This window comes from Faecalispora sporosphaeroides DSM 1294 (genome assembly GCA_000383295.1).
GTDB lineage: Bacteria > Bacillota > Clostridia > Oscillospirales > Acutalibacteraceae > Faecalispora > Faecalispora sporosphaeroides.
In genome coordinates this window covers 1-112,114 of record KB911073.1, presented here as the reverse complement: position 1 = coordinate 112,114, position 112,114 = coordinate 1, and the positions used below count along the sequence as shown (strand labels likewise).

Sequence of the window (112,114 nt, the reverse complement as noted above, 5' to 3'; positions counted from 1 at the left end):
GCTTTTTTCCAACTCAAATAATACAGAAAATTGAAACTCACATAGCTCAAAAAAAGTACTTTTATCCATAATAAAAAGTGGCGTTTCAAATTCCCACTCTGATTCATTATATTTTTTAGCGCTTTCCCCAAAATCAGGTTGAATTGATCGGATAGTTTCAATATAAGTTTCAATGCAAAATCCATCTAATTTACTCATGAAAGATGAGAAAAATGAAGTGTCTTTTTTTTCCTTGGGTTTTCCAACAATAGCATTATATTTTGAAATAATCTCTTTACTGCTTTCTGCTAAATTAAGGCGATATTTTTTTATATTATCTTCTGAAAATAATACATTCAAACAATTTGGAGTTTTATCAAAATTATTTTTTAAATCTGAATGCAATAATAAATACTGATTAGCTTTGTAAAATCCATAATAATCCGCTTCAACATTTTTCCACGCCCAATATTGGACTGTAAGGTCACCAAATGTATTTACCTTATTCGAAATATTATCACCCGTGTCATCACCCAGCATAGACACGTCCTCACGTGTGTCATAAACGGCACCGCAACGCACATTTAAATATAACGGATTGTCAATGGTTTCACTATCCTGATCAATGCGGTGAGAAACAAAAATTTTAATATCCGGTTTTTTTTCACTCATTGCAAGGCACTCCTCAAATAATAATCATTGAGCAACAGTATAACTTATTTTCAAGTTTCAACATTATAAAGGACAATATATTTTATATTTCATAGCTATCGCATACCAAATCTGCAAGATCCAACATACGCACCCCGCCACCATCCAGCCATAAAACTCTATCACATAATTCTTTAATTTGGCTCAAATTGTGGGACACAAACAAAACTGTTGTTCCTCCTGACATTAACTGCATCATCCTGTCCCTGCTCTTTTTCTGAAAAGCTTCGTCGCCTACAGCTAAAATCTCATCGACAATCAATATCTGAGGATTTACCATTGTTGCAATAGAAAATGCCAATCTCATTAACATTCCTGATGAATAATTTCTTATTGGCACATCAATAAAATGGCCCAACTCCGAAAACTCCAGTATTCTGTCATATTCAGAGCGGAGGAATTCTTCAGAATAACCTAAAATAGCGCCATTGAGGAAAATATTTTCCCTGCCGGTTAAATCCATATCAAAACCAGAACCTAACTCCAGCATGGGAACAACATTTCCTTGGCACTTAACCACGCCTTCAGTAGGTTTAAGAATACCAGAAATCACTTTCAGCAACGTGCTTTTTCCAGATCCATTACGCCCAATAATTCCAAAGACTTCACCTTTATATACTTCAAAACTTATATTTTTTAAAGCCCAAAATTCATCATAGGTAAGTTTACCCCCAATTTTTGCTGTTACAAATTCCTTAAGTGACATGATTCGGTCTCCTGACAACCTAAACTGCATGGAAACATCCTTAACATCTATCATCAATTCCTTCATTTCTTAAACCTCTTATAAATACAATACAAAACGATCCTGTGTCTTTTTAAACACAAAAGCGCCAAGCAAAATGGAAATAACAGCAAAAAAGAAACACAGCACATACATAATCGGCTCAGGAGAAATTCCATCCATCACACAGGCTCTTACAAATTTAATAAAATAATAAAGAGGATTTCCCTTCAAAAGAATAGCAACACTGGAAGGAAGGATACTCTCCGGATAAAATAGAGGCGTTAAATACATCCAGACCATACTAATTACACCCCACAAAAACTGCATATCCCTGAAAAACACCATGGCAGATGCCAACAGCATGCCAAGGCCAAGGCAGAATACTGCTAAACAAACTAAAACAAAGGGTAACAGAAGATAAGCCTTTGTCGGATAGAGTCCCGATGCAAATGTCACGATAAGAAGTGGAACCATAGCAATTAACAGATTGATAAAAGAAGATATGACTCTGGTAAGTGGATATATATATTTAGGCACATAGACTTTTGTTATCAAACTTGCGTTTCCAACAATAGAATTTAAAGTCATACCGCACGCTTCGGAAAAGTAGTTGAAGATTACAATGCCGCAAAGCAGATAAACGGAGTAATAAGGAATATCAAACCGAAACAGGTTAGAGAATACAAGGTATTGCACAAGCATAGTCAATAACGGATTTAGAAAGCTCCATAAAATTCCAAAAAATGATCGTTTATATTTAGCCTTGAAATCTCTGGCAACCAACTGACGAATGAGAAATCGATATTTTCGTATGGCGACTAATGCCATAAATAGAAGTGGTTTTTTCCCATTCTTTATACTGTGCAGAGTAACTAATATATAAAAAACGAGCAGGAATGCACCAACGACAACAAATTTCCAATAATGCAAACCTATCCAAATATAATCTTCACCCTTCACCGAAAAGCAAAGCATCCCAGGAACAGAATTCCCATTCAAAGAAAGTAAAAAACCATCCTTGGAAGCCGCCGTGTTCATTAATGGTGACACAGCGCTTCCTGGCATAGAATCAGCTGTTATTTTTAATAACAAAGGAGCCCCTGTTAAGCCTTCAACAGGTTTTTCAAAAGTAAACGTACTGATATATCCTTCTGTTATTTCTCCAGCGGACAACTCCTGATGCATGATTTGTATATTTCCATTCAACTCATAAACATCGATATAAACCGTTCCTTTATTGTGCCTATTATAGGTTCCCCATGCAACAGAAACAGATGTAATTCTCTGAATGTTATTGATGAATGTTTGTTCTGCCAGACTCCCAGAAGTTAACTCCACAGTTCCAGAATTGGCTGTTTGCATATTAATATTCTCTCTTGATTCGCGAAAATGAAGCTGTTCTCCTGCTAAAAAATAAAAAATCACAGACATCAACAAGTAGCCAATAACTAATATCTTACTATATATCTTTAACGTGCGTTGATTTAAGGCCAAATTATTTTCAACTTTGCTGATTAACCAATTTATATTAGGTTTCACAAAACATTTGTCCTTCCTTGTACGGATATTCACTTCATATTACTCTTCTGTTTAAGCAAGCCTATTTATGATAATGGCAAAATCCCCAAATTCTACTTTTTATGAATTTTAGTTTACTATAACGAATATATGCTGTCAAGTTAAGTCAGATAATATCAATAACAAGGTATATTGAATAAACCAAAAATTACAATATTACAACTAATTTGACTATAATATTTTTCTTATTCCGCTAAAGAAAATCATATTAAGGAAATAAACCTTTTTAATATCTTTCGCTTTTTTGAGCCAACAGGCATTAATATATTCAATATTTTTCGAATTGTAAATGCCATATAATAATAAATGTTAATGATCAATGCTTTCGCAAAAGATGTAACTCTTTCTGTCTTGTAAAAAAAGACTATAGGTAGTTCTAAAATTTTATATTTATTTTGTTTCTGTATATGGTATACAAATACGCCATATAATATTTCGCCGACAAAAGCCGGAGTGCGTCTCATTGTTTCCGTATATCCTACAGTATCTAATTGTTTTTCTAATTCAAACATTATATCAAACTGAAACTGACACATTTTATAAAATAAATCTCTTTTCATAACAAAACAATTAAATCCTCTATGCTCATTTCCTCCAAGATATTCAATAGCAGAATTAAGATATTGAGGAAAATGTTCCTCAATTAATTTTATTAACAAATTTAAAGACGATTTTTTTATATAAATTCCATCATAACTTTCCCATAAAGAACTAACCGTACCGACACTATTTCCTGAAGGTACTGATATTTTTTCTACTATGGCGGATTTTGACACAACTGCATCATATTGTGAAATTAAATCTTTAACATAATTGTTGTTATTTATAACATATTTTTCTGCGCTTCTTTTTGTTAATAACGGAACACACAACATGTTGTATTGATTAGTGTTAAATTGAGTCCCAATATGCGAATTAACAAAAGAAAGATATCTACGGTAATGACACATACCATAGTATTCTGCTTTGTAATTTTTCCATGCCCAATATTGCACTGTGAATTCGCAAAAAGACATACGTTTTTGTGAAATATTATCTCCAGTATTATCTCCATCACAAGAGGGAGATAAAGAATTATCAAAAATTGCACCACAACGCATAGGATAATAGATAGAATAATTAATATATTCACTTTCAATATCAATGCGTCTTGATACAAAAATTTTTATGTCAGGCAACCATTTCATCCCCTTTAACTAAAAAAATCTTATGGTATATTTGTAATAAGCGGGATGTCCAATAAACGCCAAAAACAGCAACACTAATATGCGCAAGTTTGCATCGTGGAGATCTACTATATGATAATATCCATTTTAGTCGATCCGCCCTCATATATAGTGTCTTTGTGCCAACTCGATTTAAATTAGACAAATTAAATAATAAAATCATGTATTGATAAGCTAAAAAAGAGTTAATTATCAACCTGTATTCATTTTCAGGCTGTTCTTGAGCCCATTTTTCAATTATTTGAAAAAAAGCCAAAGCCCGTGAAGGCGTATATGATTTCGTAATAGAATTATTGCGTTGTCTATAACAATAAAAATCGAGCGGACAATATGCATAACTATTAGCCACTCCGAAAAGTCTAAACGTCCACTCAACATCTTCCACAGACACAAGATTCTCTAAAAACGTTAACCTATCATCCAAAATATCGCTTTTAATCGCTTTTGCCCAGGCGCTACCCGGATATTTTTTTAAAAAGGATAAATGATTTAACACACTGAGTGAAGACATACCATTAATTTTAGAAGAACAAAAATTTTCTCCCATTGGAATCTTCAAACCATTTGAATATACTTTTATTGTATCAAGAAAAACTACATCTGGATATATTTGATCTGTAATTATTTCCCTTAACCTCATTAAAGTATTTGGCATAATAAAATCATCCGAATCTATAAAAAGTATATAGGTTCCTAAAGCACATTTGATTCCAAGGTTTCTTGCTCCCGAAACACCAATATTTGTACTTAAATGATGAACTACAACTCGATTATCTTTATTAGCAAATTCATTGCACAATTTAAAGCAATTATCAGTTGAAGCATTATCAACAAGTATAATTTCAAAATCAACAAAGTTCTGATTTACTATGCTATAAACGCACTGTGGCAGATATTCTGCAACATTATAAACTGGTATAATAAAAGAAAAAAATGGAGAACTATGCGGCCCCGTTGATTTTTCCATGCTAATTTATCACCTCTAATAACTTTGCACTAAAGCATCGCCTTTGAAATTGATTTACGTATTTTCCACATTAATCGACTTTCTGTGTACCATCGATATTATAACATAAATACCCATAAATTTTCAATTAAACTCACGCTTAAATAATTCATACTAAATGATTGCCTGCTTAATACTACATCCGTTTTATCTTACATGCCCATTGTCATCCCACTTTGCTGGGTCTCCTCCCGCGCCAGCTCCGCTTTAGCAGCTGTCCTTCTGTTGTGCAGCAGCAATTCTTCCGTCAGACCTCTCAGTTCACGCTTACCTGAAAGAAATACCGCCACCTTGTATTTTTCAGCCTGATATTGACGGTAGTAATCGGCAAGGCTTTCCATAACCGCCACGTTCTGCTGCTCTTGATTGGTCAGCCATATTTCCACGATTTTTTTCTGACGGTCAATCTGAATTTTCAATAGGCGGGCCCCCTTTCATCCAGATTCTTCCTAATAGCTGCGCAGCATATGCCGTTTTACCGCAAATTTCAGCGCTTCTCGCTGGTGTTGCTTGCTGTCCGTCCATATAGGAGGCACAAGGGGAGGCGGCACATCGCCCGCACACTCCAGATTTTTACCGAGAGCAATTACATCCTTACCAAGGTGTCTTGTCTGCTCCAGTTGCCCCAGCCAGCCTTCGGGCGGCTCCGGCGTCAAGGGACTAAAACCATGCTCGGCACGGTATTCTCCCTCCATTGCGCGCTTTTTCTTCTGCCCTTTGTGATAACTCTCCAGCACAGGCTGACCACGCGACAGACAAATTTCATCGTTGATCTTTTGGTGCTGTACCAAATCATCCTGGTTCTGGTGCAGCTTTATTCCAGTTTTGAAGCGGACCGAATTGACCAGCAGATGGTTGTGCAGGTTGTCCGTGTCGCAGTGTGTGTCTATCAGCATCGCACATTTCCAACCACACAGAATAAAAATCAAGACCGGCTCCGAGGCAGGCGCTTTCGCGTATGCTTTGGAGCCGGTCTTTTTCCGCCCGCGCCGCCCAATCGGCGGCTGGGGGCGGTTATTAAGGAGGCTTATTGATCGACGACTTCGGGGAAGAACTTGTTGTGGATCGCCGCAACCGCCTTATCGGCGTCCTTGCGCTCGATCAGAACCGAAATCTTGATCTCGCTGGTGGAGATCATTTGAATATTGATGTTGGACTCAAACAGGGCTTCAAACATCATCGCGGCTACACCGGGGTGCGTCTCCATGCCCGCGCCGACGATGGAAATCTTCGCGACGTCCTCGTCATATACAACGCTGGAAGCACCAATCTGCTCCACGTAGGGGGTGAGAACCTCCATGGTGGCCTGCAGGTGATCCTCCGAAACGGTAAAGCTGATGTCCTTTGTGCCGTTGCGGCCGATGGACTGCAGAATAATATCGACATTCACATTCTTTGCAGAAAGCTTGGAAAATACCTTAAAGGCCAAACCAGGACGGTCCGGTACCCCGATAATCGCTACGCGGGCTACCCCGTCATCCTTTGCAATGCCGCTGATCAACATTTTTTCCATTTTGGTTGCCTCCTTCACAATCGTACCCGGTACCCGGTTATAGCTGGACAGAACCTCCAGCTCGATATTATATTTTTTCGCCATTTCCACAGAGCGGTTGTTCAGCACCTGCGCGCCGAGCGTGGCCAGCTCCAGCATTTCATCATAAGAAATGACATCAATTTTCTTCGCGTTTTTGATCTTGCGGGGATCGGCGGTGTACACACCCTCCACATCGGTGTAAATCTGGCACAGATCCGCATGCATGACGGCCGCAATCGCAACGGCGCTGGTGTCGGAGCCGCCGCGGCCCAGAGTGGTCATGTCGTTGTAGCGGTTGATTCCCTGAAAGCCCGTAACGACCACGATGTTGCGCTTATCCAGCTCCTTCTTGATGCGGTCGGGCGTCACACGCTTAATGCGGGCGGAGCCGTAGGATGTATCGGTAAGAAAGCCCGCCTGCCAGCCGAGAAGCGAAACGACGGGGAATCCCATCTGCTCAATGGTCATGGCGAGGAGCGAAGCGGACATCTGCTCGCCGGCGGTCAAAAGCATATCCATCTCCCGTTTGGAAGGGCGGGAATTCACCTCTTTGGCCTTGGCAATCAGGTCATCCGTTGTGTCGCCCTGCGCAGACACGACAACGACCACGTCGTTGTTTTGGGAATACGTTTTGGTGATGATATCGGCGACGTTGCGCAAACGCTCCGCGTTGGCCACGGAGCTGCCGCCGAATTTCTGAACGATCAAGCTCATAACGTTCTTTCCTCCATTATCAGATAAAAATTCATCAGGAATTTGTTTCTTCAAATACTCTGGCGCCGTGCGCTTCCGCGCCGCGAACCGAGATTGCCCAATCCGCCACGCCCCACTGCGCCATATGCGCCCGCGCGCGCTCCGCAAAATTCTCCGCCTGCCCGGCCTCCACCATCGCGATGATGGTCGAGCCCGCGCCGCTGATGTAGGTGCCGAGGGAACCCAGCTCGGCGCACATTTCAAACACCTTGTCGCAGTGGTCGATCAGGCCCTTTCGGTACGGCTGATGAATGCGATCCTGCACAGCCACACGCAGATTTTCAAGATTGCCCGAAAAGAGCGAGGCCGTCATCAGCGCCGAACGCGACAGATTGTAAACCGCGTCCTCCCGCGAATACTCCTTCGGCAGCACCGAGCGCGCCGTTTCGGTTTTCAACTCAAAAGGGGGTACAAAAACAGCGAACCGGATTTTCTCGGATACCGGCACGCTGACGCTGTACACGCGCCCCCGCTCCATTGCCGAGGTGACGAGCCCACCCAGAAGGGCCGGCGTGGTATTGTCGGGGTGGCCCTCAATCTCCGCCGCAAAATCGATTAGCTGCTGCCGGCCAAGCGGGCCTCCCAAAAGATGATTGGCGCCCAGCAGGCCGGCCACAATGCAGGCCGAGCTGCTGCCCAGGCCGCGCGCCATGGGAATGTTGTTTTCCTGCTCAATATGCAGCCCGCGCGGGCTGTGCCCGCAACGCTCATACAGCAGCTTTGCCGCCCAGTAAACCAGGTTATGCTCATCCTGCGGCACCGGTGTCGCATCTCTGCTCACAATTTGAAGGGTATCGCTCTCCTCCATCCAAACCTGATTGTACAAGGTGAGGGCGATTCCCAGCGCATCGAAACCGGATCCCAAATTCGCGCTGGTCGCCGGCACTTGTATTCTGATCATATCGGGATATCCTCTTTCTATGCTGATTAAAATTCGCCGACGCGCAGAGTGGAAAGAACCTCTGCGCCTTCCTCTTTGAGCTGCTCCAGCTTTTCAAGGAAGTCCTCTTCCACCAACAGCTCGGTGACAAAGGCGACCTCGTCTTTTTCCGCGCCCTTGCGCACCAGCTGGCGAACCGGCCCGAAAAGGCCCTCCGCCTGCCCCAGCGCAAAGGCCGGGTCTTCGGATTTGGCGCGGACATAAAACGCGACGGCATCCTTGCGGTAGTCGCGCACGTAGTCTGGCACGGCCTGATCCCAGAACAGGTACTTGCGGGCCTTGAAGTGCCGTACACAGTCGATCACATCCGCCACCACGGCGCTGGCTGTGGGCAGCTTACCCGCGCCCTTGCCGTAGAACACCACGTCGCCGATCGAATCGCCGCGCACCTGAATGCCGTTGAACACGTCGTCCACCGTGGCCAGCTGGCTGCTGCGGGGAACAAACATCGGGCAGACTATGATATGAATCTGATCGTTCTCCAGAATCTTGACCCGGCCGATCAATTTGATCACGCCGCCCCATACCTCCGCGTATTCCACGTCGGCCAAAGTCACCTTGGTGATGCCCTCGGTATGCACCTGGTCGGGGTACACATGCTTGCCGAACGCCAGAGAGGCCAGGATGCAGATCTTGCGGCAGGCGTCCAACCCCTCCACGTCCGCGGCGGGATTGCGCTCCGCGTAGCCGAGCTTCTGCGCAAGGGCCAGCGCGTCGTCAAAATTCATCTGGTCGCGGATCATCTTGGTCAGAATGAAGTTTGTTGTGCCGTTGAGGATACCGTCGATCTCGATCACGTCATTCGCCGCGAGGCACTGGCTCATGGGGCGAATGATCGGGATACCGCCGCCGACGCTGGCCTCGAACAGAAAATTGAGGTTCTGCTTCTGCGCCAGAGCGAGAAGGTCTGCGCCCTTCTGCGCCACCAGCTCTTTGTTGGAGGTAACGACGCTCTTGCCCGCCAAAAGACAGCTGCGCACAAATTCATATGCCGGATGCAGGCCGCCCATCACCTCTACCACGATTTTCACTTCCGGATCATTGACAATATCGTCAAAGGATTTCGTAAAGCGATCCGCCAGCGGATCCTCGGGGAATTCCTTTAAGTCCAGAATATATTTGATTCGTATTTCCTCTTTTGCCCGTTTGGCAATATTCTCGGTATGGTTGCACAGAACCTCCGCCACACCGGAGCCTACCACACCATACCCCATGATTGCGATTTCTACCATTTCTTCCACCCCTTATCCAAATTTCCCTGAAACAAGGCCGTTGATTCCTTCCTCCGCCAAAGGAGAGAGAAATTGCCCGATTCGCCCAGCCGCTTTCAAAATGAAACCGGCATTTTCTCTACTGATCGGTAATATTGTCAATGCTGCATACGCCGTCCACATTTTTCAGCAGAGCCAGCAGCTCGTCAACCGTACCCATCATGTTGTTGATTCGCGCGGAGATCGAAACCATCGCCTTGCCGCTGACGGGGATATTCTGGTTAATCGTCAGAATATTGGCCCCCGCCCCGTAGAATTCCGACACCAGCGACATCAAAACGCCGGGGCGGTCGTACAGCACCGCCTGTATCGTCAGAATCCGGTTTGTGGCTTCCGGCTGGTAAGGATACACGGAATCCTTGTATTTGTAAAACACGCTGCGGGAAATCCCCGCCATCCGCGCCGCCTCGGACGTGCTGGCGGCCTCAGAATTCATGATATACTGCTTGGCTTCCACAACCTTGGAATATACCTTTGGCAGAACCTTTTTATCCACCAGAAAGAAAGTTGGCTCTTTCATTGTCCACCACCCGCGAACTATTGTATTGTATTAAGGTACAGTTTATCATTTTCCACCGTGAAATTCAATAGCCAAAAGTGTAAAATTCCACGCCTTTCCCTTGAAAAACCCGTATGCTTTGACGAACCGAAGGGCAAACGGGCAGAAAAAAACTCCCGAAAGAAAATGATCTTTCGAGAGCTTTTGCGTATTTTGTCCTTCTGCGGGCCTCAGCCCCCGGGGCGGATTTCGGTATCCGGCGGAACCCACAGGCCGTTATCGTCCTGTCCGGGGCCATGTTCATCCCCGTTCCCATTTCCGTTTTCATTGCCGTTGCCGTTTCCGTTCCCCTGTGAATGGGAGGAGGACGGCCGGGAGCTTGCGGGGGAGGAATTCTCCCCGCCCGGCTTCGAGCTGGTTTCGGGATTGGACGGGTGCGAGGTCTCCCACTGGGAATTCTCGGGCTCCGACTGCTCCGGCTCCGAAAGAATGTCCGATGCGGGGGAAGAACTCACAGGCGGGCTGGTATCCACCTCCGGCATATTGCCGCGCTCATACCATCCCGTTTTGGTGGGAGCGCCGACGTCCGCGCCGGACAGCTTTCCGTTATCCGTTCGGAAGGTGGCGGAAACCACATTGGAATCATACCGGAAGTAAAGTTTCTTCTTTCCGTCCAGATATTTGGCCATGATGTTCCGCCAGATTTTGGCAGCCCACTTGGTGTAATTTTCCTTTTGCCCGTAAGACAGCGATTTGGGCGTTTCATAGCCCGTCCAAATACCGGCCACCGCGTAGGGCGTGCCGCCGACAAACCAGCTGTCCTTATCCTCATCGGTGGTGCCGGTTTTGCCGAACACCTCCCAGCCGCTCACCGCCGCGCCGCCGCCGGTTCCCTCAGAACCGTACACAACATTGCGCAGCAGGCGGTTCATGATGGTGGAGGTGGTGGACTTGATGACCTGCGTGCCCGTGTTCTGCCGATTGTCCAGAATCACGTTGCCGTCGTGGTCCTCCACATAGTAATAGGTATAGGGCTTATTGTACTGGCCGCCGTTGCCGAACATTTGGTAGGCCGCCGTCATCTCTTTCACCGTGACGCCGCCGTTCATGCCGCCGATCGCCATGGCCGCGATCTGCACGCTGTCCGTTTTGGGGTTCAGGTGGGTAAAGTGCAGCTGATCCGTCAAAAAGCGGTACGACGTGGTGGGAGAAATTCTTTTTACAAGCTGCGCCGCCGCGGCGTTGGAGGAAATCTCCAGCGCGCGCTGCACCGTGATCGGGCCATAAAACTTTTTATACCAGTTGTTCGGGCCGGGCTTTCCGCCGGCAAAATAATTATCCACCGGCTCGTCGGGCAGAATCGAGGAATAATTGATCACGCCCATGTCCACCGCCGGGCCGTAGGATGCGATCGGCTTAATGGAAGAACCGGGCTGCCGCTGGCTGTCCGTCGCGTAGCTCAAAAGGCGGTTCCCCGCCTTTTCACCGCGCCGGCCAACGGTGGCAAGCACACGGCCATTGTAGTCCATCATATAATAGCCCAGCTGAATTTTTGGATCTGACGGCATGTTGTCGCCGGAAACAACCTCCTCCGCCGCGTTCTGCGCCTTCTGATCCATGGCGCAGTAAATTTTCAGGCCGCCGTGGTACATCATATAAACTGCCTTATCCTTCGAGATTCCCTGCGTCGTCTGCAAGTCTTCGACAATATCCTCAAACATGGCGTCGATATACCAGTTCCACACCGGGCTGTCGTTGACCACGTTTTCGTCTTTACGGCCCACAAACACCATGTGGTTCGATTCCTCCATGGCGCTGTTGTACTCGTCCTGGCTGATCATCTGCTGGTTGAGCATTTCGCCCAGCACGAGCCGCTGGCGGGTCTTATTGTTTTCGGGAAAATTGAGCGGGTTATACTTATACGGATTCTGCGTGATGGCCGCGATGGAAGCACACTCGGCCAGAGAAGCCTGGCTGATGTCTTTGCCGAAATACAGGTTTGCCGCCGCCTGCACGCCCTGGCACCCGCTGCCGTAGTTGACGACGTTCAGGTACGCTTCCAGAATCTGTTCCTTGGAATAGCGGGAATCCAGATTGACGGCGCGAAAAATCTCCTTCACCTTACGGGTCAGGCTTACCTCGTTATCGCCGGTAATGTTTTTCACCAGCTGCTGCGTAATGGTTGAGCCGCCGTAGCTGCCGCCCTTGGTAACCAGTGTGGTCACAGCGCCGGCTGTACGAATCCAGTCCACTCCGTTATGTTCCATAAACCGCTTGTCTTCAATTGCGACCATCGCGTTTTTCATATTTCTGGGAATTTTGTCGTAGTCCACCCAAATGCGGTTTTCCGAGCTGTAAAGCCGCTGATATTCCACCGGCTGGCCCGAATCGTCGTTTACATAAATAAAGCTGGTATAGTTGAGCTTCAGATTATTCAGATCCATTTTAATGGATTCATTCCGAAAGCCCAGGATAAAAGAAGTCAAAAAAACCAGCACGATCACTCCGGCAACCGCCAGAACCGCTATGACGCTGTACAGCCCTTTCAAAGCAATCCTTACGGCAATCGATGCGCTTGCGGCACGGCCGGTCTCAGGCGCACCGACATATTTATTCAAATCGGTTTTCCTCATAGGCGGTCACCTCCTTATGCGTATTTGGCTGTGCCTGAAATCCCCGTATTTATAGGATGGCACATTATACCGGTAATCTTGCAAAGTTATGAATAATTTTCCAATCATCATCTAATACTATCGCTGAGGTGATTCTCTTTGAAAAAAATCGTCAGTCTTGCCGTGTGTACCGTACTGGTCCTGGTCGGCCTGATGCTGATCGCACATTTCAGTCCTCAGGTAAGCGGAGCTCCCGCTTCTTCCGCATCAGAAAATCAGATTCATTTTACCTCAAATGCCCCCTCAAGTCAAGAAAACGGTAACCTGCCCGCCATGACCAGCCAGCAGGACAGCTACCTGGTGCGCGCTTACAACGGTAAAATCGGCATCTTTAAAAACGAGGAAAACTCCCCGTTTGAAATAATAGACGTGGATGTTTCCTCCCTGCCTCAAACCGACCAGCTGCTGCTGACCACCGGAATCGAGGCGGATTCCACCGCCGAGCTCCAGCGGATTCGGGAGGATTACGAAAGCTAAAGCAAAGCCTCCGCGATCCGCCTTTCCCCCTAAAAAAGTTTGGAGCCCCATACCCGACCGGGTATGGGGCTCCGCTATACGACAGAAGCTTATTTCATGTTCTGTTCGTAAGACTCGATCATTTTCTTGACCATCTGGCCGCCAACAGAACCGGCCTCACGAGAGGTCAAATCGCCGTTATAGCCCTGCTTCAGGTTTACGCCAACCTCGGAAGCGGCTTCCATCTTAAACTTGTTCAGTGCCTCACGAGCCTGAGGAACCACTGCCTGATTGCTACTTCTAGCCATAAATAATACACTCCTAATCTTTTTGAATTTGTAATTGAAATTGATTGTAGAACTCTTTGTGCGTCTGCATCCTTATTGTGTGCGGACGCTCTTTTTTTATGACTGACAATTTTTTGAAAAATTAAAACCGGTAGCCCGGCTCGGAATCGATGCCGCACAAAAGGCATACGGCGCAGGCCGCCAGCAGAGAATACGTGCCCATTTCGCGCTGCAGCGCAACGGAAATATCCTTTGGCTCGAGGATTTCGCCGGTGAGGGTGCACAGGCTGCGCAGCAAGCTGACGCACGCGCTACCCTCCGTCAGGCTGGCCACGCTGAGCGTGTCTTTGGAGGATGTGCCGCACGCCACCGGAATCACGGGAGCGCCCTTGAGCTGTTCGGCCGCTTTTTCGCAGCGTGAGCTGAATACCGCGGGAATCCCGTGCGGCAGCCTGACCGGCTCTGAGGACGGTGTAAAGCTGTTCTTAAAAACCAAAACGGAATCCGGCGTGCTCAAAGCCGGCAGCCGCTCACAATCGTAAATACAAAAAACGCCGGGAGTTTCCCCGGGTGCGCTGCTGAGCTGTATTCCATTATAATACTGCACCCGTCCATACCTGCGCAGCACGTCGATCATCGCCTGAGAAATCACCGTATCGCTTTGTTTTCCGCACAACAGAATGGTTTTCATGCTCTCCCTCTTTCCGTTACCGACGAATTGCGAACCGCACGTTTCCGTAAAATCGGCCATACGCTCCCCATTCAACTCCGCCGATCCCCCCGTCGTCGCCGCTGCCGTATCTCTCCCGCCTTCGGCGGAAAGGATACGGCACATTTTTTATTTTTAACACAGATGTAAGTATTATTATAAATCGGCGCCGACGGTTTATGTGGTTTACTGCTAAAAAAGTATTTTGTGTCAGAATCAAAGTACAACCATATACTGTTGTTAAGGCAACTTTTCGCCAATTGTATCAAGCGAGGGATGAGCTTATATGCCCTATAATGAAAGAGAACTGCTGGCAAGGCTGATCAAATGCGAGGCCGGGGGCGAAGGCGACAACGGAATGAACGCCGTGGCCACCATTGTGGTAAACAGAGCCAATGTTCCCTACGGCGAATTTTTTCGGGTCAGTCAAGGCGGCAACATCCGCAACATTATTGAACAGCCCGGCCAATTTACCTGCATGATGACCACTGTGGGCGGACAATACAATGCGCAGAACATTTATAATATGGATCCGGAGGAGATTCACTACCAGATTGCCGACGCCGTCATGGCCGGCAATGTCTTCGCCGGCGTTGGAAACAGCCTGTTCTACTTCAATCCATACCGCCCTACCTGCCCGAATGAATTCCCGCCCGGCGGCGTCGGCACCTTTTACAGCCATATCTACCAGCACTGCTTTTACGCCCCCACCGAAAAATACAAACTCACATAATGAGGTGACATCACCATGAATCAACCAAACACGGGTTACAGCGCGGTTTATTCCCAAACCGGAGCCTGCCCATCCTGCGGGATGCCCGCCTGGCCGCCCGCCGCGCAAAGCACAACCCAGACCGCGAGCGCGCAGAGCCAAATGGCGGCACAAATTCCGCCGCAGACTATGCCGTCCATGACCTCTGCTGTTCCTTCCACACCGTACCAGCAGGTCAGCTTTCAGCAGCCGGCCGGCGCATCGCCCTCCACGGCACTGGCGCAGATTCCCCCTGTTCCCGGCTCGACCGGCTTTGTGCCCAACACGCCGCCGGAGGCCTTCAGCGGCGCGATTACCGACCTGAACCAGCCGATGCCCATGACGGTGGAAAGCCTGCAATACCTGAACGGCTTTCTGCGCACGCAGATCGGGCGGCGCGTGCGGGTAGAATTTCTGCTGGGCACCAACACCATGACCGACCGCTCCGGCACATTGCTGGGTGTGGGCGCAAACTATATTCTGATCAATGAATCCGACACCGACGATTTGTTGGCCTGCGATTTTTACAACATCAAATTTATCCGCTTCTATTATTAACAAAAAATGGCCAATCAAAAGCTCCGCTCCCTATATGCTAAGGGAACGGAGCCTTTTCCATTTCATAATGGTGCAATCGTAAAGTACGGCTGCTACCGCACGAATAGGACAAAAGCCTCGGCAATCATTCGCCCCAGTACTGCAAAGCGATTTTTTGGCCCTGATCGATTTTTGCCCACTGCTCGTCTTCCGTCAGTTCGTTGCCGCCGTCGCAGGAGGCAAAGCCGCACTGATGCGAAAGGAGCAGACGCTCTTTCGGGATAATCTGAGACGCCTCGTCCAGCAGTCTGAGCACGCGGGCTTCGTCGTCCAGCGTGTTTGTTTTGCTTGACAGCAGACCGAGTACGACTTCCGTGCCGGGCTTCTCCTGGAACACGGCGAGCGCTTCCAGCGAACCGGCTCTGTCGTCGTCCCACTCCAGGAAGAAACGGTCGTACTTCAGCTGCTTGAGGAACAAATTGGCGATCTTCAGGTACGAACCGCCGCCCATGTTGCGGGAATCATAGTTTCCGCGGCAGTTGTGCGTCCACACCTTCAGCCCGAGACTGTGGCCAAAATCGATGATCGTGTTGTTGATGTCAATAAACTCCGACGCCAAAGACCGAACCGACTCCTGATCGATATTCTCGCCCGTATACGGAGAATTGGGATTATCGTCGGCGAAAATCTCCCACAGGCAGTCGTCGAACTGCAGGATCTTCCCTCCCGCCGCGGCGTATTCCTCAACAAATTCCCGGTATGCCTGCACAAGCCCCGCCTTTAATTCCTGGGTGGTGGAATAGACGGAATCCTTGCCGCCGATATTGCCAGACCACGAAAGCTCACCGAAAATATGCGACGGAGACGGAACGCAAATCTTGGTTTCTCTTCCGCCTGCAATGGACTGAAGCCTTTTGAACACCTGAATAAAATGGTGGTTCCGCCCGCTGAGGGGCTCGGTAATCCGCAGGCCGATGTCGCGGCGCGTCTCATATTTCTGGGTTTGATCCTTATCGCGGAAGAAATAGCCGTGATCCGCAATATAGCGGCTGATGCCCTTCAGGCCCCAGACAAAATCCAGATGCCACATGGATTTGGAGTATTCGCCGTCTGTAATAATTTCAAGGCCGTGCTGAATCTGACGGTTCACCACGTCTTTGGTTGCTTCAAACTCGCATTCCTCATACCCTTCAAAATCCGCATAAAACGGGTAGGTGATGTCGTCGCGCTGTTCAATCTGATGTTTGTAGTTCAGCAGTTTTTGGGGGCGCAGCAAACTGCCGACTGTTTGAAATCTCTTGCTCATTGGGAAGCCCTCCTAATATTTGATGAGGCTATTATAACCCATAACAAAACATATATGGTAACTCTATTATCCTATATTGCATTATAGCTATTTCCTATACCCCATTCCCCGGCACCCACCCGTTGCGGGAATCAAAGAGGAGCCGCCCCGTAAAGGACAGCTCCTCCTTTTCCATTTACGATATGCAGGTTCCGCACGATTTGCCATATAACCGCGTTTTCCTGATCGCACTCTCGTTTGCATTACATATGAAGCAGCTTTTTCACCTGCGCCATCTCGGAGCCGGTCTGGCGGTTTTCCAGAAACGCGGCGGAATACAGCATAAATCCGTTTGCGCCAAGACTCCTGCTTTTTTGAATCTGATACGCCATCACGGAGCCAGGGGTAATCCAGGTGCCGCCGTCCGCATTGGAATCGGCCTTATACAGCGCCAGGCCGAAATACAGCTTCACACCCGGGTTCGTCACCAGCTTACGCCAGGTGACCGCCGTTGCGTCGAAGGGCATCACCGCGTTTCTGGAATTGAAGTACAGCTGCGGGCAAAGATAATCGACATACCCGGCCTGACTGCCCCATGTGGCGACATCGGCACCCATGTTCCGGTTATTCTGAAGATTGGCCTGCGGGGAAATGCCGAACAAAACGGCTGGCTTTGTCTGCTTGACCGCCGCGTATACCTCGGAGACCAGCGCATTGATATTCTGCCGCCGCCAGTCGGCGACAGACAGCGAGGTTCCGCTGGCAAGGTACGACACGCTGTCGATTGCGGAGGCCGTGGTGGGATAAAAATAATCGTCGAACTGAACGCCGTCCACATCGTAATTCTGAACGATCTCGCGCACACCGGACACGATCCGGTCGCGCACCTCGGTAATGCCGGGGTTATAATACCATTCGCCGTTCCATTCCATCGTCCAGTTCTGCTTCGAGGCATCGTTCTTCCAAATCACCGCCGGATTATCGGAGGAAAAGGACTTCGGAAGCCCTTTTAAGGAAACGCGCAACGGATTCACCCAGGCGTGAAATTTCAGCCCAGCCTGATGTGTGGCCTGAACCATATAGGCCAGCGGATCGTACCCCGGCGATGTTCCCTGCGTGCCGGTGAGCAGGTGCGACCAGGGATAATAAGCGGAGGGATACAGCGAATCGCCGAATGGGCGCACATGAACGATCAGGGTATTCATACCGCTGTTCTTCGCCTGAGAGACAAGGGTGTCAAATTTTCTGCGGAAGGCCGCTTCGCTCCGATCGGGCTGCCCGCTCATATCAAGGCTCATATACGGTATCCACACCGCACGCATCTCGCTTTGTGAAGTCGCCGTGCCGATCACTGTGACGGAGCGGTTGGCCTCACCCCGCTTTTGCACGCCTTTTTTCACCGTTATGCGAACAGAGGCGTGAACGCCGTACACCTCGGAAGTCACATAGGTAGTTCCTTCCCGCAAGGCCGTGACGCGGTACTTGTCTGTTCCGGCAATCCGGCTGACCCTGGCGACGGAATCGCGCGAGGAATACACCACAGCGTCCGAAGAGCTGACGTTTGCGCCGTTCACCGACACCTTGATGTCGTACAGATTTCCGGGCGCCATCTGGTAGCTTCTGGTATCCATCATCAGCGTGCGCGTCCCTGTGCTCTGCTTCGCCCCCGCCTGCACACCCGGCAGCACCAGCGTCACGGCGGTCATCAGGACGGCGAGGCATCTTCCCCATACAGATCGCTTTTTCATCGTTGTTCTCCTTTTGCTGTTCGGGCTTGACTCTCTGCCAAACGCACCGGGCGCTTGAAAGGGTCATATCCGTCTTTTTCCAATGGATTATTTTTCATTGGTTTTATTTTCATTATAAAGAGAGTACGAACCCGGCACAATAGGGAACCCACAATTACTAAATATTCCCTGCCTCTGAATACTGCGGTTATCTTTTCCAAGGCTTTACTCCGCCGGCAGATGTTCCCGCCGACACGGCTGGACCAATGAACTGCACCGCATCAAACGGGCAAAGATAAAAAAGGCCTCCCGCCGTAGTTTTCATCTACGACGGGAGGCTGTTCTGTTTCTGTCCGTTTTCAATGGAATCGTTCAGGAACGCGAACCGTTTGTTATGCTTCTGTTTCCTTTTCTTCCTCCGCCTGCGCCAGAGCGTCGCTCTTTTCCGCGTGGCCGGTGTACGTGGGCACCAGATGGTGAATGATCTCCATCATCCTGACGTTGTCGACACCCGCGCAATGGCGCAGCGTATCGAGTTCGCTGAGAAAGGTCTCTTCGCTGAACGGAATCGGCGTGCCGATGTAGATCAGCTCGTGAGAGGTTTTGGCGCAGCCGCCCTCACTGTCGAGCAAGAGCTCCTCGTACAGCTTCTCGCCGGGACGCAGACCCGTATAGACGATTTTGATATCGACGTCCGGCTCATACCCGGAAAGGCGGATCAGGTTGCGTGCAAGATCGGCGATTTTGACCGGCTGGCCCATGTCCAGCACAAAGATTTCGCCGCCCTTAGCCATACCGCCCGCCTGCAGCACCAGACGCGCCGCCTCGGGGATCGTCATGAAATAGCGGATGATGTCCGGGTGGGTAACCGTGACCGGCCCGCCGGACGCGATCTGCTTTTTGAACAACGGAATCACGCTGCCGTTGCTGCCCAGCACGTTGCCGAAGCGCACTGCCACAAAATCCGTTTTGCTGTGGCGGCTGAAATACTGAATGATCAGCTCGCAGATGCGCTTGGTGGCGCCCATCACATTTGTGGGGTTCACGGCCTTATCGGTTGAGATCAGCACCATGCGCTTTACGCCGTACTTATCCGCGGCTTTTGCCACATTCAGCGTGCCGAACACATTGTTCTTCACCGCTTCGCCGGGGCTCAGCTCCATCAACGGCACATGCTTGTGCGCCGCCGCGTGGAACACGACGTCGGGGCGGCAAACCTCAAATACGTGGTTGACGCGGACGGCATCGCGCACCGAGCCGATCAGAACCTCCAGATTCAGGCGCTTGAAGCGCATGAGTAGCTCGTTTTGCAGGTCGTAGGCATTGTTTTCATAAATATCGAAAATAATGATTTTTTTCGGATTGAACAGCGCGATCTGCCGGCACAGTTCGGAGCCGATTGAGCCGCCGCCGCCCGTTACCAGCACGGTTTTGTCCTTCAGGTAGCCGCAGATTTCGTCCACGTCGAGCGTGATTTCATCGCGGCCCAGAAGGTCGGTGATCTCCACATCGCGGATCGACTGCGTATCGACACCGTTTTCCAGCACCTCGCTGTACTCGGGCACGGTTTTCAACTGGCAGCCGGTTTTGGAGCAGATCTGCAGAATCTCCTGCAAATCCTTTTTCTTGGAGGTGGGGATCGCCAGCAGAATCTGGTCTACATTATAGCGCGCCGCAGCGCGGATGATGCTTTCACGGCCGCCCACCACCTTCACGCCATGGATGCGGCTGCCGCGCTTGGCACGGTTGTCGTCGATCGCGACGACGGGAATCCCGCTGGTTTCGGGAGCGCTTTTCATCTCCTTGATGATCATAGAGCCGGTCTCACCCGCACCGATGATCATTACCCGGTGGAACTCCTCCTTGTCCTTGCGTCTGGAGAGCTCGTTCTTTTTTCTGGCCCGGCGCATCAGGCGGAAGCTGAAGCGCGAGAAGCCAACGAACAGCAGCATCAAAATGCCGCCCATCACGTACACGGTAAACGGAAAACGCTCGGGGTTAAAGACCGTATACCCCAGCACCAGCAGCAGCACACCGGCAAAGCCCGTGCCGAAGCAGATCTGGATCAGCTCGTCCAGACTGGCAAACTGCCACATGGTGTTGTAAAATCTGGAAAGTGCGAATACCGCCAGACAAATGATCGTCGCCCACGGCATAAAGTGCTGGAAGGCATCGACGTAATTCGGGGGAACCTTATTATCCAGCCGCAGAATAAAGGCGATCCAATAGCTGGCGTAAATACACACGATGTCCAGCAAAATCTGCGGCAGCGTGTAAAACATACTAACCCTTTTATTCTTCATGTAAACTACTCCCAAAAGCCATTGTGAAATATTAACTTATAGAGTATATCACAACTGCACAACAAATGAAATACGGAAATCGTTAATTTTGATAGGACAGATCGCCATGCACTTCCCATCATGCCGCTCAAGAAGAAATTCGCATTGCTTCTCTGGGCCTGCAGGAACTGAAAACGCCGCATTTCAAATTATTATTCCGAAACCGAACCGTATTATCGCGCCGTTTGCTCCCGGCAGGAAACGACGCGAAGCGGCGGGCCCTCCAAAAAATAAATGCGGTCGGAAAGCCGCTCTGCCTCCTCGCGGCTGTGAGTGACGAGGATTTTCAGCGATTCGGGAAACGACTGCTGCAAAAGCGCCGACATTTCCTGCGCCGCCGCCCGGTCGAGCGCGTGAAACGGCTCGTCGAGCAAAAGCACGTCGCCGCCGTAGGCCAGCGCCCGCGCGAAGGAGACCCTCTGCCGCTGGCCGCCGGACAGCTTTCGCGGGTACTGCCCGGCATACGGCAGAAGCCCCGCGCGCGAAATCCACTCCAGCGCCGTTTGGGTGTGGTTCGGCGGGAGCACAAGCTCTACATTTTCCAGCACGGTCGCCCAGGGCAGAAGACGGCTCTCCTGAAACACATACGAAATCCGTTTCCCAGAAAGGCCCGTAATCGTTCCGCCTTGCGGCGTCAAAATCCCCGCAAGGCAGTTCAGCAGCGTCGTTTTGCCGCACCCGGAGGGGCCAAACAGGCAAACCGTGCCGGAATCGGGCAGCTCCAGAGAAAAATCCCGCAGTACGGCGCGCTCCCCGTACGCCTGGTTCAGGTGCTCGAGCTTCAAGGCTTTCCCTCCCCCCAAGGTATCCGGCGAAAGCAGGCCAGCAGCAGCCGCTCCAGCGCCACGCTCAGCACCACGACCACCGCCGTCCACGCGAACAAATCCGCGGTATCCAGATAGATTTTCGCGCCGTAAATCCGGCCGCCGATGGAGCTTCTCACGTTAGCCAGCACCTCCGCCGACACGCCCGCTTTCCACGCCAGGCCCATGCCGGTGGTGAAGGCCGCCGCAAGGTACGGCGCCACCGTAGGCAGATAAATGTACCGCAGCGTTTTCCACCGCCCAAGGCGGAATACGCGTGCCATTTCCAGCAGCTCGCGGTCGGCCGCCGCCGCGCCCTGGCAAACGTTGCCGAATACGATGGGCAGAACGATCAGCCCCGCGATAAACGCCGGGACTCTGACCGACTGCAGCCACACGAGCGCCAGAATAATAAAAGAGGCCACCGGAGTCGCCTTTACCGCGCTGAGCAGCGGGTAAATGAGCTGATACAGAAAGCGGAAGCGGCAGCAGAGCGCCCCCAGCACGACCCCCAAAAGAGAGGCGCACACGAACCCGGCCGCTACGTTGTACAGTGATCCACCGGCGGAAACCCAGAAATCCGCCCGGCAGGACAGCTCAAAAACACGGGATAAAGTTTGGGCAGGAGATACCAGAAGGATCTCCTGTCCTACACTTTGATATAACAGCTGCCAAACCGCAAGCCAGAACGCCGCTACGCCAAGCACGCGCGCAGCGCGGCCGATCGCACCCCGGCTCATCCCGCTGCGTTCAGGTAATAAAAGTCGTCCTTCGGGAACGCGCCGCCGATGGACTTGGGATTATACTCGTAGAGCACCTTGAGAAAGTCCTCTGTCTTAACCCGCATGTCGTTCCCCGCGATAAAAACGATATTGCAGTTCGGGATCGCCTTCTGCGCGACCGCCGCGGGCATAATGTCGTATTTTTCAGACAGAGCGCCCGCCGGCTGGGGATTCTGATTGACATAGTCCACGGACTTCTGGTATTCGGACAAAAAGCTGTCGAAAACCCCCTGATTCTGCTTGACAAATTCGCTGCGCACGACCAGCGCGCCCATGGTGAGAACGCTCGAGCCCTGATCGGCCTTCTGCACCGCGCGCTCCCACTCATCGGTCAAATCCAGCGCGGGTTTCAGCTTTGCGTTCTTGGCGGTGACCTGAGTTACAAAGGGCTCGGGCAGAACCGCCGTGGTAATCTTACCCGCCAAAAGCTGCGACGCGACCTCGCTGTGCTCGGAAAGGTACTCCACCTTCACATCGTCTTTCAGGCCGTTCGCCGTCAGGATGTAATCCAGCGCGTATTCCGGCACGGCGCCCTGGCCGGAGGAATAGACGGTTTTGCCCTTCAGATCCGCAATGCTCTTAATGCTCTCATCGCCGGTGACCAGATACAAAATCCCCAGCGTGTTGATTGCCGCAAGGCGCACACCGCCCTTTGTTTTGTTGTAAAGGGCGGCCGCCAGATTGGTGGGGACGGCGGCCGCGTCCAGCTCGCCGGAAACCAGCTTGGCCACCACCTCATCGGGGCTACCTGCCACGGTAAAGGCATACGCATTCGCGGCGGTCTTTTTGTCGTTATTCTCCATCACCTGGAGCATGCCGAGGCCGGTAGGCCCTTTCAGCACGCCGACACGCATCTGCGTTTTTTCCGCGGCAGATACGGTACTGCTCTGCGGCGCTTCGGCCGCGGAGGAAGAAGCGGCAGGCTGACCAGCACACCCGGCAGAAACTGCCAAAAGCGCCGCGGACAGCACCAAACCCGCAATTTTTTTCGTAAATCTCATAATATCCCTCTTTCCATCCTTGGGTTCCGCACGGGGCCGGCCCTTTGCCGGCCGCAGCTCGTTAGGGAACCCCACAGCAAATGCCTGCTAACCGGGTTTCCGCGAAAAAACCGGTGCACACGGCACCGGTTTCTCCCAAAAGCAGGAATCTCCCGCCGAATATCAGTGTTGCTCACAGCCGCAGCTGCTTCCCTCTTCGTCTTCATCCTCCAGGCTCTCGAGATCGAACTCCAGGTTTTCGCCGCAGTTCGGGCAGTCGATGTGGCCTTCGTTGATGATATCCTCTGTCAGGCACAGCGTTTCGTTACAGGCCGGGCAGGTTACCTCGTAATAGCAGTCGTCATCAGCATCATAATCCTCGTCGTCATCCTCGTCGCCGTAGAAATCATCCTCCAGCGTACCCAGATCCTCGTCAACAGCATCGAGCTGATCCGCCAGCTCTTCGTGATCCGCCTCGATATCCGCCAATGTCAGCGCAATATCATCCAGCAAATCAATAATCGCATTGAGTACCTTAACCTCTTTCTTGTCCGTATCCAGCTCAAGCCCCTCGGTCAGGCCGCGGATGTAAGCTACTTTCTCTGTATTGGTCATAATGATGCCCCCTTTTCACATTAATATATCATAAACTTCTGTTCAGAAAGATTATGCGTTACGCGCGCTCCATATATTCACCGGTTCTGGTATCGATGCGAATCATTTCGCCCTCGTCGATAAACAGCGGCACACGAATGACGGCGCCGGTTTCCAGTGTAGCAGGCTTGGTGGCGTTGGTGGCGGTATCGCCCTTAAAGCCGGGGTCTGTTTCGGTAATCTGCAGCTCAACAAAGTTGGGCGGCTCCACCCCGAACACGTTGCCCTTGTAAGACAACACCTTGCATTCCATGTTTTCTTTTACAAAGCGGAAGTTATCACCCAAGACAGACTTGTTGATCGGGATCTGCTCGTATGTTTCATTGTCCATGAAATAATACAGATCGCCGTCGCTGTACAGGTACTGCATGTCCTTGCGTTCCACAAAGGCAGTGGGATATTTATCATTGGGGTTAAAGGTTCTTTCTGTCACAGCGCCGGTGATTACATTTCTGATCTTGGTACGGACAAACGCCGCGCCTTTTCCGGGCTTGACGTGCTGGAATTCTATAATGGACACAACGTTCCCGTCCATTTCAAAGGTCACGCCATTGCGAAAATCGCCTGCTGATATCATGGGTTTGATTCCTCCAAATTATTATTTACTACCCCATAGTTTATAATATTTTTTCCCGTTTTTCAAGCATTATCTGATAAAGTATTGGAAATGCCGCGGATTGCGGGCATTTTGCAAAATCAAATTTTAATAAATTTTTCTTCCAGTTTTTTCAAATTAGATAGTGTGTTTTTGCGGAACATGGTATAATAACCACAGGGCTGCCGTAATACCGGCTTCGCCGATCGATAGGACATACCGCACCGGCGTTCTGCGCCTTACGGTATCATAACCGGAAAAGGCTGTGATACCGGTTTTGCCAATTGGAAAATACAGAGGCATTCTGAAAATTGCCCGGCTTGCATTCCCATAAACGATGGGAAAGGAGAACTTTTATGAGATCATCCTATATCAACCCCGGTGATAAAGTGAGCATCAGTGTAAAGGTCAGCGACGGCCCCCGGCGCTCTTACATAAGCTATATCGACACCATTGTGGACGAAGAGACGATCCTGATTTATACCCCTATTTTCAAAGGGCAGGTAATTCGGCTCTCTACCTTCGAGGACTACGATTTTATTTTTTACGCGCAGACCGGCCTGTACCGGGCAGACGGCAAGGTTCTGGCCAATTTGTCAGAAAATAACGTGGCGATCGCAAAAATCCAGATCGGTCGCCTGGAGTCGATTCAGCGCCGCGAATTTTACCGGGTGAATTCAACCTTTGAATTTACCTATACGCGCCCTATGGCTGGACCCGATGAGACGGGAAATCTCCCCCCGCACCCCGCAACGGGGGAAAACATCAGCGGTGGCGGAATCTGTTTTCTTTCCCCTACGCTTCTTTCGGAAGAGGAGCCGATTTACTGTACCCTGCCGCTGAAAGACCAGATGATTACTGTTGAGGCCATTGTGCTGCACAGCCAGTCACCGGAGGATTCGAGGGAGCTGTACGGCATGTACGAATACCGGGCCCGCTTCTATTTTCGGGAAAAACGCGATCAGGAAGCCGTTATGCAGTATGTGTTCGCCAAACAGCGCGAATTTCTGCTCCGTCGCAAAATGCAGTTTGAAGCGGCGAATACCGACGATAAAAACCAGGGGACTTCCCGCCGGCGGTAATGCCGGCGCATACCCTCACAAAACAGCACAAGCAAAGCCGCCGCGCCCGTTACCGGATGCGGCGGCTTTTTGCCGGGAGACGATTCGCCTTTCGGCAGAATTACTTCTGCGAAGCGGTGATGATCGCCATTTTATAGACTTCCTCAGCGTTGCAGCCTCTGGAAAGATCGTTGATCGGAGCGTTCAGGCCCTGCAGCAGCGGGCCGTAAGCCTCAAAGCCGCCCAGGCGCTGGCCGATTTTGTAGCCGATGTTGCCGGCGTCCACGTCGGGGAAAATGAAGGTGTTGGCATGGCCTGCAACGGCGCTGCCCTTTGCCTTGGTCTTTGCAACCTCGGGGGAGAAAGCGGCGTCAAACTGCAGCTCGCCGTCCACCGGGAAATCGGGGTTGAGTTCCTTTACCTTCGCCGTCGCGTTCTGCATCAGCGTGACGGAATCGCCCTTGCCGGATCCGAGGGAGCTGTAAGAGAGCAAAGCAACCTTCGGGTCGATGCCGAACAGACGGGCGGTACGGGCGGTTTCCATCGTAATTTCCACCAGCTCATCCTCGTTGGGAGCAATGTTGATCGCGCAGTCGCCCATCGCGTATTTTTCCTCTTTGCCGTCTTTCTCCCTGTACATAATAAAGCAGCTGGAAACGATCTTGTTGCCGGGCTTTGTCTTAATCAGCTGCAAAGCGGGGCGAACCGTGTCCGCTGTGGAGTAGGTAGCGCCGCCGAGGAGGCAGTCCACATATCCGATTTTTACGAGCATGGTGCCGAAATAGTTGGACTTGGAAAGCGCGGCGCGGCATGCTTCGGCATCCATTTTGCCCTTTCTCAGCTCAACCATTTTGTCTACCATTTCGTCGAATTTCTCAAAATGGGTGGGGTCAACAATTTCGATCCCCTCAATATCAAATCCGCCTTCTTTTGCGGCGGCCTGAATCTCCGCCGGGTCGCCGAGCAGCACCGGCACAAGAATTCCCTGCTGATGAAGACGAACGGCCGCACTCAGGATTCTGGGCTCCGAACCCTCGGTAAACACAAGCCTTCTGTTCTTGCCCTTCAGCTGTGCAATCAGCTCTTCAAACATCTCACTTTTCCTCCGTTACTCACATATTACAGCCTTTATCCGTAGACTTCTGCGTGCTTATTATACACCCCGCCGGTTGACAATATCAACACTCTTTTGACATTTTAGAAACTGAAAAGCAGATTATGACTGTTTTTTTGCTGCTCCTTAACCCAAAAGGAACCCGGGCTTATCTCCCCTGCCGCCGGCAGGGGAAGAAGCAAACCCATGGTTCCAAATTGTGATAAAAGCGATAAAAAGCGGGGCTCTCACAAGATCAGCAGCGTTTTGTCGGAGGCCGTCAGATTTTCGCAGCCGTCCTCCGTAATGGCGATCATGTCCTCGATGCGCACGCCGAATTTGCCGGGCAGGTAAATGCCGGGCTCCGCTGTGACCACCATGCCGGGGCGCAGCACCTCCTGGCAGTTGGGCGCGAAGTTCGGCCATTCGTGGATTTCGACTCCCACGCCGTGGCCGGTGCTGTGACCGAACGTACCGGGGTACTCCCTGTCGATGATATCGCGCGCCGCGCGGTCGACCTCGCTGCATACAACGCCGGGCGCCGCCTTTTCAATGGCGGCCAGCTGGGCCGAAAGCACTGTGTGATACACGCGCTCCTGCTCTTCGGACAAATGCCCGATGCCGACGGTGCGTGTCATGTCGGAATGGTACCCGTCCAGCAGCGCGCCGATGTCCATGGTGACCAAATCGCCCTTCTCGATCTTCTTTTCGGAGGGAACGCCGTGGCACAGCGAACCATTCGCGCCGGAAACGACGATCAGATCAAACGCCACGCCCTGAGCTCCGCTGCGGCGCATGAAGAATTCGATCTCGAGCGCAACCTCGCGCTCGGTCAGGCCGGGGCGCAGCACGGTGAGAATATGCGAGAATGCCGCGTCTGTAATCGCCTGCGAATCGCGGATCTTTTGCAGCTCCCGCGGCGTTTTGACCGCCCGCAGGCCGCGCAGCAGACGGTCGAGCGTGCTGTCCTCCACTGTCTGCGCGCCCATGGTGCCGAACATTTCGCGGTAGTTTTTCGCATCCGCAAGGCTCAGGCCGGCGTTTTCCACCAGAACCCGCCGAATGCCGTGGCGCTGCACGATCTGCCGAACGTTCTCTGAGAGGCGGCTCATCAGCACGACCTCGCAGGATTTCACCTGCCGCCCGGCCGCCTCAAAATACCGGAAGTCCGTCAGAAAATAGGATTTCTCCGGCGTGATGAGCACCCAGCCGGCCGACGAAGGAAAGCCGGTCAGATACAAACGATTCTGCGGCGACGTCACCAGCGCGGCGTCCGCCTCCTGTTCCAGCACCTGATCCCGCAGCACCCGCTGCAGCTCTTCCACAGCCGTTTTCATGAAATAAGTCTCCCTTCTGTTACATCAGGCTTTTCAGCGCCTGCAGCGCCAAAAAGTAGCTGTGCTTGCCAAAGCCGCAGATGACCCCGGCGCACACCTCCGACAAAACGGAGTGCGCGCGGAACGGCTCTCTGGCAAACACATTCGACATGTGCGTTTCAACGAATGGAATCCGCAGGCAGGCAACCGCGTCCCGCAGCGCGTAGCTGTAGTGGGTGAGCGCGCCGGCATTGAGCACCACGCCGTCAAACACGCCTTTGGCCTCATGGATTTTATCGATCAGCGCCCCCTCCCAGTTGGACTGGAAGATTTCGCATTCAAAGCCAAGGCTTTCGGCATATTCACGAATCTGCATTTCAATGCTCTGGGCGGTTTCGTCACCGTACACGCCCTTTTCACGGATTCCCACCATATTTAAGTTAGGCCCCAATAACACAAGTACCTTTTTTTTGCTCACGCTTTTCCACTCCTGTCCGTTTTTTTCCGCTCTGCCTGGCGCCGCTCAATTTTGCGGCGGATCGGTTCCTCCAGGCGCCTGCGCAGCCGGAACGACACGCTGGTTTCCGGGTCGCTGGGGCGCAGCAGAATCGATTTGACCCCGGCCACGTTCGCGCCCATGACATCTGTAAAAATCTGGTCGCCCACCGCCACTGCCTGGCCGCGCGGAACACCCAGAAAGCGCGCCGCGCGCCAGTAGGCAAACGGCAGCGGCTTCATCGCCACACACAAAAAAGGCAGATCATACTTTTCCGCGAACGGCGCAACACGATCCTTAAAATTATTGGATACAATAACAACCGCAAGCCCCGCCTGCCGCATGGCGCGGGCCCATTCCACGGTTCCCACAAGGGGAACCGGCGAGCCGTGGGTTGCCAGCGTATTATCCACATCCAGAATAATCGCGCTCGCCCCCATCTCTCTGATCATCTCCGGCGTGATGTCGGTAACTCTGTCCACCGCCGCCGTAGGCAAGAACAACGACATACCGTCTCCCCTCTTTTCAAAACAAATCTGCCCCGCAAACCACCGCAAATGGTTAAAAAAGCGGGCTGAATCAGCCCGCTTTTCATCCATTCAACTTACTTAAACTTGCGCTTACGTGCGGCTTCAGACTTCTTCTTCCGCTTTACCGAAGGCTTCTCGTAAGCTTCTCTCTTACGAACCTCGGCAATCACTCCGGCTCTGGCGCACTGCTTTTTAAAACGTCTCAGCGCGCTGTCCAAAGATTCATTGTCTTTGATTCTGATTTCAGCCATTTATTTTCCCTCCCCTCCGCCACCAGGCAGGGGTATTAGTTATCCCGTATAACATAAAAATAATTATACCGGCTGACGGGAAAGATGTCAAGTGCTAAGAAAGAATCTTTGCCGGGGAAAAAATGCAAAGGGATATTGACAGAACCCCCATAAAATGATACTATAATACCCGCACTACTCGTTTTTTGCAGGATGATACAGGGGTATAGCTCAGTTGGTAGAGCAGTGGTCTCCAAAACCACGTGCCGAGGGTTCAAGTCCTTCTGCCCCTGCCAGAAAAGAAGCCGCATATTCGTTGATTTTTCAGCGTGTATGCGGCTTTTCTTGTGTCTCTGCCTTATTTAGAGTTGTTAATACAATTTTTCAAAGCCTTGCAATAAAAAATATCTTCGCCGGATTTCCCCTGTACCCAGTGTACATAAATTCACTCTTTGATTGGATGCCCAACATATCACTCAGCCCTGTTATCTGTGATGAATCCGATAGGGTATAAACCCTCCAGCCGTTTTTTATCTGACCTCCTTTGATATCTCCGAAAATTTTTGCTTGATTGCTCTAACGGCCGCATTCGTGATACAATAAAAATATCTCTGCACCACACAAAGGAGTCGATACCATGAAACAGGTAAAGCCGGAGAATTTGGAAGCTTTTTGTCTGGACATATTAAAAAAGCACGGAGTAGAATCGCAATGCGCCCAAACGGTGGCTCACTGCCTAGTTGACGCGGATCTGTGCGGGATCAGCACGCACGGCGTCAGCAGGCTGGCGATTTATCTGGAACGGCTGGACGCCGGAGTCGTTTCCAAAGAGAATCGGATCACGATTGAAAGAGAGAGCCCCGCCGCCCTGGTGGTAAACGCGGGCAACAGCCTTGGAATGCCCGCGGCCAAATTCACCATGGAAAAATGCATCGAAAAGGCCCGGGAAGCCGGCTGCTGCTTTGCAACCGTGAAAAATTCCAACCACTTTGGGGCCGCGGCCTATTACACCCGCCTTGCGGCCGAGCAGGGCATGGTCGGCATCTGCGCGGCAAACCTGACCTCGAAAATTGCCCCCTACGGCGCATCGGAGCCCTATATGGGCACGAACCCGATCTCGATTGCTTCTCCCGGCGAGGAGGGCGCTGTTGTGCTGGACATGGCCCCCAGCGTCGTCGCTTTGGGCAAGCTGATTATGGCCCAAAAGCTCGGGAAGCCGATTCCAGAGGGCTGGGCGCTGGACAAAGACGGACACCCCACCACCGACCCCGCCGAGGGCCGCAAGGGCTCCCTGCTCCCCATCGGCGGCCCGAAGGGAAGTGGCCTGGCGATCATGATCGATATTCTGTGCGGGGTGCTCAGCGGCGGAAAATTCGGCCCGCACCTGCACGACCTGTACGGCGACATGCAGAATCCGCAGGAGGTCGGCCACTTTATCGGCGCGATCGACATTTCTCATTTTGTGGATGTGGATATATTCCGCAGCGGCGTCGCCCAGATGAGCCGGGAGATCAAATCCCTGCGCCCCGCCGAGGGTGTTAGCGAAATTTTCATGCCCGGCGAGGGAAGTGATAACCGCCGCAGGAAAAATCTGGAGCAGGGAATCAGCCTGCCGGATGAAATCTTCGGTGAGCTGCTTGCCATTGGCAAGGCCTGCGGTGCGGTTTTCCCGGAGGAATAAAGACAAAGCAGATGATTGCAACTGCAAAAAGCCAGAGAACAAATTCGCCCATAGAATATCCTTCAAATAATTTGGCATTTTCCGTACTGTAAAAACTGCTTGATCTGGTCTATAGTATAGCATACGCATCGGGAAACGCCAACGCTGTACAAACCGCAAAAAAGGCTTCGATTTCTTTTGAAGAAATCGAAGCCTTTCCCTAGGAAAAATCCATAAAAAATAAGACACAGTGGCTCAGCCGCCGAGATACGCCTTGCGCACCTCTTCGTTATCGGCCAGCTCAAGGGTATCGCCGGACATGACGATCTTTCCGGTTTCGAGCACGTATGCGCGGTCCGCGATTTCCAGCGCCTTTTTCGCGTTCTGCTCCACCAGCAGAACGGTCACGCCGGACTCATTTACGTCGGAAATGATCTTGAAAATTTCACCCACCAGAAGCGGAGAAAGCCCCATGGAGGGTTCATCCAGCAGCAGCATCTTCGGCCGGCCCATCAGCGCGCGGCCAATGGCCAGCATCTGCTGCTCGCCGCCCGAAAGTGTGCCCGCCGCCTGCTTGCGGCGCTCTTTTAAACGCGGCAGGCGCTCGAACACCATGTCGTAATCCTCCGAAATACCGGAGGCGTCATTGCGAATATACGCGCCCATCTGAAGGTTTTCCATCACTGTCATGCGAGAAAAAACCCGGCGGCCCTCCGGCACGTGCGCCATGCCAAGCCCCAGAATTTTGTGCGGCTCCGTACTGAGCAGATCGTGGTCGCAAAAGCTCACGCTGCCGCTTTTGGTCTTGACCAGACCCGAAATCGCGTGAAGAGTCGTCGTCTTCCCCGCGCCGTTCGCGCCGATCAGCGTGACGATCTCGCCCTGATTGACCTCAAAAGAAATTCCTTTAATTGCCCGGATTGAGCCGTAGTTCACAACCAGATCCTGCACAGAAAGCATTGCTCCCATTTTACTCCCCTCCCAGATACGCCGCAATCACCTTGGGATTCGTGCGGATTTCCTCCGCAGAGCCCTTCGCGATGATTCTGCCGTAATCCAGCACCACCAGGCGCTGGCAGATTCCCATGACAAAGCTCATGTCATGCTCAATCAAAAGGATAGAAATAGAGAAACGATCACGGATCAGCTGAATGGATTCCATCAGCTCATGCGTTTCTGTGGGATTCATACCGGCAGCCGGTTCATCCAGCAGCAAAACCTTGGGGGACGCCGCTAAAGCGCGGGCAATCTCAAGCTTTCTCTGCTGGCCGTAGGGCAGATTTCTTGCCTTAGACTCCGCCAAATCCTGTAGATTAAATACAGAAAGCAAATCCATTGCGCGTTCGGTCATGGCGCGCTCCTCCTTCCAGTAGGAGGGAAGGCGCAGAATTCCTGCCAACGCGGAGTATTTCATCTGGTAGTTCATTGCAATGCGTACATTGTCCAGAACCGAAATGTCTTTAAACAGACGGATATTTTGGAAGGTACGGGCGATTCCGCCGCGGGTCACATCATAGGTTTTTTTGCCGATGATGCTTTTCCCCTCCAGCTCGATGGTTCCCTCCGTCGGCTGATATACCTGCGTCAGCAGGTTAAATACAGTTGTCTTACCGGCGCCGTTCGGGCCGATCAGACCCATGATCTGATTTTCTTCCAGCTGGAAATTGACATCTTCCAAGGCGCGCAGGCCGCCAAACGCAATTCCCAAATGCTTTGCTTCCAGCAATGGCATCCGTTACGCCCCCTTTTCCCCGCCGGATGCGGGATTCTTCGTTGTTTTGTTGCCTTTGGAACCGCTCAGCTTTCCAAACAGGCGGGTCAAAGAAATTTCGTACTGACCCAACAGACCGGAGGGGCGGAACAGCATCACGCAGATCAGCACGACCGAGTAGGCCAGCATGCGGTAGCTTGAAAAATCGCGCAGCGCCTCAGGCAGAATGGTGAGCACTGTGGCGGCGATGACCGAACCGGTAATGGAGCCCATGCCGCCCAGAACCACCATGACGAGGATTTCGACCGAATAGTTAAAATCGAACTTGCTGGGGTTCAAAATGCCGATGTGGTGCGCGTACAAGCCGCCGGCGATTCCGGCGAAAAACGCGGACATGATAAATGCCAGCAGCTTATAATAGGTGGTATTCACACCGGAAGCCTCGGCGGCGATTTCATCCTCACGGATGGAAATGACCGCGCGGCCGTGCCGGGTATGGATGAACGCAAAAATAATGGCAACGGTCAGCACCGCTAGCAGGTATACCCAGGAGAAATTCGTTTCTTTGGGAATCCCGCGTAGGCCCCTGGCGCCGCCGGTAAAATCGAGGTTGATGATGATCACGCGGATGATCTCGCCGAAGCCCAGCGTGATGATCGCCAGATAATCGCCCTTCAGGCGCAGGGCGGGAATGCCGATGAGCAGGCCGAACAGAGCCGCCGTCAATCCGCCGACGAGAAGCGCAACTAGGAAATCAATCGAGTCCGGCAGCCCGGCGCGCAGGGTAAACAGCGCGGCGGCATAAGCGCCGACCGACATAAAACCGGCATGGCCCAAAATCAGCTGACCCAGAAAGCCGGTGGAAAGATTCAGGCTGGTCGCCAGAATGATATTGATGCAGACCATAATCAAGATACCGGAATAGTACGAGTTCAGCACACCGGCGTCCGTAAGCCCGGTTACTACAGCGTAAATGGCCAGAATCAGGACAAGGATCACGCCGTAAACAGTAACTTTTTTTCGATTCATGCTTCTTTGCGCCCCCTTAAACCTTTTCGCTGACATTCCTGCCGAGCAGACCCGCAGGGCGGACCAGCAAAACAAGAATCAGGATGCCAAAGACAACCGCGTCGGTAAAGCTGCTGGAAATATAGCCTTTTGTCAGGCTCTCCGCAACACCCAGCACATAGCCGCCCAGCATGGCGCCGGGAATGCTGCCGATGCCGCCCAGAACCGCCGCGACAAAGGCTTTCAGGCCCAGCAGGCCGCCCATATAGGGGGTAATCATGGGGTATGTGTTGCAGTACAGCACGGCGCCCACAGCCGCAAGGCCGGAGCCAAGCCCGAATGTAAACGCGATCGAGTGGTTGGTATTAATGCCCATCAGCCTGGCGGCGTCCGCATCCTCCGAGGTAGCACGCATCGCCTTGCCGATTTTGGTTTTATTGACGAGAAAGCTCAGGCCGACCATCATCGCCACCGAGGTGAGGATATTGATGATGCTGCCCGACGGCACCTGCAAAGAACCGGCCTCGAGAGTGCCGAGATCAAACATGCTGGGAATGGTTCTGCCGCTGGAGGTAAACAGCAGCTGCGACAGATTCTGAAGAAAAATGCTGACACCGATTGCTGTAATCAGCAGAGAAATTCGGGGTGCTTTCATGTTGATCAGGCGACGGTACGCAACGCGTTCAATGAACACACCCGCAACCACGCAGAACAAAATAGAGCCCAGAACCGCGGCCCAAAGAGGGGCGCCCGCGAGCGTGAGCAACAGGAACATCGCGTATGCGCCCACCATAATAATATCGCCGTGCGCAAAATTAATGAGCTGAACAATTCCGTACACCATGCTGTAACCCAACGCCACAAGGGCGTAGATACTGCCCAGCCCCAAGCCGTTAATCACCTGTGAAATAAACCCCATGTCCGCACCTTCCTTGATTCGATACGGCAAAAAGAGGGTGATGCAATCGCCCTCTTTTCACCAGACTATCACCGTTATTGCTTATTTGGAATAATATTCGAGGAACTTATAGGCTCCGTCCTTAATCTGAGTGATCGCCGCCTGCTTGATGGGGTTGCGATTCTCATCATAAGTGATTTCACCGGTCAGGCCGCTGTACTTGATGGCCGCCATTTTCTCAACAACCGCTTTGGAATCGGTGGAGCCGGCCTCTTCAATTGCCTGCACCAGAATATGCACAGCATCATAACCCAAAACAGCAAACATGTTGGCGTCTGCGTTATATTTTGCCTTGTATTCTTCAAGGAACTTCTTCAGAGCCGGATCGGTGGATTCTGCGGAATACTGGCTGCAGAACAGAGAGCCCTCCACAGCAGACGCGTTGTCTTTGCCAACCTGCTTAATCACGCCGTCCCAGCCGTCGCCGCCCAGCAGGGTAGATTTAATGCCCAGCTGTCTGGCCTGTGTAGCGATCAGCGCAACATCCTGGTAATACACCGGTACAAAGAACACGTCGGGGCTCTTCGCGGCAATCTTCGTCAGCTGCGATTTGAAATCGACGTCGTTGGTGGTGTAGCTTTCCTTTGCGACGACCTCCAGACCAAGGTCTTTGGCGGTCTTCTCAAAGGTTTCCGCCAGGCCGACGGAATAGTCGTCCGCCATATTGTAAATGATCGCAGCGGTCTTCGCGTTCAGCTTTTTGCTAGCGTAATTCGCCATCAATTCCCCCTGGAAAGGATCAGTAAAGCAGGCGCGGAATACATTCGGGCCCGCCGCGGTGACATCCTCGGCGGTAGCAGTAGCGGAGATCATCGGGATTCCGCTCTTTGCCGCTTCGGATGAAACCGCCAGCGTGGGGGTAGAAGTAACGTCGCCGATCAGCGCTACGATCTTATCGTTCTGCACCAGCTTATTGTAAGCGTTGACCGCCTCGGTTGCGTCACCCTTGGTATCGTAAGAAATATATTTAATCTTTTTACCCAGAACACCGTCACCCTGGTTAATCTGTTCTATCGCCAGCTGAACCGCATTGTTTACCGCAGTGCCATAAATAGAAACGCTACCGGTCAGGGGGGCCAAGCCGCCAATTACAATCTCATTTGCATCCGTATTTGCAGCGGCACTGGAAGAGCCGCTTTCCGCCGGCTTATTGCCGCAGCCGGTCAGAGCAGTACCCATCATTACCGCAGCCATTGCAGCGGCCAAGATACGCTTTTTCATCGTGTTTCCTCCTAAAATAAAATTAATATATCATCGGCGAACCGAAAATATAATTCCGCGGACCCCTCTTGTCCGACTTCCCTTTTCCATATGCAACAAAATCAGCCGGGCCAAAGGCTGCGGGCAGCCATGCCGCCACGCTTTAAAATATAAAAAAGATACCGCATTGCTCTGTAAAAGCGATCTGCCTAAAGCAGAACTGTTCTCAGCAAAAATCTTTCTTCAAATTATACTCCCGCCGGGCAGTTTTTGCAACTGAAACCTAAAAAAATGCGTTTTGTTCTCCGATCACGTTCATTTTCTTTCAACTATTGCCGTTTTTTTAGTATCACTGTTCAAAATACGAAAGTTTACTCATCAAAACCTGCAAGAATCACTTTGTGCCTCCCCAGAGGGCAATCGCCGCCTTAATGGGAATCCCCCGGGCGGAAAACATCTGCTCATGCTCCGTAGAGGGGCTTTCCTCCCACTGCTCGGCGTGAAGGTTCTGCGTAGACCGCAGCAGCGTAAAGCCGCTCTCTGTAAAATACCGCAGCGTAGAGAGGTACAAAGCCTCGTCGTCCGTCTTAAAATGGATCTCCGCTCCGTCAGCTAAAAAAGACTTGTACAGCTCCAGCTGATTCGGGTGCGTCATGCGCCGCTTATGGTGCCGCACCTTTGGCCAGGGATTGCAGAAATTAATGTAGAGCCGCTCCACCCCGTCGCTCAAATCGACGACCTTGGGCATGTCCTCAATATGATGCGCGATCAGCGCCACATTATGAACCGGTTTTTCCTGCTCACCATATGCTTCTTCCAGATTTCTGCGCGCCACGCCCAGAACGTCCGGACTTTGGTCGACGCCGATGTAGTTGATCTCCGGATGGAGGGGTGCAAGCTTGGCCAGAAAGACCCCCTTGCCGCAGCCCAGCTCCAGATGGATCGGGCGCTTCTCGGGGAACCATTCGCCCCAGCGGCCCTTCCATTCCTCCGGAGTGCCGATAAAATACGGGCAACGGGCCAGCTCCGGGCGTGCCCACGCCTTTTTTCTCATTCTCATTGTTACCACCGCCAGCAGCCGCACACATCGGGCCTGTCGTCGCGCTCGTTTCAAAGGAGCCGATATGAATATGATAAGCGCGCATCTTAAAAGCCGTTCCAAAAGCGCGGCCGGTGTTTGATTGCTCCCACAGCCGAAAAAACGGCATGTGAATCAGCTTTTCTATTGTAATGCACACAGCGGGAAAATGCAAGCGTTTCCGCTTTGTTTTGGCACTTTCCCGCGCCCGCGCGCACAAAAGCGCCGGGAGCAGATGCCCCCGGCGTTTGAAACCGCTGGTGATGCCATGGAGTGAATTTTTTCAGCGCCGTCCGGCTGCGCGGCCGCCGCTCAGGCGACCAGCTCATCCAGCGTACCGAACGTATATCCCATCTTTTTCCATTCGGTGATCAGCTGGTCGAGAATCTCCGCGTTTGTTTTCGACGTGCTGTGCAGCAGAATTACCGCGCCGGGATGAATCCGCGTCGTCAGCTTTTTCATCGCCTCGTCGTGGCTGGGCTGCTTATCGACCTGCCAATCCACATACGCGAGGCTCCAGAAAATCGTGCGGTAGCCGAGCTCGTTTGCCATCTGCAGGTTTTCTTTGCTGTATTTTCCCTGCGGCGGGCGGTAGAACTTCTTCATCGGCTGCCCCACAGCCGCCTCATAAGCTTCCTCCAGCGACTTGATCTCCTTTTCAAACGAAGCCTTATCCTGAATCTTCGCCATGTCGGGATGATGGTAGGTATGGTTGCCCACAATGTGGCCTTCCTCCGTCATGCGCTTGACCAGATCGGCGCTGGTATCGATATAATGCCCCACCACAAAGAACGCGGCCTTGACGTTCTGCTTCTTGAGCGTATCCAAAATGGAGGCGGTGTTGCCGTTTTCGTACCCGCAGTCAAAGGTCAGGTACACTTTCTTCTGGCTGGTGTCGCCTCTGTAATACGCGTGATAGGGCTTTAAATCCGCATCGCTCGCATCTACCACCGGGGTATTCCCCTGCGGGCCCTGAAAGCTGAGCCCCCAGCTGACGGCCGCGCCGGTTTCCACCGCTGCTCCGGCGGTAATACGGTAAGCAAGAGGCCCGCCAATCAGCAGCAAACAGCACGCCAGCACCGCGGCCACATGTCTTTTCTTTAAAATCAAATACATTCTCTCACTCCCTCTGACTCTCAGGGCAGCTGCCTTCCCGTTGGGCACCGCTCAACAGCGCGGGCTGCGGGGCCTTCCGCTGTTGATTCCCTCCGCTCAGATCTCCGGCCGCAGCGCCAAGGATTCTCTCTTTCTAATTTATGACGCCGCGCCGCGTTTTATGAATGTTTTTCTTTCTCCGCTCCGGAGCCCCGTTCCCTTTTCCTTATATATATGGAAAAGAGTGGGTAGGAACCGCTCCCCTTCGGAATTTCTCATGGAGAATGAAAGAGATGTGAACCGCCGGAATTCGGGAAGAAATGTTAAGGAAAAATTAAACCTGTGAGAAGATTTCCTAGGTTTGTTGAAATCTGATTTGGGGCTTTCTATACTGAATCTGTAAGGAAGGCTCTTTTGCCAAAAAATGGAAAGAGTGAGTCAAGGAGGGTAATATGAAAAAAAGTTCAAAAACGTTTGTATGCAGTGTTCTGGCGGCCGGACTGATCATTTCGTCAGCGACCGGCGCATTTGCGGCCACCGAGCACTTCAATGACGCCACAAAGGATTCCGCGTGGGCCGGCTTCGAGCAGCAGTGGGCGACATCCGTCAGCACAGATTATCAGCAGGTTTCTCTGACGCCGGGCAAAAATGAAACGGAGCTGAATTTCGGCTGGTACTCCAAAACCGGCGCTGCGGCGACCCCGGTGGTTCGCCTCGCAACCAAGGAGGACATGAGCGACGCAAAAACCTTTACCGGCACCACCTCTCCCGCAATCGATGGGTATGTCTCCAACAAGGTGACCGTGAGCGGCCTGAAGGAAAACTCCACCTATTACTACACCTACCAGGTGAACGGCGTGGAAAGCAAGCCCGTTAAATACGCCACCAAAAGCTTTTCCAGCTTCAAGATGCTGTTCTTCGGCGACCCGCAGATCGGCGCTTCTAAGGGACAGACCGTTTCCACCGGCAACGCGCTGGAAAACAAATCGGCCCTGAACACCGCCGCGAGAAACGACTCCTTCAACTGGAACAAATCGCTGAACATCGCGCTGAAAAGCAACCCCGACGTTAGCTTTGCTTTGTCCGCAGGCGACCAGATCAACAAAAACGTAAACGGCACCGACCCCGGGAACGAGATGGAATACGCCGGGTACCTGTACCCCGCCGCCCTCAAATCCCTGCCCGTAGCCACGACCATCGGCAACCACGACGCCACGAACAAGAGCTACAGCTTCCACTTTAACAACCCGAATTCCTTTACCGAAGAAACCAGCCCCTCTGTGGCCGGAAACGGATATTACTATACTTACGGCAACGCGCTGTTCGTTGTGCTGAACACCAACAACTACAACTGTGCGGACCATGAGGCTCTGCTGAAAAAAGCCACCGAGGAAAACCCCAACACCCGCTGGAGAATCGTTATGTTCCACCAGGATATTTACGGCAGCGGACTGGATCACTCGGAATCCGACGGCATGGTGCTGCGCACCCAGCTGACCCCCATTCTGGACAAATATGACGTCGACGTGGTTCTTCAGGGACACGACCACAGCTACTCCCGCAGCTACCTTTTGCAGGGCGACGGAAAAACCCACCCGACCTACGACGCACATAAGCTGGCGGACGGCAGCTTTGACTGGGACAACGTGATCGACAAATCCACCAAGCAGGTGCTCCCGTATTATCCCGATGAGAAGGATGCAAAGGCTGTGGCGGCGAATGCGCTTTTCCTGAAAGGAAACGAGGCCTATACCATTACCGGAGACAAATCCACCAAGGTTGTGAATCCGCAGGGCACTCTGTACATGACCGCCAACTCTGCTACCGGCAGCAAGTTCTACGAGCTGACCCACCAGCAGCAGAACTTTATCGCATACCGCAACCAGAACTGGCAGCCCAGTTATTCGGTTCTCTCTCTGGACGACAAAACCTTCAGCATCTCGACTTACAGCATCGCTCAGGATCAGGTAAGCCAGATCGACAGCACCTTCACCATTGAGAAAACGGTAAACCGCACACCGGCAGTTACCTCTGCGGCCACCGGCAGCACCGGAAAAGGCACGGCTTCCGCTGCGAAAACCACCACTCCCAAAACCGGGGACGCAAACGACCTGACCGGCACCGGCGCTTTGGCGGCGCTTGCCGTTCTTGGCCTTGCCGCAGCGGGCGTGGCGGCGCTGAAAGAGAAAAAGAGCAAGCTCGCAAAATAAGTAACAGCACAGCTTGACGGGCAGCCGGGGCGCGGAGCGAAAGCTTTTCGCCCCCTTTGTCCTGTCAGCGTCCACGAAGGGAATCCTAGAGAAAACAGAGGAAACAAATATGCTGAAGAATATGGCAGAAAAATATTTTGCGGACCGCAAAGCGAACGTGCGCAGAGCCGTTATCGCCGTGCTGGCCGTGGTGTTTGCACTCTTTCTGTACCAGCTCAATCAGGTGCAAAAGCCCGAGCTTGTCACAACCGTGGGGCGTACCTTTGAGCACGCCCGGGTGGTTGAGGTTGTAAAGGACAATTTACAGGAGGACGGTCACCGCTACGGGGAACAGCAGGTTCGCCTTTTGATGCTGAGCGGCTCAAAGCAAGGGCAGACGGTAGACGCCACCAGCGCCGCGGGCTACCTGTTCGGCGCGGGCTGTACCCCCGGCATGGAGGTCATCGCGATCCAGAGCGTTTCCGGGGATATTTCGGTTACCTCCGTATACAGCGCGGACCGTGAAAAGGTCATCTATGTATTTGTTCTGCTGTTTTTCCTGCTGCTGAGCATCATTGCGGGCAAACAGGGAATCAAGTCCTCCATCGGGCTCATCTTCACACTGGCCTGTATTTTCTGGCTGTACCTGCCCTTGGTGTTCCGTGGCTTTTCCCCGTTCTGGGCAGCGGTGCTGGTGGCGGCGGTCACCACCGTGGTGACGGTGTACCTGATCGGCGGGCCGACCAAAAAATCGGCCTGCGCCATGATCGGCACGGTGTCCGGCGTGATCATCGCGGGCGCGGCGGCAGTGATCTTCGGCCATTTCTCGGGGGTTTCCGGCTATAATGTCTCCGACATTGAAAACCTGCTGTTTCTGGGGGACAGCACCAAGATTCAGGTGGGCGGGCTTTTGTTCTCCGGGCTGCTGATTTCCTCTCTGGGCGCCGCGATCGATATCTCGATTTCGATCGCCTCCACCGTCAACGAAATCCATGAGAGCAACCCCTCGCTTGGCAGGGCGGCACTTTTTTCCTCCGGCATGCGGGTGGGGCGCGACATCATGGGGAGCAACGCCGCCACGCTGATTCTCGCGTTCGCGGGCGGCTCTTTGAGCATGCTGGTATCGAATTATGTGTATGACCTGCCGTACATTCAGGTCGTGAATTCTTATGGGATCGGCATTGAGATCATGCAGGCCTTTTCCGCCAGCTTCGGTATTATTCTGGCGGTTCCGATCGTAGCGGCTGTTTCCGCCGTTTGGATGGGCCCCTCCCACACCGTTCCCGCGGCTGCCGCGGAAATTTCGGAGCCTTTGCCCGGGGAAGCGGCCGTGCTCCCCGCCCCGGCGGAAGGTCTGCCTCGGGATGCCCAGCCGGCCGGCACGTTTTCCGCCGCGGTGATTTCCCGTATAAAGCGGCTGACTCCCGTACTCGCACAGGGCAAACAGGCGCTGCTCCTGCACTGGAAGGGCATTACCGTTGCGGTGTGCCTGTTTATACTGGCCTTCTGCGGCCTGCAGTTTTATTCGGCCTATATGGAATACCAGAATGCGGGCAAGGACTACCGGCAGGCGGAGCAGAGCATGGAGTCCTCCTCCCCGGCCCTCTCGATCAAGGGTACTGCCGCCCCTCTGGAATCGAGCGCACCGCAGGAAAAACCGTTTGTCTTCGATTACAAAAAGCTCACCGCTCAGAACAGCGACGCGGCTGGCTGGATTCGCCTGCCGGGTACCGGCCTGAGCTACCCGGTGGTACAGGGCAAGGACAACGACTACTACCTGACGCACACCTTTTACAAGAATAAGAACACCGCCGGGGCCGTTTTTCTGGATTCCCGCCTTTCGGGCGGCCTTTCCGCGCAGCATTCCATCCTATACGGTCACAACATGCGCGACGGCTCCATGTTCGCCGAACTGCTCCGCTACCGGGAGAAAGCCTATTGGGAGCAGCACCCGACGCTGGAGCTGTACAGCAAGGGCGGAAAAATCCTCTGCGAGGTTTTTTCCGCCCACGAAGCCGCGCCGGACAGCGAAACCTATACGCTTACCTTTCCGGATCAGTCAAAATACGAACAGTATTTAAAGGCGATGGCAAAGCTGTCCCTGTATGACACCGGAGTTACTGCAGGCCCAGGCAGCCAGATCGTAACCCTCTCCACCTGTGTCAGTGACGAGCGCGACATGCGCTTTGTTGTGCAGGCCAGAAAAGTGCAGGCCGTATAAACACTGTCATTCATCCCCCTATTCCATAAAAAAGAGAAGACGCGCACGAGCCGTGCGCGTCTTCTCTTTTTTATGGCGCCGCCCTCTCCAATAAAAATGTTCAGAACTCAGAAACTTTTTCCATAGGCCACAGCGTCTATTAGGTGTAAGATAAATGATGGCGCCATCAGATACGGGAAGGAGCATTTCGTACGAATGGGTGACAGCAACACACAAGAGATTATTAAAGAGTACATTCTTCTGAATCAGAATCAGATTTATCGGCTGGCCTTCAGCTACGTGCATAACAAGGACGACGCGCTAGACATTGTGCAGGAATCAATTTACAAAGCCATGGCCGGAAAACGGTCGCTGCACAAATCCGATTCCGTCCGCCCCTGGCTTTACAGAATCGTCGTCAATACGGCGCTGGATTTTTTGCGCCGCAAAAAGCGCGAGGCCGTGCCGCACGAGGACATTCTGCTGCGCGGAGAAAGCGCGGCCGACGACCGCTATGAAGATATTGACCTGAAACGGGCGCTGGACAGCCTGCCGGACATGTACCGCAGCGTTGTCGTCCTGCGCTATTTTGAAGATTTGACGCTCGAAGAAATCGCGGGAATTCTGAACGAGAATCTCAGCACCGTGAAAACGCGTCTTTACAAATCGCTGAAACTGCTGCGCGTGGAAATGAGCGAAGCAGAGTGAAGGAGGTACCCACATGAACAAACAGGATCTGGAACAGCTGAAGCAGCAGTACCGGGACACACCGATCCCGAAGGAACTTGATTTTGTCGTCCGCAAAGCACTGCAGGAAAACGGAGGAACCACCATGGAAAGCAAACGCAGCCATAAAGGCATGAAAATAGCAGCCGCCTCCGTCGCCGCAGCCTTTGTCGTGATCACAGCCGGAGCGAACATCAGCCCCGTATTTGCGGCCACGTTGGGGAACGTGCCGGTCGTGGGCAGCCTTGTCAAGGTACTCACCTTCCGCGAGTACACGATGGACGACGGCACCTACCACGCAAACCTCAAAACCCCCGCCGTGGAGGGACTGGAAAGCAACAAGCCGCTGGAAAACAGCCTGAATCAGAAATATTTGGAGGAAAACAAAAAGCTGTATGAGCAATTTGAAGCCGAGGTTGCCGAGCTGAAGAAAAACGGCGGCGGGCACCTTGGGGTAGACAGCGGCTACGAGGTAAAATGCGACGACGACGCCATTCTTTCGATTGGCCGCTATGTTGTCAACACGGTCGGCTCTTCCTCGACCACGATGAAATACGACACCATCGACAAAAAGAATCAGGTATTGATCACTCTGCCCAGCCTGTTCAGGGATGAACAGTATGTCGGGGTCATCAGCAAGAACATTCGTCAGCAGATGATCGACCGGAACAAAGCCGACCCGGATAAGATTTACTGGGTGGAGGGCATAGACGCGGGCGAGGGCACCGAGCTGTTCCAGAACATTTCGGCGGAGCAGAACTTTTATATCAATACCGACCACAAGCTTGTGATATCGTTCGACAAGTACGAGGTGGCGCCCGGGTATATGGGTGTTGTGGATTTTGTCATCCCGACAGACCTGATCCGCGATCTGCTGGTAGGCAATGAGTATATCCGCTGACAGCGGGAAATAAAACAGAATGGCCGCACGGGGCGCCTGCCCGCGCGGCCATTCTGTTTTGGTTTGCATTCTTTCTCGCAACGTTATATTTTCTCTATTCGATTCCACGGCGTGCGTGCAGGCTCAGTCTGCCTTATTCCAGAGTTTCACCGATGCCCTCAATCATATCGAAAAATTCACTGGATTCGCTCACAACCAGAATCGGCTCCTTGAAATTCAGCGCATAAATGCCGATGTAGCTTTTCGCGTCGACAATGATGCTGCCGTCCAGAGAATGCAGGCCCACGTCGCAGGAGCATTTTGTTGCAAAATACTGGAGCCGCTGCAGCTCCTCAATGGTATGGAATTTTTTCTTTTCAATCATATCTTTCACCCCATTTTTTCAGTATGGAAAACACCGAAAGCCCCTATCCAAAAACAGGATAAGGGCGTACGGCTTCGCCGCGTTTTTCTTCCCGCCGGGTTCGGCGGGAAGAAGCCGCGGCTTTTACTGATGACTCGCGTCCTGATAGAACTCGAAGGCCTGTTTGTCTGTAAAGCCATGGTGTACGATCTTGCCAACCGCCTGCGCCATGGCGGCGGGATGCTCGCTCTGGAAAATATTGCGGCCCATATCCAGGCCGCGCGCACCCTCGCTGATCGAACGATACGCCAGCGTCAGCGCCTCTTCCTCCGGCAGCTTCTTACCGCCCGCGACCACAATCGGAACCGGGCAGGCCGAAACGATCTCTTCAAAGTTCTCGCAGTAATACGTTTTGATGATGTTTGCTCCCAGCTCTGCCAAAAGGCGGGTCGCCAGCTTAAAGAACCGATCGGTCCGCTCCATCTGCTTGCCGACCGCGACAACGCCCATGGTGGGGATGCCGTAGCGAAGGCCCGCATTGATGGTGCGGGACAAATTGTCCAGGCTGGAGAGCTGCCCGTCCGCGCCGACGAAGGTCTGCACGGCCATGCAGTCCGCGTTCATGCGGATGGAATCCTCAATATCCACGGCGATCACTTCGTGAGAAAGGTCGTCGTTGAGCATAGAGGAGCCGGAGGTGGTGCGCAGCGCAATCGCCTTGCGGCACTCCGGGGGAACACAGGTGCGCAGCGCGCCGCGCGTGCCCATCAGCACATCCACATAGGGCAAAAGCTCGGGAATCAGCAGATCCAGTCGTTCCAGGCCGGCGGTGGAGCCCATGAAATAGCCATGGTCAAAGGCGAACATCACCGTGTTTCCGCTTTTGGGGTCGAAAATATTGGCAAGATGCTTCTTCATACCCCAATCCAAACTGTTTGAGCCTTTCACATGAAAACCGCCCTGATTGGCGAAAGGCACTTCCACATGATAATCCTTTGCAATTTTGTTGCCGTCTTTGTCAGCCATAATCATTGATCTCCTTTATCCATTAAAAGTCCGAAAGAACCCGAGTCTTCGATCAAAAGCGGAGTCTCGGCCGTTCCTCCCCGCAAGTGGGGAGGAACAGCCGCCCTGACTTCACACTGTCTGGCGGAACACTCGCAGTTCATTGCTGTTCCTTCGCCGGGCCGGGAACACAAGCCCGGTTGTTTAGAAGTTGTATTTGTCTACGTTGGCAGTAGTGAATACCACGCGCTCGGGCAGCAGAACAACGCCGCTGTTGCTGTCGCCGGTCTTCGCGTCGGGTACCAGGCTGTCGTTAGCCTTTACTTCAACCTTGCCAATGCTGGGGATGTCGATGGTGTCGCCCACCTTAACGGTGTTGCCGGCAGCCAGGTAAGCGGCCAGGTAGCAGCCCATCGCGCCCTGGATTCCGCAATCCCACAGGCCCCACTGCTCGATGACGTTTGCCTTTGCATAGTCGCGGATGGAGTTCGGGGAAGCAAAACCGGTGATCGTGACCTTATCCTTGGTCAGGCCCTTGTTCTGGGCAGCCTTCAGCTGGCCGGGCAGAGCAGTGGAGTCGTTGCAAATGATCAGGTCGATATCCTTGTGCGCTTCGAGGATGGAGGAGCCGATGGAAACGGCCTTTTCCGCATCCTGCTCGGAATAGTAGTTGCTGGGGGCCACGTTCTCCCAGTTGGGATAGTTCGCTTTGATGTAAGCCTCACCCGCTACCTGCCAGGAGTTCTGGTCGGCCACGGTTGCCTGAGAATAGTGCCAGCAATACTTGATCTTGTCTTTCTTGATGTCCTTGCCTCTCTTGGTCAGAGAATCAGCGCCCATGTCAACCAGCATTTTACCGAGGATGTCAGGCGTGCCCTGAGAAACCATCAGTGTACGGGCGTCGGGAGAAACGTCGGAGTCCCATGTTGCAACGGTGATGCCGGCATCCTTTGCCTTTTTCAGTACAGAATCAAGACCGGTGGCGTCGACGGAAGAAATGCAGATCGCATCTGCTCCGCTGGCGATGGCGTTATTCACAACCTGCACCTGATCAGCAACAGCGGCGCTCGGGCTGCCTTGGTAGCTGACGGTAAAGCCCCAATCCTTGGAGTATTTCTGTGCGCCGGCGTTTGCGGACTCGAAGAACGCGTTGCCGGTCAGCTTTGGGATAAACACCACTGTTTTGCCCGCCACACTTTTGGTTCCGGAATCTGCGGTGGACGCTGCCTGAGAAGCGGGCGCCGCGCTGGACGCAGCAGGCTTTTCGCTGCTGCCGCAGCCCGCGAGCGGTAATGACGCCATTGCCGCCGCAAGGACAAATGCAAGTACCTTTTTCATAAAAAAGAGCCTCCTAATTTTTATTTGCATGGCTTATAATTGCCAAAACGCACCGGAATAAAAAGGAACACTCAACTCTTGAGCCCCGAAAAACGGGGGAATTTGCCGGCCATCACCTTGATGACCTTGGGGTTGGCGGAAAGCGCGCGGCCGGTGATCACGATCAGCAGCAAAAGCCCCACGGGAATATCGAGATACTGCGTATTGATCTTGAAGCACAGCGGCAGGCCGAAGCGCAGGATGCCGATGACCAGCGCGGCCAGCGCGGTGCCGATCACGCTGCCCTTACCGCCGGTGCTGAGAGTGCCGCCCAGCACAACCGCGGTGATGATCGGCAGAGTAAACGTCATGCCGATATCGCTCTTGGCCGTACCCAGATACGACGTAAGCACAATGCCCGCAATCGCGGCACTGATCGCCGAAAGCACGTACGTGCTCAGGATGATCAGGCGGCTGTTGAGGCCGGAGTATTCCGCGGCTCTGGGGTTGATGCCAATCAGGAATACCTTGCGGCCGTATTTCGACCGGTGAAGCAGCAGATACGCAATCACCGTAAGGCCCGCAAATATCAACAGCTGGCTGGGAATCACGCCGAACAGCTTAAACGAGGCAATCTGGGTAAAGCCCTCGGGGAATCCGCTGATGCCTTTATAGCTCTGCGTGGCGGAAAGCTTCGAGATCAAAAGCGCGATGCCGCTGTAAAGGAAGCTGCCGCCGAGCGTGACCACCATGGGCTGCACGCCGCAGTACGCCACAAAGAATCCGGAAATTGCGCCGCACAGAGCGGCGGCGATGATTGCGATGACACAGGCCACCCAGATATTCACGCCAAAATCCTGCCAGGTAACGCCCACCACTATGGAGGTAAGGCCCACAATAGAGGCCACCTGAATATCGATGCCGCCCGTGATCATGACAAACGTGACGAACAGGGAAATGATGCAGATGGAAATGATGTCGTTGACGCTGCCCAAAAGGACGTTCGGCAACAGAAATTTCGGATTTTTTGCGCCAAAGATGATGAATTCCAGAATCAGAATCAGCAGCAGGACAAATTCCCAGCTCTTCGCTTTCTGGCCAAGGCGCCCAAACAAGCTTTGCTTCATGATGCAGCCCTCCTATTCCCGGATTCCTCTTCCAGCGGGCCGGACCGCGAGGCCAGACGCGCATGCCGGGTTTTCACAGCGGCACGGTTCTGCGCCACCGCGTCGACGACCACGATCACGATCAGAAGAATACCGGTGATGGTATTGTCATAATCGGAGGAGAAGCCGAGAAATACCAGAATGCGGCTGATGGAAGACATGATCACCGCGCCGATCGACGCGCCGATCAGGCTGCCGAGGCCGCCGGAAAGGCTGACGCCGCCGAGCACGCAGGCCGCGATGGCTTTCATTTCGTAGCCGTTGCCCGCCGTGGGGGTAATGAAACCGATGCGCGAGGAATACAGGATTCCGGCCACCGAGGCAAACAGGCCGCACAGCACATAGGCCATGATCTTGGTCTGCATGGTCGGTATCCCGACCATCGTCGCGCCCGCCGGGTTATCGCCGACGGTGATGAAGTATTTGCCGCGCCGTGTTTTGGTCAGAATCAGGTGCGCAGCGATCACCAGCAGCAGGGCCATTGCATAAAAGGTAGTCAGCTCGCCAACGAGCTTCACGTTTGCCAGTCTGGTGAATCCGGCCGGCAGGTTTTCTACCCACGCGCCGCCGGTATACACATAAACCAGACCGCGCACAAGGCCGTTGGTACCGAGTGTAAAGATCAAAGAAGGGATGCCGAGCTTCGCGATTCCAAAGCCGTTGAAAAGCCCTACCAGGCAGCCCACCAGCACCGCCGCCAAAACGGCGACAACCGCACTGCCGCCGTCGCGCAGAATCGTGGAAGAAACCGCCGCGGAAAGCCCGAGTGTAGCGCCGATGGAAACGTCGATTTCGCCGGTCAGAATGACAAAGGCGATTCCCACCGCCAGCAGGGTGAACACCACGCTGTCGTTAAAGCAGTTGAACAGGCTCGTGGGTGTGAGAAAATCACTGTTCATGAGACCCACCAGGCCAAACAGAAAAATCAGAAAGAAAAGACTGCTGATCTCTCTTACCTTGCCCATTTTTTTCAGCAGCGTCATGAAACCACCTGCTCTCTCGAAATCACATCGAACGCGGCGGCCATCAGGTTATCCTGGTTGATTTCCTCTTTCTGGAACTCGCCGTTGATTCGCCCCTGATACACCGTTACCGCGCGGTCGGACAGCTCCACGATTTCCTCCATATCGGAGGAAATCAGCATTACCGCAACCCCCTGCTCCTTGAGCTGGTGGATGATGGAATAGACCTCGCCGCGCGCCACGGCGTCGATGCCGCGGGTCGGCTCATCCAGAATCACCAGCTTCGGCTTTGTGGAAAGCGCTCTCGCGATAACCACCTTCTGCTGGTTGCCGCCGGAAAGGCTGCCGGTCAGCTGATCCTGCCCCGTCACCTTAATGCGGAAATGCTCCACGTATTCCTGCGTTAAATCGTGCTCCGCCTTGCGGTTGAGGAACACCTTGCCCATCACCATGCGGTTTAAAATCGCCGAGGTGGTGTTGGCCGCGACGTCGCTGATTTTGAACAGCCCGTTCAGGTGCCGGTCTTCGGGAACATAATTGACGCCGGCCTCCAGAACCTTTTTCGTGGAAAGTCCCGTGATGTCCCTGCCGTCCAGAATCGCTTTGCCGCCCAAAACCTTGTCCTTGCCGAAAATCGTTGTGGCCAGTTCGGTGCGGCCCGCGCCGACTACGCCCGCAACGCCGAGAATTTCGCCGGGATAAATCTTTAAATTGATTCCGCGGAAGCCGTAGCCCGAATAATTCTGCAGCTCCAGAATCGGCTTCGCATTCTTGTAATCCACCATAGTGGCTTCGGCAGTGCCCTTAATCTCCTGCTCCTGCATGTTGGGGGGCAAAAGCCCCTTGACGAGCATCTCACGGGTAAAGTCGCCGATCGGCCCGTGCAGCGTGATCACGCCGTCGCACATAATCGCGACGTGGGTGGCGATGTCGAACACCTCCGTGAGACGGTGAGTGATGTAGATCATGCCGATTCCCTTTTTTTGCAGGTCGCGGATACAGCGGAACAAACTCTCCACCTCGTCGAAGGTCAGGGCGCTGGTCGGCTCGTCAAAGATCAGCAGCTCGGCGTTGCGCAGCAAACCGCGAAGGATTTCTACCAGCTGCTGCTCGGCGATGGAAAGGCTGCTCGCCTTTCTGCTCAAATCCAGATGCCAGCCGATGTCGTCCATCAGCTGTGCCAGGCGCCGGCGCAGCTCCGCGCCGGGCGCGTCGAACCCGACGCCGACAAGAATATTTTCTTCAACCGTCATGTTGGGGAAAAGCATCGGTTCCTGAGGCACCATATAAATACCGTGCGTCAGGGCAACAGACGGCCTGTTCAGAGACACTTTTTCGCCCCGAATCTCAATTTCGCCCTGGTCCGGCTGATAAATGCCCATAATGATTTTCATTAAGGTGCTTTTTCCCGCTCCGTTTCCGCCGATCAGGGCCAGAATCTCACCGGGGTTGATCTCCAGATCGATTCCCTTGAGCACCTGATTCAGACTGAACATTTTGCAGATTCCCCGAACACACAGCAAAGACTGGCCGGAACGTTCTGTTTGGGATTGCGCCATTTTTCCCCCTCCATACAACATAGACTCGCAAGCTTTCCTTTGAGAAACGATTGTTTTACACAAACCAATACAATTGTTTTCAAAGCAAATTTTTATCTGCGTGTTTATCATACGATATTTTTCCCTTATTGTCAACGGGATTTTTCTTTGGCAAGAGAAATTTATTAGATAAAATTCATTTTATTTTTTCTATTTTCATGCAATTTTAAGCGATAAAAACAACAAAATACACAAAACAAGCCCTCTGTATTCTCGTTTTAAAAAGTTTTAGATTGAATAAAAAATATTAATTGACAGCAAAACATTTTGCTGATATACTTGAAATCGAAAACAAATGATTTGTATTGTAACATTTGTTTCGATTGCATACAGATGTGATACCACTTCTCACAGAGCGGGCCAATCCCGGAATCCCTCCTGGGGGGAGAAGCTCTTGACGCTCCCCCCGCCGGGAATGGTATGATAGGTATATAAGGAAAAGGAAACCAACTCTGGAGGTGCCTCATTTGAATTATGAAGATGTTCTTGTGGTCAAAACGGCCTGGTACTATTATGTGGAAAGCATGACCCAGCAGAAAATTTCGGAACGGCTGGGCATTTCGCGCATGCGCGTGATTAAATTGTTGGAAAAGGCCCGGCAGGACGGCGTGATCCAGTTTAAAATACACCAGGACGGCGTTCAGCGCATGGAACTGGAGCGCCAGCTTTCGGAAACGTGGAATCTGAAGGATACCTTTATCGTACCCACCCCGCCGGACGCCGCCGATGTGAACAAAACCGTCGCGCAGGCGGCCTCGATGTACGTGAGCGACAGAATCACCGAGCACTCGTTCATCAACATGGGCTACGGCGATACCCTCAGCCGCGTGCTGAACCACCTGGCCACGCTGAGCGAGTTCCCCGTTTCGGTTGTTTCGCTCACCGGCGGCGTCAACTATTACCTGCCGAACACGCAGTCTCACATTTTTAACGCGAAGCTGTATCTTCTGCCGGCCCCCCTGCTCGTGTCTTCCCCCGAAATGGTGAAGGCGATGATGCAGGAGCCCTCGGTGACCGAAATCATGCGCATGGTGCGCCTTGCCTCCATGACGCTGATCGGCATTGGCGGCATGGCCGACAACGCAACCATTCTGACAAACGGAATCGTCAGCAAGAACGATTTCTTTTATCTCTCCATGCGCGGCGCAGTCGGCGACGTGCTCAGCCACTTCATCGACAAAAACGGCAACCCGGTTCACACGGGCATCGAGGATCGCCTGATCAGCACGCCGCTGGACACCCTGCGCCAGCTGGACAACGTGGTGGGCGTGGCCGCCGGGCACGACAAGGTGGAGCCCATCCGCGCGGCTCTGCGCGGAAAATATCTGGATATTCTCATCACTGACGAAGAAACCGCACAGGCGTTAATCGACGGTGAAGCAGAAGAATAAAATGTTGAAACAGATTTCTTGTTATGGAAAATACGTTCAGACGGGAGGAAATTGAACATGGCGCGCAACTATCTGATGGCGGTGGATGCCGGTACCGGCAGCGTAAGAGCTGTGCTGTTTGATCTGGAGGGAAACCAGGTTGACGTCGTGCAGCAGGAGTGGGATCACAAGGAAGACCCCAGGTACCCGGGCAGCATGGATTTTGACTGGGTTCATAACTGGGAGCTGGCCTGCGGCTGCATTCGCGGCGTTTTGGAAAAGACCGGGATCGACCCGAAGGAGCTGGCGGCGATTTCCACCACCTGTATGCGGGAGGGCATTGTACTCTACAATTCGGCAGGGCAGGAGATTTGGGCCTGCGCCAATGTGGACGCCCGCAGCGAGGACGAAGTGGTGGAGCTGATCCGGCAAAACCCGGAGATGGAAAAAGAAATCTATCTCGAATCCGGGCAGACCTACGCGCTCAGCGCCCTGCCCCGTTTGCTGTGGCTGAAAAACAAGGTGCCGGAGCTGTATGAAAAAGCCGCAGCGGTCGGTATGTTCAACGACTGGCTGATCTACAAGCTGACGGGTGTTCTGGCCGTGGAGCCGAGCAACGGCTCCACCACCGGTATTTTTGATTTGCAGCGGCGCGACTGGGATCCCCTGATCGCCGAAAAATGCGGGCTGCGCACCGACATCTTCCCCACGGTGACGGAATGCGGCAAGGTCGTGGGTTCCGTGAATGAAGAAGCCGCAAAGCAGACCGGTCTCGCGGCGGGAATCCCCGTCGTATCGGGCGGCGGCGACGCGCAGCTCGGGTGCATCGGCGTCGGCGTGGTCAGCCCGGGGCAGGCCGCGGTGTTCGGCGGCAGCTTTTGGCAGTACGAATTCAACACCGCAAACGGCAAAACAGACCCCGGCTGCCGCGTGAGGGTCAACTGCCACGCGATTCCCGGTGTTTGGCAGTACGAGGCGCTGGCCTTCAAGCCCGGCCTTGTTATGCGCTGGTTCCGCGACGGCTTCTGCGAGCTGGAAAAGCAGCAGGGCGAGGAAAGCGGAAAAGACCCCTATTACCTGATGGACAAAAAAGCCGCCGAGGTACCCGCCGGCTGCTACGGCATGATGTGCGCGTTTTCGGACGTGATGAATTTCATCAGCTGGCAGCACGCGGCCCCCACCTTTACCAACTTTGAGCTGGATCCTCAGAAATTCAACCGCTACACCTTCTACCGCGCCATTCTGGAAAATACGGCGATGGTGACAAAAGGCCATCTCGACCTGGTGCGGGAAGCCACCCGGAACATGCCGACGGAAATCATCTTTGCCGGCGGCGCATCGAAAAGCCCGCTCTGGTGTCAAATTCTTTCGGATGTGCTGGGCCTGCCGGTAAGGGTGCCCGTGGTAAAGGAAGCCACCGCTCTGGGCGCGGCGGTTCTGGCCGGCGTGGGCGTCGGCATTTACAGCGACGCCGCAGAGGCCGCGCAGAAGCTGGTTAAATGGGACCGCGAATACCAGCCGAACGCGGAAAACCACGCGCTCTACCTGCGGATGTATGAGCCCTGGCGCAAGGTATACGCAGCGCAGCTTCAGCTGTGCCGTGAAAAGCTGACCAAACCGATGTGGAGCGCTCCCGGCGTATGACCACCGACTCAAGAAAGGATGAATGAGATTATGTATATCATTGACGAAAACGATAAGGAATATCGCTTTGGCGACCACGGCCCCAAGTACCTGATGAAAGGCCCCCGCATGAATTTTGCGCTGGTGCAGTTCCAGCCCGGGCAGGACTTTAAGGCCCACCTGCACAACATTATGGAAGAAAACTTCTATATCATCGAGGGAGAAATCGACATTGTCGTGGACGGCGTGGTGCATCACCTGACCCCCGGTCAGTTTATTCATATCGAGCCTCATGAAACGCACTACTGTATCAACAATTACGACAAGCCGGTAAAAATGGTTTCCACCCTGGCCCCGTATCAGGAAATTGACAAGGTGGAAATCGAGAATTACACCTACGACGGGAAATAATGGGATTTTTCCCAAACTTTCCATGAGCATAAAAATACGAAAGGGAAACGGAGCGATCACCGTTTCCCTTTCGTATTTTCTGTGCGACGATCCCGCGCCCGCCGCATTTTACAATCGGCCGCTTGAACTCTCCGTCTGATCAAAGCAGGCAATTCCTGTTCCCGCCAAGAGCGGAGGACGCAGCACCTGTCCCTTTGATGCAAAATTAACGATAGTGCGCCGCTCCGCCGTATTCGTCAACCTTCTCCACCTGATCAAACAGGCAGATATGGCTGCCTGTGATGCTGCGGTTGATGTGCAGAGAGCCGAAAAACCATTTCCGGAATTTGACCGACCGAAGCAGACCTTCAAAGTACATCTCCAGCGGGCTGATCTGGTGTTCTTCGTTGATCAGCGTTCTCATGCGCGGCGACGGCTCGTGGGTGACGATGTAGTCCACCTGCATCTGGTGCGCGCGCAGGTTCGCCACCCCTTCCTCCATCTCCTCGCGGCTCGGCATTTCCTGCGGCCACCAGCGGCCAACATCCTTGTACATCTGCCGCTCCTTGCTTTCGCCGCCGCCAAAGGTAAAGAGCGTTTTGCCCTCGAGCGTAAACACCTGCCCGCGCATCAGGTGGTACAGATTGCCGCTGATCTGCTGCGCCTTCCCTCCGTTCCACTCGGCGACCGGGTATTTTTCAAGAAGCTCGTAATTCTCATGCGCGCCGTCCACAAACAGAATGTTATATTTTTTCGACCCCAGCTTTTTCAGAATTTTCTCTTCGGCGGCGCCGCCGTTCCACAAAAAGCCGAAATCGCCGCATACAATCAGGCTGTCTCCGCGCCGCAGGCGCCGCACCGCGGGCGACTGGAACCGCTCCAGTTCACCGTGGGTGTCTCCCGTTAGATAAATCAAGACTGCTCCCGCCCATCTCTTAAAAATTTATAATTTTTTTGGATCGTTCTTTATCTTTTCAAATTTAACTGTTATACTTAATGGGAATCAGGTCAAGGGTTCCTTTCCTCCGCTTTGCCGGGAGAAGCATCCGCTTTGACCTGCCGTTTTGCTTTTCTATCATATCACACTGGAGGCCATTTTTCCATGAAAAAATGCTTAACGTCCGTACTGACTTTATTGCTGACCATTTGCGTGATAGTCTCGTCGGCTCCGGTCTCTGCGGCGGCATACAACATAGATTTTACCCTGAATTCCCAAGCGGCGCTGCTGGTAAATTTGGACACCAGCACCGTTGTGTTCGAGCAGAACGCCGACAAAAAAATGGAGCCCGCCTCCACGACGAAAATCATGACGTTTATTGTGGCCTCGGAACAGATTAAGGATTTATCCGGCACAAAAATCACCGTGAAAAAATCGGTGATCGATCAGCTTCAGGGTACCGGCAGCTCGCTTTCAGGCGTGCTGGAGGGAGAAGAGCTGACCGCCCTCCAGCTTCTCAACTGCCTGATGGTTCCCTCCGGCAACGACGCCGCCATGGTGCTGGCCGACTACGTCGGCGGCGGCGACATCGGCAAATTTGTGAATCTGATGAACGAAAAGGCGAAGGAGCTGGGCTGCAAAAACACACACTTTGCAAACCCGCACGGCCTGCACGACGACCAACACTACACCACGGCGCGCGACCTGTACGTCATTACAAAATACGCCATGACGCTGCCGTACTTTACCGACATCACCTCGCAGACAAGGTATGAGCTGCCCGCGACCAACAAATACCCCAAGCCCCGCACGCTGGTAACAACCAACTACCTGACCGACCGTTACATCGGCGGCAGCTATTATTACCGCTACGCCAAGGGCATCAAGACCGGCTCGCACGATCAGGCGGGGTACTGCCTGGTTTCTACCGCAATCAAGGACGGATACAGCTACATGGCGATTGCACTGCACGCGCCGAAAATCGATTCCGCGGGAAAGTCCATCACCACCCGCGGCGAAATGATCGATTCCAAAAAGCTGTATGAGTGGGCGTTTGACAGCCTGCAGATTAAAACCGTGGTGGAAAGCGGCACCAGCGTTGGCGAGGTACCGCTTGATTATGCCTGGAACAAGGATAAGCTGCTGCTGGTGGCCGAAAAAAGCTACGCCACCATTCTGCCGAAAGGCGTTTCCGCCTCAAGCGTACTGATTACGCCGAAGCTCCCCGAAAAAGTGGAGGCTCCCGTGAAAAAGGGACAGGTTGTGGGCACGGCGGTGCTCAGCTACGCCAACCAGGAGCTAACGACGATCAACCTCGTGGCCTCCGAATCGGTGGAGCGCAGCGAGCTGCTGCATTCCGCGGATGTCGCCAAAAAGATCGTTACCTCTGTCTGGTTCCTCGCGATTGCCGGAATTATTGTGGCGCTGGTGATTGTCTACCTCGTTCTGGCGCTGCTGTACAACAAAAAGCGTAAGCGCCTGCGCAAAGTGAAAAAATACCGCGACATGTAAAAAGAAATCCGTTGCCTGTCCCTGTTTTCAGAGGGGCAGGCAATTTATTTTTTGTGAGAAAATGTAAGTCTTTCGTTTCCCTCTCCTGCGATTGGGGGAAAAGCATGTTCATACCAGAAAACCTGCCGCCGGAGCGCACAGCGCGTTTTGGCGGCAGGTTTTCTAAATCATTTCCCGTTATTCCAGCGCGGAAAACAGCTGACGCACCTCGGCCCGCAGGCCCCGGTGCTCCGGCAGCTCCATCGCCGGGTCGTGAACCAGCAGCTCCTTTGCCTCACCCTGTGCGAGCTGCAGCAGCGCAAAATCGGCGCTCATATCCGCGATTCTCAGCTCCGGCAGACCGTGCTGCCGCGCGCCGAAGAAATCACCCGGGCCGCGCAGGCGAAGATCCTCGTCCGCAATCCGAAAGCCGTCGGTCGTTTCGCACATTACACGCAGACGTTTTAGCGCCTCCTCATTCTGCGCGTCCGACACCAGAATGCAGGTGGATTTTTCCGTGCCGCGCCCAATTCGCCCGCGCAGCTGGTGCAGCTGCGAAAGGCCGTACCGCTCTGCGTTTTCAATCAGCATCACAACGGCGTTCGGCACATCCACGCCAACCTCCACGACCGTGGTGGAAACTAGAATATCCGTGCGCCCGGCGGCAAATTCCTCCATGGCGCGATCCTTTTCCGCGGGGCGCATCCTGCCGTGCAAAACACCGACTGTGTTGGCAAAGAACCACTTCTCCTGCAAGTCCTTCGCATACTGCGTAACCGACGCCATGTCGCTCTCGCTGTCTTCGATCAGCGGGCAGATGATGTAGCACTGCCGCCCGGCGTCGATCTTTTTGCGGATGAACCCGAACGCGCGGGCGCGTTTTGCGCTGTCGATCACATACGTTTCGGTTTTCTGCCGCCCCGGCGGCAGCTCGTCAAGCACGGAAAGCTCCAGATCGCCGTAGATCATCAGCGCCAGCGTACGCGGAATCGGCGTGGCGGACATGACGAGGATATGCGGGTGATCTCCCTTTTGAGTGAGGGCGGCGCGCTGCGCGACCCCAAAGCGATGCTGCTCATCCGTCACGACAAGACCCAGCTGCCGGAACTCGACCGTTTCGTTTAAAAGAGCGTGTGTTCCCACCAGCAGGTGGATGCTCCCCTCCCTGAGCTGTGCGAGCAGCTCGCGCCGCTTTGCCGCCGGAACAGAACCGGTGAGCAGCGCCACGTTCAGATGAAACGGCTCTAAAAAACGCCGCATGGTTTCATAGTGCTGGCGGGCCAGAATCTCCGTGGGCGCCATGAACGCCGCCTGCATTCCCGAGGCGATCGCGCTGTGGCAAAGCGCGGCGGCCACGGCGGTTTTGCCGCTGCCGACATCGCCCTGCAGCAGCCGGTTCATCGGGTAATCACCCCGCATATTCGCAATGCACTCCGCCACGGCCCGCTTCTGCGCGCTCGTGGGCACAAAGGGCAGCGAACGGAAGAACTCCGCCGAGGCATCCACCTCCAGCCGCAGGGAGGTCTGCTGCCGCCCGCGGCTTTTCAGGCGCAGCAGACCGAGCTGCAGCACCAGAAGCTCCTCATAAATCAGCCTGCGGCGCGCCTGCTCCAGCGATTCGCGATCCCTCGGAAAATGGATGTTTTCCAGCGCAAAGCGCAGGCTGCACAGATGGCAGGCGCGGCGCATCGGCTCGGGCAGCGGATCCGGCAGCGGATTCGGGAGCATCCCCAGAGCGGCGCGCACCGCGGCGGAAATCTGGCGCGAGGTCAGCCCCGCCGTCTGCCGGTAAACGGGGCGCAGCGGCAGCAGGCGGTCTGCGGGCATAAAATCGGGCGAGGTCATCTCGCGGCGCAGGAACGACCCGGTCACCTTGCCGCGCAGCAGATACTCCTTGCCCTCGAGCAGCAGATTCTTAGTATACGGGTTATTAAAAAAGGTGATCTGCACGTCGTGCCGCCCGTCGGTGGCTCGCAGCTTATACAGCGTCATGCCCGAGCGGATGCGCTGCTCCGACACCGGAGACACCACCGTAACGCGCACAACGCACGCCTGCTCCGCCGGAGCCTGCGCCAGCGGCACCGGCTGGCTCCAGTCCTCGTAATCGCGGGGATAGGTGCGCAGAAGAGCGCCGACAGTGGGCGCCCCCAGCTTTGCAAACAGCCGGGAGCGCTTTTCGCCGACGCCCTTTAATTCCTGAATATTTTTCTGAAACAGCGATGCCATGGCAGCTCTTCTCCAAACGGAAGTTATTCCACGGAAACGATAAAGTAATACACCGGCTGGCCGCCGTCTACCAGCGTAACCTCTACGTCGCCGCTGATTTTGGACTTAATGCGGTTATACGCGTCCTTGGCCTGGCTTTCGGTGATATCCTTGCCGTAGATCAGCGTGACGAACGAGGTGGTGCGGCTGATCATGGAACGGGTCAGCTTCACAACGGTATGCACCGGATCCTTCTCGATCATATCGAGCTTGCCGTTTTTCAGGCCGAGGATGTCGCCCTCCTTGATGCGGTGCCCGCCGAATTCGGAATCGCGGGCGGCAAAGGTGACCTGACCGGTCGCAACCGAGCCGGCGGCCTCCATCATGATGACCGTGCTGCGCTCAACAGACACCTCGGGGTCATACGCCAGCATGGCGGAAAGGCCCTGCGGGATGGTACGGGTGGGCAGAACGACCACCTTGCGGTCTTTGACGAGCGGAATCGTCTGCTCCGCCGCCATCACGATGTTTTTATTATTCGGCAGCACCATGACGGTCTTGGCCGGAGTGGCCAGCACGGCAGCCATAATATCCTGCGTGCTGGGGTTCATGGTCTGGCCGCCGCTCACCACCTGCGAACAGCCGAGATCCATAAACAGCGAACGCAGGCCGTCGCCGGCAGCGACCGCCACAAAGCCGATCTCTTCCTCGGGCGCCGCAACTTCCGGCACCGCAGGGCGCTCTTCCACAGGAGCCGGGGCCGCCTTGTTATTTTCAGCGGCGATACGGTGCTGCTCCTTCATGTTCTCGATTTTAACCGTCAGCAGCTGGCCGTATTCCAGCGCCTTTTGCAGCGCGTTGCCGGGATTTTCGGTATGCACGTGCACCTTGATGATCTCTTCGTCATCCACCACCACGACGCAGTCGCCGATCCCCTCAAGGAACGGGCGCAGATCCGTCTGCGGATCGGTTTCAATCCCGGGATCGCGGCCCACAATGAACTCGGTGCAATAGGTAAACGTAATCTCCTGGTCAAACTCTGCGGCCACGTTGCGGTGGAATTCCTCCGCCGCGCTCTGAACACCCGCGGCCCCCGTGCCGGTGCCGGGCGCATTCTGCTCGCTGTCCAGAATCACGCCGTCCTGAAAGACGGAAAGCATTCCCTCAAAAATCAGGCACAGCCCCTTTCCCCCGGCATCCACAACGCCGGCCTTCTTCAGCACGGGCAGCAGCTCGGGCGTTGTTTCCAGCGCTTCGTTGGCCCCCTTGCAAATCGCGGACCATACGCTCACGGCGTCGTCATCCAGCTCGGCGGCAGCCTGTCCCTTTTCAAACGCCACGCGCGACACCGTCAGAATCGTTCCTTCGGTGGGCTTCATCACCGCCTTGTAGGCGGCATCCACGCCAAGGCCGAGCGCCTTGCACAGATCGGCACCCGTCGCCTGCTCCAGACCCTCAAGCCCTTTGGAAAAGCCGCGGAACAGCAGCGAGAGGATCACGCCGGAATTTCCGCGCGCGCCCCGCAGCATGGCAGAAGCGACCGTATGGGCAACGGCGCCGATCCCCGGGGCTTCATCCGACTTTTCCAGCTCTCTGGCCGCCGCTGAAATCGTCATAGACATATTGGTGCCGGTATCCCCATCAGGAACGGGGAAAATATTCAACCCATCTACCAGAGCCTTGTTCCTGACAATATGGTTGGCACCGGACAAGATGGCGCGCTTTAATTCAGCTCCATTGATCAATGTGTCGCATCTCCTCTTCAATTGAAAATTTGTAAAAAGGGAAACTGCCGAAAAGGCACAGCAGCTCCGAAAATTTAAAACTCTTGTAAAATGGAAAACTGCGGCGCCCGCCTGTGCGGTCCGCAGGGTAACTTCTCTTTGGCTTGTGCCGTGAGGTTATTATAACATATTGTTGACCCGGATTCAATCCATTTATTCCCTGAAGGCGCGCAGGGACGGCGAAAAAGCACGCCGCCGCTCCATAAGCCGAAAATCCGTACGCCACGCGGACACGGGTTCACAGGTGAAAGCCGAAAAGGAAGCCCTCAAACAACATTTTTTTACCTTTTCCTCCATTTGCTCATTATCGAATCAAGGTAATTTTACTAAAATATGCAACAAATTGCAGAATGTATTGGTTTTATTGACAACGAAAATGAGTTGGTGCTATAAATAAATCATTCCTCAGTGATTGCTTCTGCAATCCACAATCGATTGTATTCCGTCATTTTGCAGAAACAGGATAAAAGCACAACTGTCGTATATATGCGCAGTATGCGACAATTGCCGACAATTTTGATTTGAATAAGGAGAACACCACATGAAAAAGAAAATCATCAATTGGAAAACCATTTTCCCCGCAATCTGCATTCCGCTGCATGACGATTACAGCATTAACGAACCCGAACTGAGAAGGTATGTTCGCTGGCTGGCCTCCTTCGATGAAATCGGAGGATTGGTATGCAACGGTCACACCGGTGAAATCACTTCCCTGAGCCGGGCCGAGCGGAAAAGAGTGGTGGAGATTGTCGCAGACGAGGTGGGCGAACAGGTGATGATCATTTCCGGCATCAACTGCGAGAACACCGCGGAATCCATTGAAATGGCAAAGGAAGCAAAGCAGGCCGGCGCAGACGGAATTCTGCTGATGCCCCCTCACATGTGGCTGCGATTTGGCATGCACCCCGACGCACCCTTCCGCTATGTAAAAGATGTGGCCGAGGGCGCCGATATCGACATCATCGTACATCTCTACCCCGCTACCACCAAGGCATTCTACCCCGTGGAGACCCTTGTGAAAATGTCCAATGAAATCGGGCATGTCAAGGCAATCAAAATGGGCACTCGCGTAACCCCTCTGTACGAGCACGATATTCGCGTGCTGCGTGAAAAGGCTCCTCAGGTGTCTTTGATCACCTGCCATGATGAAACGCTGCTGACCTCCATGTTCCCCGGTTTGGACGGAGCCCTGATCGGCTTTGCCGGATGCATCCCCGAGCTGATTACCGAGGCTTGGAAAGCGATGAAAGCGGGCGATTTCAAAAGCATCCGCAAATATGATGATCTGATCTACCCGATCTCTCAGGCAATTTATGGAATCGGCCAACCCTCCGGCGAAGCGCACGCTCGCATGAAAGAAGCGCTTGTGCAGAGAGGCATTTTCTCCTCCGCGCTGATGCGTCTGCCGGTTCTTCCTCTGAGCGACGAAGAAAAGCAGACGATTGCGCTTGGCCTGAAGAAAAGCACCGCCGGAAAAGCAGCTCTGTAACAATTGCGGAACACCTGAATAATCGGGCTTTCTCATGCACAAATACAGGGACAATGATGAGACCCAACACTAGGCCATTTGGAGGCGATTAAATGAATGACACAGCTGAAATCGGTGCACAAAGCGCACAGCAGGAAGAAGTCTTTGACGCAGAAAAAATTCAGCGCCTTCCTATTCGAGAACTCCTAAAGAGAGTTGGCCCCAGCATTATTCTAACAGGCATAGCGGTTGGCCCAGGTTCCATCACAACGGCGTCTATGATCGGTTCAGAATTCGGCTATACTCTGGTCTGGCTGTTTTTTCCCATTATGTTTATGGGAATCAGCTTTTTGCTCACCACCCACCGCATCTCCCTTTTGACGGGCATGCCCACCTTTCACGCCATTCGCCACTACTACGGTTCCGGCGCTGCCAAATTCGTCGGTATCGCGTCCTTTCTATCGTGCATGTTCTTTACGATTGGTAACATCTCGGGCTGCGGCGCCGGTATGAACCTGATTTTCGGCATTAACTGGAAGATCGGCGCCACCATGCTGATCGCCGCACTGGTTTATTGCTACTTTTCAAAGGGCGTTTACAACCGCGTGGAAAAGATCATTGGCATCTGCATCATTGGTATGCTGGTTGCATATTGCACCACGCTGGGAATCGCCGGCGGGCCGGACCCCGGGCTGATGATAAACGGCCTGACCCACTGGAGCTTTCCGGCCGGCAGCTTTGCCACCGCTCTCGCTTTTATCAGTACCAGCGCGTCCATTAACGCCGGTATTTACGGCACTTATCTGGGGCAGGAAAAGAAATGGAAGAAAGAAGACCTGTTCAACGGAACCGTGCTCATTGACGCAATCGCACAGAGCATCGGCGTGGTTCTGATCAGCGGCGCGATTATGCTGGTGGGCGCAATTGTTCTGCACCCCAACGGAACAAAGATCACAAGCGCTGTTCAGCTTGCGGATATGCTGATTCCCCTGATGGGAAAATCCGCAAACGTGGTCATGGGCGTGGCCCTGCTGGCCGCAGCGTTTTCGGCGCTTTTGGGCAACACGCACAGAACCGTGGTTCTGCTCAACGCGGGCTTTAACCAGCCCACCTCCTTGGAGGACAAAAGTATTAAGCGCAACGCCATGATCGTGATTGCGATCGCCGCATTGATTTGTTTTACTTACGGCAAATCCCCCGTTCAACTGATTTACCTGGCCAATGTAGCCAGTGCGATTGCCACTCCCGTGGCCGGCGGATTCATCTGCGCCATGATCTGGCGCAAGGATGTGAACCAGGGAGTAAAGAAGCCAAAAATTCTGCGGGTATGTATGCTGATCAGCTACTTGTTCTGCCTGATTCTGACTCTTTCCACGCTGGGTACGGTGCTCACCAGATTCGTATCCTCAATTGCCGCGCTCTTCTGACATCCGTGTTTCTGGCCTGCTGCGGGCCGCCGATCCGCTCCCCCAATAAAACCACCCCCAGGCGTGCCGCGGCTGCGTCTGGGGGTTAGTCCGTTTTTTATGTCACACAATTGATCTTTCTGAAAAAAATGATACAGTTTAGACAGAATGAAAAGTACAATCGATTGTAGATCCGTTTTTCTCATTTTCCTTGTGTACTGTAACGGAGGGATATCATGGCGACACTCAAAGATGTGGCAAAACTGGCCTGCGTGGATGTAAGCACCGTATCAAGAGCCTTGAATAATGCTTCTTACGTTCATCCCGATACCAAGGCCAAAATATTTGAAGCGGTAAAGCAACTGAGCTACCAGCCGAATCTTCTGGCCAAGGGGTTACGCCAGGGAAAGCGGAATACCATCGGCCTGGTGATTCCCAGCCTAAAGCTGACAATTTTCGGTGAAATCGCCCAGAGCATTGAATCAGAGGCGCGAAAAATGGGGTACGGCGTGATGGTATGCAGCACGGAGAACAACCCCGCACAGGAGGAAGAATGCCTCTCGCGCCTGCGAAACGGTTTTGTGGATGGAATCATCATCGCTTCTACCGGGAAAAACGGCAGATTGCTGCGGGACATTCAGTGCAGCGGCATTTCGGTTGTACAGCTGGTTCGGGCGCAGGAGCCATGTTTTTCCAGCGTGGTAGCCGATTATTTTTCCTCGGCGTATACTAGTGTGCAATACTTGGTAACAAAAGGGTGCCGGAAAATTGGCCTGATCAACGGAAATCTGGATATAACCCCATACCGCGAGCGCTGCCGCGGCTACCAAAAGGCAACCGCGGAATATGGCATTTCACAGCATATTTTCAACTCGCAGTCCTTTGGCTGCGACCATTATGCAGACGGATACAAGGGAGCGAGCACGCTGCTGAACGGCACCCCCGGGCTGGACGCGATCATCACCGCCGTGGATATGCAGGGAATCGGTGCCCTCCGTGCACTGAAACAAAATCACATTTCGGTTCCCGGCCAGGTAAAAGTGATTAGCCTGACAGGGCACTCCATCGGCGGAATGCTGGAAACCTCGATGACATCAGTGGAGATGCCCTCCAACGATATCGGAAAAAAAGTAGCTCAGATCATTGTGGAAGAAATCGAGGCTTCGCAAAAAGAAAAACCTCCCGTACAGCATGTTGTATTTAAAACCTTTCTGGTACTGCGAGAAACCACCTGAAAATCTTGGGGAAACAAAAGAAATGCCACAGGGCGGCAGAAGCCTCCTGTGGCATTTCCAAAGCGGAAGATAACCGGGCCGGATCAAACCGAAGCCCGAATCCGCTTCTATGTTTTGGTCAACTTTCTGCGCCGCCGAACGGTTGGGCGGCAAAGCCGTTACCGCGGCTCTACAATCAGCTTTATTGCGGTTCGTTCGTCGCCGTCGATGCTGATGCTGGCAAAGGCGGGGATACATACAATATCGATCCCGGACGGCGCAAGATAGCCGCGTGCAATCGCAATTGCCTTAATCGCCTGATTGGAGGCTCCGGCCCCTACCGCCTGCACCTCCACAGCACCGCTTTCTCGAACGACACCTGCAATAGCCCCAGCTACGGAATTGGGTGAAGATTTTGATGATACTTTTAATACTTCCATTTTCAGAACCTCCCGCCTCTAAGTTACATCTCTATCATAAAACAAAAAATAATATTTGGCAAGAGATTTTTTGTCAAAATAAATCATAAAAAATTGTAGAACTATTCAATATTTGTAGAATATGTCTTGATTTGTACCCTTTCAACAGAAATTGCGTTTCCTTTCCGAACATCTACAGAAAAAATTGCGCCCTCCATTCGACAGGGGCCGTCGGCCAAGTCGAAGCGAACCGGCATGTGGGTGCGCAGCTTTTGGATCACAAGCTCGGGCTTTACGCCGAGCACGGAACGGATCGGGCCCGTCATACCGAGGTCGGAAAGAAACGCGGTTCCCTTGGGCAGAAGCTGCTCGTCGGCCGTTTGCACATGCGTGTGCGTGCCGTATACCGCGGTCACCCGGCCATCCAGAAAATACCCCATCGCGCCCTTTTCCCCAGTGGCCTCCGCGTGAAAATCCACCAGGCGTATCAGCGGTAGCTCCGGGTCGCTGAGAATCCGATCCATGGCCGCAAAGGGGCAGTCGAGGCTCTCCATATAGGAGGTGCCCATCAGGTTGATCACCGCTACCTGCACGCGGCCAAGGTCTACCACGCACACGCCGCGCCCGGGCACGCCGCTGGGAAAATTCGCAGGGCGCAGCAGGGTTTCGCACTGGTCGTACAGCTCATAGCTCTCTTTGCGGCGAAAGCTGTGATTGCCGGTCGTGATCACATCCACCCCGCTGGAAAACAAAAATTCCGCCGAAGCAGGGGTGATGCCGTTGCCGTCCGCGGAGTTTTCACCGTTGACAACGACCAGATCGATCTGCCTTTCCTTTTTCAGACGGGGCAGCTGCTCGCGCAGGAAACGGCAGCCAATGCTGCCCACAACGTCTCCGATTGCCAGAATATTCATTCGTTTCACTCTTTCTATCTGTTGAAAAGTATGGCGTCCGCCGTTTGCAGGCCCGCAGAACGAACCGTCGGGCGGAATGTATAAAAAAGGGAGTCTTTCTCTTTATTCTACACCATCCGCAGAAAACAACACAAGGGGCGGCAAAGAAAATCCCGCCGCATATCAAAAAAAGAGAGGAAACAAAGCTGTTCCCTCTCCTCAGGCCGCGGGCCGGTTACTTCGCGTACTCGATCGCCCGGCTTTCGCGGATAATATTGACCTTGATCTGCCCGGGGTACTCCAGGTCCTGCTCGATCTTGTCGCAGATCTCGCGGGCCAGCAGCACCATGCGGTCGTCGTTGACCACTTCGGGCTTTACCATAATGCGAATCTCCCGACCGGCCTGAATCGCATAGCAGCGCTCCACCCCGTTGAAGGAGGAGGCCACGGATTCCAGCTTTTCGAGCCTCTTGATGTAGTTTTCCAGATTTTCGCGGCGGGCGCCGGGGCGCGCTGCGGAAATCGCGTCGGCTGCCTGTACCAGGCAGGCGATGATGGTTTTGGCCTCCACATCGCCGTGGTGGGCCTGAATCGCGTGGACAACCGCTTCGCTTTCTTTATACTTTCTCGCTACGTCTACGCCAATATCAACATGCGAGCCCTCGATTTCGTGGTCGAGCGCCTTGCCGATGTCGTGCAGCAAACCGGCTCTGCGCGCCAGCGTGGGGTCGAGCCCCAGCTCCGACGCCATAATGCCGCAGAGATACGCCACCTCAAGAGAGTGGTTCAGCACGTTCTGACCGTAGCTGGTGCGGTAACGCAGCCGTCCCAGCAGCTTGATCAGTTCGGGATGGATTCCGTTCACGCCGGCTTCGATGACGGCGCGTTCACCCTCCTGCTTAATGGTGGCATCCACCTCGCGGCGGGCTTTTTCAATGGTTTCTTCAATGCGGGCAGGATGAATCCGGCCGTCGGAAATCAGGCGTTCCAAAGCGATGCGGGCAACCTCGCGGCGCACCGGCTCAAAGCAGGAAAGCGTGATCGCCTCCGGCGTGTCGTCGATAATCAGGTCCACACCGGTCATCGTTTCAATGGCGCGGATATTGCGTCCCTCCCGGCCGATGATGCGGCCCTTCATATCGTCGTTGGGCAGCGGCACCACAGAAATGGTTGCCTCCGCCACATGGTCGGCGGCACAGCGCTGAATCGCCAGCGAGATGATCTCGCGGGCGTTATTTTCCGCTTCTTCTCTGGCCTGCTGCTCAAACTCGCGTATTTTAACAGCCTTTTCGTGCGTCAACTTGTCCTCAAGGCTTTTCAGCATATATTCCTTGGCCTGCTCTACGGTGAAGCCGGAAATGCGCTCCAGCATATCAAACTGGCTCTTCTTAACAGCCTCCGCTTCGGCAAGCCTTTCATCCGCTTTTTTGTTCTTGGCGTTGATCGCGTTCTCCTTCGACTCAAGCCCTTCCAGCTTTTTGTCCAAGGTTTCTTCCTTCTGCTGAATTCTGCGTTCCTGCCGCTGGACTTCTTTTCTGCGTTCGTTCAGTTCTCTTTCCGATTCCGTTCTTTGCCTGTGAATCTCGTCTTTACCCTCAAGAATCGTTTCCTTTTTCTTCGCTTCAGCCGCTTTGATGGCATCGCTGACGATGCGCTTGGCCTCCTGCTCGGCCGAACCGATCACGGATTCCGCGACTTTCTTTCTATGGCCTATCCCTGCGAAAAAAGCAACTATTCCAAAAATAACAGCGCAGCCGAGCGCTATTATCAAACATAACCATAGGGGAACACTCAAATTACGGACACCTCCTTGCTGTGAATTTTTTCATATTTTTTTGTTTAAATTATTTAGACTGGGTGCGTCAATCCCATAGATGTGCCGTCAGGCGCATCTTATTTCTAATTGTATTACTTTTACTGCCCCTCTGTCAAGAAAATTGATGCGGGAGCCGGACAAAATCGTGAAATATCACGAAGCGGTTCCCTTGACAAGGCCGCCGCCGGGTGGTAGTATGGAGTCAGAATACAGAAAAGCGTTGATAAGAAGATCCGATTCAGTGCTTTGCAGCAGAGAGCGCCCGTCGTCGGCTGAAAGCGGGTGCGGCAAAGGGAATTTGGATTACCGTCTTGGAGCGTGCGCCGAATAACCGTTCCCCGGTTTAAGGTGCGACGGCAGGCACCGTTATCGGCCGCAAGGAGGGCAAAGCCACTTGGCTTGCCGAACCGGGTGGAACCGCGGGATTACAAGTCTCGCCCCAGGAATTTGGGGCGGGGCTTTTTTTATATCCAACGCGCAAAATGGACGTTACCGCCGGAGAAAGAATTCAGCGGCCTTTCGCGGATGAATTCGATCCCCAACAACAATGAACAGATTCAGGAGGAAGCATCATGATTAAAATAGCACTGAAAGACGATGTCAGAGAATACGATTCCGGGATCACCGTCGCGGAAGTGGCGAAATCTCTTGGCGCAGGCCTTTACAAGGCCGCCTGCGCCGGGCGCGTGGACGGCAGAGTCGTCGACCTGCGCACCCCTCTTGCCGAGGACTGTTCCGTCGAAATTCTGACCTTTGCGCAGGAGGAGGGCAAGCAGGCTTACTGGCACACCACCTCTCACATTATGGCGCAGGCCGTGAAACGCCTGTTCCCCGACGCGAAATTTGCCATCGGCCCTTCCATCGAGCGCGGCTTTTACTATGACTTTGACCTGCCCCGCACCCTAACCCCCGAGGATCTGCCGAAAATTGAGGCGGAGATGAAGAAGATCATCAAAGAAAATCTGCCGATCGAGCGGTTCCTGCTCTCCCCCGCCGAAGCAAAGAAGCTGATGGAGGAACAGGAGCAGCCCTACAAGGTGGAGCTAATCGAGGAGCATGCGGGCAAGGGCGAGGACATCTCGTTCTACCGTCAGGGGGAATTCGTCGATCTGTGCGCGGGCCCGCACCTGCTTTCCACCGGCGGCATCAAGGCAGTAAAACTGACTGCCGCAACCTCCGCCTACTGGCGCGGCGATTCCAAGAACAAGGCGCTGCAGCGCGTGTACGGCATCTCGTTCCCCAAGGCAGCGGAGCTGGAGGAATATCTTGCCAAGGTGGAGGAAGCGAAAAAGCGCGACCATAATGTGCTGGGCCGCCAGCTCGAATACTTTACCACCGTCGATTATATCGGCCAGGGCCTGCCGATCATGCTGCCGAAGGGGGCGCGCGTGCTGCAAACCCTCCAGCGCTTTGTGGAGGACACCGAGAAAAAGCGCGGCTATCTGCTCACCAAAACCCCGCTGATGGCAAAGAGCGACCTGTATAAGATCTCTGGCCACTGGGATCACTACCGTGAAGGCATGTTCGTGATGGGCGACGAATCGAAGGACAAAGAAGTATTTGCCCTGCGCCCGATGACCTGCCCGTTCCAGTATCAGGTATTCCTGAACCGCCAGCGCTCCTATCGCGACCTGCCGATGCGCCTGGGTGAAACCTCTACCCTGTTCCGCAACGAGGATTCCGGCGAGATGCACGGCCTGATCCGCGTGCGCCAGTTCACGATCTCGGAAGGTCACCTGATCTGCACCCCCGAACAGCTCGAGGATGAATTCAGAGGCTGCGTGGAGCTCGCCAACTTTATGCTGAAAACCCTCGGACTGGACGAGGACGTCAGCTACCGCTTTTCGCAGTGGGACCCGAACGACCGCGTGAAATACATCGGCACACAGGAGCAGTGGGACGAAGCCCAGGGCGTGATGGAGCGCATTCTGAACCATCTGGGCCTGAACTATTCCATTGGTGTCGGCGAGGCCGCGTTCTACGGCCCGAAGCTCGACATTCAGATCCGCAACGTGCACGGCAAGGAAGATACTCTCATCACCATTCAGATTGATCAGATGCTGGCCGAGAAATTCGGTATGGAATTTGTGGATAAGGACGGTGTGAAGAAGAACCCTTATATCATCCACCGCACTTCTCTCGGCTGCTACGAGCGCACCTTGGCCCTGCTGATTGAAAAGTACGCCGGCGCGCTGCCCATGTGGCTGATGCCCGAGCAGGTTCGTGTTCTGCCGATCAGCGAGCGCCTGCACGACCAGGCCGACGAGATCAAGCGCCGGCTCGAAGAGGCCGGACTCGAGGTCACCTGTGACCACCGCAGCGAGAAGATCGGCTATAAGATCCGCGAAGCGCAGCTCGAAAAGATTCCCTATATGCTTGTCATTGGGGACAAGGAAGTGGAAAACGGCGTTGTGGCTGTTCGCAGCCGCCGCGACGGCGACATCGGCACCATGCCTTTGTCGGATTTCATCGCAAAAGCGGTGGAAGAGGTTCGCAGCAAGGCGAAATAATCTGTTCATTGGCATAATTTGCCATTTATTTCCTTGATATTTCGAGGAAGCCCGGCAGAATTCCCGCCGGGCTTCCTTTTTTATTGCACGCTTATAAAATTATGTAAACCAATAAACAATGCAGCTTTCCACCTTTCATGTGAATAATAGATGGGGAAAACGGAGCAAAAGACCCTGATCCCCCATGTTGTCCACGCTTGTTTGTGGAAAACTCTGTGGAAAGTGTGGAATAAAAAGGATATCCTTCGTTTTCTTAAAAACATTATGTCAAGTAAAGCAAAAAGGGATGAATATTTTCAAAAAACACCTTGAAATCAATATGGGAATATGATAAAATTCAAGAGTTGCAAGATCAATTAAATCAGAATTTGCGGATGTAGTTTAGTGGCAGAACTTCAGCTTCCCAAGCTGACCGTGTGGGTTCGATTCCCATCATCCGCTCCAAATGAAAAACCGCATCACACCGCCATTTGTAGGCAGTTTGATGCGGTTTTATTTTATCGTTTTTCATGCTTAAACATGACTAAAAAGCCTATAAAATGAAAAAAATGCAAGTCAAGATGCAAGTCAAAAATGAATCCTTACCCTCGGCGAAGAGGTTTTACATTTAATCTCTTGGGGATGTATAATCACTCGGGGTGATAAAATGTTAGATTTACCGGGGCTGCTGTATTTTCAGAACGGCGGCGTTTACAAAGGCAGTGCAAAAGGGACACGTTACAAAATAGGTCCTGAGGACGATAATCTGGCCGTGGAAATATGGTTGGAACCGAACTGTTATGAAAAGGCAGAGATTTTAGAGCGTGCAGAATTTGAGCTAAGCGACATCGGTCGGTCTGCTATGGTTGAGTGGCTTACCGAGAAAATAGAAGTTGTGAGAAAATAAAAGAAGAGATTTTACGGAGCTTGGTTTGAAGAGGGAAAGATTTAACTTTTTTAATTCTAAATATAGATTACTAAGAAGATGATTATTGGAAAGGTTTCTATATATTGTGCATATAGTATGAATGGATAACGATTTTAAAAGAATTTGGTAGATTTTGGTGTTGATTTTAGAGTTGTTTAGTGTATAATGAAGTTACAGATGAGCATACTTTGTGCTGGGTATAGATTTGTCTATTTTAATTTATATCTTTGCTTTGTTATACGGTAAGCGTTAGAAAGGATGATTTCTATGGCGACAAAGAGTATATGTAAAACCGTCCGCATTCGTGATAAACGCTTAGCCAGTCAGTTGATTAATGCCCTTGAAAGTGCCAAAGGCAAACACAGCATTGAAGTTCACGTTTCTAGGAAAGTACAGGATTTAAAGGGCGATCAAATCAAGGAAGTATTTGGAGCGAGATAAATGGACGGTTACGTACAAGTTTCTTTAATAGACTTAATTGAACAAATTGGAGAGGATAGTACAAAAGCTATTCTCTCCAATTTTTCGTGCCCACATAATATTGACGTTGAGCACTATTTAAAGCATACTGGAATTGAATTTGCAAAGCAAAAGATCGCACCTACATATTTGATTTTTACTTCGTATAAAAAAGAATTGGCTCTCATAGCTTATTATACCACTAATATTAAAAGCCTTAATATTGATAAATTGGCCGTAAGCAAAACAATGAGAAAAAGAATCAATAAATTTGCTACATACGACAGCGAATTGCGAGCTTACTTAATTGCAGCTCCGCTTATTGCCCAACTTGGGAAAAATTTTACTAATGAATATAATAAATTAATAACTGGAGACGAGCTACTCAGATTAGCATGTGAAAGAGTTGCAATGGCGCAGGAACTTATTGGAGGCAAAATTGTATATTTAGAGTGCGAAGACTCTCCTAAACTGCTAGACTTTTACAACAAGAATGGGTTTGTGAATTTTGGAAGACGACCATTAGATCGAGACGAGACAGAGGTAATGAAAGGTCAATATCTAATTCAAATGTTAAAGTACCTGTAAACAAAAAATCCCGTCCTGCATTTTACACAGGGCGGGATTTGTCATATCTATTCAGTTTTATCCGCTTTGCTCTTGATCGCCGCAAATGCGTTTTTAACTGCCGGAGGCATCGGCACACCCATGATTCCGAGGTTTTCGATCACAGAAAATCCCTCATTTGCGATAAAAAACAAAATCACCGCAGTGCGCAGGTACCCGCCGGTATTGGCTACGGTATCAAGCTGCACCGCGACATAAACGATCAGCAACACACTGAATTTGCGAAGCAGGCCTTTCAGCGAGGCGTTACTCTCGAATGTGCCGTCTGGAGTCTTTTGGGATTTGTGCCATACCAGAGCGATCAGGATGCCCAGCAGGTAATCTACGGCCATGATGCCGATCAAAAACTGTAAGCTGGTATCCCAGCCGCCCAGGGCTGACAAAACAGCAGCACCGGCTGCGGAAAAGACGGTCAGCACCGAAATGTACATAGATTTTGCAGATAAAGCCATTAGTTTTCCTCCTCAAGTTACGTTAAAATTGCACTGCACAGTCTGCCCGGCAGCACTTACAGTGATATGTCCATGCCTCACCACCGGCTCCAGCGGCAGTCCCTGCACGTCGATCAACCAGCCGCGGCCTTTCGGGTCAAGCCGCGGTTCCGATACGGCAATCACGTCGCGTCCGGTGGTGGTAACGGCGGGCTTGTCCTTGCATTTTGCCAGCACGGTGTATTTTTCCCCGGCCACCATGTCTTTGCTGCTGGTGTCCAGCGTCAGGCCAGCGATGGGCGGAGAGGTAAATGTAGGGGCCGTGGCCGCCTGCTTGTACGCGGTGCCGGTGTGCTTGCAGATGCCCCGGGCAATGGCCTGCGCTGCCTTTGCGGCATCAAAACGGGCCATATCCTCGGTGCTGTCGATAAATCCAACCTCGGCCAGCACGGCGGGCATATTGGTCTGCCGGATCACGGCCAGGTAATCGCGCCCGTCGTCGCCCTTGCGTGTCTTTACGCCACGGTCGACATACCCCAGACCCACCAGCTCAGCCTGGATGCACTGTGCAAGCGCCTTGCTTTTGCCGCCCGTGATACTGCACCAGGTTTCCGCGCCGTGCCCACCGCCTGCGTTGAGATGGACGGATACAAAATAATCAGCGCCCCAATCGTTGGCTTTTGGGCCCCTGGTATCTAAATCTACGTCAATATCGGTTGTCCGGGTTTGCGCCACAGAAAAACCGCAGCGGGTCAATTTCACGCCGAGCAGGGCGGCGATCTGCAGGGTTAAGTCTTTTTCTGCGTGGCCGAGGGCGACGGCCCCAGGCTGTGCTCCACCGTGACCGGCGTCAATCCAGATTTTAGGCATTGATATTCAGCTCCTTTTTCACTTCGACCACCTGCGCCGCCGTCATGCGCGGGTAGTCCTTAATTATATCCTCGAAAGCCTCTCCGCTTGCTCTCCTGCGGGCAATTACTTGGCAGGCAATTTTAAGTAAGATACTCATTCGGCTGCACCCCCAAACGCCAATGCGGTAATGGCGGCCTGCATATCAGCAATTGCAGCCGCCTGCTCCGCCTGCTGCGTCTCCGCATAAGTGAGCTGCGCCAGCGTGACGCAAAGCCTGTCCTCTGTGACTGCCGCCGTATCTTCCGTGGCCGGTATCTCTACGGATTTGAGCGCCAGCGCAGCGCGAATAACATAGTGATTGTATACGGCCTGCGTCTGCTGGTCACCGTCCTGCGTAATAATTGTCAGACGGTCAGTCTTGGCGCTGTCGGTGGTCAGAGCGTCCAGATCGTCAAAGGAGATCGTGCCCTTTGTAATCTGTATCTCGAGGCTGTCCCGCTGCGTGCCCTGGTGGTAGGTGGTCTGGCCCTTGATGACGGCGACATCAATCGTGGTGCCGTCCGCGAAAATGATTTGCTGTGACATTTTATCAACCTCCTTAATTTGTATCCAAAATATAAGCTCCCTCGATGTCCGGGGTGCCTGAAAATTTCGCATCAGAGGACAGTATCATTACGGGTCTTATTTGTCTGGTCTGGTTGCGGACGTAAGCTATATTTCCGATTGTATCAACGCACAAGGGGGAGAACGTCCAATCTTCTTCTCCCGCGTCAACAAATACAGAGCGCAGCCAGTAAGCGGAGCCGTCGGAAAAAGTACTACGTAACGCATTCGCAAAACTTGATGATCCCGCTTGAAAATAAGCAAGCTTCGCACCATCAGCAGCTACATTTAAGCCCATACTGCTATCGCCGCCCACCTCAATGAAAGATGGAGCAAAACAGTCGCATGAATAGCCATCATCTCCCCACCAGACGCGATTTAGACCGGTACTAGTCATATAATTATCACTGTATGGTATCTTTACAGTTTTGATAAATGCTCGAACATCGCTTGCAAATCTTGTGGTAAAGCTTTTTAATGTGGTGGCTATAATGGATGTAGAGTAGACCGTATTTCTATTTCCAAATAACACAGACCCCGTATATTGCTCTAATTTCATGACCCACGTTCCGTTGCAAGATGCCGCATACTGAGAGGACGGCAAGCCCTGATGTACGATCTTATACTTTGAAAGAGCGCCGTTTTCAAGTAATTTAACGGTAGTACCTACTGGTAATTCCGTAGCCGGAATGCTCCCGCTAAAAATCTTCCGGTTCACGCCGCCGCTGACTGCATACAATTCTTTCAATTTCCGGTTGACTCCGCCAGATGGAGTGTATAGCTCTTTGAGCTTGCGGTTCACGCCGCCAGATGACGTCCAGAGTTCCGGCATTAGTACACCCCCCACAACTTACCGGCGTCCAAGGTAGATGTAGGTGCAGCGGTGGACACCGTCATAGCCCCGGCGACAGAAGTGGTGTTTGCCGCAGTACCGCCGTTGGCGGGCAGGGCGTTCGGGTATGCGGGCAACTGTAACGTTGTGCCGCTTTTAATCACCCCCACCCCACCGATGGTCGCGGACTGCACGGCGGCAGCGAGTTGATCTTTTTGGGCTTGGGTCATGTGGGCGGTGGTATCTGTCTCATGGGCAGCAAGTACAGCATCCATCAGAGCGTTATCTTGATTAAAATCCTCTCGCTTTGGGTATTCGTTTCCCTGCCATTGATTCAGGCCATAATGCGGGGTTTTGTTTTCACTTGGCAAGTTTATCCCTCCCTGTAAATCTCAAATTCGTTCCACGTGAGATTCTTGGCTTCCCATTCATCCCATGAGTATCCGTAGGCTTCGGCCATATCCCATGTGATAAAGGTGTAAATGTACCGGTACGCCAGATGTGCCGGTTTGATTTCTTCAATTGCCGCACTTAGATCGTCCATATTAGGCGGTATGCCGAGCGTACCGATAAATTTAATATCAAACAGGTACAGCTCCGGATGCTCTATGATGTCAACAACACCGTTCGAAAAGCTTTCCGCGACATTTTTGATCATGATCTTGGTGGTGATACCCTGCGCCCGCAGCTTACTTTCGATTCGGCTGCGGCGGAACGGGTATGGCTTTGTTGCATCGATCTGGATACCTAAAGCCTTTTCCCACAGTTCCAGCCCCCATGTGGCCGTCTTAACATTGAGCTGTGCCAGCAGATCATCCTTTGCATTCAGCAGCTTTTCGATTTGCCGGTCCATCGCCTGCAAAATATCTGCCGTGTACTTGCTGCTTTTGTGGTAAGACGGCACAAGATCAATCAGGCTCATACTGTTACCTCCACGGTACCGAGCACTGGCACCTGTTTCGCGGCGATGGTCACACTTTCCGCGGCGCCGTTGATCTGCAGGCTGCCGAAATCCTCTACACCATCAATCCCCATCAGCAAATAGGACACCTGATTGTACAGCAGCTCGTACTTTACAAAGGCGATACTTTTGAGGTAAGTATCCAGCGCCGCCGAAAAGGCTGCCTGAACCAGCGCCGCGGTAGTGCTGATACTGATGCTCACCGTCGCCGTAACATCGATCTCCAAGCCCTCTGCGCTGCTCACCGTCACGGCCGGTCCGATCGGCCTGTTTTCTTCGATATGTGCTGCGCAGGCGGTTACGATTGCGTTATCTACCGGCTGTTTCTCAGGCCCTACAATCAGCACGCCGACGGTTCCCGGTCCGTTTTGCAGCGGCGTTACCTTTACCGCACCTACGCCGGACGTTTCCAGCGCCCATTGTTCATAGTGATGTACATTCCCGCTGGTGGCTGGGGTCTGCAGGTACGCATAATAGCGCCGCACAAGACTGGCGTCGCTCTCCGCATCGGCCCCGCCGGCGGCGGCCGTCGGATTGGTTACCGCGGTAATCCCACTGATGCTGTTATACTGATTGATAATGGTCCCCGCCGCGACATTGTAGGCCGCGCCGATCTCCTCCGCTTCGGCAACAACTTCCGCGGCGCCGCCGGAAACTACCGCGGCTGACAGCGTTATGAACTCCTGCCCGACAAGCGTCAAAAACGCGCTGCCGGCCGGAACCGTTGCCCCTTCTGTTCCGGTAAACCGCAGCGTCACCTTTGCTTTCGTGCCCTTTTTACGAGTGATCCCAACCTCCGCGCACTTTTTATCAATGTATTCCCCGGACGTTTCATCGATAAAGGCAATCGGCAGCACGGCATTCAGAGCGGTGTAAACTTTCCATAATTCCAGTGATACCGGACCGATTAATGTATCAACATAGCTGCCCTCCCGGGTATCGATATCCGTTGTAAGGCTTTCCACAATTTCCGCTTTGATGCTTTCCGGTGTAATACCCTCATACATTCAGCTCCGCCTCCCCGTATACGGTCACAATCGTGCCGCTGATTGTCAGTACGTCACCCGCAAATGATATGGCCAGATCCTTGACATCCGTTATGTACGGATTTATCAGCAGACATTCCCGCGTGAATCTGGCGGCCTCCGAGCGCTTCAGGTCGTCTGAAAAGCTTTGCCCGGTCAGGTTATCCACTTCGTTCCCGAAATCCCAACTATAAATTTCGTACCGATACCGGGGTGTGTGCAAAGCATTCCACGCCCATACAAGCACGGCTGCTTTTCCCTCAACGATCACCGGGGCTCCGTTTTCCCAGATCGGTTCGTTTTTTTGATAGTCCCATGCAGTTTCGCGGTACATTGGCAGACTGACGTCAATCTCTGGCGCCGCCTGCGGCTGGATGATGGGAAATAAACTCATTTGCTCACCGCCTTACACATACAATCCAGTATTGCTGCTCATCATTCAGAGGGACAAGCAAACAAAGATCCCCAACCTCTAAAATCGGCAGCCCCCGGCTTTCGATCAGATCCTCTTTTTCTTGGATGTTCCCGGCTACCTCCATTCGCAGCGGATTAGCGCTTATCACCTTCCCCTCCCGAAATGCGGCCGGCAAACTCATACGCCGATCATCCCTGAGCGCCTGCACCAATTTCGAGTACGGATTGCCTTGCAAACAAGATCCCTCCTTATGCGCTGCCGGATTGCTTTTCGTCCATCATCGCGCGAAAATTTAGCACCAGCTTATTTGTGTATACACCGTTTTTCCAACTGTGTGTGTCGCTGTCAATGTAAAACAGCCCTTTCAGGCCGGAGTATGGCTCTTGCACAACAACAGACGTGCCGGTGATGAAACGGGTATCTCCCAGGCAGTTCACGGTTATTTTTTGCTCCACTCCATTATCATCCATCAGTTTCTGGGCTTTGGCGGCGGTGTCCTCTCCGTCGGCCTGCTTGATAGCGGATTGCATCACCCCGTACAGCTTCACCAGTTCAGCATTTTTGACCGTTTTCACCAGATTATCGTTCTTGTCGTAAATCGCAACCTGATTCACCATGTTTTGGATGCTCTCTGAGGTGGCGGCATCCATGAGATTCACGCCGGACGCAATCTGCGGCGCGTTTAGTATGGCGGATTTTTCCCACACGCAGAGCTTTGTTCCGCGAAATCCCACCTGATATTTTTTCTTGGTTTTGGCAGATGCCAGAGTGTAGGCCGTCTGGATAATGTCATAAAGCTTCTCCTGCGGGAAATTCCGGGTCAGACCGTATCCGGTGGATACGATGTCCCCGACCGGGATTCCAAAATCCGCGCAGATTCGCTTCGTGGCTGCTTCCGGTGTGGAGTTTTTAAACTTGTACGATTTTTCGTTGCGCTTGATATAAATTCCACGATCAAAGCAGGTAATGTCCATCACGCTGCTGTTTGTGGCTTTATCCCGCCCAAATACAAAGCCGTCAAACAGCAAGGTGTTATCCTGCAGGAGCTGCACTGCAGCACCCAGCGGGCAGTTTATGACCGGTATCCGCTGATCGGTGGGCGACGTAGCCGCTCCAAATTCGATCGTGCGGGAACATTGCAGGTAATCACCGGACCATGTTACGGTAGGGGCCAGATTGATAACGTCGATCCCATTTACAAGCAAGCGGAGCATAGACAATCCCTCTCTACAATTGATTTTTCGCGGGTATTTTCAGCACCTGCCCCGGAAAAATCAGATTTGGGTTTTTGATGCCATTTAACTTTGCCAGTTTTGGGTACAGTGGCACATTCTGATAATACTTCCGGCAGATCGCGCTGAGAGTGTCCCCTCTTTTTACTGTGTAGCTTACCGCTCCGCAGGCGGTGGCTGGGGAAGCTTTTGGGCTGCTTCGCAGCTGCGCCGCCGGGGCCGTCTGCTTTTTTACCAACATCATTTCCCGGTATTCCCGCAGGCTGATGGTGGAATAAACGTCGTTGGTACCGTCCTTTTCGCCGTAGGATATGCTTTCCACCAGCACCGGTATATTAATCGACGTATCGGTTACCACCAAACGCACTACCAACCTTGTATCTGCCCACTGCTCAAACGCACGGGTAAACACATACGGGTCAGGGTTAAACGGCCCCACCACAAACGGATACTGCTGCGCGGGGAACATGCAACTGATGCTGACAGTCGCCAGCGTTGGATACCCGGCTATATTCACATCCCCCAACGCATGGATATTCACGGTTTCGATGTTGATTCCGTGCGACACCTCAAAGCTTTCCGGAGTAACCGGCAGAATCAGCTCGTTATCATACCCGGCATTATTGTACTTAAAAATTATTTTTCGGAGCATAGGCACCGCCTCCCCGTGAATTTTTGGCATAACAAAAGCGCCGGCCGGGTGGCGGGCGCTTAATTTGTGATTTGCATTGCGTTCAAAATTTTCGTTACAATTTTTTGTGCGATTCTATCTTCGTCTGCTTCATCTTTTATGACATTCCCGGTTACCGTAACATGAATAGTAGGTGCGGTTTTTTGCGCTCTGGCTTCGCTGGCCGTCAGCACCCGCTCCCCTTCATGGAGCATAGCGGGGAAATCGTTGTACGGCACGCGGGCCATGCCAAAGGCTTTCCCTGCGGATTTTGACTTATTCCCAAATAATGATTGTGACCACCCAACCAGGCCATCCATTCGAGTTTGTTCCGATTCTTCAAGTGTGGGTGTTTTAGCTTTTGGCAATGCATTTTCCGGCTGATATATTTGGGATAGAATAGTTGACATATCTTGCGCATACTTTTCCCCAAACCCTTTGGTAAATTCCTGTTCCATATCATATCCATATGTTTTATATACGCCGTCCTGAATCATACTTTCTCGGATTCCAGATACTAAACTTTTTTCAGTATCCACCTGTAATTTATATCCCGCAGTTTTTCTGTATTCGTTTTCGCCATCCACCTGTGCTTTGGCAAGTATTTCTCCCATTTTAGCCCGATCATTTTCAGATTTTGCTTTTTGGAACTCAGGATCTTCATTCATAGCTTTATTCATTGAGTCTCGGATCATTTTTTCCCTTGTGTTTTCAAGATCCGCTTTCCACGACCCTATCATGGAGTAAGCATCTGACATTTTATCCCCATCTTTTCCAGATAGCCAGTCCTGCTGGGCCGTCAATCCTTTTTTGCGTTCTTCCGTGAAACCTTCCCCCATAGCGGCATCCATTTCGTTTTGAAGGTCTTGCAGATTATCTACCATAGCATTATAAGTGGTCGACTGTTTTTCTGATAACCCGCCGAAAGTTTCATTGATATAATCTATAATCGCCTGCGCGGCTGTATTGCCTGAAATATCACCTTTTGTCACCATTCCGGCTATTTTGCTTTCGTCCGCTCCGGTGGCGTTGCTAAGCGCCTTATAAACGTCAAGCCCTCGCTCTGAAAAGTAATTTAAATATTCCTGCGTCGCTTTTCCTGTGGTTCTCATTCGAGATAGCCCCGAAATAAACATATTTACCCCTTGGCTGTCAAGATTCAAGCCGCCGCTTGCATCGGAAAGCGTTTGAAGAACTTTAAATACCTCATCCGGCTTATAACTGTTCAGCAAACTTTTAGAATATCCGGTGATGTCATCATAGGAATAGTTGGTTTTCGTTGCCATCGCTTTTGTTTTATCCAAATATTCCTCGGCGGCTTCATCGCTTCCAAGCCTTTGGGAAAAAGCAATTTGATCCTGCTCTCGTTGCCCCGCAATCGTTATGCCGCGTGTCAGTGTATTCTCTTCATCTGCTTTTACCGTGTTATAGCTGTCCTGTACCGCACCTTTAAAGGCTTCATCTTGGGAAGAAAAAATTCCGGCAGCAGAGTTCACCAATCCGGACACCGCGCCAACTCCTGCGCCAACAGCCATCCCCGGAAGTCCCGCAAGGCTCCCCATCGCCGCACCGGTAGCCGCTCCGCTGAGTGTGCTTTGAATCGCTCCGCCGATGGTGTTACCAAGTGCGCTTGAAACCGCCACCCCGGCTAGCCCAGAAAGGCTGTCACCGGCCATTTTAAAAAGCCCGGCGTTCGCCAGCGTACTCAGCATTTCGCTTTGTTTGCTCCCACTCAAACCAGTGACTCCCGCGCGATTTTCTAACTTACTCATTTGAGTTTGAGTTTCTGAAATAGCCTTAGAGTATTGTTTTACTGCTATCTGAGCGGAATTATACTCTTTATATACGTTTTCCAGTCTAACTTTACTGGCTTCATCATTAGTTTCGGCAAGAGTCTTTTTGGCCTTTTTTAGTTCCTGAGAAATTGAATCAAGATTTGCTTGTACCTTGCTTTTGTTGGCAGCAAGCGCATCCATTCTTTTTTGCAAATTTTGTACTTCACGGCCTGTTTCTTCCAAGTCTTTATTAAGCGACTTCCCAGACTGCGAAATGGTATTCATAGTTGTTGAAACTGTTTCTCTCGCCACAATAGCAATACTAATTTCACGGCCCATTGTTCTTCAACTCCTCTGCATACCGGGAAAAGAATGCCCGGATCATCAGTTTTTCACCGGCCGGCTTGTGGTAGTAGTCACCGGGCATCATCTTCCAATCTCGAAAAAGATAGTACAGCAGATTCATTTCCGGATCTGTGTCTATTTTTTTTTAATTTCCTCGATTTCTTCCAGCGTGTCGGTTCGGTACCCGCTCAATTTCTCGATCTGGCGGGAAATGTCCTCCACCTCACCGGGGAGCAACATCTTTTTCACCAGCTCCGCCGGTGTGGCCGCGCTGTACTTTTCGGCCAGCTCCGAGGATTTAAAGTCTGGCGATACCACCCCGGCCAGAAGAATATGCACATTGGTTTCTTCCGGATGCTGTTTGGTGATCTCTGCAGCTCGGCTGTACGTCAATCCTCGCAGCTCAAACACCACATCGCCCCCGGCCAGTTTGCTCAATCTGCGGATCTTCACTGATTTACGGGGCGTTTCCGGCACATCCATATTCAAAAGCAAATCCAAAGTGTTCATATTTATCTGTCCTCCGCTGCATCTAATAATTTACTCTTGGTAAAAGTAAACGGGCATTCCACTTTTCCGATAACCGCAACCTCCCAATCGGCCAAAGTCAGATCATCGAACGACACATTGTAATACGCTATACGTTCTGCTCCATTTGCATCAGGATCGTCCAACTTCGAGATAAGTGTAAAACGAAGGTCCTTCCCGCTTTGGATTGCATCGCCAATTTTCGTCGCCATGCGGCTTGATACCTTATGCAACCCAATAGATCCGGTTCCTTTGATGCTTTTCGCTTTTGTATCGACTGCCATTTGCCCCGCCAGAGAAATCTCGTCTTTGTTGACAGACCATTTTGCTTGGCACTTATAGCACTCTCCAACATAATCGCCATCCAGCCACACCTCACCCCAGGTGCCGGACATAATTCTTTTTGCGCTATCCATCTGTTTTCACCCCTTAAAATTCAATATCCAGTTCGACATCCTCCATAGTATCAGGAATGCCGATTTTTCCGGCAAGGAACACCTTTGTACCGGTATCGGCTACCTTGATTTCCTGATCGGTCATATTGGTAACGTCTACACCCTTATTCTTCAAATACTGACGCTGCTTTTCCATGTTGATTTCAACGCTGGATTCGCCGGCACGAAGAATCCCCTCCGCTTCAAGTTGTGCAAAGTAAGTCGAAATTGCGGTAATCAGCAGGCATTTGTGATCATAAATGTTGCTGTACTTACCGAAATAATTGTCCTGCGTCAGCAGGCGCAGATCGTCGCGAATCATATCGATCGTTTCCACGATTTTGATTTTCTTCCACGGATCCTGCTTGGTGTCCGTCGTGGTGGTCAGGCTATTAACACCGCGCCCAACCTTCACCTTTTCCCCGTCATGGAAAATAATCAGCTCGCCGCGGTCAACAGCAGCATCCATTTCCGCATCCGTCAGCCTTTTTACGTCGGTTACTTCCGGCAGCACCGCATAAGTGCAGGAAATGGCCGCAGGAGTTCCGGCAATCAATCCGGCCATTCTGCCGCAATACCCGGCGGTGGTATACTCCTGCGTACCTGCTTTGATCTCGTCTGTGGTAAAGTTGATGATTCCCTCATTATCTGCCGCCGTGTCCGGCAGGACGGCTTTTGGGTATCTTTTACTGGCTCTCTGGGCGATAATCCAGTTTTTGATCTCGGTCGCCTGCTCCGTTGTGCAACTGGGCGGCCCGGCCACATAGTTGATTTTCTGCGTTTCAAAGTAACTCAGCGCTGCGGAAAGATCCTCTGCGTCTGTCGGTAGCACATAAGCATAAATTTTGCTTGGTGTATTGACATACCCGACAAAAGCACTGGTCAAATACGCCTGATTGACAGCGCTCAGTGTGGTCGGGATATCTCCGGCATCCATCAAAATATGCTCTCCCTGCGCAGCGGAATCCAGCAAAATTACCGCAACGATTCCACGCTGCAGCCTGCGTGCGGCCGTACTGGCCACATTTTTAAAGGTAATGTCCAAACTTGGCATACCCATATTCACGTTACCTCCGTTTCAATATCAAATTCTTCCATGAGCGGGGCGGTGTCCTGCTCGTCTGTACGATCATCAAAAAATTCGAGCTGCAGTTCAACATATGACCGATCGAAATCTGCGCCGCCGGTGCTGGCCTTAACTTTCAATGCGCGATCCCCGACACGGATAAATCCCGGGCGGAAAAGCTGCATAACGGCACTTTGTGCCGCAAGCAAGGCGCCGTCTGGAGCGTTCTCGTATTCGTCCACCTCCACAAAGCATGTGATGGTAAGATAATCGACGCAGCGCACCGTTTTCCGGTTTGCTGCGTCGATATCAAACTTCACTGTTTCGATTAAAAAACTCGGCCGGTCAAAGGCTTGCGGGTACCGGTTGCGGTAAATGGTTTGCACCTCAGAAAATCGCACGGCCAACATGCGGTTGACTTCGATTTCGATCTGCTCCGGTGTAATCATCCGCCCAGCTCCTTTGCTAAATCATCTGCAAACCGGTTCCCGACATCAATTGCCTTTGATTCCATCGTTGTCTGAGCTTTCTGGTAAAAGTGCCGGCCATCGACATAAGGTTTTTTGATCGCTGGACGGTACCGCTTCGACCTTCCACCGGGGCGCCGGATTTTATGGCCGCTCCCCAGATAGTTTGTGATCGCGCCGGGGCTGTTGTCGCCGGTTTCGGCATCACTTGCCCGCACCGCCGCATATCCTCCGCGGCTGCCAACGTGCGGCTCTTGCCAGCCTTTAATTTTCCCGCTGCTGTCGTTGACTCCCGACGCGGCAATCTGCGCATCAACTTCCGACTTAGCGAGCTCGGCCAGTTCTTCATGCAGCGCGCGGTTTTTCTCCGGCATCTTTTTCAGCATGGCATCAAGATCTTTCGTCAGTCCATCAAGAGCAGACAGATTAATGCTTTGCATCGGGTTCCCCCTTCCGGTATACCTCATACTCGTTTTTGTATTCGTCCAGTGTGTGAGCCACCTGCACACAATACTTTTTGCCGGCCACATCCACCAGATCGGAAATCGACAGCTCAATCACTTTCGGCGTGACAAGTACATAGGTAGTTTCGGTGACGGCCTGCGGCTCGCGCTGCTCAAATCCGAGATATTTTTCCGTGAGCACCGCCGGGAAGGTGATGGTTTCGCTTTTTACGGCCACCGGGTTTTTCAGTTCATTTTTTGTCGTTGTAATATGGGTAACGGCGCAGGTAATCGGTTCGATTAGTGCGGTAGTCACCTCATAAAACGAGCAGTCAGCATCATCAATGCTTGTCAGAAAACAAAATTTCCCGCGCCACCGCACAGCATTGTGCAAGGTTAAATTTTGCTTCCAGATCATGAACGTAATTGACTTGGCGCCGATACCAACAGAAGAAAACAGATTTTTGCGATCTCTTGTCTTTGCCGTTTCTGCCTTTGCCCATGTCGTGGCTACCTTTGCCCATTCATATTCCGTACCGTTTAGGTGTACCTCCAAAATCTCTATCTGCTCGTTGAGTTCTCCGGGATCAATCATACCGGAACCACCCGCCTTTTACGCAACAGATTATAAAATGCAATAGGTAGAGGTTCATTGCCACTGCGATGTAGCCATGCCCAGGTAGCATAAATCAGTATTGCGTGCCGGACCCGTTCTGGAACTTCATCGTATCCGGCAGAATAGGTAATTAAAATAGGATTTTCTTTACGGAGTGGATAAGGAATCGCTACCCCTTCCTTCAAGTGCAGTTCCGCCGGAAAAGCCACATTATCCACCGAAACAAGATCGGTTATGTCTGTCTGGCCTCCATCCTGTGAGTAACAGATGACACTTACCAACTTTCTGAACGGCGGGCGGGGCAAAACAATAGCGCCGGACAGATTGTCAGGCGCTATCTGTAACGTTTGCTCGCAGTATGCAGCGTTCTGGTGTGCTTCGGCTTCTTCCCGGCCAGCTTTTAGCATGGCGGTGGCCAGCGGTTCCTGCTCCGGCGTGATAGGCGCGCACTGCATCCACTGCCGCAGTTCATCAACTTCTACCGGCTCTCTTTCCGGCGGAATTATCACCTTTACCACTGAGCTTTACCTCCTCTGCAAACCCGGCCTGAATCAAATCCTTTGCGGTGATGTTTTCAACATCCACAACATCACCGGCAAAAAACGAAAATTTGATTCCTGCGCAGCTTTTCAGAATTTTTATGTTCATTATGCACCAGCTTTCATTTTCAACACCTGTACAGCCTCCGGTACAATCAGCCGGCCATCAGTACGCTCGTTGCCCTTAAATCCCACCTGCCCGTTTTCGGCATAGAGCTGATCGAGCACTTGCATCTGCATTCCGAGCGTGTCTTTGATCGTATACTGGCTAAAATCGCCGAAAGCAATCGCTTTTGCGTCCGCGGCTACGGCGGGCATAAAATCAGAGATTTCTACCGGGCGGCCAAGCAGAGTATTCGGCTGTCCAGCGGTCAGGCCCGGCTGCCACATATAATCTCCGGTGGTCGCATTTTTGAGCTTGCGCAGCACCTTTTCTGTGCTGTCCCCCATCAAAAAGGTAGCTTTTTTCCGGTATCCGGATTTCAGAGCGTAAAACAGATCCAGCAGTTCATCCGCAGTGATTGCCGTTGCGGCTGCCGTGGTGACGCCAGTCTGCGCATCAACCAGTACACCCTTCGGTTTTCCGACGCCGTTTCCGGTCAAAAATGCCGCTTCTTCTCCCTCTGAGAAAACTCTGGAAAAGCTGGTAGAAATCAGACCACTCAGATCAAATTCGGAGTCGTGAAGCAACTCCTCCGATACCAGAATGATTTTTCCAAGTTTGTGATTGCCGATGGTTACAGTATCATAGGTATCGTCAACCTTCGGGTATGCTCCGCTTTCCGGAATCCACTCAGCCGCCCCATAGGAAGCCGCCAGAACGATTTTTCTGTCCGCTGTCATTGTCAGAATGTTTGCCAAACGGCGCATTACCACGCTTTTTGCCATCAATGCGCGAACGGAAGATTCCAGTTCCTCCGGCATTACCAAAAATCCGCCCGTCGCGTCCGGCTCGGTCTGCATAACGTTCTGAAACAGTTTGCGATCAGCGGCAGTGACAGCGGATTTTCCTTCGCGCACCGCGCGGAAAAACGCATCCTTATACTCGGGGGTTTCTGTGATTTTCTTTTTCGGGGCGGAATCCTGCGGGATAGGCTGAGACTGCGCGGGCTCCGGGATCTGCTTTAATGCGTTTTCCCGCTCCTTCTGCTTTTCTTCCGCCTTAATCTCAGCGGAAAGAGAGTCAATGTCCGCATCGGCTTTGTTGTAGGCATCCATATCCCCAGCGTCGAGGTATTTTCTGGCTTCCGCAACCAGGGCGGCTACTTTTTGTCTTTTTTCAGTCAAAGTCATGTTCATTCTCCTTTATAAAAATAATATTTTTTCGGTCAGATTCAACTTTGCGCGGGCAATCAATACCGCCTGTGCGGTGGAAGTGGGCGGAGCCTCGTCCTTTACGTCCGGCGGCGCTTCCTTTTCTTCTGGCTTCGGCGGGTTCTCCCCGTGCTTTGCTTTTTGTTCCGCCAGCATTGCTCTGGTTTTGTCCATAACCTCGGGCGGGATCGGCAATCCATAAGCCGCATTGACCAGCCGCGGTACCGCTGCGGCGGAGATTTTATCCACGAGCCCCAGCTCTACTGCGCGGGCGGCGGTAATCCACGTTTCCGCGTCCATCAGTTTCAGGGCGTCCTTTTCAGGCATTCCCGATTTTGCAACGTAGGCCGCCGCGATTGACTTGTCGGCTTCCTGCAAACTGGATGATACCGTATCCATAGCGTGATGATTTCCCTGCGCCATGGTAGACACCCGGTGCACCATCAGTTGTGCGGTAGGTGACATTTCAGACGGGCCGGCCATGGCAATTACCGACGCGGCGGATGCGGCCAAACCGGTAATATAAATTTTCACCCCTCCCTGATAACCACGGAGGAGCGAATAAATGGTAGACCCGGCGAACACGTCCCCGCCATAGCAAGTCGATATTTCCACCTCCAGCGGTTCCCCGTTGGCTTCCGCGATTGCTGCTCTAATGTTCTGCGGAGCCGTTGTTCCAATCCCAAACCAATCATAAATCCATTGGTCATCGTCCGATACAATGTATCCTTTTACCTCTAAACTCACTTGTTTTCACCTCCATTCTTCGCGGACTCCGCAGATGCGTTCATAAGCTGTTTCAGGCTGCGCAGGTTTCCGTTTGCTAAATAAGCGTCGCCGCCTTCCTCCACCGGAATACTGTCCTCATCCTCCAGATTACGAATATCATTTGCAGACATCCATCCGTTCTGGCGCGCGAGCGCGTACCCCTCCATTCGTGATTTATAATCTCCGCGCAGAAGCGCGTCCACGGAAAACTTGGAGAATAGGTTCTTGCGATCAATTTTTGTGAGCAGCTGCGCGATGATCGCCCTTTCGATGCGTACCAGATAGGGACGCAGGGTATAGATCACAAAATTCAGTGACATCTGTTCAATGTTAGAAAATGTGGCCTGCTCCAAGTCCCCGATCATATGGGGCGGCACGTTATAAAACCGCGCCGCTTCCCTTACCTGAAATTTTCGGGTATCCAGCATCTGGCTTTCCTGCGGTGTGTTGCTGACCTTCTGAAATTTTGAGCCTTGCTCCAAAAACAGAAGCCGCGCGGATTTAGATAGCCCTTCGTATTCATTTCGAACGCTTTTCTGCAATCGGTCAAAAGCATCGTCGTCAAGTTCCCCGGGATATTCGATCACCCCCCCGACATTCGCGCCGTTTTTAAAATAATTAGACGCGTATTCTTCCGCCGCAATTCCCAAGCCGATCGCATCTTGCGCCAATTCCAGAGGGTGGAAAGCGTTGAGCGAATCCATGGAAAACCAGTCCACGCGTAACACCTGCTCTTTTTGGAGCACAAACCGTTCTTTTCCGGGTGACGTAACCACGTATTCCAGTGCTTTCGTGCTCTCGTTTCGCTGCACTTTCACATATGGAGTTGTTATGTTCCAAAGCTGGACTACCTCTCCGGCCCCGTTCCTCACGATCTCAGCGTAACCGCGGCCATAGACCAGCATATTCGCGACAAAAGCCTGCCAAAATTGGAAACTGTCAGTTTCCGGGTTTGGAGCGTCGTGCAGCACTCCGTACAGCGGAAGATCAGTCGCTTTCTCTTTCCCGGTTTCCGTTTTGCGATATAAAAACAACGGCAGAGACGCAATATTTTCCGATAAAAGTCGTACGCACGCAAACACGGCCGTTACCTTCAGCGCGTTTTGAGCATTGATATGGATTCCCACTTTTGACAAAACTCTTCCGAGTGCCGATTTCAGCTCCGGACTTGCTCTCGAAAGTGTGGAAATATTTTTAAAAAGTGTTTTTATTCTACCAAAAAAATTCAAATTGCCCTCGCCCCCCGTTCCGAATATACATTGCGCTTAGCCATGTGCGGCAGGAGCCGCGCCATAGCGTCAACCATTGCGACAAAAATGTCAATTCGTTCGATTCTGCTGTCCTTGATTGGCATGTAGTTTTCCTTCCCATCCATGCTGATATTAACATTTCCAAAACACCAACGGGCTGCCGGATGCGCTTCGTGGGTAATTAAGGGTTGCTTGTCCTCATTTGCGTTCTTTTCGCTGGTTTTAAACATGGTTTCCAACTCCTTCATAGATGGGGACATTCCGAGGATGGTCTGAGCGACCGGCACCATTTTGATGCCTGCGGCCTGAAGCATCAGCGTCGTTTCGGTCGCATTATAAGTATCAAATCCAATTTCGCGAATTCTAAACATCTTTGAGTATTCTAAAATCGACTCTCGGATTTTGGAATAATCGGTGACATTCCCTTCGGTAGGATGGATAAACCCTAGCCGCTCCCATTCGTCATATGGTGCATGATCGCGGCGCACGCGCTCTTTCATATTCTCCTTGGGTATCCACGCATCAAAAATCACACGGTAATCTGTCCAGCCTTTTTGCGGCGGGAATATCAGAGCGAATCCGTTCATGTCCCATGTGGTAGCAAGATCGAGGCCCCCGTAACAGTAACATCCCCGAAGATCCTCTCGGGTCCATTTTCCTGTTGTGGCATCCCATGAGGTGAGCGGTAGCCATCCGCGGGCCTTGTTTTTGTTCCACTGATTCAGGCGCAGCCATCGGAAAAGGCGTTCTGCCGCGGGACTGTTCCGCGCTGCCGTTGCTTCCAGGCGAACCTTATCAATGTCAATCGAAACTCCCAAAGATGGATTGACTTCATACCAGATTTTTTCGTCAAAAATATCCGCATTTTCGGGAGCCCCATAAATGCGGACATACCAATATGGATCTTCTATTTCACCGTCGCGGATTCGGCGGGCATATTCGTGCTGTTCCCACCCGATCGACGTGCGATCCGGATCATCACCCGCCGTGGTGATAACCCAGTAAAGAGTTTCTTTTCTGGCCGCACCGGCGCCGAAAGTCATAACGTCCCACAAATCGCGGTTCGGCTGGGCATGCAGCTCGTCAAAAATAACGACGGTCGGATTCAGGCCATGCTTGCTAAAAGCTTCGGCAGACAGCACCTTTAAAAAGGTTCCTGTTTGCCGATTCTTGATGGTTTTTTGACTGTCAAGGACTTGTAGTATTTCCTGCAGATCCTCATCCTGATTGATCATCTGGATCATTGCCATGTAAGACAATGATGCCTGATATTTGTCCGCTGCGCAGCAGTAAATCTGCCCTCCGGGACCATCACACACCAGATGATATAATCCAAGGCCCGCGATAAGGGTGGTTTTTCCGTTTTTCTTCGGGATCTCCAAATAAGCGTATGTGTATTGCCGGTATCCTCTACTGTTCAGAGTGCCGTACACATTTTCAATGACCTCTTTTTCCCATGGTAGCGGCACGAAAGGCTGACCATAAAAATCATCCGTCAGATGCAGCAACTCTAAAAAACGGACAGGTTCACGCGCCTTTTCGCGGTCAAACGGCATTATCCGTCACCCGCCCTGTTCCCCAAAAATGCGGCCATTCCGGTTTTCTTTTTCTCTTGTTCTTTTTTGGGGATGGAGCGCAGAGCGGACTGCACCGTCATGATGTTTTCTTTTGAGATGTCGAGGATCATTTTCCGCTTGGCCATGAGCTGTTTATCACAATTGATGATGTTGTCCGACAGCTTTGCGAGCAGCCGGTAATATTCCGCAGCCGCTATTCCGTCGCCCTCCGGGTTCCCCGTGAGTCCGTCGCGATAATCCGCCTGAAGTTCCTCTTTCGACTGCACAAACTGTTCCCGGATGTCCAAAATCTCGGTGCATTCCGCGACTAAAAGGCAGTTTGTATTGATGATCTGGCTATACAGATCATCATCCTTCCCGATCGACGCGAGCAGTTTTTTCATTCTCTTAAATTCGGCAGCGGCGATTTTATTTTTTTTGACGTCAACCGTCATTTTCATAGGCACGCCGGTGATCATCGCGGCTTCCGCTTCCCGTCGTGCTTTTAATTCATCCTTGGTTCGATGCCCCTCAACAAGGGCAATCGGTTTTGATGGTCGCGCCATTCGGGACACCCCCATTTTAAAATTTCTTAGTTTTGGGAAAAAACTGCACGCGGAGGGCTGAGACGGTCTCCTGACATGATCTTGCAGAGATTTACCTACCCCCTAGGGTGGCAGGCTACTCCCCTCTCGCCGTCCTAATGCTATGATGTTTGTGACAAAGCGCCATCAGATTATCTGGATGATATTTTAAATCCGGCCGATCACGCAGCTTTTGTATGTGATGAATCTCGGTGGCCGGTTGCACTGGCTCCCCGGGCAGCGGCTTATCCAAACAATCAACACACAGCGGATGCTCTCGCAAATACCTGATTCTGAATTTAGCCCATTGCTTATCATATCCTCTATGATAGGCACTGCCCCGGCACTCCACTGCCAATGCCTGATGCTCGTCGCAGTATCCGTTTTTATTGCTTGTAGTATTTGGGCAAAGATGCGCCCTGCACGGCCGCTCAACCCTCTGCGGCATTTTTATTACACTCCCCAAAATCAATGCCTACACAGACGAGGTTTCCTTTTCCATCACATACAGGGCAACACATTCCGTCTGCAAAGCGCAGCTTTTGTCTGCTAATTTTTGTGATATGCCCATTTTCACAAATGAAAGCATTTGGCTTAAAATCCATATTAACAACTCCAAATCTTCTTTCATGCGCATTAAATACTTATAATTATTTTTTTGAAATCGCTTGACTTATGCGCATTAAATGCGTATAATACAATCATGAGGTGAGACAATATGAAGCGCAGGGACTTAATAAAAAGGTTAGAGCTGAATGGTTGGTGGAAAATAAGGGAAGGTGCAAACCACGACATTTACACTAACGGGACGCAAAGCGAACCGATCCCCCGCCACACCGAAATCAATGAATTACTCGCAAAGTCTATCATCAAGCGGCAGGGGCTGAAATAAAGCCCCGCCGCGACGGTTAAATAAATGGAGGTGTTTTTTTGTGAAAAAAGTTTATCCCGTTGTTCTCACCCCTGCCGAACTCGGATTTGTCGTATATGTCCCTGACCTTAGAATAAGCACAGAAGGAAATGACGTCGCTGACGCTATTTCAATGGCCCGCGACGCAATCGGTCTCTGGGGAATTACGGAGCAGGATTTCGGAAGGACTATCCCTGAACCTTCTGAGCTGTCCAAAGTGTCCCACGAAGCAAACGAAATTGTAACACTGGTTGACATCGACTTTGATGCGTACCGGCGAGCAAACGACATGCGGACAATCCGCAAGAACGTTACCATCCCAAGCTGGTTAAATGAACTCGCTGAAAACTCTGGTGTTAATTTCTCCCAGGTCTTGCAGGATGGGCTTAAACAAAAGCTTCATGTTTCTGATCGATAATCTCAAATCCCCGTCTGAATCAGGCGGGGATTTCTTTTTATAATAAAAAGCGCACCGCCGAAGCGATACGCTTTGAATATTCAGCTTGCGTGTTACAGGTGGCCGGGCTGCCCACGCTTAAAGGTTCCCTTTTGTTCGGCGGAGGCTTTCGATGCATCCTTTACCTTGAATCTTAACCGCCTTAGAGTGGCCCTTATAAAATCATGGAGGTTTTGTGCTGGATGAACCAGCTTGTACCACCGCCCGGCCCTGACCCGGCAGGCCCCAGCATTCGCTGCGCCCGGTGGCATATTCGCGGCAGCCGCTGCCATGTGACCGCCGCAAAAATCAGGAGGACTTGTTTTTGTCTTACGCCTAATTCCTTAATTAATACTTTACCATAGTTTTCCTGAAAAATCTTATCCGATTTTTATCATCAGTATTCCGTGATTCCGTACATAGTCACAGTAAACTTGTACAGCGCAGTATTTTTGATACGATATATTTGAGCCTGCTCGCACCCAAGCCTTTTGGTGAGCTCATCCAAATAGTTACGGGGCCGATCTATGTAAAACAGATCGATTACAAGCCGCTCCTCTTCAGATAATTTTGACAGGCCACGCTCAATCAGCCTCACAAGCCGCCGGTCCGCATGGTACACCAGTTTAAGACGCTCCCTCTCCACGATATTATCCAGCATCGCATCCTCCGAACGGCTGCCGCCGCCCTGAACCGGAGTTGAATCAGAGGACCCACTTTTTATGGACTTAAACCGTATTTCAAGTATTCTGATTTTTTCCGGGATATTGGTAAGGCTTTCACTCATGGCCCGATATTTTTTGAGGTCTGTAATCGCACATTCAGTCCATTTCATCGGTATCCTCCTCGCTGGCATCCTCTTCATCTTCTTTATACGGATAATAATCCCGGCGAACGGTCACGCTGTACCAAAAGGATTTCCCGCAGCTCTCGCACTCCGTATGGCACATGTCTGAGGATATTTCATCTGGTTCATGACAATTCTGCACTGCTTTGCAATACGGGCAGATCAAATCTTCATCATCGTCATAAAGGCTCATTGTTTTTCTCCTCCTGTCCCTCTAAAAACATCATGGTCATTCCTTTGGCTGCCGCATACTCATATTCCATTTTCGCACCTGGGCTGTCCCTCCACCCGGGCAAAAAGCATATGGTATTGCAGGCATCGATCATGGCATAGCAAATCGGCATGTAGGTTTCGTGAGGTAAACCGGACGGCATCGATGCAGGGCTAAATACTTTATGTCCTTTGCATATCAAATCCAGCTCAGCAAGCGCAAACCGCTCCTGATAATTATTGATCCCCGTGATCGGGCCAGAGAGATATGTTACTTTTGTTTCGAAATCTCGGCGCTCCCGGTTGTACTTTGCGATATTATGGCACATTACCGCTGCCGGGTCTTTCATAATTCTTCCTCCTTACATTCCAGCCAACATTTCGCCAGCCTCTTCCGGCGTCATGTTTTCCCATTCTCGCAATTCTTCTTTTAGGCGCTTGTTTTCATTTTGCAGGCGTTCCACCTCTGCGACCAGCGCGGAAATATCGGTGCGGGCGTGGGCGATAAAATAGCAATCGGATACTGTGCTGGGGTTACATTTATTAACAAGCACTTCGTGCACATCACCCCACCGTGTATGGTGCGTTTCACATTCCCACGGCCCCGGCGTTGCCGCCTGCTCCCGCGCCTTGATCTCTGCGAGATATTTAGCGTCCATCAAATTTTCAAACTCCTTTCAGCGGTTAACACTATTTTTCTCCCGACCGGTATCTCCATATTTGCAACATGCTCCGTAAGCGATGCCGCCAAATTTTCGACCATATCACGACCCGCGACGTCATTTGTAATATATACTGTTTTGCTCCATACTGGAGGCTGAGAGAGAGATTGACCGGTCCGGTAGTATTGCACGTTAAAATAGATTGTCTTTCCATCAATCCAAGGGAACGAACGGACTTTATATCCGCCTATCCATGCGTCAATCTCCATCATTTCAGCCTCCGCCCGCACTTCGGGCAGAACACAAATTGTTCATTTTCGTCTACCTTACCGGAAACAAGAGCGATTTGATCTTCTCCCCAATGGTTTACTATCGCAACATTCTTGAGCCGTTCCCCGTTGCAAAGAGAGCACCCATTTTCCCGCTCTGCCTGCTCCCGGAGCGCGACTACGGCAGATTTTAGCGCATCGGCATAACTTCCGGTCAGCGTTGGGTGATGCGTTAGCGGCTCCAAATATTCGATTGCTTCCTGAATATCCATTACTTTTCCTCCTTTAGCGGCTTGGGATAAAAGGTAATAATTTAATTTCGGTCACCATGTTCAACCTCCTTCTTTAAAACATCAACCCAGTGGGCTAATATTTCACGTTCATGCAATAATTCATTCTTAAAGTGCCTTAATTCTTCTGGTAGTGGGTTTTTAGATATTTCGGTAAGTGTTTCATCTGTAGCATCGATATGTTCCTGTATTTCCCGCAGATACATACGCCTAATGTTCTGCTCCTTATTTACTTTACAGAATTGCTCTGGCGTATATTGCATTATCCTTTTTACCCGTTGAGGAGCCATCGTTTCAGCCATTCTGTTTTACCCCCATACATGCAATGTGATTAACTAATGAATCAGTTAACTCATATACAAGCCTTCTTCCTTCTTCATTGTCAGTGGCATATGCCGTCTTGTCCCATACGGGCGGTTTCTCGATTGATTGACCTAGAGCATAATACTGCACATTGAAATATATCCGTTTACCGTCTATCCACGGGAACGAACGGACTTTATAGCCGCCCACCCATGTATCAATATCCATCACTTTTCCTCCTGTTCTGGTTTACGGGCGTAGATTTTGCGATCTCCGCGTAATACATCATCGAGCCATTCCCACCCAAATGCGCAACCGACGACATATCGGAATATTGGGTTGCCGTCATCATCAGCGTCGACACCCTTACGCCCAAGAATACCGTATTGATTTATCCCGCTTATCCATACCGGGTTACCTACCAACTCCGGGAGTTGATCGAGCGTCAGCGGCTTGTTTTTCATGCGAAACTCATGCAAAGCCTTAATAACCGCTTCCGCCTGCTCTCCAAGCAGACAAATAGCCGCATTATCTTTTCCGCCGGAATAATCAATACCGGCCTTATACTGCTCTTGGATGGTCTGGATTGCTTTTTCAATAACATCCATCGTTTTCACTCCAATCTAAGCGCTGCCCGCATTCATCGCAAAACTCCTGATTTGCATACAACTCATTTAGGCAAGACGGGCAATAGTGGCTTATGCGTTTCCTACCATCAGGCCATTTTCCAGATTCAGCTGTAACCTTTTTCGGCATCTGCTTTTCAAGGGCCGCAATCGCAAGATCGAAATTACCACTCAAAACATTTGCGCTGTTAGGAAATAGCCGCTTTTGCATTTCCAAATACTCTATTGCATTTTTTACATCTACCTTATTCATTGGCTTCACCCTTTCTTAAACGGCTATCGTATCGTTGAGCTCTGCCATGCTCTGGCAATGCCTTACGCACAGCTCCGGCAGGTTTACGGCCACAAGCGCATAAGCAAACGGCGGTGGAACAGCATTTCCGCAGCGGGCTACCTGCTTTGTTTTACCGTACACATGGCCCAGATAGTCATGATCAATAATGTAATCCAGCGGAAAACCGTTGGCGGCGTACAGCTCGCGCGGCGTGAGCATTCGCAACCCTATGTCACTGATAAAAAACCTTACCCCGTTTATTACCAGCAGCAATATTTCATCTGCTCCGATGTGATACCCGCAGTATTTATTGAGCATGTCCCGAATCTGCGGCCACCGGCCAAGATCACAAGTCGTTGTAATTTTGGTCTGGATAACTGCAAACTCAAATCCGCCAGCGGTAATCGTCTTTAGGGGATCATTGCAGCTTTGCCCCTTATTTTTGCTTTTGAACTTCGCAATGTGTGCAATGGTAAGGCCCTGCCGGTCGTGGCTGGTCGATGTATGCAGCGGGAAGTTCATTCGCTGGCCGTGTTCCGCTCCGCCGTAATACTCCGTTAAATAGGCGGCCGCGGCTCCGTATCGATTTGCGGCATCTACCGTCATGATCGGTTCATCAACAGCCTGCCCCCGCACTTTTTCAGACTGCTCTGTGTGATACTGGATTAAGCATGGAGCCACAACGCACTGTTCCGCTTTTGATACCGCCGGCCGCGTGGGCTGATCTACGCCATAGGAACGATCCTCTGAAAATCCGGTCTGCCCGATTGCCGTCATGATCGGAGTAACCAGCATCTGACCCCCGCCACCGCCTGTTCTGACGGTATCGACCGGCTCCGACACTGGATGCCCGGTCGCATTGGTCGTATTGGTCACGGTCCACGGCTCTATGACGGGTTTGCATAAGTATTGCTTGGCGCTTGAAACAATCGTGCTGACTGGTTCATCGATCGCTTGCACTCTTGGGGCCTGTCCCGGCCGCTCCCCATACCCGATAGGAACCAAGAAAGGCTTTCCGGATTTTAAAACAAACTTGTCCAGCCCGCGGGCGGCGCGCTGCATGGTATTGTCTGCAAGGGGCCTTACTGCCTGCACTCCGTATTTCTTTTTGATTTCCTGCTTGGTATCAAAAATTGACGGGCAAGGAATGCTCCAATCAATAATTTCAGCGGCGGAGCGCCACGGCTGAAGCTTTCCGGAATTTACGGCCTCGCTCTCAGGATCCCCGTGCGTAGGCTCTGGCCAGACAATCGGCCGGCCGTCACACCGCGCAACCAAAAAGAACCGTTTGCGGATGGTAGGGGCTCCGTAATCGCATGCCCTCAGTTCCCGGTGCTCGATCACATATCCCAACGCGGCAAGCTGCTCTTTCCAGCGCTCAAACGTGGTTCCAGCCAGCTTCTTAACCGGCTTGCCCTTACGGACCGGCCCCCACGTCTGGAATTCCTCCACATTTTCGAGGATAATCACCCGCGGCCGGACCTTCCCGGCCCAACGGAGAACAATCCATGCAAGGCCCCGAATGTTTTTATCCCGCGGCTTCCCGCCCTTGGCTTTAGAAAAATGCTTGCAGTCAGGCGAAAACCACGCAAGCCCTACTTTCTGGCCGCCGCAAACCTGCACCGGATCAATATCCCATACGCTGGCCTGATAGTGCTTAGTGTATGGGTGATTTGTTTTGTGCATCAGAATGGCATCCGGATCATGATTGATCGCAATATCCACCGGCCGGCCGGTGGCCAGTTCGATTCCCGTACTGGCCCCGCCGCCTCCGGCAAAATTGTCAACAATCATTTCTCTGAATAAGTCCATCTGCGGACCGGGCCTTGTGCTTTTCTTTTTCATTCCTCGCCCTCCTGTCGCACCCGCTTTTTCCTTGCGTCGTGCATCACAATTGGAGTGGAATCATGGTTGATCACTATATCCGGGCATTCGAAGGGAGTCTTTAACCACGTCGGCGCTCCTCCATCAATCGCAAAATTTTCAATCATGTATGAAAACAAATCTTCCTGCGGAGTGGTTTGTTTTTTATTTTTTCCCATCATGCCCCCTCCTGTCCCTGCTCGGCGCCGCTCCGGATGAAATCAAAAAGAGTAGGCTGGCTGATCTGTGCTTCGATGGATTCCAGATAATTCACACCGTCGCGGAAATAATCCGAATTTAATTCTATGCCGATACCGTACCGGCCCATTTTTACGGCCATGTAAGGCACCGTCATAAGTCCCCCGAACGGATCCAGCACCACATCCCCGGGATTACTGTACCGTCTGATGATCCGCTCCACGATATCAATCTGCAAAGGGCAAACGTGGAGCTGCAGCCTTTTCTGGCTTTGGCTGGTATTGAGGGTGCGCATACGGTTTATGTCGTCCCACACGTCCGGGGATTTGCTGGCAGGAGGCGCGGTCATAAAGGTTTTGGACAACCGTCCGGCCGCATCGATTTCTTTCGTAATTTCGACGTGCCGGTGAAAATCGTACACATTGCTTTGCGCGAATTTTTTAAATGTGCGCTGCACCTGGCTGATCGGCATTGCGCTGATCTCCTGACTGGTCAGGAAACGATCCCCGGAGGACGGCCAGAATGCGTGGGCGTCGAGCTGCCACTCTGCCAACGAATAATCCTCCTTGGATTTTTGCACCGGTTCATCCGCATAGGCTTTTGTCCGGTTCGTCGGTAGCTTGCGGAATAGCAGAATGTATTCCGGGCAGCCTACGCCCATTTTGCTGCCATCCTTGCACTGCTCTGTATAGCCTAGCCGGTAGGTCTGGTTATTCTCCCGCACGACATCTGTAACCACCGTGATCATGCCAAAATACTGAAACCCGTGCCGCATATAGTGGGCGATGCACAAAGCGTGGAACGGTTCGATAGTCGGCATCCCGGTCCCGGTCTGGCTGCCGAACAACACCCGATCTTTGACATGGCAGGCGAACACTCTCCCCGGCTTCAGGACGCGCAGCAGATGCGGCGAAAGAAAATCCATCTGCTCGAAAAACCGCTCCGTGTCCGGATTGTGTCCGAAGTCGTTATAGCTGGCCGTGTATTCATAATGGTTTCCAAACGGAATGCTGGTGTGAATCAGGCCCACGCTGTTATCTGGCATGTTCTCCATTTCTAAAATACAATCGTTATTAATTGCCCTGTAATGCGCTCCCTGCTTTTCCAATCGTTTCACCCCTATGTGTCGTTTCAGCTTTTCAATGATCGACGTACCGGACAGGCCGTATTTCTTCACGATAGCGGCCATTTTGGCGGTCATTTCATCGTACTGTTTCCACTTCTTTTTCAGCGCCGCGAGAACTTCCGCTTCGCTGTCCATGTAAATGATGTCGATAATTACCTGCTTTTCCTGCAAAAAGCGATAGATGCGGTGAGTCGCCTGAATGAAATCATTGAACTCATAGTCGATCCCGACGAATATCGCCCGGTGACAATGCCGCTGGAAATTGCACCCGGATCCTGACAGCTCTTTCTTCGTAGCAAGTAGCCGGAACTTACCCTCGGAAAAGTCAATGGTGTTCCGCTCCCGGGTGTCGAGATCCTGCGAACCGTATATCTCAACGGCATCTGGCAGTACCTTTTTGATTTCCCGGCGCTCGTCCTCCAGATCGTGCCACAGAATAAAATGCTCGAACCGGCTCCTTTTGACGATCCGCTCCGCCTCTTTTACCCGCTCCGCTATGCTGTCGCGTTTGATCCGGTGTGCAGAAACCAGAGAAACGGCAGCATCCTGAAACAGCCTTACCTGGCCATCCTTATCAACCTCTGTACTGTTTTTGGTTTTCAACTCGTGGTAAAAGACTTTGAGCGGCGGCAGATCATAGCCGGTATCGTCATACCCTAAATCAGACGGCTTGCTGATGTACAGCGCCCAGCTCGACACCCACAACCAGAAATCATCCTCTTTACCGGGGTACAGCGTCAGGTTGTTGGCCTTGGTGCTGTCCCTTTTGAAAAAGCGGGTAAGGGCTTGCCCGGTGTCCATGACTTCCAAAAATCCTGCGTAGTGAATCAGTTCTTTGTATTTGTTCGGGGCCGGGGTTGCCGTGGCAACGAGCTTGAACGGAACGCCTTTGAACTTGTCCAGAAACACCTGATAGGTTTTGCTTCCGAAGCTGCGCAGTACCGACGCTTCATCCAATCCGGCGGCGCCCATGAAATAGGTGGGGTCTATGTCCCCATCCCGGACGCGCTCATAGTTGGTAATCAGAATCCGATTCTTGCTGTGCCTGATTTCGTCCATGGTGCGCACATATTCCGGTGCCGGGATTTTGAGCTTGTCCAACGCATCCCGGTAAAACTCCTGCTTGACTCCCAGCGGCAGGGTAATCAGAGACTGTCCGCCGGTCCGCTCCGATACAATACGGGCATATTCCAACTCCTGCATGGTTTTCCCGAGGCCAAACGCTTCAAACAAGGCTCGGCGACCGCCTTTGACAGCCCACATCACCGCATCCCGCTGGTGTGGCTTCAGGATCGGGTTCACGTCGTCCGGCGTGATGGAAAACCCGCTCTCTGGGGCAATATCTATTTTGGATTGTAAAAAATCCAAATAACTCATGCTGTTCACCTACTCTTCAAACTTCGAATAATCTTCTTTTGGCATGTCCAGCCCAATTTCATTGCTCATGACCCGGTCGAGGTGTTCCCAGAAAATCGGGTCTTTTTTGGCATCCGCTCTCAGGGTATTAACCTCGTCGTATACGGCAGCGAGGCGGGCTGCTCCAAATCCAAAGCGGCGATTTAGTGCAAAAAACGCAAGTTTCATGCACCGGCGCAGAATTTCATCTTCTTTCACATCAATGTACGACTGGACTACTTTTTTACTTACTCCCGGCATCAACTGCTGTGGGGGAATTCTGGCTTTCACTTTTTCGCCTCCCCGAAAAACTCTCCAAAACGCCGCAGATACTCTTCCGCAGTGAACTCTTGGCTTTCATTTTTGCGGCGCTCCTCTAGGTAAAATTGATCTATCGACGACATACTCGAGTGATTCATAAAATCTAAAAATAAAACCGCTCCGTTAAATTTCACACGCCATGGATTTACATCTTCTTTTGTGAGGTACTGATGCTTAAAAAACAATTTCATGTTTTTCCACATATCCCATGGTATGGTATAAAATCTTCCTTCAATCCCAAATACCACAAGTGCCAGAGCGTCCATTTGCTCATGACTTTCAAGTATTTCCATCTGCTGCGTGGTGAGGGCACTTCGCTTGATTCGGTCTGCCGTGGTATATTTTGTCTCGAAAATGATAGAGCGCCCACCGATAATGGTCCCTTGAAAGTCAGGCTGTGCAAGGGCGGTAAAGCGACCGGTAAAGATTCCGTCTGGGTTCTTTTTCATCACCCGGAACGGTTCCGGTGTTTTGTCAATCACCGCGCGGCCGTCCCGCTGGTAAATCTGGCAACCCTTTTTCACAGCATCCTCAAATATATGACCCTGCGCATTGTTTCGCATCCCGCGAATCTGGTTGATAGGCGATTTTGATTGATTCATAGCGTTTCCTTTCCGCTCCCGGGCAAGGCCGCAAAGCTCATATGTTCATAGGCTTCCAAATCATATGTGGGAGCTGCGGAGGATCCGGAAACAACCTTGTTTGCAGGTCCCCGGCTGCCGCCTTTGTTTTGCTCCTTGGCCAGCCATGAGGTAATAAATCTCAGGATTCCGCTGCCGGTCTTGCGCTTTGATGGATTTGCGGTACACCAGCCTTTCATGTTGCGCAGCTCCTGCTCGACATTTACGGCCGGATACAGCGCCGCCCACTCCCGCACCTGCTCCGGGTAAACCGGATACTCCGATTTATCGTTGAGCGTCAGGTAGATAAAAGGTGGTCCCGTATATTCCGCGAGGACAGAAACCGCTCCGCCTGCAGGTAATTTCGGTTTGCTCCGCTTTTTCCGCCTCCATGGCATGTCCGACCGGAGCGAAAAGCGACCGTCACCTGCAATATCAAAAAATCCGTACTGCCTGATTACCGTTTCAATTTTAGCTGCAGTCGTGTTGTATTCTCTGGCCAGCGCCGGAATCAACTCCAACCTGCAACTTTCCGGGTGCTGCTGTGCCGTATCATCCAGCATGAGGAGGATTCCGTAGCCCTCCGGCCCCAACTGGTCAATCAGCAACATGATTCTCGGGTCATTTCCCATTTTGCGTCCCTCCCAGGTCTATTCTTTTTTCTTCTGCGCCTTGCGCGGCGGCCGATCGGATAGCTTCACCATGCTATAAAACTGGTACGGGTATCCGGTCACTTTGCTGATCCCGTTTACCGTTTTATCCTTCTCTATGTAGTAGCCCCATGCGGCACGTGGTTCTTTTAGCCACTTGCTGCGGGGAACTACTTCGTTTTCCGGTTCCGGAATGATAAGATTCCGCGAAGGAGAGTATCTTTTTTTATAAGACATTTCCCCCCTTCGGAATGTTTTGCTGGTGCGCTTGATGATATAGGACGCCAGCTCCACATATTGGCCTGAATTATCCAGCGGAAAAAACTTGATGCGTCCCCATGGCCATAAGTCGGATAATATTCGCGGGTCAATGTAATTGCAGACCACATGAAAATGGATTTTCTTTTGCCCCCGGCTGCCGCGCTCCACGGCAAACACGTACTTGAATTCTTTCCCTTTTTTTCGATATGCGTTTTGCACACAGCGAATAAAATTTCGGAATAATCTTCTTGCTTCCTCCGGCCCCGGATTGAAGTTTCCACTGAATCCCGGAATCATGTGGAAATCTCCCCCCTTAAAATTTGCATTTATGATCCATCGGAGTTTTCGCGCTGCGTTATCCTCATTGATCTTTTCCATTTCTTCCGGGGTCGGCTTCCGATTCTCCGCCCGGGGGATTCCTTTGATGTGGTACCGGGCTGAATACTTCTTTCTGATCTCGATCACCCGGCCGGTCTTTACCCGTTCGATCAGATAAGGCATATTTCCTCCATCTGGTCGTAAATCTAATACTTTTATCAAGCCTGATCGCGGCCCACACGGCCGCATTGCGCTTGACTTTTTTAGCCCCACATGATAAAATAAATTAAAGAATTTTTGTCCGTGCAGGGCAGGATGATGGCAGCGTTTCCGGCGCTTCCATCATCCTTTTTTTATCCTGTTTTCAAGGTGCATCAGATTCCGACCTCGTTTTAAAATCGTCCTCGATCATTTTAAGTACATCGCCGCGAAACAGCATCAACTCAAACGCTGTACGCTGTATGTCTGACATAGGGTGGTGCGGGTCTATGCCGTACCTTTGGCAAAATCGGTGCTTAAGCATTGCAATCACCGGGTGCTGAACATTGACCATGTAATAAATACAGGTCGTTGCCCGGTCGGGCTTGTCCGTAGTCTCAAATACTTTCGCCGCAAGCTCGGCGATCTCTTTCGGCAATTCCGCCGCCTGCATAGTCTCTGACACGAATATCATTCCTTTTCTTCGGCGTTTTCCCGATCACCTTGCGGGTGCAGCCCTTCCCGGGTGGGCAGCCGCGCGGGATCTCAGTCAAATAGATAAAATCGCAGCTGGTATCGGATCCGGTTTTGCCCTGATACATACAACCGCTACACTCTTTTCGATTCACGTGCCGCCGCTCCCTTATTGATTAATTCTTGCATCTTTTGAAACGCCTCTTTTGTCTGGCTCTCAAAACAACGCTGGCGGATGTACAGCGCCAGAAGGACAAGCGCCAATGCCGCGAACGCTGCGGCCAAAGCTAAAATAATCGCTTCTTGGTTCATGCCTTTCCCCTCCCTGCATGAAGATAATCAAGCGGATTTTTACCGGCATCCGCGGCCGCAGCTGTAAGAGCCTCTTTCAACTCGCCCACACTCCATGTATCCGGCTGGTACTTCTGCAGGACGATCTTTCCACCATCCACAAAGATTTCAAGCGGGGTTCCGTACTCGACGCCCATGGTTTTGCAAAGTTCTTTCGGTATTACGATGCGACCAAATTTGTCAACAGGCCGTATCATTCCAGTGGATTTCATAGGTTAACTCCTATCTCAGGTAACCGCTACCTGTCAAAATATGCGGGGTTATTAATGCCCTCGGCAACACACCTGTGTTCAAGGTCTAAGTATTCGTCCTTGGTTATCGCTCCCAATTGCCGCGCCATACAGATTTTGCCGTGTACCTTGTGCAGCGGGCGCTCGGGTAAGACGGATGTTTTGGCCATCTCAATTTCTTTGAGCAGACTGGTGTAGAGGTTATTCATTGTCAGGTTCCTCCTTTGACGCTGCGAGCTGTAATGGCGTATCCAGTAGTTTTAGCACAACGCCCTGTTCCTGCGCCGTCGATAGCAAAAACCGTTTTGCAGCATCGTAATCTGCCTGCAATCTGGCCACCTTGTTTTGATACATCCGTTCCTGCTCCTGATACAGCGCCTGATTTGCCCGCAGGCCAAACATAAAATCATCGTATCCGGTCAGCATGGCGCGGCTTTCGGCCACAAGCTGCTTTTCTGCGTCCAGACGCAAGCCTTTCAGCTTGCCGTAAACCGCCGAGCAGAGTCCACTATATCGGTACCTGACAACATCCCACGCTACATCCGGGAAAACATTGGCAAGCGCCCTTGAATTGTCAAAAAAATCATTTCGATCAAATTCCTGCAGCTCTGCCTCGAACGCTTCCGCAGCGGCCTTATATTGGCTGGTCATGCCACCAAGGACATTTTCGACAAACAGCTTTTTGAACCCAATCCGCTTTGCGAGGTCGTCATTGCACAGGATTTGATACATCCACTCGTTTGCGTCCTCGTCAGAGAGCTGCCAAACTGCCACGTCCATTAGCCACATCGTATCGCCGTAATCGGTTATCTTCTCCCACCGCTCAACGAGTTTGCTGCCATTGTCGGTGTAGTAGTAATCCTGCCCCTCCCAGCTGACATCCGAAAACATATCAGACAGGATGCCTATTTCTTCTCCGCTTTCCATCTGGCGTAGAGCATCGTAAATGTCCGCCGCCGAGTGATACTTTGGTGTGCCATTGTCAAATGGATCTCCGTCAAACATGATCGTTTTCACTCTCCTTCCCGCCCCGAACGGGGCTTGTCCTAAATTTTACCGCCCAGTGCCGCCCGCACCGGGTGCAGGCGGCCGGCATTACGAAACTTTCTGCCGCTCGATGTATCCCAGCAGATCGTCTTTATTCACAGCCCATTTACGCGCCCCGTTTTTAAAAGCGGGGAACTTCCCCTGCTTGGCATCTTTTTGAAGCCGATCGTATGATTTATTAAGGATGATGCAGGCAGTTTGCAAATCCATCACGATAGGAACCTGATTCCAATTGGTAAACGTTCGGGTTCGCATGGTACGACCTCCTTTCTGCCCTGCGGTGACGGGGCTTTTTTATGCGGTTTTATGTGTGGCGGCACTCAGTGCCCGCATGGCTTCAATGCCTTTGATAAAGCACAGAGTGCGCTCCCAATCTTCTGCAGGCAGTTTTTTCAAGGTCTCAATGATCTCAACTGCGTCGGTCTTGACTTTTTTCATTTCGTCCATGGTAATTCTCCTTTCCGCTCCGCTCCTGTGGGGCTTTTTACTTGCCTTTCCCTCCCCGGTGCTGTAAAATATTGGTATATTATGGAGAAAAAGGGATGATCGTGTGCAATATTTTATATTTATATTTGCTCTGCTTGCCTTGTTTGCTGGATTTGCTTTGATGGACAAACTCCAAAATCGAAATCTGCCCGCCAATGAAGTACCACCGAAATCTAACCCGTTGCCATCCTCCAAGCCACCTACCATACCGGATTATGTTGTGGTCGACGTTGAAACCACTGGCTTAAATCCTAACTTCGATGATATTATTGAAATAGCTGGAATAAAGTTTGTTGATGGACTCGAAGTAGAGCGTTTTCACAGTTTGGTAAATCCAAGAACATCATTGCCGTCAAAAATCATTGATCTAACTGGCATTACTGATAAAATATTGGAAAATGCACCCTACGTGGAAAATGTTCTTCCGGATTTTCTGAATTTCTTAGGAGAAAATTATCTAGTAGGACATAACGCCAAATTTGATACGGATTTTATTGAGAGCAGCGCACTTCGATACATGGCAAAAACTTTAGACATTGCTTACATTGATACATTAAAACTCTGCCGTAGGATTTTCCCCAATTATCAAAACTACAAATTATCGACAGTCGCTAACAACTTAAAAATCAGGGAAAAATCGGAGCATCGGGCTATGGCAGATGCAATAGTAACCGCAAAGGTATTTGATTACCTTCAACAGAACTTTGATTTGGGTATCAATGATGCTCCACCAATAAACATTCAGTCCCCTACGATTTCACAAAACCAACCGAAAGAAACGTCCTTTACGTTCCATCTTGTAAATACTAGAAGCAAAGAAATTCAAGCAAATATAGCGGGGTGCAGCGTTGGAGATACTGTCCTTTATCACTTTGACCAGCAGATGGGAAAATGCATTGCTTTAGTCGGTAACAAAAAAATAGGTTGCTTTAACGCTGGTATCAGCCCTCTACTACAAGATCATCCGGATTCTTCCGCTGAAATCTTATCTTTAGAAAAAGACGATTCTGGAAAAATGGCAGTTAGCGTCCGGATAACTATTCCATATTAGTTCCTATGCCCTTTACTGCTTGGCTTTTTTCTCACCTTAACTTCACTTACAGCAAATCAGCTAATGTTCACCTCGATGTTCACTACAACATCGGGGTGTTCTTTTTTCAATTCCCTGCGAATTTCAGAAATCTCTTTAATCGCATTTTTTACTTCATCCATCGTTTTCCCTTGCAATTTGAAATTGATCTGCATTCTCGCTCCCTCCTTTCTGTGATTTCCTTGTGCTTTAATCACATTTTAAACGTTAATTTCGTGCTTGTCAATCATTTTTAAAAATTATTTTGTGATTGACACACAAAAACGATAATGGTATGATATTCGTAAATGAAAGCAGGTGATATAATGGAGATATTTGAAAGAATTAAATATTTAAGAAAAGAAATCCTTAATCTAACTCAAGAAGACTTCTCTTCTCAAATCAAAATCAGCCGCTCCAATCTTGGGAGTATTGAAACGGGACGTATTGGCGTTACAGACCGTGTTATTTCCGATATTTGCGATTCTTTTCACATAAGCCCTGATTGGCTCCGGAACGGCATCGGAGAAATGTTTAAAGAATCAGATGATTCTGTTTTAGCCGAACTTACCCGAGAATATAATCTCGATGGTATTCAGCGCCTGGTAATTGAAAGCGTTTTGCAGATGAATGATATGGAACGCCAAGTTCTGAAAAAATTCGTCCATGGCTTGGTAGATAAAGCGCTGGATGATAAAAACTACGAAGAATTCCGCTCCGACTATATAAAAGAAAATGCCGCCCCGGCGGCAGCACGGGACGGCAATATATCTGGTATAGCGGAGGCGGCAGCCTTATATGACGCGTCCGACGACGAGGACAAGGACGAAAACTAAATGCAAAACTATCTGCGGGATGCCGCATGGCAATTTATTTTAGATCAAGGCATTAAAACTCTGCCGGCCAACTCTCACCAACTGATAAATCAAAACGGCTGGAAGCTCTACACTTATGCACAGTTTGCCGAACGGATCGGCCGGACGATTGCAAATGTGATTGACCGATTCAGCCCGGAAGCTTTTGTGTTTTGGAGTCAAAAGGAAAATACCTTTGTTATTTGCTATAACACCGAGTTCCCGGCGCCGGTGATCCGGTGGACCCTGATGCACGAAATCGCGCATATTGTGCTTGGCCATATCTCCAGCGAGGTTCCGAGCCTGACCCGTGTCCGCTCCGAACAACGATCTATGTTTGAGGTGGAGGCACAGGGATTCGCCCGGAGGGTGCTTTGCCCCTCTATTGTATTGCATGATTGCAATGTAACTGAGCCTTATGAGATCATGCACCTCTGCGGGATCTCGCATGAGGCGGCCGTCTATCGCAGTCAATATATTAAAGAGTTGGAGCTACGCGACAGGTGGCGAACCCACCCGCTCGAAATTGCTGTTGAAAACCAGTTTCGAATTTTTATTATGCGTTTTTTAATCAAAAAGCAGTACGAGGAAGCTGCTATTGAATTCCCGGCATAAATAAAAAAGCCGCCCCGGTTGCACCCGGAACGGCTCACCATCAACCAAGGGCTGACGGTAACTTTGACGCATATTTATTATACCGTTTCAGCCCTCCAAAATCAACAGGAGGGCCATAATTATGCCTAAAAAAACAAATGCAAAGCGCGACGATGGGCGCATTGCCGTGCAGGTTTATCTTGGCCAGATAGACGGCAAACGGAAATACAAAACCGTCTACGGCAGCACACAAAAAGAAGCCGATGAAAAAGCCCTGCAAATAAAGTTGTCCATGAAGAAAGGGATCGACGTTACCGCCGACCGCGATACTTTTGGAAAATGGGCCGATCGGTTTTTGCTCACAAAAAAAGGAGTGTCGCACGGCCAATATGTAAATTACGAGGGCTGCATAAAGCGTCTGAAAGAAGTATGCGGGGATGTACAGATTTCTAAGCTGCGGGCGCAGGATTTTCAGGATTATCTTTTTTCCCTGGCAGAAGAGAATCCTTTTACCGGCAGGACAACAGCCAAACGAACATTAAAATTTGTGCGTTCTACCGCAAGCCAGATCATGCAGCTCGCAATTAACAATAGAGTGATTGATTACAACCCATTGGTTGCAGTAGAAATCCCATCCGACGCTCCGCAGGAACACCGCAGAGCGCTGACCGATGAAGAGCAACAATGGATTATAAATACCCCTCACCGGGCAAGGCGTGCAGCTGTGATAATGATGTATTCCGGCTTGCGCCGTGGGGAACTGTTGGCGCTTACTTGGTCAGACATTGATTTAATCGCAAAGACAATCAGGATAAACAAGAGTGTTGAAAGAGTAAAGAACGGCCACTTCGAAGTCAAGAATATGACGAAAACAGAAGCTGGTATGCGTACAATTGATATTCCCCAGCGGCTTACAGACTATCTGTCCGAAGAGAAGGCAAAAGACTTTCCTCCGGGGACGGCAGCAATCAACAAACTTGTATTTGCGAATGTACGTGGAAAGCTTATGAGCGACAACGGCTGGCGCTCCCTATGGAAAAGCTACATGACTGCACTTAATAATAAATACGGACAAAGGACTTTTGCGGACAAAGAAAAAATGAAGAAACCCGGCAGGCGCAAATTTGACATGACGATTCCGCCAATCACCGCCCACTGGCTGCGGCATACGTTCGCAACGTTGCTGTATCTCGCCGGCGTGGACGTACTGACAGCAAAAGACCAGCTTGGCCATGCAGATATTAAAACGACCCTTGCAATCTATACGCACCTTGACAAAGTTTATAAGCGCAAGTCAATGGCTAAACTGGACAATTATTTAGACTCATGCAAGTCAGATGCAAGTCAAGCGTAATTTGAAACCCGCATGGCTCTAAGGCTCACGGCAGTTTTTGTTGTAGCTTCCCAAGCTGACCGTGTGGGTTCGATTCCCATCATCCGCTCCAAGTAAAACCAGCCGCTTTGGCTGGTTTTTTCATATGCTGGGGAATCAAACCCGGGAAAAAGCCGCAAAAGGGAAGCAAACTTTTTAATAGCAAGCGAAAAAACGCCTTTGCCGCGGAACGCGTGTTTCGACCGCTACACCCGATTCCCATCATCCGCTCCAAGTAAAAAGCAGCCGCTTTAGATGGGGCGGCATAGGTAAGTTCCTACTTCTTTAGGATTTGCACAGGATATTTCGTATCCTGTGCCTTTTCCATTGTTACGGCATCAGAGCGATAAAGTTATAGTAAATATCAATCTGCTGTGTGGCATCCTTGCCACGATAAACACTGCGCTCATAGATTTCAATACGCTCAATGAATTCACGGAGGATTTCGGGTGTCAGCTCTTTGATGTCAGTGTATTTCTCTACAATTTTGAGGAATCGTTCTACATTGACGGCTTTTCTGTGTGGCTTTCAATTTCCTTCACCAGCTGTTCCATTCTGACAGTTAGGATATGCTGTTCGTTTTAGCATACGCTCCTGTTCGTATTTCTGGCGCTCGGCATCCGGGTCATAGGGATTTACAAGATTTTCAACAGACTGAGCATGGTCATTCCAGACAGCTGCGCTTTATTCTGAATGCGGTCATAGTCCGCTGTGCTCATGCGCATGGCAAACATTTTGTCTTTTTTCATAGCATACCTCCTGAATTTCTTTTCGTTCCTGTCCCCTCGGAGAGTAGGGGGATACCATAAGGGGGACTGGTCCCCCTTATGAGGCGCACCGTGAGCGAAGCGAGCTTTGTTGCTTCCGTAGAAGCAGCGTGCGCCACTCGGGGGCTTGGGGGCAGCGCCCCCGACCAGCTGTCAATACAAACAATATGCTGGCCTACCCTAAAGGGTAGTGAGCGTACCCCCAGCCCCGCAAACGCTCCCTTGCTTTTCCGCCCCTCTTGGGTTACAATAGGAGCAACCAATTTTTGAAACCGCTACGGTTTCACGAGCCGTCATTCCATTGCCGTGGAGTGGCGGTTTTTTGCTATTTGAAAGTCATGGACATCATCTCCCTTCGCAACGACTAAACTATAAAATATATAATATTTAGTTTTTAATTATATAGTAACAAAGCCTTGCAATCCTATCGAGACTAATGTATAATAATTTTAATATTAAGTCGTTGAATGGGGTGACAAAGGATGCGCTACACATACAAGGTTTGGGTTGCAGATGGCAACGAGCATTTTGAATATGGAAATGAACAGAAAAAGAAAAAAGACCTGCCCTTCGGGACAAGTCTGATGGAGCTGCTTTATTTGGACGTTTGGGCATATGGCGAGTTGTTTGACGGGATGGGCAAAGCTATTATGGAGCTGTATTCCTCTAAGGAACAGCGGTATGTGGATGAGGTACTTACTGCATTGGACACGATAGCCTCCCATCACATTTACTTTGAACTGCTTCGTCTGGAATGGCGGGACAGGCTGGAACAGGCAAAACGGCATAATTATGAGAATGTGCTTGATCTGCTGCCCCGCAAGGAGTTGACACACATTCCATCAAATATCCACACGATGCAGGAGCAGATTAAAACACTCTTTGCCCATGTGCTGGATTTGGATACCAGCCCCAAGGAGCCGGTGCAGAAAAAGATGGTGCGGTATTATAACTATCGTGGAAGTGACCAGCTGAACACCTTTCAGTTTCAGCCTCAGCCCATGAGCTTTGAGGTTATTGACCGCAAAACCTTTACCGAGGTGCTGTATCCGAAAAATATCTATGACATGATTGACTACTTTGTGCGAGAATTTGTGAAGCGGGAACAGCCTGTGCGCATCTGCAAAAACTGCAGGAAGTATTTTGCCCTCTCCGGGCGTTCGGATGCGGAATACTGCAACCGTACCATTGACGAGAAGGGGCGCACCTGTAGGGATGTAGGGTCAATCAAGGCTTGGACGGAAAAGCGCAAGAATGATGATATATTCAAGGTCTACCGCCGGGAGTACAAAAAGCGCTTTGGCTGGATTAAGGCTGGGAAGATTGAGCAGGATGCTTTCTACGCGTGGAGTGAAAAGGCCAGAGAAGAAAAAGCCAAGTGTGATGCTGGGGAGATTTCCTTTCAGGTATTTCAGGACTGGCTTAAGAATTCATAACGCTCACTGCATACTTCAAAATATGGTATATTGAATTTGAGCTTTTTCTTTTACCATAAGGACGCAGAATATAATCTTGTACAAATATATGCATTAGAGGTATTTATGAAAAAAATAAATTTTCAATTTCATGCAAGATATTGTGAAATCACTCAGTTTCTTCAAAGTGTAATTGAGGAAAATGCTATAAAAGTATATGGAGTAAACTTATTTCCTTATTGCCGAGAGGATATATTAAAACACATTTATATTCATCATAGCGAGATGGAGAGGTATAAATTTATTATATTAAGTAGGCAGAATATAGAAATTGGTGCAAGCGAGCAATATAACCAGTTTATATCAGAGTCTCGTCGAAACTTATTTATTACTATTGGCGAAGATAATGGTACAGAACTATTTGATTCAGCAATGGGGGTAATAAGTGATGATGTAATTGATAAATTATGGATTAAAATAATTAATCAGTTTAAGAAACCCTTATTAAAGGGAGCCTTTGTAACATCACCAAACGGATTAAGTCAATATTATCCTAATCACAGGTACAGCCAAGGAGCAAAGCGAGCATACGACAATGCTGTTATAATCCGAGCAAGAGCTGGATGGAATCATTTTGAGTTAAGATAATTCGCACTGTCCTTTATTATGGATACAGGCTGTACTAGCTTTATTTAGGATACTATTTTTTATAAGGAGTCCTGCTAACAAAAGTCAAGCCCCAAATTCAAGAAAATTCAGTGTAGAAAAAAGAGTATAACAAAAAGGCGGCCACAATATGCGCCCAC

Annotated in this window: 126 protein-coding genes, 2 tRNA genes and 1 pseudogene (1 of these 129 cut by a window edge); 30 read left to right on the top strand and 99 right to left on the bottom strand. The window is 51.5% G+C overall.

What is annotated here, in order from left to right; genetic code table 11:
* The 12 genes from G340_RS0113510 to G340_RS0113460 all read right to left on the bottom strand — a co-directional run.
* Nucleotides 1-651, bottom strand: the beginning of a protein-coding gene (locus G340_RS0113510) for a DUF4422 domain-containing protein (protein ID WP_020074183.1). Its footprint begins 1,269 nt before the window's first position; the window shows 651 of its 1,920 coding nt (coding positions 1-651); it begins with the start codon at nt 649-651; the stop codon falls past the left edge of the window.
* Nucleotides 652-733: 82 nt separating this feature from the next.
* On the bottom strand, nt 734-1,462 hold the full coding sequence (locus G340_RS0113505; RefSeq protein ID WP_020074182.1) for an ABC transporter ATP-binding protein: 729 nt from the start codon (nt 1,460-1,462) through the stop codon (nt 734-736).
* A 12-nt stretch (nt 1,463-1,474) separates the two neighbouring features.
* Nucleotides 1,475-2,956, bottom strand: coding sequence for an ABC transporter permease (locus G340_RS17300; protein WP_020074181.1), 1,482 nt, complete (start codon nt 2,954-2,956; stop codon nt 1,475-1,477).
* Nucleotides 2,957-3,198: 242 nt separating this feature from the next.
* A complete protein-coding gene (locus G340_RS17565) occupies nt 3,199-4,173 on the bottom strand; it encodes a DUF4422 domain-containing protein (RefSeq protein ID WP_033402292.1) in 975 nt (324 codons plus the stop codon).
* Entirely contained in the window at nt 4,166-5,188 is a 1,023-nt protein-coding gene (locus G340_RS17560) for a glycosyltransferase family 2 protein (RefSeq protein WP_081626957.1), read from the bottom strand. Before G340_RS17560 ends, G340_RS17565 begins: the two co-directional genes overlap by 8 nt.
* A 191-nt stretch (nt 5,189-5,379) precedes the next feature.
* Entirely contained in the window at nt 5,380-5,646 is a 267-nt protein-coding gene (locus tag G340_RS0113490; protein ID WP_020074179.1) for a hypothetical protein, read from the bottom strand.
* 30 nt (nt 5,647-5,676) lie between these two features.
* Nucleotides 5,677-6,156, bottom strand: a complete 480-nt coding sequence (locus G340_RS0113485) for a relaxase/mobilization nuclease domain-containing protein (RefSeq protein ID WP_154653217.1) — start codon at nt 6,154-6,156, stop codon at nt 5,677-5,679.
* Nucleotides 6,157-6,254: 98 nt separating this feature from the next.
* Nucleotides 6,255-7,475, bottom strand: coding sequence for an aspartate kinase (locus G340_RS0113480; protein ID WP_020074177.1), 1,221 nt, complete (start codon nt 7,473-7,475; stop codon nt 6,255-6,257).
* Between the two features lie 34 nt (nt 7,476-7,509).
* On the bottom strand, nt 7,510-8,415 hold the full coding sequence (thrB, locus tag G340_RS0113475) for a homoserine kinase (protein WP_020074176.1): 906 nt from the start codon (nt 8,413-8,415) through the stop codon (nt 7,510-7,512).
* Nucleotides 8,416-8,441: 26 nt separating this feature from the next.
* Nucleotides 8,442-9,686, bottom strand: coding sequence for a homoserine dehydrogenase (locus G340_RS0113470; protein ID WP_020074175.1), 1,245 nt, complete (start codon nt 9,684-9,686; stop codon nt 8,442-8,444).
* Nucleotides 9,687-9,804: 118 nt separating this feature from the next.
* A complete protein-coding gene (locus G340_RS0113465) occupies nt 9,805-10,245 on the bottom strand; it encodes an ACT domain-containing protein (protein ID WP_020074174.1) in 441 nt (146 codons plus the stop codon).
* A gap of 209 nt (nt 10,246-10,454) precedes the next feature.
* Complete coding sequence (locus G340_RS0113460) at nt 10,455-12,857, bottom strand: transglycosylase domain-containing protein (RefSeq protein WP_020074173.1); 2,403 nt, start codon at nt 12,855-12,857, stop codon at nt 10,455-10,457.
* 138 nt (nt 12,858-12,995) lie between these two features.
* On the opposite strand from G340_RS0113460, the gene G340_RS0113455 reads away from it, so the two are divergent.
* A complete protein-coding gene (locus G340_RS0113455; protein ID WP_020074172.1) occupies nt 12,996-13,373 on the top strand; it encodes a hypothetical protein in 378 nt (125 codons plus the stop codon).
* An 89-nt stretch (nt 13,374-13,462) separates the two neighbouring features.
* Here G340_RS0113455 and G340_RS0113450 read toward each other — a convergent pair whose 3' ends face one another.
* The gene (locus G340_RS0113450; protein WP_020074171.1) at nt 13,463-13,660 is read right to left on the bottom strand and encodes an alpha/beta-type small acid-soluble spore protein; all 198 of its coding nucleotides are present in this window, start codon (nt 13,658-13,660) and stop codon (nt 13,463-13,465) included.
* 121 nt (nt 13,661-13,781) lie between these two features.
* Nucleotides 13,782-14,330 (bottom strand): hypothetical protein, encoded by a 549-nt coding sequence (locus G340_RS0113445; protein ID WP_033402307.1) that lies wholly within the window; start codon nt 14,328-14,330, stop codon nt 13,782-13,784.
* Between the two features lie 304 nt (nt 14,331-14,634).
* On the opposite strand from G340_RS0113445, the gene G340_RS0113440 reads away from it, so the two are divergent.
* On the top strand, nt 14,635-15,081 hold the full coding sequence (locus G340_RS0113440; RefSeq protein WP_020074169.1) for a cell wall hydrolase: 447 nt from the start codon (nt 14,635-14,637) through the stop codon (nt 15,079-15,081).
* Between the two features lie 15 nt (nt 15,082-15,096).
* On the top strand, nt 15,097-15,657 hold the full coding sequence (locus G340_RS0113435) for a hypothetical protein (protein ID WP_027104008.1): 561 nt from the start codon (nt 15,097-15,099) through the stop codon (nt 15,655-15,657).
* Nucleotides 15,658-15,781: 124 nt separating this feature from the next.
* Here G340_RS0113435 and G340_RS0113430 read toward each other — a convergent pair whose 3' ends face one another.
* The 8 genes from G340_RS0113430 to efp form a co-directional block, all read right to left on the bottom strand.
* A complete protein-coding gene (locus tag G340_RS0113430; RefSeq protein ID WP_020074166.1) occupies nt 15,782-16,942 on the bottom strand; it encodes a cobalamin-independent methionine synthase II family protein in 1,161 nt (386 codons plus the stop codon).
* 242 nt (nt 16,943-17,184) lie between these two features.
* The gene (locus tag G340_RS0113425) at nt 17,185-18,669 is read right to left on the bottom strand and encodes a glycoside hydrolase family 10 protein (protein WP_020074165.1); all 1,485 of its coding nucleotides are present in this window, start codon (nt 18,667-18,669) and stop codon (nt 17,185-17,187) included.
* A 371-nt stretch (nt 18,670-19,040) separates the two neighbouring features.
* On the bottom strand, nt 19,041-20,951 hold the full coding sequence (locus G340_RS16870; protein WP_033402291.1) for a polysaccharide biosynthesis protein: 1,911 nt from the start codon (nt 20,949-20,951) through the stop codon (nt 19,041-19,043).
* A 212-nt stretch (nt 20,952-21,163) separates the two neighbouring features.
* Entirely contained in the window at nt 21,164-21,775 is a 612-nt protein-coding gene (locus G340_RS0113415; RefSeq protein WP_020074163.1) for an ABC transporter ATP-binding protein, read from the bottom strand.
* Nucleotides 21,772-22,533: an ABC transporter permease gene (locus G340_RS0113410; RefSeq protein WP_020074162.1), complete on the bottom strand. Its 762-nt coding sequence runs from the start codon at nt 22,531-22,533 to the stop codon at nt 21,772-21,774. Before G340_RS0113410 ends, G340_RS0113415 begins: the two co-directional genes overlap by 4 nt.
* Nucleotides 22,530-23,576 (bottom strand): ABC transporter substrate-binding protein, encoded by a 1,047-nt coding sequence (locus G340_RS0113405; RefSeq protein ID WP_020074161.1) that lies wholly within the window; start codon nt 23,574-23,576, stop codon nt 22,530-22,532. Before G340_RS0113405 ends, G340_RS0113410 begins: the two co-directional genes overlap by 4 nt.
* 162 nt (nt 23,577-23,738) lie before the next feature.
* Complete coding sequence (locus tag G340_RS0113400; protein WP_020074160.1) at nt 23,739-24,170, bottom strand: CD1247 N-terminal domain-containing protein; 432 nt, start codon at nt 24,168-24,170, stop codon at nt 23,739-23,741.
* A gap of 58 nt (nt 24,171-24,228) precedes the next feature.
* Nucleotides 24,229-24,786, bottom strand: a complete 558-nt coding sequence (gene efp / locus G340_RS0113395) for an elongation factor P (protein ID WP_009060496.1) — start codon at nt 24,784-24,786, stop codon at nt 24,229-24,231.
* 374 nt (nt 24,787-25,160) lie between these two features.
* Here efp and G340_RS0113390 point away from each other — a divergent pair, with 374 nt between their 5' ends.
* Entirely contained in the window at nt 25,161-25,886 is a 726-nt protein-coding gene (locus tag G340_RS0113390; protein ID WP_020074159.1) for a flagellar brake protein, read from the top strand.
* A gap of 100 nt (nt 25,887-25,986) precedes the next feature.
* Here the strand turns inward: G340_RS0113390 and pta are convergent, their stop codons facing one another.
* From pta to rpsU, 5 genes are all read right to left on the bottom strand, one after another.
* Nucleotides 25,987-26,958 (bottom strand): phosphate acetyltransferase, encoded by a 972-nt coding sequence (gene pta / locus G340_RS0113385; RefSeq protein ID WP_020074158.1) that lies wholly within the window; start codon nt 26,956-26,958, stop codon nt 25,987-25,989.
* A 248-nt stretch (nt 26,959-27,206) separates the two neighbouring features.
* Nucleotides 27,207-28,295, bottom strand: coding sequence for a M24 family metallopeptidase (locus G340_RS0113380; RefSeq protein WP_020074157.1), 1,089 nt, complete (start codon nt 28,293-28,295; stop codon nt 27,207-27,209).
* 19 nt (nt 28,296-28,314) lie between these two features.
* Nucleotides 28,315-28,752: a type II 3-dehydroquinate dehydratase gene (aroQ, locus tag G340_RS0113375; protein ID WP_020074156.1), complete on the bottom strand. Its 438-nt coding sequence runs from the start codon at nt 28,750-28,752 to the stop codon at nt 28,315-28,317.
* Nucleotides 28,749-29,279 (bottom strand): YqeG family HAD IIIA-type phosphatase, encoded by a 531-nt coding sequence (locus tag G340_RS0113370; protein ID WP_020074155.1) that lies wholly within the window; start codon nt 29,277-29,279, stop codon nt 28,749-28,751. The genes aroQ and G340_RS0113370 overlap by 4 nt, the downstream gene beginning before the upstream one ends.
* Nucleotides 29,280-29,374: 95 nt before the next feature.
* A complete protein-coding gene (rpsU, locus tag G340_RS0113365) occupies nt 29,375-29,551 on the bottom strand; it encodes a 30S ribosomal protein S21 (protein WP_009060718.1) in 177 nt (58 codons plus the stop codon).
* 199 nt (nt 29,552-29,750) lie between these two features.
* On the opposite strand from rpsU, the gene G340_RS0113360 reads away from it, so the two are divergent.
* Nucleotides 29,751-29,826: transfer RNA gene (locus tag G340_RS0113360), tRNA-Trp, on the top strand.
* Between the two features lie 341 nt (nt 29,827-30,167).
* The gene (locus G340_RS0113355) at nt 30,168-31,211 is read left to right on the top strand and encodes an Ldh family oxidoreductase (protein ID WP_020074154.1); all 1,044 of its coding nucleotides are present in this window, start codon (nt 30,168-30,170) and stop codon (nt 31,209-31,211) included.
* A 234-nt stretch (nt 31,212-31,445) separates the two neighbouring features.
* Here the strand turns inward: G340_RS0113355 and G340_RS0113350 are convergent, their stop codons facing one another.
* The 7 genes from G340_RS0113350 to pdaA form a co-directional block, all read right to left on the bottom strand.
* Nucleotides 31,446-32,159 (bottom strand): ABC transporter ATP-binding protein, encoded by a 714-nt coding sequence (locus tag G340_RS0113350; RefSeq protein WP_009060672.1) that lies wholly within the window; start codon nt 32,157-32,159, stop codon nt 31,446-31,448.
* Between the two features lies 1 nt (nt 32,160).
* Nucleotides 32,161-32,922, bottom strand: a complete 762-nt coding sequence (locus G340_RS0113345) for an ABC transporter ATP-binding protein (protein WP_020074153.1) — start codon at nt 32,920-32,922, stop codon at nt 32,161-32,163.
* A 3-nt stretch (nt 32,923-32,925) separates the two neighbouring features.
* Nucleotides 32,926-33,930, bottom strand: coding sequence for a branched-chain amino acid ABC transporter permease (locus G340_RS0113340; protein ID WP_020074152.1), 1,005 nt, complete (start codon nt 33,928-33,930; stop codon nt 32,926-32,928).
* A gap of 16 nt (nt 33,931-33,946) precedes the next feature.
* Nucleotides 33,947-34,828 carry a branched-chain amino acid ABC transporter permease gene (locus tag G340_RS0113335; protein ID WP_020074151.1) on the bottom strand — a complete coding sequence of 294 codons (882 nt, stop codon included), beginning with the start codon at nt 34,826-34,828 and terminating at the stop codon, nt 33,947-33,949.
* An 81-nt stretch (nt 34,829-34,909) separates the two neighbouring features.
* Nucleotides 34,910-36,088: an ABC transporter substrate-binding protein gene (locus tag G340_RS0113330; RefSeq protein ID WP_020074150.1), complete on the bottom strand. Its 1,179-nt coding sequence runs from the start codon at nt 36,086-36,088 to the stop codon at nt 34,910-34,912.
* A gap of 373 nt (nt 36,089-36,461) precedes the next feature.
* Nucleotides 36,462-37,127, bottom strand: coding sequence for a tRNA (guanosine(46)-N7)-methyltransferase TrmB (gene trmB, locus G340_RS0113325; RefSeq protein WP_020074149.1), 666 nt, complete (start codon nt 37,125-37,127; stop codon nt 36,462-36,464).
* A gap of 330 nt (nt 37,128-37,457) precedes the next feature.
* Nucleotides 37,458-38,261, bottom strand: a complete 804-nt coding sequence (gene pdaA, locus G340_RS0113315; RefSeq protein ID WP_020074147.1) for a delta-lactam-biosynthetic de-N-acetylase — start codon at nt 38,259-38,261, stop codon at nt 37,458-37,460.
* 431 nt (nt 38,262-38,692) lie between these two features.
* Here pdaA and G340_RS0113305 point away from each other — a divergent pair, with 431 nt between their 5' ends.
* The 4 genes from G340_RS0113305 (at nt 38,693) to G340_RS0113290 (ending at nt 44,256) form a co-directional block, all read left to right on the top strand.
* Complete coding sequence (locus G340_RS0113305) at nt 38,693-40,450, top strand: metallophosphoesterase (protein WP_020074145.1); 1,758 nt, start codon at nt 38,693-38,695, stop codon at nt 40,448-40,450.
* Between the two features lie 121 nt (nt 40,451-40,571).
* Entirely contained in the window at nt 40,572-42,650 is a 2,079-nt protein-coding gene (gene srtB, locus G340_RS0113300) for a class B sortase (RefSeq protein ID WP_326522409.1), read from the top strand.
* Nucleotides 42,651-42,845: 195 nt separating this feature from the next.
* On the top strand, nt 42,846-43,337 hold the full coding sequence (locus G340_RS0113295; protein ID WP_020074143.1) for an RNA polymerase sigma factor: 492 nt from the start codon (nt 42,846-42,848) through the stop codon (nt 43,335-43,337).
* A 13-nt stretch (nt 43,338-43,350) separates the two neighbouring features.
* A complete protein-coding gene (locus tag G340_RS0113290; protein WP_020074142.1) occupies nt 43,351-44,256 on the top strand; it encodes a DUF3298 and DUF4163 domain-containing protein in 906 nt (301 codons plus the stop codon).
* 133 nt (nt 44,257-44,389) lie between these two features.
* Here the strand turns inward: G340_RS0113290 and G340_RS0113285 are convergent, their stop codons facing one another.
* From G340_RS0113285 to G340_RS0113260, 6 genes are all read right to left on the bottom strand, one after another.
* Entirely contained in the window at nt 44,390-44,620 is a 231-nt protein-coding gene (locus G340_RS0113285; protein ID WP_020074141.1) for a hypothetical protein, read from the bottom strand.
* Between the two features lie 123 nt (nt 44,621-44,743).
* On the bottom strand, nt 44,744-45,625 hold the full coding sequence (lsrF, locus tag G340_RS0113280; protein ID WP_020074140.1) for a 3-hydroxy-5-phosphonooxypentane-2,4-dione thiolase: 882 nt from the start codon (nt 45,623-45,625) through the stop codon (nt 44,744-44,746).
* A 183-nt stretch (nt 45,626-45,808) separates the two neighbouring features.
* Entirely contained in the window at nt 45,809-46,942 is a 1,134-nt protein-coding gene (locus G340_RS0113275) for a substrate-binding domain-containing protein (RefSeq protein ID WP_020074139.1), read from the bottom strand.
* Nucleotides 46,943-47,013: 71 nt separating this feature from the next.
* A complete protein-coding gene (locus G340_RS0113270; RefSeq protein WP_020074138.1) occupies nt 47,014-48,048 on the bottom strand; it encodes an ABC transporter permease in 1,035 nt (344 codons plus the stop codon).
* Nucleotides 48,045-49,070: an ABC transporter permease gene (locus tag G340_RS0113265; protein WP_020074137.1), complete on the bottom strand. Its 1,026-nt coding sequence runs from the start codon at nt 49,068-49,070 to the stop codon at nt 48,045-48,047. Before G340_RS0113265 ends, G340_RS0113270 begins: the two co-directional genes overlap by 4 nt.
* Complete coding sequence (locus tag G340_RS0113260) at nt 49,067-50,608, bottom strand: sugar ABC transporter ATP-binding protein (RefSeq protein ID WP_020074136.1); 1,542 nt, start codon at nt 50,606-50,608, stop codon at nt 49,067-49,069. Before G340_RS0113260 ends, G340_RS0113265 begins: the two co-directional genes overlap by 4 nt.
* Nucleotides 50,609-51,114: 506 nt before the next feature.
* Between G340_RS0113260 and G340_RS0113255 the strand changes: the two genes are divergently transcribed.
* Genes G340_RS0113255 through G340_RS0113245 form a run of 3 tightly spaced genes read left to right on the top strand, consistent with a single transcriptional unit; the run spans nt 51,115 to nt 54,051 of the window.
* Nucleotides 51,115-52,038 (top strand): sugar-binding transcriptional regulator, encoded by a 924-nt coding sequence (locus tag G340_RS0113255; RefSeq protein WP_020074135.1) that lies wholly within the window; start codon nt 51,115-51,117, stop codon nt 52,036-52,038.
* A gap of 57 nt (nt 52,039-52,095) precedes the next feature.
* Entirely contained in the window at nt 52,096-53,661 is a 1,566-nt protein-coding gene (gene lsrK / locus G340_RS0113250) for an autoinducer-2 kinase (RefSeq protein WP_020074134.1), read from the top strand.
* A 30-nt stretch (nt 53,662-53,691) separates the two neighbouring features.
* Nucleotides 53,692-54,051 carry a cupin domain-containing protein gene (locus G340_RS0113245; protein ID WP_020074133.1) on the top strand — a complete coding sequence of 120 codons (360 nt, stop codon included), beginning with the start codon at nt 53,692-53,694 and terminating at the stop codon, nt 54,049-54,051.
* 205 nt (nt 54,052-54,256) lie between these two features.
* Here G340_RS0113245 and G340_RS0113240 read toward each other — a convergent pair whose 3' ends face one another.
* Nucleotides 54,257-54,946 carry a metallophosphoesterase gene (locus tag G340_RS0113240; protein WP_020074132.1) on the bottom strand — a complete coding sequence of 230 codons (690 nt, stop codon included), beginning with the start codon at nt 54,944-54,946 and terminating at the stop codon, nt 54,257-54,259.
* Between the two features lie 186 nt (nt 54,947-55,132).
* Between G340_RS0113240 and G340_RS0113235 the strand changes: the two genes are divergently transcribed.
* Complete coding sequence (locus G340_RS0113235) at nt 55,133-56,479, top strand: D-alanyl-D-alanine carboxypeptidase family protein (RefSeq protein ID WP_020074131.1); 1,347 nt, start codon at nt 55,133-55,135, stop codon at nt 56,477-56,479.
* A gap of 177 nt (nt 56,480-56,656) precedes the next feature.
* On the opposite strand, the gene recG is transcribed toward G340_RS0113235, so the two are convergent.
* Complete coding sequence (recG, locus tag G340_RS0113230; protein WP_020074130.1) at nt 56,657-58,684, bottom strand: ATP-dependent DNA helicase RecG; 2,028 nt, start codon at nt 58,682-58,684, stop codon at nt 56,657-56,659.
* A 23-nt stretch (nt 58,685-58,707) separates the two neighbouring features.
* Nucleotides 58,708-60,408: a DAK2 domain-containing protein gene (locus G340_RS0113225; protein WP_020074129.1), complete on the bottom strand. Its 1,701-nt coding sequence runs from the start codon at nt 60,406-60,408 to the stop codon at nt 58,708-58,710.
* Nucleotides 60,409-60,988: 580 nt separating this feature from the next.
* On the opposite strand from G340_RS0113225, the gene G340_RS0113220 reads away from it, so the two are divergent.
* The 3 genes from G340_RS0113220 (at nt 60,989) to G340_RS0113210 (ending at nt 64,556) form a co-directional block, all read left to right on the top strand.
* The gene (locus tag G340_RS0113220; RefSeq protein ID WP_020074128.1) at nt 60,989-61,936 is read left to right on the top strand and encodes a dihydrodipicolinate synthase family protein; all 948 of its coding nucleotides are present in this window, start codon (nt 60,989-60,991) and stop codon (nt 61,934-61,936) included.
* A gap of 92 nt (nt 61,937-62,028) precedes the next feature.
* Nucleotides 62,029-63,342 (top strand): Nramp family divalent metal transporter, encoded by a 1,314-nt coding sequence (locus G340_RS0113215; RefSeq protein ID WP_020074127.1) that lies wholly within the window; start codon nt 62,029-62,031, stop codon nt 63,340-63,342.
* Nucleotides 63,343-63,557: 215 nt separating this feature from the next.
* Complete coding sequence (locus G340_RS0113210) at nt 63,558-64,556, top strand: LacI family DNA-binding transcriptional regulator (protein WP_020074126.1); 999 nt, start codon at nt 63,558-63,560, stop codon at nt 64,554-64,556.
* A 158-nt stretch (nt 64,557-64,714) separates the two neighbouring features.
* Here G340_RS0113210 and G340_RS0113205 read toward each other — a convergent pair whose 3' ends face one another.
* The 3 genes from G340_RS0113205 to rny form a co-directional block, all read right to left on the bottom strand.
* Nucleotides 64,715-64,975, bottom strand: coding sequence for a stage V sporulation protein S (locus G340_RS0113205; protein ID WP_027104007.1), 261 nt, complete (start codon nt 64,973-64,975; stop codon nt 64,715-64,717).
* 101 nt (nt 64,976-65,076) lie between these two features.
* Nucleotides 65,077-65,868, bottom strand: coding sequence for a TIGR00282 family metallophosphoesterase (locus G340_RS0113200; RefSeq protein ID WP_020074124.1), 792 nt, complete (start codon nt 65,866-65,868; stop codon nt 65,077-65,079).
* 214 nt (nt 65,869-66,082) lie between these two features.
* Complete coding sequence (rny, locus tag G340_RS0113195; RefSeq protein ID WP_020074123.1) at nt 66,083-67,618, bottom strand: ribonuclease Y; 1,536 nt, start codon at nt 67,616-67,618, stop codon at nt 66,083-66,085.
* Between the two features lie 617 nt (nt 67,619-68,235).
* On the opposite strand from rny, the gene thrS reads away from it, so the two are divergent.
* The 5 genes from thrS to G340_RS0113165 all read left to right on the top strand — a co-directional run bounded on the left by thrS (nt 68,236) and on the right by G340_RS0113165 (nt 72,127).
* Nucleotides 68,236-70,173, top strand: coding sequence for a threonine--tRNA ligase (thrS, locus tag G340_RS0113185; protein ID WP_020074121.1), 1,938 nt, complete (start codon nt 68,236-68,238; stop codon nt 70,171-70,173).
* Between the two features lie 370 nt (nt 70,174-70,543).
* Nucleotides 70,544-70,617, top strand: a tRNA-Gly gene (locus G340_RS0113180).
* 202 nt (nt 70,618-70,819) lie between these two features.
* On the top strand, nt 70,820-71,059 hold the full coding sequence (locus G340_RS16865; protein ID WP_020074120.1) for a hypothetical protein: 240 nt from the start codon (nt 70,820-70,822) through the stop codon (nt 71,057-71,059).
* Nucleotides 71,060-71,347: 288 nt separating this feature from the next.
* Complete coding sequence (locus tag G340_RS18260) at nt 71,348-71,521, top strand: hypothetical protein (protein WP_177309671.1); 174 nt, start codon at nt 71,348-71,350, stop codon at nt 71,519-71,521.
* A complete protein-coding gene (locus G340_RS0113165) occupies nt 71,522-72,127 on the top strand; it encodes a hypothetical protein (RefSeq protein WP_020074118.1) in 606 nt (201 codons plus the stop codon).
* 47 nt (nt 72,128-72,174) lie between these two features.
* Here the strand turns inward: G340_RS0113165 and G340_RS0113160 are convergent, their stop codons facing one another.
* The 27 genes from G340_RS0113160 to G340_RS18035 all read right to left on the bottom strand — a co-directional run bounded on the left by G340_RS0113160 (nt 72,175) and on the right by G340_RS18035 (nt 91,477).
* Nucleotides 72,175-72,618, bottom strand: a complete 444-nt coding sequence (locus G340_RS0113160) for a phage holin family protein (RefSeq protein ID WP_020074117.1) — start codon at nt 72,616-72,618, stop codon at nt 72,175-72,177.
* Between the two features lie 12 nt (nt 72,619-72,630).
* Nucleotides 72,631-73,467: an N-acetylmuramoyl-L-alanine amidase gene (locus G340_RS16860; protein WP_020074116.1), complete on the bottom strand. Its 837-nt coding sequence runs from the start codon at nt 73,465-73,467 to the stop codon at nt 72,631-72,633.
* Nucleotides 73,460-73,606, bottom strand: coding sequence for a DUF433 domain-containing protein (locus tag G340_RS17555; RefSeq protein WP_020074115.1), 147 nt, complete (start codon nt 73,604-73,606; stop codon nt 73,460-73,462). Before G340_RS17555 ends, G340_RS16860 begins: the two co-directional genes overlap by 8 nt.
* On the bottom strand, nt 73,603-74,034 hold the full coding sequence (locus G340_RS0113145; RefSeq protein WP_020074114.1) for a hypothetical protein: 432 nt from the start codon (nt 74,032-74,034) through the stop codon (nt 73,603-73,605). The genes G340_RS17555 and G340_RS0113145 overlap by 4 nt, the downstream gene beginning before the upstream one ends.
* A gap of 13 nt (nt 74,035-74,047) precedes the next feature.
* Nucleotides 74,048-74,884, bottom strand: coding sequence for a DUF6273 domain-containing protein (locus tag G340_RS0113140; protein ID WP_020074113.1), 837 nt, complete (start codon nt 74,882-74,884; stop codon nt 74,048-74,050).
* Nucleotides 74,884-75,255, bottom strand: a complete 372-nt coding sequence (locus G340_RS17285) for a hypothetical protein (RefSeq protein ID WP_020074112.1) — start codon at nt 75,253-75,255, stop codon at nt 74,884-74,886. Before G340_RS17285 ends, G340_RS0113140 begins: the two co-directional genes overlap by 1 nt.
* Nucleotides 75,256-75,257: 2 nt before the next feature.
* Nucleotides 75,258-75,806 carry a putative phage tail protein gene (locus G340_RS0113130; RefSeq protein WP_020074111.1) on the bottom strand — a complete coding sequence of 183 codons (549 nt, stop codon included), beginning with the start codon at nt 75,804-75,806 and terminating at the stop codon, nt 75,258-75,260.
* Nucleotides 75,803-76,852, bottom strand: coding sequence for a baseplate J/gp47 family protein (locus G340_RS0113125; RefSeq protein WP_020074110.1), 1,050 nt, complete (start codon nt 76,850-76,852; stop codon nt 75,803-75,805). Before G340_RS0113125 ends, G340_RS0113130 begins: the two co-directional genes overlap by 4 nt.
* Entirely contained in the window at nt 76,845-77,264 is a 420-nt protein-coding gene (locus tag G340_RS0113120; RefSeq protein WP_020074109.1) for a DUF2634 domain-containing protein, read from the bottom strand. The genes G340_RS0113125 and G340_RS0113120 overlap by 8 nt, the downstream gene beginning before the upstream one ends.
* A gap of 269 nt (nt 77,265-77,533) precedes the next feature.
* Nucleotides 77,534-78,499, bottom strand: a complete 966-nt coding sequence (locus G340_RS0113110) for an XkdQ/YqbQ family protein (protein WP_020074107.1) — start codon at nt 78,497-78,499, stop codon at nt 77,534-77,536.
* Nucleotides 78,500-78,512: 13 nt separating this feature from the next.
* A complete protein-coding gene (locus G340_RS0113105) occupies nt 78,513-79,169 on the bottom strand; it encodes a LysM peptidoglycan-binding domain-containing protein (RefSeq protein ID WP_020074106.1) in 657 nt (218 codons plus the stop codon).
* Between the two features lie 59 nt (nt 79,170-79,228).
* Nucleotides 79,229-81,301 (bottom strand): tape measure protein, encoded by a 2,073-nt coding sequence (locus G340_RS0113100; protein WP_020074105.1) that lies wholly within the window; start codon nt 81,299-81,301, stop codon nt 79,229-79,231.
* Complete coding sequence (locus G340_RS18040; RefSeq protein ID WP_020074104.1) at nt 81,291-81,428, bottom strand: hypothetical protein; 138 nt, start codon at nt 81,426-81,428, stop codon at nt 81,291-81,293. Before G340_RS18040 ends, G340_RS0113100 begins: the two co-directional genes overlap by 11 nt.
* A gap of 14 nt (nt 81,429-81,442) precedes the next feature.
* Nucleotides 81,443-81,817, bottom strand: a complete 375-nt coding sequence (locus G340_RS0113090) for a phage tail assembly chaperone (RefSeq protein WP_020074103.1) — start codon at nt 81,815-81,817, stop codon at nt 81,443-81,445.
* 2 nt (nt 81,818-81,819) lie between these two features.
* Nucleotides 81,820-82,230, bottom strand: a complete 411-nt coding sequence (locus G340_RS0113085) for a phage tail tube protein (protein ID WP_033402303.1) — start codon at nt 82,228-82,230, stop codon at nt 81,820-81,822.
* A 34-nt stretch (nt 82,231-82,264) separates the two neighbouring features.
* The gene (locus tag G340_RS0113080) at nt 82,265-83,329 is read right to left on the bottom strand and encodes a phage tail sheath subtilisin-like domain-containing protein (protein WP_020074101.1); all 1,065 of its coding nucleotides are present in this window, start codon (nt 83,327-83,329) and stop codon (nt 82,265-82,267) included.
* Nucleotides 83,330-83,331: 2 nt separating this feature from the next.
* Nucleotides 83,332-83,784, bottom strand: coding sequence for a phage tail terminator family protein (locus G340_RS0113075; protein WP_020074100.1), 453 nt, complete (start codon nt 83,782-83,784; stop codon nt 83,332-83,334).
* Complete coding sequence (locus tag G340_RS0113070) at nt 83,781-84,242, bottom strand: hypothetical protein (protein ID WP_020074099.1); 462 nt, start codon at nt 84,240-84,242, stop codon at nt 83,781-83,783. Before G340_RS0113070 ends, G340_RS0113075 begins: the two co-directional genes overlap by 4 nt.
* Nucleotides 84,229-84,840: a head-tail adaptor protein gene (locus G340_RS0113065; protein ID WP_020074098.1), complete on the bottom strand. Its 612-nt coding sequence runs from the start codon at nt 84,838-84,840 to the stop codon at nt 84,229-84,231. Before G340_RS0113065 ends, G340_RS0113070 begins: the two co-directional genes overlap by 14 nt.
* On the bottom strand, nt 84,837-85,379 hold the full coding sequence (locus tag G340_RS0113060) for a head-tail connector protein (RefSeq protein WP_154653216.1): 543 nt from the start codon (nt 85,377-85,379) through the stop codon (nt 84,837-84,839). The genes G340_RS0113065 and G340_RS0113060 overlap by 4 nt, the downstream gene beginning before the upstream one ends.
* A gap of 129 nt (nt 85,380-85,508) precedes the next feature.
* Nucleotides 85,509-86,693, bottom strand: coding sequence for a phage major capsid protein (locus tag G340_RS0113050; protein WP_020074095.1), 1,185 nt, complete (start codon nt 86,691-86,693; stop codon nt 85,509-85,511).
* Between the two features lie 12 nt (nt 86,694-86,705).
* Nucleotides 86,706-87,461, bottom strand: a complete 756-nt coding sequence (locus G340_RS16850; RefSeq protein WP_020074094.1) for a head maturation protease, ClpP-related — start codon at nt 87,459-87,461, stop codon at nt 86,706-86,708.
* The gene (locus tag G340_RS16845) at nt 87,458-88,609 is read right to left on the bottom strand and encodes a phage portal protein (protein WP_287540688.1); all 1,152 of its coding nucleotides are present in this window, start codon (nt 88,607-88,609) and stop codon (nt 87,458-87,460) included. The genes G340_RS16850 and G340_RS16845 overlap by 4 nt, the downstream gene beginning before the upstream one ends.
* A 98-nt stretch (nt 88,610-88,707) precedes the next feature.
* Nucleotides 88,708-90,288, bottom strand: a complete 1,581-nt coding sequence (locus tag G340_RS0113035) for a terminase large subunit (protein ID WP_020074092.1) — start codon at nt 90,286-90,288, stop codon at nt 88,708-88,710.
* Entirely contained in the window at nt 90,288-90,854 is a 567-nt protein-coding gene (locus G340_RS16840) for a hypothetical protein (protein WP_154653215.1), read from the bottom strand. The genes G340_RS0113035 and G340_RS16840 overlap by 1 nt, the downstream gene beginning before the upstream one ends.
* Nucleotides 90,855-90,969: 115 nt before the next feature.
* Nucleotides 90,970-91,320 (bottom strand): HNH endonuclease signature motif containing protein, encoded by a 351-nt coding sequence (locus G340_RS18600; protein ID WP_407635366.1) that lies wholly within the window; start codon nt 91,318-91,320, stop codon nt 90,970-90,972.
* Nucleotides 91,304-91,477, bottom strand: coding sequence for a hypothetical protein (locus G340_RS18035; protein WP_154653214.1), 174 nt, complete (start codon nt 91,475-91,477; stop codon nt 91,304-91,306). Before G340_RS18035 ends, G340_RS18600 begins: the two co-directional genes overlap by 17 nt.
* 113 nt (nt 91,478-91,590) lie before the next feature.
* Between G340_RS18035 and G340_RS18510 the strand changes: the two genes are divergently transcribed.
* The gene (locus G340_RS18510; protein ID WP_020074089.1) at nt 91,591-91,764 is read left to right on the top strand and encodes a type II toxin-antitoxin system HicA family toxin; all 174 of its coding nucleotides are present in this window, start codon (nt 91,591-91,593) and stop codon (nt 91,762-91,764) included.
* Between the two features lie 40 nt (nt 91,765-91,804).
* On the top strand, nt 91,805-92,200 hold the full coding sequence (locus tag G340_RS0113005; protein ID WP_020074088.1) for a type II toxin-antitoxin system HicB family antitoxin: 396 nt from the start codon (nt 91,805-91,807) through the stop codon (nt 92,198-92,200).
* A gap of 415 nt (nt 92,201-92,615) precedes the next feature.
* Here the strand turns inward: G340_RS0113005 and G340_RS0113000 are convergent, their stop codons facing one another.
* The 24 genes from G340_RS0113000 to G340_RS18025 form a co-directional block, all read right to left on the bottom strand.
* On the bottom strand, nt 92,616-93,053 hold the full coding sequence (locus G340_RS0113000) for a hypothetical protein (RefSeq protein WP_020074087.1): 438 nt from the start codon (nt 93,051-93,053) through the stop codon (nt 92,616-92,618).
* Complete coding sequence (locus G340_RS0112995; RefSeq protein ID WP_020074086.1) at nt 93,040-93,258, bottom strand: hypothetical protein; 219 nt, start codon at nt 93,256-93,258, stop codon at nt 93,040-93,042. The genes G340_RS0113000 and G340_RS0112995 overlap by 14 nt, the downstream gene beginning before the upstream one ends.
* Complete coding sequence (locus G340_RS0112990; RefSeq protein WP_020074085.1) at nt 93,245-93,625, bottom strand: DUF1937 family protein; 381 nt, start codon at nt 93,623-93,625, stop codon at nt 93,245-93,247. The genes G340_RS0112995 and G340_RS0112990 overlap by 14 nt, the downstream gene beginning before the upstream one ends.
* 12 nt (nt 93,626-93,637) lie before the next feature.
* Nucleotides 93,638-93,934 carry a hypothetical protein gene (locus G340_RS16820; RefSeq protein ID WP_020074084.1) on the bottom strand — a complete coding sequence of 99 codons (297 nt, stop codon included), beginning with the start codon at nt 93,932-93,934 and terminating at the stop codon, nt 93,638-93,640.
* The gene (locus G340_RS0112980) at nt 93,934-94,206 is read right to left on the bottom strand and encodes a hypothetical protein (RefSeq protein WP_020074083.1); all 273 of its coding nucleotides are present in this window, start codon (nt 94,204-94,206) and stop codon (nt 93,934-93,936) included. The genes G340_RS16820 and G340_RS0112980 overlap by 1 nt, the downstream gene beginning before the upstream one ends.
* Nucleotides 94,206-94,478 carry a hypothetical protein gene (locus G340_RS0112975; protein WP_020074082.1) on the bottom strand — a complete coding sequence of 91 codons (273 nt, stop codon included), beginning with the start codon at nt 94,476-94,478 and terminating at the stop codon, nt 94,206-94,208. Before G340_RS0112975 ends, G340_RS0112980 begins: the two co-directional genes overlap by 1 nt.
* 41 nt (nt 94,479-94,519) lie before the next feature.
* Nucleotides 94,520-94,798 (bottom strand): hypothetical protein, encoded by a 279-nt coding sequence (locus G340_RS0112970; protein ID WP_020074081.1) that lies wholly within the window; start codon nt 94,796-94,798, stop codon nt 94,520-94,522.
* The gene (locus G340_RS0112965; protein WP_020074080.1) at nt 94,791-95,027 is read right to left on the bottom strand and encodes a hypothetical protein; all 237 of its coding nucleotides are present in this window, start codon (nt 95,025-95,027) and stop codon (nt 94,791-94,793) included. Before G340_RS0112965 ends, G340_RS0112970 begins: the two co-directional genes overlap by 8 nt.
* Nucleotides 95,027-95,407, bottom strand: coding sequence for a hypothetical protein (locus G340_RS0112960; RefSeq protein ID WP_020074079.1), 381 nt, complete (start codon nt 95,405-95,407; stop codon nt 95,027-95,029). The genes G340_RS0112965 and G340_RS0112960 overlap by 1 nt, the downstream gene beginning before the upstream one ends.
* The gene (locus G340_RS0112955) at nt 95,394-95,678 is read right to left on the bottom strand and encodes a hypothetical protein (RefSeq protein ID WP_020074078.1); all 285 of its coding nucleotides are present in this window, start codon (nt 95,676-95,678) and stop codon (nt 95,394-95,396) included. The genes G340_RS0112960 and G340_RS0112955 overlap by 14 nt, the downstream gene beginning before the upstream one ends.
* 15 nt (nt 95,679-95,693) lie before the next feature.
* The gene (locus G340_RS0112950; RefSeq protein ID WP_020074077.1) at nt 95,694-97,544 is read right to left on the bottom strand and encodes a DNA cytosine methyltransferase; all 1,851 of its coding nucleotides are present in this window, start codon (nt 97,542-97,544) and stop codon (nt 95,694-95,696) included.
* Nucleotides 97,541-97,741 (bottom strand): hypothetical protein, encoded by a 201-nt coding sequence (locus tag G340_RS0112945; RefSeq protein WP_020074076.1) that lies wholly within the window; start codon nt 97,739-97,741, stop codon nt 97,541-97,543. Before G340_RS0112945 ends, G340_RS0112950 begins: the two co-directional genes overlap by 4 nt.
* Nucleotides 97,741-100,263, bottom strand: coding sequence for a DNA methyltransferase (locus tag G340_RS16815; RefSeq protein ID WP_020074075.1), 2,523 nt, complete (start codon nt 100,261-100,263; stop codon nt 97,741-97,743). The genes G340_RS0112945 and G340_RS16815 overlap by 1 nt, the downstream gene beginning before the upstream one ends.
* Nucleotides 100,264-100,272: 9 nt before the next feature.
* Entirely contained in the window at nt 100,273-100,572 is a 300-nt protein-coding gene (locus G340_RS0112935) for a hypothetical protein (RefSeq protein ID WP_020074074.1), read from the bottom strand.
* A complete protein-coding gene (locus tag G340_RS16810; RefSeq protein WP_020074073.1) occupies nt 100,569-101,204 on the bottom strand; it encodes a Holliday junction resolvase RecU in 636 nt (211 codons plus the stop codon). Before G340_RS16810 ends, G340_RS0112935 begins: the two co-directional genes overlap by 4 nt.
* Nucleotides 101,201-101,854 carry a DUF4373 domain-containing protein gene (locus G340_RS17280; protein ID WP_020074072.1) on the bottom strand — a complete coding sequence of 218 codons (654 nt, stop codon included), beginning with the start codon at nt 101,852-101,854 and terminating at the stop codon, nt 101,201-101,203. Before G340_RS17280 ends, G340_RS16810 begins: the two co-directional genes overlap by 4 nt.
* Nucleotides 101,855-101,872: 18 nt before the next feature.
* Entirely contained in the window at nt 101,873-102,511 is a 639-nt protein-coding gene (locus G340_RS0112920) for a rolling circle replication-associated protein (RefSeq protein WP_154653213.1), read from the bottom strand.
* 304 nt (nt 102,512-102,815) lie between these two features.
* Nucleotides 102,816-103,103, bottom strand: coding sequence for a hypothetical protein (locus G340_RS0112915; protein WP_154653212.1), 288 nt, complete (start codon nt 103,101-103,103; stop codon nt 102,816-102,818).
* 155 nt (nt 103,104-103,258) lie between these two features.
* Entirely contained in the window at nt 103,259-103,435 is a 177-nt protein-coding gene (locus G340_RS18030; protein WP_020074069.1) for a hypothetical protein, read from the bottom strand.
* On the bottom strand, nt 103,432-103,686 hold the full coding sequence (locus G340_RS16800; protein WP_020074068.1) for an AbrB/MazE/SpoVT family DNA-binding domain-containing protein: 255 nt from the start codon (nt 103,684-103,686) through the stop codon (nt 103,432-103,434). Before G340_RS16800 ends, G340_RS18030 begins: the two co-directional genes overlap by 4 nt.
* Nucleotides 103,687-103,712: 26 nt before the next feature.
* Nucleotides 103,713-103,913 carry a hypothetical protein gene (locus G340_RS0112900; RefSeq protein ID WP_020074067.1) on the bottom strand — a complete coding sequence of 67 codons (201 nt, stop codon included), beginning with the start codon at nt 103,911-103,913 and terminating at the stop codon, nt 103,713-103,715.
* Nucleotides 103,906-104,721 carry a hypothetical protein gene (locus G340_RS0112895; RefSeq protein ID WP_326522406.1) on the bottom strand — a complete coding sequence of 272 codons (816 nt, stop codon included), beginning with the start codon at nt 104,719-104,721 and terminating at the stop codon, nt 103,906-103,908. The genes G340_RS0112900 and G340_RS0112895 overlap by 8 nt, the downstream gene beginning before the upstream one ends.
* Before the next feature lie 78 nt (nt 104,722-104,799).
* Nucleotides 104,800-105,006 (bottom strand): helix-turn-helix domain-containing protein, encoded by a 207-nt coding sequence (locus G340_RS0112890; protein WP_020074065.1) that lies wholly within the window; start codon nt 105,004-105,006, stop codon nt 104,800-104,802.
* A 39-nt stretch (nt 105,007-105,045) separates the two neighbouring features.
* The gene (locus tag G340_RS18025; RefSeq protein ID WP_020074064.1) at nt 105,046-105,198 is read right to left on the bottom strand and encodes a hypothetical protein; all 153 of its coding nucleotides are present in this window, start codon (nt 105,196-105,198) and stop codon (nt 105,046-105,048) included.
* Nucleotides 105,199-105,301: 103 nt separating this feature from the next.
* Here G340_RS18025 and G340_RS17275 point away from each other — a divergent pair, with 103 nt between their 5' ends.
* Entirely contained in the window at nt 105,302-106,288 is a 987-nt protein-coding gene (locus G340_RS17275; RefSeq protein ID WP_020074063.1) for a 3'-5' exonuclease, read from the top strand.
* 56 nt (nt 106,289-106,344) lie between these two features.
* On the opposite strand, the gene G340_RS18020 is transcribed toward G340_RS17275, so the two are convergent.
* Nucleotides 106,345-106,482 (bottom strand): hypothetical protein, encoded by a 138-nt coding sequence (locus G340_RS18020; protein ID WP_020074062.1) that lies wholly within the window; start codon nt 106,480-106,482, stop codon nt 106,345-106,347.
* A gap of 132 nt (nt 106,483-106,614) precedes the next feature.
* Here G340_RS18020 and G340_RS16790 point away from each other — a divergent pair, with 132 nt between their 5' ends.
* From G340_RS16790 to G340_RS0112860, 3 genes are all read left to right on the top strand, one after another.
* On the top strand, nt 106,615-107,142 hold the full coding sequence (locus tag G340_RS16790) for a helix-turn-helix domain-containing protein (RefSeq protein WP_326522405.1): 528 nt from the start codon (nt 106,615-106,617) through the stop codon (nt 107,140-107,142).
* Nucleotides 107,143-107,775: an ImmA/IrrE family metallo-endopeptidase gene (locus tag G340_RS0112865; RefSeq protein ID WP_020074060.1), complete on the top strand. Its 633-nt coding sequence runs from the start codon at nt 107,143-107,145 to the stop codon at nt 107,773-107,775.
* 121 nt (nt 107,776-107,896) lie between these two features.
* On the top strand, nt 107,897-109,108 hold the full coding sequence (locus G340_RS0112860; protein ID WP_020074059.1) for a tyrosine-type recombinase/integrase: 1,212 nt from the start codon (nt 107,897-107,899) through the stop codon (nt 109,106-109,108).
* A gap of 348 nt (nt 109,109-109,456) precedes the next feature.
* Here the strand turns inward: G340_RS0112860 and G340_RS18595 are convergent.
* A pseudogene (locus G340_RS18595) lies at nt 109,457-109,633 on the bottom strand (DUF4368 domain-containing protein); the annotation flags it as partial.
* Nucleotides 109,634-110,375: 742 nt separating this feature from the next.
* Between G340_RS18595 and G340_RS0112850 the strand changes: the two are divergent.
* Together G340_RS0112850 and G340_RS0112845 are read left to right on the top strand one after the other, a co-directional pair.
* On the top strand, nt 110,376-111,329 hold the full coding sequence (locus G340_RS0112850; protein ID WP_020074057.1) for a DUF6076 domain-containing protein: 954 nt from the start codon (nt 110,376-110,378) through the stop codon (nt 111,327-111,329).
* Nucleotides 111,330-111,434: 105 nt separating this feature from the next.
* Entirely contained in the window at nt 111,435-111,956 is a 522-nt protein-coding gene (locus G340_RS0112845) for a hypothetical protein (protein ID WP_020074056.1), read from the top strand.
* Nucleotides 111,957-112,114 lie beyond the last annotated feature (158 nt).

What these genes read in the sequence shown, in the direction of transcription:
- G340_RS0112995 (WP_020074086.1), bottom strand. Translation starts at nt 93,258, where the DNA reads ATGAGCCTTTATGACGATGATGAAGATTTGATCTGCCCGTATTGCAAA.
- G340_RS0113090 (WP_020074103.1), bottom strand. Translation starts at nt 81,817, where the DNA reads ATGAACACTTTGGATTTGCTTTTGAATATGGATGTGCCGGAAACGCCC.
- G340_RS16860 (WP_020074116.1), bottom strand. Translation starts at nt 73,467, where the DNA reads ATGCCTAAAATCTGGATTGACGCCGGTCACGGTGGAGCACAGCCTGGG.
- G340_RS16865 (WP_020074120.1), top strand. Translation starts at nt 70,820, where the DNA reads ATGTTAGATTTACCGGGGCTGCTGTATTTTCAGAACGGCGGCGTTTAC.
- G340_RS0113160 (WP_020074117.1), bottom strand. Translation starts at nt 72,618, where the DNA reads ATGGCTTTATCTGCAAAATCTATGTACATTTCGGTGCTGACCGTCTTT.
- G340_RS0113430 (WP_020074166.1), bottom strand. Translation starts at nt 16,942, where the DNA reads ATGAGCAAGAGATTTCAAACAGTCGGCAGTTTGCTGCGCCCCCAAAAA.
- G340_RS0113425 (WP_020074165.1), bottom strand. Translation starts at nt 18,669, where the DNA reads ATGAAAAAGCGATCTGTATGGGGAAGATGCCTCGCCGTCCTGATGACC.
- thrS (WP_020074121.1), top strand. Translation starts at nt 68,236, where the DNA reads ATGATTAAAATAGCACTGAAAGACGATGTCAGAGAATACGATTCCGGG.
- G340_RS0113275 (WP_020074139.1), bottom strand. Translation starts at nt 46,942, where the DNA reads ATGAAAAAGGTACTTGCATTTGTCCTTGCGGCGGCAATGGCGTCATTA.
- G340_RS0113075 (WP_020074100.1), bottom strand. Translation starts at nt 83,784, where the DNA reads ATGATTACACCGGAGCAGATCGAAATCGAAGTCAACCGCATGTTGGCC.
- G340_RS0113460 (WP_020074173.1), bottom strand. Translation starts at nt 12,857, where the DNA reads ATGAGGAAAACCGATTTGAATAAATATGTCGGTGCGCCTGAGACCGGC.
- G340_RS0112950 (WP_020074077.1), bottom strand. Translation starts at nt 97,544, where the DNA reads ATGAAAAAGAAAAGCACAAGGCCCGGTCCGCAGATGGACTTATTCAGA.
- G340_RS16790 (WP_326522405.1), top strand. Translation starts at nt 106,615, where the DNA reads ATGAAAGCAGGTGATATAATGGAGATATTTGAAAGAATTAAATATTTA.
- G340_RS17280 (WP_020074072.1), bottom strand. Translation starts at nt 101,854, where the DNA reads ATGGGAAATGACCCGAGAATCATGTTGCTGATTGACCAGTTGGGGCCG.
- G340_RS0113140 (WP_020074113.1), bottom strand. Translation starts at nt 74,884, where the DNA reads ATGCCGGAACTCTGGACGTCATCTGGCGGCGTGAACCGCAAGCTCAAA.
- G340_RS0113305 (WP_020074145.1), top strand. Translation starts at nt 38,693, where the DNA reads ATGAAAAAAAGTTCAAAAACGTTTGTATGCAGTGTTCTGGCGGCCGGA.
- G340_RS0113370 (WP_020074155.1), bottom strand. Translation starts at nt 29,279, where the DNA reads ATGTCGTTGTTCTTGCCTACGGCGGCGGTGGACAGAGTTACCGACATC.
- G340_RS0112975 (WP_020074082.1), bottom strand. Translation starts at nt 94,478, where the DNA reads ATGGATATTCAGGAAGCAATCGAATATTTGGAGCCGCTAACGCATCAC.
- rpsU (WP_009060718.1), bottom strand. Translation starts at nt 29,551, where the DNA reads ATGGCTGAAATCAGAATCAAAGACAATGAATCTTTGGACAGCGCGCTG.
- G340_RS0112945 (WP_020074076.1), bottom strand. Translation starts at nt 97,741, where the DNA reads ATGGGAAAAAATAAAAAACAAACCACTCCGCAGGAAGATTTGTTTTCA.
- G340_RS17560 (WP_081626957.1), bottom strand. Translation starts at nt 5,188, where the DNA reads ATGGAAAAATCAACGGGGCCGCATAGTTCTCCATTTTTTTCTTTTATT.
- G340_RS0113050 (WP_020074095.1), bottom strand. Translation starts at nt 86,693, where the DNA reads ATGACTTTGACTGAAAAAAGACAAAAAGTAGCCGCCCTGGTTGCGGAA.
- efp (WP_009060496.1), bottom strand. Translation starts at nt 24,786, where the DNA reads ATGATATCAGCAGGCGATTTTCGCAATGGCGTGACCTTTGAAATGGAC.
- G340_RS0113355 (WP_020074154.1), top strand. Translation starts at nt 30,168, where the DNA reads ATGAAACAGGTAAAGCCGGAGAATTTGGAAGCTTTTTGTCTGGACATA.
- G340_RS0113080 (WP_020074101.1), bottom strand. Translation starts at nt 83,329, where the DNA reads ATGGGTATGCCAAGTTTGGACATTACCTTTAAAAATGTGGCCAGTACG.
- lsrF (WP_020074140.1), bottom strand. Translation starts at nt 45,625, where the DNA reads ATGGCTGACAAAGACGGCAACAAAATTGCAAAGGATTATCATGTGGAA.
- srtB (WP_326522409.1), top strand. Translation starts at nt 40,572, where the DNA reads ATGGCAGAAAAATATTTTGCGGACCGCAAAGCGAACGTGCGCAGAGCC.
- G340_RS16870 (WP_033402291.1), bottom strand. Translation starts at nt 20,951, where the DNA reads ATGAAGAATAAAAGGGTTAGTATGTTTTACACGCTGCCGCAGATTTTG.
- G340_RS0113110 (WP_020074107.1), bottom strand. Translation starts at nt 78,499, where the DNA reads ATGCTCCGCTTGCTTGTAAATGGGATCGACGTTATCAATCTGGCCCCT.
- G340_RS18510 (WP_020074089.1), top strand. Translation starts at nt 91,591, where the DNA reads ATGAAGCGCAGGGACTTAATAAAAAGGTTAGAGCTGAATGGTTGGTGG.
- G340_RS0113450 (WP_020074171.1), bottom strand. Translation starts at nt 13,660, where the DNA reads ATGGCTAGAAGTAGCAATCAGGCAGTGGTTCCTCAGGCTCGTGAGGCA.
- G340_RS18600 (WP_407635366.1), bottom strand. Translation starts at nt 91,320, where the DNA reads ATGCCGCAGAGGGTTGAGCGGCCGTGCAGGGCGCATCTTTGCCCAAAT.
- G340_RS0112850 (WP_020074057.1), top strand. Translation starts at nt 110,376, where the DNA reads ATGCGCTACACATACAAGGTTTGGGTTGCAGATGGCAACGAGCATTTT.
- G340_RS0113290 (WP_020074142.1), top strand. Translation starts at nt 43,351, where the DNA reads ATGAACAAACAGGATCTGGAACAGCTGAAGCAGCAGTACCGGGACACA.
- G340_RS0113410 (WP_020074162.1), bottom strand. Translation starts at nt 22,533, where the DNA reads ATGAGCCGGGGTGCGATCGGCCGCGCTGCGCGCGTGCTTGGCGTAGCG.
- G340_RS0113380 (WP_020074157.1), bottom strand. Translation starts at nt 28,295, where the DNA reads ATGAAAACGGCTGTGGAAGAGCTGCAGCGGGTGCTGCGGGATCAGGTG.
- G340_RS16840 (WP_154653215.1), bottom strand. Translation starts at nt 90,854, where the DNA reads ATGGCGCGACCATCAAAACCGATTGCCCTTGTTGAGGGGCATCGAACC.
- G340_RS0113390 (WP_020074159.1), top strand. Translation starts at nt 25,161, where the DNA reads ATGAGATCATCCTATATCAACCCCGGTGATAAAGTGAGCATCAGTGTA.
- G340_RS18030 (WP_020074069.1), bottom strand. Translation starts at nt 103,435, where the DNA reads ATGAACCAAGAAGCGATTATTTTAGCTTTGGCCGCAGCGTTCGCGGCA.
- G340_RS0113215 (WP_020074127.1), top strand. Translation starts at nt 62,029, where the DNA reads ATGAATGACACAGCTGAAATCGGTGCACAAAGCGCACAGCAGGAAGAA.
- G340_RS0113470 (WP_020074175.1), bottom strand. Translation starts at nt 9,686, where the DNA reads ATGGTAGAAATCGCAATCATGGGGTATGGTGTGGTAGGCTCCGGTGTG.
- G340_RS0113085 (WP_033402303.1), bottom strand. Translation starts at nt 82,230, where the DNA reads ATGTCCGGCACCTGGGGTGAGGTGTGGCTGGATGGCGATTATGTTGGA.
- pdaA (WP_020074147.1), bottom strand. Translation starts at nt 38,261, where the DNA reads ATGTATTTGATTTTAAAGAAAAGACATGTGGCCGCGGTGCTGGCGTGC.
- G340_RS0112890 (WP_020074065.1), bottom strand. Translation starts at nt 105,006, where the DNA reads ATGCGAACCCGAACGTTTACCAATTGGAATCAGGTTCCTATCGTGATG.
- G340_RS0113070 (WP_020074099.1), bottom strand. Translation starts at nt 84,242, where the DNA reads ATGCAAAGCATTAATCTGTCTGCTCTTGATGGACTGACGAAAGATCTT.
- G340_RS0112860 (WP_020074059.1), top strand. Translation starts at nt 107,897, where the DNA reads ATGCCTAAAAAAACAAATGCAAAGCGCGACGATGGGCGCATTGCCGTG.
- G340_RS16815 (WP_020074075.1), bottom strand. Translation starts at nt 100,263, where the DNA reads ATGAGTTATTTGGATTTTTTACAATCCAAAATAGATATTGCCCCAGAG.
- G340_RS0113105 (WP_020074106.1), bottom strand. Translation starts at nt 79,169, where the DNA reads ATGCTCCGAAAAATAATTTTTAAGTACAATAATGCCGGGTATGATAAC.
- G340_RS18035 (WP_154653214.1), bottom strand. Translation starts at nt 91,477, where the DNA reads ATGGATTTTAAGCCAAATGCTTTCATTTGTGAAAATGGGCATATCACA.
- G340_RS16810 (WP_020074073.1), bottom strand. Translation starts at nt 101,204, where the DNA reads ATGAATCAATCAAAATCGCCTATCAACCAGATTCGCGGGATGCGAAAC.
- G340_RS0112920 (WP_154653213.1), bottom strand. Translation starts at nt 102,511, where the DNA reads ATGGAAAAGATCAATGAGGATAACGCAGCGCGAAAACTCCGATGGATC.
- G340_RS16800 (WP_020074068.1), bottom strand. Translation starts at nt 103,686, where the DNA reads ATGAAATCCACTGGAATGATACGGCCTGTTGACAAATTTGGTCGCATC.
- G340_RS0113145 (WP_020074114.1), bottom strand. Translation starts at nt 74,034, where the DNA reads ATGTCACAGCAAATCATTTTCGCGGACGGCACCACGATTGATGTCGCC.
- G340_RS0113350 (WP_009060672.1), bottom strand. Translation starts at nt 32,159, where the DNA reads ATGGGAGCAATGCTTTCTGTGCAGGATCTGGTTGTGAACTACGGCTCA.
- G340_RS0112915 (WP_154653212.1), bottom strand. Translation starts at nt 103,103, where the DNA reads ATGCAGGCGGCGGAATTGCCGAAAGAGATCGCCGAGCTTGCGGCGAAA.
- G340_RS18025 (WP_020074064.1), bottom strand. Translation starts at nt 105,198, where the DNA reads ATGGACGAAATGAAAAAAGTCAAGACCGACGCAGTTGAGATCATTGAG.
- G340_RS0113035 (WP_020074092.1), bottom strand. Translation starts at nt 90,288, where the DNA reads ATGCCGTTTGACCGCGAAAAGGCGCGTGAACCTGTCCGTTTTTTAGAG.
- G340_RS0112980 (WP_020074083.1), bottom strand. Translation starts at nt 94,206, where the DNA reads ATGGAGATTGACGCATGGATAGGCGGATATAAAGTCCGTTCGTTCCCT.
- G340_RS0113270 (WP_020074138.1), bottom strand. Translation starts at nt 48,048, where the DNA reads ATGAAGCAAAGCTTGTTTGGGCGCCTTGGCCAGAAAGCGAAGAGCTGG.
- G340_RS0113335 (WP_020074151.1), bottom strand. Translation starts at nt 34,828, where the DNA reads ATGGGGTTTATTTCACAGGTGATTAACGGCTTGGGGCTGGGCAGTATC.
- G340_RS0113065 (WP_020074098.1), bottom strand. Translation starts at nt 84,840, where the DNA reads ATGATTGATCCCGGAGAACTCAACGAGCAGATAGAGATTTTGGAGGTA.
- G340_RS18260 (WP_177309671.1), top strand. Translation starts at nt 71,348, where the DNA reads ATGGCGACAAAGAGTATATGTAAAACCGTCCGCATTCGTGATAAACGC.
- G340_RS0113285 (WP_020074141.1), bottom strand. Translation starts at nt 44,620, where the DNA reads ATGATTGAAAAGAAAAAATTCCATACCATTGAGGAGCTGCAGCGGCTC.
- G340_RS0113435 (WP_027104008.1), top strand. Translation starts at nt 15,097, where the DNA reads ATGAATCAACCAAACACGGGTTACAGCGCGGTTTATTCCCAAACCGGA.
- G340_RS0112900 (WP_020074067.1), bottom strand. Translation starts at nt 103,913, where the DNA reads ATGAATAACCTCTACACCAGTCTGCTCAAAGAAATTGAGATGGCCAAA.
- G340_RS0113505 (WP_020074182.1), bottom strand. Translation starts at nt 1,462, where the DNA reads ATGAAGGAATTGATGATAGATGTTAAGGATGTTTCCATGCAGTTTAGG.
- G340_RS0113445 (WP_033402307.1), bottom strand. Translation starts at nt 14,330, where the DNA reads ATGAAAACCATTCTGTTGTGCGGAAAACAAAGCGATACGGTGATTTCT.
- recG (WP_020074130.1), bottom strand. Translation starts at nt 58,684, where the DNA reads ATGGCATCGCTGTTTCAGAAAAATATTCAGGAATTAAAGGGCGTCGGC.
- G340_RS0112970 (WP_020074081.1), bottom strand. Translation starts at nt 94,798, where the DNA reads ATGGCTGAAACGATGGCTCCTCAACGGGTAAAAAGGATAATGCAATAT.
- G340_RS0112990 (WP_020074085.1), bottom strand. Translation starts at nt 93,625, where the DNA reads ATGAAAGACCCGGCAGCGGTAATGTGCCATAATATCGCAAAGTACAAC.
- G340_RS0113465 (WP_020074174.1), bottom strand. Translation starts at nt 10,245, where the DNA reads ATGAAAGAGCCAACTTTCTTTCTGGTGGATAAAAAGGTTCTGCCAAAG.
- G340_RS0113210 (WP_020074126.1), top strand. Translation starts at nt 63,558, where the DNA reads ATGGCGACACTCAAAGATGTGGCAAAACTGGCCTGCGTGGATGTAAGC.
- thrB (WP_020074176.1), bottom strand. Translation starts at nt 8,415, where the DNA reads ATGATCAGAATACAAGTGCCGGCGACCAGCGCGAATTTGGGATCCGGT.
- G340_RS0112865 (WP_020074060.1), top strand. Translation starts at nt 107,143, where the DNA reads ATGCAAAACTATCTGCGGGATGCCGCATGGCAATTTATTTTAGATCAA.
- G340_RS0113235 (WP_020074131.1), top strand. Translation starts at nt 55,133, where the DNA reads ATGAAAAAATGCTTAACGTCCGTACTGACTTTATTGCTGACCATTTGC.
- G340_RS0113345 (WP_020074153.1), bottom strand. Translation starts at nt 32,922, where the DNA reads ATGCCATTGCTGGAAGCAAAGCATTTGGGAATTGCGTTTGGCGGCCTG.
- G340_RS0113165 (WP_020074118.1), top strand. Translation starts at nt 71,522, where the DNA reads ATGGACGGTTACGTACAAGTTTCTTTAATAGACTTAATTGAACAAATT.
- G340_RS0113330 (WP_020074150.1), bottom strand. Translation starts at nt 36,088, where the DNA reads ATGAAAAAGCGTATCTTGGCCGCTGCAATGGCTGCGGTAATGATGGGT.
- lsrK (WP_020074134.1), top strand. Translation starts at nt 52,096, where the DNA reads ATGGCGCGCAACTATCTGATGGCGGTGGATGCCGGTACCGGCAGCGTA.
- G340_RS0113440 (WP_020074169.1), top strand. Translation starts at nt 14,635, where the DNA reads ATGCCCTATAATGAAAGAGAACTGCTGGCAAGGCTGATCAAATGCGAG.
- G340_RS0113340 (WP_020074152.1), bottom strand. Translation starts at nt 33,930, where the DNA reads ATGAATCGAAAAAAAGTTACTGTTTACGGCGTGATCCTTGTCCTGATT.
- G340_RS0113100 (WP_020074105.1), bottom strand. Translation starts at nt 81,301, where the DNA reads ATGGGCCGTGAAATTAGTATTGCTATTGTGGCGAGAGAAACAGTTTCA.
- G340_RS0113205 (WP_027104007.1), bottom strand. Translation starts at nt 64,975, where the DNA reads ATGGAAGTATTAAAAGTATCATCAAAATCTTCACCCAATTCCGTAGCT.
- G340_RS18040 (WP_020074104.1), bottom strand. Translation starts at nt 81,428, where the DNA reads ATGAATCTGCTGTACTATCTTTTTCGAGATTGGAAGATGATGCCCGGT.
- G340_RS0113200 (WP_020074124.1), bottom strand. Translation starts at nt 65,868, where the DNA reads ATGAATATTCTGGCAATCGGAGACGTTGTGGGCAGCATTGGCTGCCGT.
- trmB (WP_020074149.1), bottom strand. Translation starts at nt 37,127, where the DNA reads ATGAGAATGAGAAAAAAGGCGTGGGCACGCCCGGAGCTGGCCCGTTGC.
- G340_RS0113120 (WP_020074109.1), bottom strand. Translation starts at nt 77,264, where the DNA reads ATGAGTTTATTTCCCATCATCCAGCCGCAGGCGGCGCCAGAGATTGAC.
- G340_RS0112960 (WP_020074079.1), bottom strand. Translation starts at nt 95,407, where the DNA reads ATGGATGTTATTGAAAAAGCAATCCAGACCATCCAAGAGCAGTATAAG.
- G340_RS18020 (WP_020074062.1), bottom strand. Translation starts at nt 106,482, where the DNA reads ATGCAGATCAATTTCAAATTGCAAGGGAAAACGATGGATGAAGTAAAA.
- pta (WP_020074158.1), bottom strand. Translation starts at nt 26,958, where the DNA reads ATGTTTGAAGAGCTGATTGCACAGCTGAAGGGCAAGAACAGAAGGCTT.
- G340_RS16820 (WP_020074084.1), bottom strand. Translation starts at nt 93,934, where the DNA reads ATGGACGCTAAATATCTCGCAGAGATCAAGGCGCGGGAGCAGGCGGCA.
- G340_RS0112955 (WP_020074078.1), bottom strand. Translation starts at nt 95,678, where the DNA reads ATGAATAAGGTAGATGTAAAAAATGCAATAGAGTATTTGGAAATGCAA.
- G340_RS17555 (WP_020074115.1), bottom strand. Translation starts at nt 73,606, where the DNA reads ATGAGTATCTTACTTAAAATTGCCTGCCAAGTAATTGCCCGCAGGAGA.
- G340_RS0113000 (WP_020074087.1), bottom strand. Translation starts at nt 93,053, where the DNA reads ATGAAATGGACTGAATGTGCGATTACAGACCTCAAAAAATATCGGGCC.
- G340_RS0112965 (WP_020074080.1), bottom strand. Translation starts at nt 95,027, where the DNA reads ATGGATATTGATACATGGGTGGGCGGCTATAAAGTCCGTTCGTTCCCG.
- G340_RS0113400 (WP_020074160.1), bottom strand. Translation starts at nt 24,170, where the DNA reads ATGACCAATACAGAGAAAGTAGCTTACATCCGCGGCCTGACCGAGGGG.
- G340_RS0113480 (WP_020074177.1), bottom strand. Translation starts at nt 7,475, where the DNA reads ATGAGCTTGATCGTTCAGAAATTCGGCGGCAGCTCCGTGGCCAACGCG.
- G340_RS0112845 (WP_020074056.1), top strand. Translation starts at nt 111,435, where the DNA reads ATGAAAAAAATAAATTTTCAATTTCATGCAAGATATTGTGAAATCACT.
- G340_RS0113405 (WP_020074161.1), bottom strand. Translation starts at nt 23,576, where the DNA reads ATGAGATTTACGAAAAAAATTGCGGGTTTGGTGCTGTCCGCGGCGCTT.
- G340_RS0113260 (WP_020074136.1), bottom strand. Translation starts at nt 50,608, where the DNA reads ATGGCGCAATCCCAAACAGAACGTTCCGGCCAGTCTTTGCTGTGTGTT.
- G340_RS0113245 (WP_020074133.1), top strand. Translation starts at nt 53,692, where the DNA reads ATGTATATCATTGACGAAAACGATAAGGAATATCGCTTTGGCGACCAC.
- G340_RS0113265 (WP_020074137.1), bottom strand. Translation starts at nt 49,070, where the DNA reads ATGACGCTGCTGAAAAAAATGGGCAAGGTAAGAGAGATCAGCAGTCTT.
- G340_RS0113125 (WP_020074110.1), bottom strand. Translation starts at nt 76,852, where the DNA reads ATGTATGAGGGTATTACACCGGAAAGCATCAAAGCGGAAATTGTGGAA.
- G340_RS0113295 (WP_020074143.1), top strand. Translation starts at nt 42,846, where the DNA reads ATGGGTGACAGCAACACACAAGAGATTATTAAAGAGTACATTCTTCTG.
- G340_RS0113130 (WP_020074111.1), bottom strand. Translation starts at nt 75,806, where the DNA reads ATGAGCCTGATTGATCTTGTGCCGTCTTACCACAAAAGCAGCAAGTAC.
- G340_RS0113220 (WP_020074128.1), top strand. Translation starts at nt 60,989, where the DNA reads ATGAAAAAGAAAATCATCAATTGGAAAACCATTTTCCCCGCAATCTGC.